Origin of the sequence: Paenarthrobacter sp. NPDC091711 (genome assembly GCF_044756605.1) — a bacterium.
Lineage (GTDB): Bacteria > Actinomycetota > Actinomycetes > Actinomycetales > Micrococcaceae > Arthrobacter.
This window is the reverse complement of record NZ_JBIVTF010000007.1, coordinates 111,720-225,700: the sequence shown is the minus strand read 5'-3', so window position 1 is coordinate 225,700 and position 113,981 is coordinate 111,720. Positions and strand designations below refer to the sequence as shown.

The following is a 113,981-nucleotide window of genomic DNA, read 5'->3' as shown; positions in this document are numbered from 1 at the left end:
CGTGGGGAGCAAAGAAGGCGGCCGTGTTGTAGCCCCAGTAATTGGTCATGCCCAAGTCCTGAAGGTGGGACTCATCCAAGTGGAAATGAATGGGCAGAAGCTGGACGGCCGTGATGCCCAGTTCAGTGAGGTGCTGGATCATCACAGGATGCGCCATGCCCGCGTAGGTCCCGCGGAGGTGCTCCGGGATGTCCGGGTGCAGCATGGTTTGTCCACGAACGTGCGCCTCATAGATCACCGAGGTGCGCATGGGCGTTCGCGGCGGGCGGTCGTCGCCCCAATCAAAGCCTGCATCCACGTGGACACTGGTGAGGAACTCGCCCCGCTGGTCCACGGCGCGGCCGTAAGGATCGAGCAGCAGTGGCTGGCCGCCGTCGTCGTCCAGGTCCACAGCCGGGATGGACAGCGGAAGCCCGCCCTCACCGGGGGCCTCACGGAAGCCATAGCGGGTGCCCGGCGGCATGCCGTTGACGAGGCTGAAGTGGACGCCGTTCTCAACGTTGGACAGGATGTGGGACTGCCACGGTTCGCCGGGTGCTTGGAACACCACCTCCACACGGTCCAGATCCGGTGCGAAGACGGCCACGTTCACCGAATCGTTGGGTGTGGTTTGGGCGTCGAAAACTCCGGGCTGGGGCACGCTCAGTCCGAGGGGCCTGGGCTGCGACGCATCCAGGGCAGCTGCTGTGTCAAAAATCGGCATAACCATTGCTTGCAAGTTTAGTTCCACGCAAAGTATGTACCGCGCGGGCCCGCCATGTGACGACGTTCAGCATCTCGATTTCATTACTTGCCCTAATATGGCGGGATTTGATCAGCCGCTCACGTGCTGGAACGCTGCCTCGGGGCGTGCGCGATTGAGATCTCAGGCCCCGATTGTGTCGCGGCCCGCCGCCTCCGGGCCACCCGCTTGGCATACTGGGACGGAGACAACTGGAGGTTTTATCGTGCGAGTAGCACTTGCCCAAGTCATCACCGGCCGGGATCTGGCCGACAACCTGCGGCTCCTGGAGGAGAACGCCCGCCGGGCCAAGGACGGGGGCGCCGAATTGGTGGTTTTCCCCGAGGCGATGATGCGCGCGTTCGGAAATTCGCTGCTGGACATCGCTGAGCCCTTGGACGGGCCGTGGGCCAGCCGGGTGCGATCCCTCGCCGAGGAACTTCAGCTGGTAATCGTGGCCGGCATGTTCACCCCGGGCAGCCCCTCCGAGTCAGGGTCCCCGCGGGTGCGGAACACGCTTCTGGCCACGGGACCTGGCGTGGAAACGAGCTACGACAAAATCCACCTCTTTGATGCATTTGGCTTCGCGGAATCGGACACCGTTGAGACGGGTACGGATCCGGTAACGTTCGACGCCGGTGGCCTCACCTTTGGTTTGGCTACCTGCTACGACATCCGTTTCCCCGCCTTGTTCACGGCCAATGCCCAGCGCGGAGCCGTAGTGAACATTGTGTCCGCGTCATGGGGTTCCGGCCCGGGCAAGGCCGATCAGTGGCAGCTCCTGGCCCGCGCCCGCGCCGTGGACACCACCACGTTCGTGCTCGCCTGCGGCCAAGGCGATCCTGCCACCCAAGGTGTAGAGGCCAAAGGTGCCGCACCCACGGGTGTGGGGTACTCCGCCGTCGTATCCCCGTTCGGACAGGTACTGGAAGCCCTCGAAGGCGAGCCGGGCCTCATTTTCTACGACCTCGACCCCGCCACTGTGGAAGACGCCCGCGCCAAACTCCCCGTGCTGGCCAACCGCCGCGACTTCTAACGCCCCGACGCTCTCTCACATCCCAAGCCCTTCAGGCCATCCCTCTCTCACACAGCGGCCGGAGACCGAACATCGGGGTTGGACGGCGCTACCCGTCCCGGTGGATTTCCCCATTTTGCTCGGCAAACCCAACCCGAGGGAAGTGAGAGAGCGCCTGCCTCAAACCCGAGGGAAGTGAGAGAGCGCCTGCCTCAAACCCGAGGGAAGTGAGAGAGCGCTGGCCTCAAACCCGAGGGAAGTGAGAGAGCGTTGGGCATAAGAAAGGCGCCACAAGGGCATCCGGAAGCGTGCGTCTAAGCGAGGAACGAGCGAGCACGCGGAGGAATGGCGCTTGCGGCGCCTTCTTGAGGATTACTTAGCGGCGCGCTGCCTCGACACTTCGTACAGCGAGATGCCAACGGCCATGGATGCGTTGAGCGACTCCATGGCGGAGTCGATCGGGATCGAGACGATTTGATCGCAGTTTTCGCGCACGAGCCTGCTGAGGCCCTTGCCTTCGGAGCCCACTACGATGCACACGGGCTCGGTTGCCACGGTAAGGTCCGGCAGCGAGACGTCGCCGTCTCCGTCCAGGCCGAGCACGTAGATGCCCATGTTCTTGAACTGCTTGAGGGCGTTGTTGAGGTTCGACGCGCGGGCGACAGGGACGCGGACGGCGGCACCGGCGCTGGTCTTCCAAGCGGACGCGGTGACGCCGACGGAGCGACGCTCGGGGACGATGACGCCGTGGCCGCTGAACGCGGAGACGGAGCGGATGATCGCGCCGAGGTTGCGGGGGTCGGTGATGCCGTCCAGCGCAACGAAGATGGGGGCGTTGGAGATGTGCCCCTTCTTCCACTTGGCGAGAGTCGTCTCGGCGAGGTCGTAAGCGTCCTCGTATTCGTACGGCGGGATCTGCAGTACGAGGCCTTGGTGGACAGCGTCCTCGGTCATACGGTCAAGCTCAACCTTGCCGGTTTCGAGCAGCGGGATACCGCGCTCGGCAGCGAGCTTGAGGGACTCCTTGACGCGGTCGTCCATCTCGATGCGGATGGCGACGTGCAGTGCCTTGGCGGGAATGCCGGCGCGGAGAGCCTCGACCACCGAGTTGCGGCCCGTCACCAGCTCTTCAGTTGCACGGCCCTTGGGGCCGGAGCGGGCGCCGGCGCCACCCTGACGGGTGCCCGATCCGCGCTTGGCGGCGGAGCGCTCAGCCAACTGCTTATTCTTGTATGCCTTGTGGTAGGTGCGTTCCTCCGCTTTGGGCGTGGGACCCTTGCCCTCCAAGGCCTTGCGGCCGTGGCCACCGGTTCCGGTGGTGGGGCCCTTCTTCTGCTTGACCGACCGGCGACCATTATTGGCCATGAGATTCCATCCTTGATTTTGTGAGTAAGTCTGGAATCAAGTCTACTGACCCGATGCAATTCGGCCGCCGCGCCGGTATGTCAGTCGCGTTTGAGGCTCCAAGTGGCGCCGTCCGCACCATCTTCGACGACGACGCCGGCAGCAGCGAGCGTGTCCCGGATAGCGTCGGAAGCAGCCCAGTCCTTGGCGGCCCTGGCGGCAGCACGGGCTTCGAGCTGAGCTTCGATCAGCACTGCCAAAGCATCGTGCTCGCGTCCTTGGACAGCTTCCGGACGTTTGACCGAATCCAGACCCAGTACTTCGGTCATGGAGAGCACGCTGTAGAGGGCGGCCTTCGCGGCGTCCAAGTCTCCGGACGCCAGCGCCGTGTTGCCGGCGCGGACGGTCTCGTGGAGAACGCCGAGTGCCTGCGGAACATTGAGGTCGTCGTCCATGGCAGCGCTGAAGGCGGCAGGCATGTTGGCCTGCGGGGACACGTCCAAGGAATCCGTGCCGACCTTGGCGGATGCCTTGTGGATGAAACCGTCAATGCGCTCGACAGCGGCAGCGGCCTCCTGCAGGGACGTGGGCCGGTAGTCCAGGATGGAACGGTAGTGGGCCTGCCCCAGGTAGTAGCGGACCACGCGAGGCGATGCGAGCTGGAGCATTTCGGCCGGGCTCACCGTGTTGCCGATGGACTTGGACATCTTTTCGCCCTCGTACGTGACCATGCCGTTGTGCATCCAGAAGTTGGCGAACTCGTCGCCGGCAGCCTGGGACTGGGCCATCTCGTTTTCGTGGTGCGGGAAGCGAAGGTCCAGTCCTCCACCGTGGATATCGAACCGCGGGCCAAGGTACTTGGTGACCATGGCTGAGCACTCGAGGTGCCATCCGGGACGGCCTGCGCCCCAAGGGGATTCCCATTTGGCGGTGACGGGCTCGCCGTCTTTGAAACCCTTCCACAGCGCGAAGTCGCGGGGATCGCGCTTGCCCCGAGGGTCGGCGTCGGGCGCTCCCTGCATGTCATCGATGTTCTGACGGGTCAGCGAGCCGTACTTGCTCCAGGATCGGACGTCGAAGTAAACATCGCCGGAATCGTCCAGTGCAGGGTATGCGTGGCCACGGTCGATGAGGCGCTGGATGAGCGCATGCATTTCCGGGATGTGGCCGGTGGCGCGGGGCTCGTAGGTGGGCCGCTGCACGCCGAGGGATTCGTACGCATTCTCGAATTCCTGCTCGTAGCGGTATGCAAGCGCCCACCATTCTTCGGCTTGGCGCGCGGATGGCTCGGCGTCCCAGTCCGGCCCGAACGACTGCGCGGACTTGGCCAGGATCTTGTCGTCGATGTCCGTGACGTTGCGTACCACCGTGACCCGGAGGCCCCGGAACTCGAGCCAGCGCGTCAGCTGGTCAAAGGCGATGGCCGACCTGACATGGCCCACGTGCGGCATTCCTTGGACGGTGGCCCCGCAGTAGTACACGCTGGCCTTGCCGTCTTCGAGGGGAACGAAGTCGCGGACTTCGGCGGAGGCGGTGTCATAGAAGCGCAGGGTCACCGCTCCAGATTAGCCGATGACGCGGCGTGACCTGCCTACTTGCAGTATTCGCCGATCTTGTTGAACTGGACTTTGAGCTTCTCCTGCTGGTCCTGAGTGGCTGCCCCGAGGGACGATCCCGCTGCTTCGTCCATGATCGAAGCCATCTCCTTGATGGGGTTCCCGATCTCCGGCGCCAGTTTCCCGGCGATCTGGTGATAGTGCTCGGCGATCTGTTTCGACTGCTGTTGCTGGTTGCCGTCGGGCTTGAAGGTGTCGTTGTTCAGGAACTCGCAGCTGGCTTTGACGTCCATGGTTTGGGCACCTCCGCAACCACTCAGCAGGAGCGCAGCGGCCAAGCCTGCAGACACCACAGCGGAACGCACGACGCCGGCATGTGACTTAAGCATGCGGGGCACCTTTCGCGGGACCCGGCTCGGATGCCGCCAACCCGTGTCCGGAGACCGGGTACACGAGGGCCGTAGCAACAGCGGAGATCCCTTCGCCGCGCCCCGTGAAACCCAGTCCGTCGCTGGTGGTTGCCGTGACACTGACCGGCGCCCTCGCGGCCTCACTCAACACCTGCTGGGATTCTTCCCGGCGTGGCCCGAACTTGGGGCGGTTAGCCACGAACTGCACTGCGACGTTGCCAATCTCGAATCCGGCAGCACGCACAATGCGGGCCGCCTCGCTGAGCAGCGTCACACCTGAGGCGCCCGCGAACTCGGGGCGGTCCGTGCCGAAGTGCGTACCAAGGTCACCGATTCCGCAGGCGGAGAAGAGTGCGTCGGCAGCAGCATGGGCTACACAGTCGCCGTCGGAATGCCCTGAAAGCCCTTGCTCGCCTTCCCAGAAGAGCCCGCCCAGCCACAGCGGCTGCGGGTCCTCTTCAGGGGCGAATGCGTGCACGTCGATGCCAACGCCGGTACGGGGAAGCACCATGTTCTGGTTCAGCGTCATCAGCCTTCCACCCATCGAATCCCCAGCGGGCCTTCCAACAGGCCTTCGGCGATGATCAGGTCCAACGGAGTAGTGATCTTGAGCGATTGGCTGGCCCCGCGCACGGCGTGAACCGGAACGTTCAGGAGTTCCACCAGCATGGCGTCGTCAGTGACGGCCGCGGACTGCTTGTCGTCGAAGAGGCCCGCAGCCTCGTGGGCTCGGCGCAGGGTGGCCAACTCAAACCCCTGCGGAGTTTGGACGGCGCGGAGCTGTTCACGGGGGGCTGTGCCCGTGACGAGTTCAGGGGCTATGGCCGCATCATCGCCGCTGGTCTCAGTCACCGTCTTGATGGTGTCCACCACCGGCAACGTGGGGATGACTGCTTTCGCGCCGGAGGCCAAGGCGTCGGCTACGCGCTGGAAAACACGCTCGGGAGTCAGTGCACGGGCGGCATCGTGGACAAGCACGAATTCTGTTCCGTCCTCCAACGCAGCCATAGCGGCGCGCACCGAATCAGCGCGGGAGGATCCGCCGTCGACCACCGATACTTCGGGGCCGCCGTCCACCAGGTCAACGGTGAAATCGGAGATCAACTCCCGCAGGGCTGTGTCCCCCTTGGGCACGGCGATACAGATCTGGCGCGCAACATCGGAGGCAACCACACCCCGGAGGGCATGCATCAGGATGGTCTCGCCGCCCAGCGGGACCTGGGCTTTGGGCATACCGTAGCCGAGGCGTTCACCGGAACCGGCAGCAACCACGATCACAGCCGTAACGGCGCGCTTGGAAGGAGTACTCATGCGCCCAAGATTATGCGGAATGTGCGTGGAATACCCACCTACCGGGTAATTCCGCGCTTCTGCGGCTACTTCCGGGCAAAAAGAAACCCGGCGGCGCATTCGCACCACCGGGCTCAATTCTTAGGAAGCCAAGACCTCGTCAAGAACGCTTGCAGCCTTCTCTTCATCCGTCTTCTCAGCCAGGGCCAGTTCTGAAATCAGAATCTGCCGCGCCTTGGCCAGCATCCGCTTCTCACCTGCGGAAAGGCCGCGATCGTGATCACGACGCCAAAGATCGCGAACGACCTCTGCCACCTTGATGACATCGCCTGAAGCAAGCTTCTCCAGGTTCGCCTTGTAACGACGTGACCAGTTGGTAGGCTCTTCAGTGAACTCGGCGCGGAGAACGTCAAATACGTGCTCCAAGCCTTCTTTGCCCACTACGTCCCGGACCCCAACAAGGTCAACGTTCTCTGCTGGAACTTCAATGGTCAGATCACCCTGAGCCACCTTGAGCTTGAGATACATCTTCTCTTCGCCCTTGATGGTGCGCATCTTGATTTCCTCAATTTTTGCTGCACCATGGTGAGGGTAAACTACTGTCTCGCCGACCTCAAAAACCATGTGGACTTTCCCCTTTCCCGCAGATTAGTCTATCACGATTAAGGCATACGACTGGCACCCGGCAGGCTCTTCTACCGCGCCAATAAAGGGAATAAGGCCTTAAACGACTTCCTCCAAGGTCTTGACGTATTCCGGTAAAGATGCATCGGGGAGGCAATGTGCGAGCAAGATCTCTTTCACCGATGGCGCCACATAGCCTTCCCGAATCCTTATTTCGGCCGGTTTGCCGATAGGCTATGGCTGAAAAGTGTTCCAATGACTCTTGAGGAGTAGGTGTCGTGCGCAATACTGCGATGAACCCTGTCCAGCGCGGCAAGCTGGCAATTGCGGCGGCTGCAATCGGCGTCGGTCTTCTGTCCGTCACCGGCTGTGGATTCGTCAACGCCCAGCAGACTACCCACCAGTACTCGGCCTCGGACGGGATCAAAGCTGATCTCGGTCCCCTTCAGCTGCGTAACATCCTGATCGTTGCCTCGGGCGAGAAAGAGCCGGGCCGTGTCATCGGCGCCGTCTTCAACACCTCATCCTCCGACGCCACCCTCACCATGAGCGGTGCCAACGGCGCCCAGACCGAAATCCCGGTCAAGGCCAACGGCGAGACCTTCCTGAACGACACCGCGGATGCAGCGATCCTCAGCAGCGCGGGCGTCATCCCCGGCGGCCTCACCCCGATCACCATCCGCAGCGGTTCCGACTCCGCCACGGTCAACGTCCCCGTGGTTGACGGCACACTCCCCGAGTACGCCAAGTACCTTCCCACCACGCCGAGCCCCACGGCAACGCCGACGTCAACCTCCACTGCGACGTCCTCCGAGGCTCCGGCCGCCGGCCACTAGCAGGCAGCAAGCCACAAGCAGGCAGCAAGCCACAAGCGACACACATAAGGAAGGGTCCCGCCGCGGCGGGACCCTTCCTTTGTTGTATGAAAAATTAGCCGGAGCGCTTACGGCTCGAACTTGTAGCCGAGGCCGCGCACTGTCACCAGGTATCGGGGAGCAGAGGGATCCGGTTCGATCTTGCTGCGGAGCCGCTTCACATGGACATCGAGCGTCTTGGTGTCCCCCACATAATCCGAACCCCACACGCGGTCGATCAACTGGCCACGCGTCAAAACCCGGCCAGAGTTGCGGAGCAGCATTTCGAGCAACTCGAACTCCTTGAGCGGCAGCGACACCTGCTGACCGTTGACGCTCACCACGTGGCGTTCGATGTCCATGCGGACAGGTCCCGCCTGCACGGTGGAGGTGATGAGCTCCTCCGGCTCACCTTGCCGGCGCAGAACCGCACGGACACGGGCTACGAGTTCACGGGATGAATAGGGCTTGGTGACGTAGTCATCGGCGCCGAGCTCCAGGCCAACAACCTTGTCGATCTCAGAGTCCTTGGCCGTCAACATGATGACCGGGACGCTGGAGCGCTGGCGCAGTTGACGGCACACTTCGGTCCCCGGCGTTCCCGGCAACTGCAGGTCCAAAAGGACGAGGTCAGCACCGTTCCGATCGAATTCCACCAGGGCGTCGCTGCCGTTATCCACTACCTCGACGTCAAAACCCTCTTTGCCCAGGAGATAGGACAGGGGGTCGCTGAAGGACTCTTCGTCCTCCACTATCAAAATCCGGCTCAAGCGCTGGCTCCTTGCTCTTGGGCGCCGTTGGCGCCCGTTTTTTCATTCACGTGTTGGCTGACGTGTTGGGGTTGTTGACTGACGGGTCGGGGCTCGACGACGGCAGTCGCCTGCAGCTCGGAAGACGCACTTGCAGCGGAAGGCGGCAGGCCGGCGTCGTCGTCCTGGCCTTCCATCTCCGGCAGCCGGACGGTGAACGTTGAGCCTTGGCCGGGCTGGGACCACACGGTCACCTCGCCGCCATGGTTGGACACCACGTGCTTGACGATGCTGAGGCCGAGGCCTGTACCGCCGGTATGCCGGGACCGCGCCGCGTCCACACGGTAGAAGCGTTCGAACACCCGTTCCTGGTCTTCCGGCGTGAGGCCTTCGCCTTGGTCCGTGACGGAGATAGCGACCACGCCCTCCCGCGTCCGGACGCCGACACCCACCCGCGTGTTTTCCGGCGAGTAGCGGATGGCGTTGTCGATCAGGTTACGGAGGGCCGTCACCAGGAGGTCGTGGTCTCCGAACACCAGCGACTCCGAGTGTCCGCCCACCACAATCTGGATGTTCTTGCTCTCTGCCGGTAACTGCGAGCGATCCACGGCTTCAGTGATGACGGTGTTGATGTTCACCGGGAGACCCTGCTGGGCCACGTTGGCGCCCTGCAACCGGGAAAGTTCAATAATGTCCTGGACCAAAGCTGCCAGTCGCCCGGATTCCTTGTGCATGCGCTTGGCGAAACGGCGGACTGCTTCTTCGTCATCGGGCGAGGCTTCGAGGGCTTCAGCCAGGAGGGAGATGGCACCCACCGGGGTCTTGAGCTCGTGGGAGACGTTGGCCACGAAGTCGTTCCGGATCTCCTCGGTGCGGGTGATCTCGGTGCGGTCGTCGGCCAAGAGCACAATGTATTCCCACCCGAGCATTGCTGCCCTGACCTGGACAACAATGGTGCCTTTGCCCAGCGGTCCACGCGGGAGTTCGTATTGCTCTTCGAGAATCACGCCGTCGCGGCGGACCTTGGCTGTCATATCCAGGAGCTGTTTGTGAACCACAGTGTGCCCGCGCACCAGGCCGTACGCATAGGCGGCAGGACTTGCACGGACGACGCCATCGATCGCGTCCACCACCACGAAGGCACGCCCGACGACGGACAGCACTTCCGCGGCCCCCTCAGGAAGCAGGGGTTCACTCACGTCCAAGTCCACGATGCTGCGTTGCCGCTCGCTGATTCTGAACGCGAGCATGCCGAAGACGCCCAACGACAGGCCTACGAGGCCAGCGACGACACCTATGAGCAATGGATCCACGTGTCCAGCTTATGCTGTGCAAACACGGCCAAGCAGTGATCCGGCCCCAAACGCGGACGGTTCAACTAACGTTCATCTAAAGGTGCCGAACCGTTCACTGGCTCCTGACACAGTTACTGGTTGGACTGTCAATGGTTTTGAAATCCGATGCCCGGCAGGGGACGAGGATTTCCAAGGAAAGGACGCCTTAGTGCGCAAGGTTTTTCAGGAGGAGCTCACCCAGGTAGGTGACGACCTCATCGAGATCTCCAAGCTGGTTCACGAAGCAATAACGAAGGCTACTACTTCCTTCGAAGGCGCCGACGTGGATCTTGCCCAGGACGTCATCGCGGCAGACGCCCGAATCGACTTCCTGCAGAACAGCCTCGACGAGCGGGCCATCGACATCCTTGCCTTGCAGGGCCCCGTGGCGAGCGATCTCCGCATGATTGTGGGTTCGTTGCGCATGAGTGCTTCGCTGGAACGCATGGGCGACCTCGCCCGCCACGTTGCCCAGCTGGCGCGCCTGCGCTACCCGGCCACCGTTATTCCGGCATCGCTGACCCAGACCTTCAAGGCCATGGCCCAGCACGACATCGAGATCACCGCCAAGGTCATTGAACTCCTCGAGACCCGCGACCTTGAGGTTGCCCGCGACATCCTCAAGATCAACATCGCCGTGGACGACCTCCACCTCAGCGTCTTCAAGGCGATCGCCTCCCCCGAGTGGAGCGAAAGCCCCTCCACCACGGTGGACGTGGCCCTTGCCAGCCGCTACTTCGAGCGCTTCGCTGATCACGGCGTCTCGGTAGCCCGCAAGGTCACCTACCTGGTGACAGGCGAATGGCAGCCGGAAGGCTTCTAGCCTTACAGCGTTAACGACGGCGGCCGGTCACCTTTCCTGAAAAGGTGACCGGCCGCCGTCGTCGACTAAAACGTCACTTCTTACCCTGGTTGGCCACCGCGAGGATGGCCTGGGCTGCGGCGTCGGGATCCAAGTAGGTTCCGCCGGCGTTGATCGGCTGGAAGTCCTCGTCCAGTTCGTACACCAGCGGGATGCCCGTGGGGATGTTGAGCCCGGCAATGGCGTCGTCGCTGATGCCGTCCAGGTGCTTCACGAGCGCACGCAGGGAGTTGCCGTGGGCCGTGACCAGGACGGTCTTGCCGGCTTTGAGGTCTTCCTTGATGTCCGATTCCCAGTAAGGGAGCAGGCGGACAAGGACGTCCTTAAGGCACTCGGTGCGCGGAAGGGCGTCGCCAAGGTCCTTGTAGCGGACATCGTGGGCCTGGGAGAACTCGCTGTCGTCGGACAGGGCCGGCGGCGGGGTGTCGTAGCTGCGGCGCCATTCCATGAACTGCTCTTCGCCGAACTCGGCCAGGGTCTGGGCCTTGTCCTTGCCCTGCAACGCGCCATAGTGGCGTTCGTTGAGGCGCCAATCGCGCTTGACCGGGATCCAGCCGCGGTCGGCCTTGTCCAGGGCCATGTTGGCAGTGTTGATGGCACGCTTCAGGAGCGAGGTGTAAAGGACGTCCGGGAGGATGTCGTTCTCAACCAGGAGCTCTCCACCGCGCACTGCTTCTTGGCGGCCTTGATCGTTCAGGTCAACGTCCACCCAACCGGTGAACAGGTTCTTGGCGTTCCATTCGCTGTGGCCATGGCGCAGCAGAATCAGCTTGTAAGTCATGGTTTTCATCCTAGCTGAGCAGCTACGTGCCCTGCCCGGCGTTACGCGCAGCGATAAAGTGGAGGCCGTGGTGCAAAAAGCGGAACGGGTGGGCTCTCCCCGCAGCAGGGGCGGGAAGCCCGTTGGCAACATCACCCGCGGAACCACCAACCCCAACCGGATGCGCCGCCTGGACCGCTGGCTGGCCGGGCCGCAGGCGTGGCGGCTACGCGCCGCCGTCGACCCCCTTGTGGTGGACCTGGGCTACGGCGCCTCGCCGACCACCGCCGTCGAGCTGTTCGAACGGTTGCAGGCCGTGCGGCCGGACGTCAGGGTCTGCGGGATAGAGATTGAACCGGAGCGCGTTCGGACTGCCAAAGCCCTCGAAAGGCCCGGGCTCAGCTTTCACGTGGGCGGTTTCGAAGTCCCCGTCCCCGGTAACCCGGTGTTGGTGCGGGCCTTCAACGTGCTGCGCCAATATGAGGAAGCCGACGTCGGCGGGATCTGGCGGCTGGTGCAATCGCGGTTGGCGCCCGGCGGCCTGTTCATTGATGGCACGTGCGACGAAATCGGCCGGCGCGTCACGTGGGTGGCTTTGGACGCCGAGCGCCCTTTGAGCCTCAGTTTTTCCGTGCGGTTCGGCAGTTTTGAGTTGCCATCCGAGGTGGCGGAGCGGTTGCCCAAAGCCCTGATCCACCGGAACGTGCCCGGTGAACCCATCCATGCGTTCTTGCAGGCCATGGATAAGGCGTGGCTGGAGGCGGCGCCGCTGGCCTCGTTTGGAAATCGGCAACGCTGGACGGGAATGTGCCGTTCGCTACGCGACGCCGGGTGGCCGCTTCAGGATGGTCCGGCGAGGTGGCGCTTGGGTGAAGTGACGGTGGCGTGGGACGCTGTGGCGCCCCTGTAGTGCTTTAGCCCCTTTAATGCTTTACCAGGGACCGTAAGGACCCACGTTGCGGTTGCCGCCGCTGCCGGCTTCGCGCAGGGCGGGACGGACATCGGCAAGATAGACGCAAGCCGCGGTGACGGCGGCGATGCCGAACAATCCAAGGCTGCTGCCGCCAGCCAAGAAGGTCAGGGCGCCGATCGCAAGCGCTACGCCCGTGAGCGCCAACCAGAACAACTTGGTGCGCTTTGAAGCGGCCACGAAGAGCGTCGGCTTATGGCGCAGACAGTCCGCGAAGGCCCACAGTTCCAGGGCAAGGGCCACCAAGCCAAGGATCCAGTAAACCCCGGTGGTAACGTAAGCGATCAAAATTTTTCCGTCCACGCCCTTTAGCCTAGCCGTCCAGCGACTTCAGCGCTTGCTCAAGGTCGGACCAGAGGTCTTCCACGTTCTCAATACCGACGCTCAAGCGCACCAGGTTTTCCGGGACGCTCAGCGGCTCGGCCGTGTGCCGGCGTCGGCGTTCAATCAGTGACTCCACCCCGCCCAGGGATGTTGCAGGCAGCCAAAGCTGCAGCGCGCGGACCAGTTCGTCGGCGGCGTCGGCACCACTGCGCTGTTCGTCTCCAACGATCTGGATGCAGAGGATGGACCCGAAGCCCTTCATCTGTATCTTGGCGCGCTCGTGTCCGGGATCGCTCGGGAGGCCCGGGTAACGGATCGTTTCCACCCGGGGGTGGCTGCTGAGGCGTTCGGCAAGGGTTGCCGCTGAGGCCTGCGAGCGCTCAATCCGCAGCGCCAAAGTGCGGAGTCCGCGCAGGGCCAGCCAGGCCTCGAACGGCCCGGCGATGCCGCCATGGATGATGCGGTGATGGAGCAGTGTGGCGCGCAGTTCCGGATTGGACGTGACGAGGGCGCCGAGGACGACGTCCGAATGCCCGGCCAGGTACTTGGTCACCGAGTGAAGCACGACGTCGGACCCCAGGCTGAGGGGCTGCTGCACCAAAGGCGTGGAGAAAGTATTGTCCGTGACCACGATTGCGCCCACTGCGTGCGCGGCGTCAGTCAGGGCCCGCACGTCGGCGATGCCGAGCATGGGATTGGTGGGGCTTTCCAGCCAGAGCAGGTCTGCCTTCTTGCCGGTCGCGGGGTTGATGAGTGCCTTGACGGCGTCCGTGTCCGTGATGTCCACGGTGCGAAGTTCCAGGAAGCCCTTCTCTGCCAGTTCAGTGGCCATGACCAGGGAACCTGCATAACTGTGCGAGGGCATCACCACCACACCGCCCGCGGAAACAAGGGACAACGCTGAGCTGACTGCCGCCAGGCCGGAGGCGTAGAGCAGCCCGGGCAGGGTGGCGCCTTCCAGTTTGGCCAGCGCGTCCTCGAAGGGATCCCAGGTGGGGTTGGCGTAGCGCCCGTAGCCGCGATCTCCGTCGCCCAATGAACCTGTTCCGAAGTATGTGGAGGACAGGACGATGGGCGGGTTGACGGGCTCGTCGTGGGCGCGGTCGGGGCGACCGGCCGCAACTACAACGGTTTCCGGAGACAAATCGGCGGCATGCTGATCGGAAAGGCTCATGGTTTCAGCGTAGTCGCGGGCAATGCTGTGGATAAAAGCCGTCTCGTATGCCGGTGATCGGTAGGCTAGTCCAGTGAGTATTAAGAGCCCAGGCCTTTTCATCGCCTTCGAAGGCGGGGACGGAGCGGGCAAGTCCACCCAGGCCGCCCGGCTCTCTGACGCCCTTGAGTCGCGGGGACTCTCTGTGCTGCGCACCCGCGAACCGGGTGGCACCCCCATCGGCGAGAAATTGCGGTCCCTGGTCCTGGACCACGGACACGGCACCATCGATCCCCGCACGGAAGCCCTCATGTTCGCGGCCGCCCGCGCTGCCCATGCCAGCCAGGTAATTAGGCCTGCGCTTGCTGAGGGAACAGTCGTCATCACGGACCGCTACATCGATTCCTCCGTCGCCTATCAAGGTGCCGGGCGCGGACTCGGCGCCGAGGGCGTTTTGTCGCTCAACGAGTGGGCCACTGAAGGCCTCCACCCGGACCTGACGGTACTGCTCGACGTCGACCCCTCCGATGGCCGCCGGCGCCGGACCGCCGGGGACGCCACCGAGGACAGGTTGGAGTCCGAGCCTGACGATTTCCATTCCGCGATCCGGCACGCATTCCTGGACCTCGCAGCGGCCGCACCCTCCAGTTATCTGGTGCTGCCCGCCAATGCAGATATCGAAACCTTGGCATCCCGGATCCTGGAGCGGGTGGAATCGCTGCTGCTTGCCAAGGGTGAGCCCGTGACGGCTGAATCATTGCAGAGCGAAACTGTTCCGGGCGATCGTCCGTGAGCGTCTGGGACGACCTTCAAGGCCAGGCGCCCGTGGTTGCCCAGCTCAAGCAGGCCGCGCAGGGCGATACCGGGCTCACCCATGCATGGCTCTTCACCGGGCCGCCGGGATCGGGCCGCTCAAACGCAGCCAAGGCCTTCGCCGCTGCCTTGAACTGCGAGCAGGACGACGTCACCATGCGCGGCTGTGGCCAGTGCGCGGCGTGCCACACGATCCTCGGTGAGACCCACTCGGATGTGACGTTCGTGCGGACGGAAAAGGTCACCATCACCATTGATGAAGCCCGTGAACTCGTCTCCAAAGCGGGCGACCGGCCAGCTACGGGACGGTGGCGGATCATTGTGGTGGAAGATGCGGACCGCATGGCCGAGCGCACCACCAATGTTCTGCTGAAGGCCATTGAGGAACCCACTCCCAGGACCATCTGGATGCTGTGCGCCCCCTCCCCTGCCGATGTCCTGGTCACCATCCGTTCCCGATGCCGCCCTGTGAGCCTGCGGCTACCGCCGGCCGCTGACGTCGCCGAGCTGTTGGTGAGGCGCGACGGCGTCGAACGCCAACTCGCAGACCGTGCGGCGCGTGCCGCACAAAGCCATATAGGGATCGCCCGCCGGTTGGCCCGCGACGCCGATGCGCGGCAGCGCCGGCTGGATACGGTTCGAATACCGCTTGGTCTTCGCGGCGTTACCGCTGCCGTGATGATGGCCGAAAAGTTGGTCAAAATTGCTACCGAGGAAGCCAACAGCTCCAACGACGAACGCGACGCCGCGGAGAAGATCGCACTGCTGGCGAGCCTGGGCGCTCCCGAATCCGGGACGCTCCCACCCTCCATGCGCAGCCAGGTCAAGCAGCTGGAGGACGACCAGAAACGGCGCGCCAAACGCTCCATCACTGACTCGTTGGACCGGACGCTCACAGATCTGCTGTCCTTCTACCGGGACGTCCTGATCATCCAGTTGGGGAACGCTGTGGAACTGGTCAACGTTGAACTCAAGAGCGAACTGGAAGAATACGCGGGCCATTCAACGCCGGAAACCACCCTGGCCCGAATGGACGCCATCAACAAAGCCCGTGTCCGAATCACCACCACCAACGTGGCGCCGCTGTTGGCGGTCGAGTCCATGGCCACGAGCCTCATCCAGCAATAGGAGAATGCATGAAGTCCGCACCCCGCCGGTCCGCCGGTACCCCTTCACGGGACCGGTCTGCCCAGCTTGAATCGGGTGGTGGTTTGGCGGGCGGGGGTGCTGCGGGGCGTAGCTCCCGCCGCGGGTTTGCGGCACTGTGCGTTGCGCTTGCGTCCATGCTGGTATTGAGCGCGTGCACCGTTCCGTTCTTGCCGGCTCCAACGGCCCAGCCGTCCACCAGCACGGTGGATCCGTCCATCGCAGCCTCAGCTCCTGAGGGCCTGGAGAAGTACTACTCGCAGTCGGTGGAGTGGAGCTCATGCGAGGATGGCTTCCACTGCGGCAAGGTCCAAGTGCCGAAGGACTACGCCAATCCGGCCTCCGGGGACATCACGCTTTCTGTCATTAAGTTGCCCAGCACCGGCAACAAGCAAGGTTCCATCCTGGTAAATCCCGGCGGACCCGGCGGCTCGGGCGTGGATTTCGTCAAGGACGCAGGCAACACCCACTTCACCGAGAAGTTGCGGGCCAACTACGATGTTGTCGGTTTTGACCCCCGGGGTGTGGGTCGCTCCGCTCCAGTGACCTGCATGACCGATGCCGAGCGTGACGCCGCCCGCGAAAAAGTGTTCCGCAAGAACACTGATGAAGGTTTGGCCGCTGCGCTTGCCTTCAACAAGTCATTCGCTGAACAGTGCGCCCAGCAGACCGGCGATGTTCTGGGACACATAGATACCGTCAGCGCTGCCAAGGACCTGGATGTACTGCGCGCGGTGTCAAACGATGCCAAGCTCAACTACCTCGGCTTCTCATACGGCACCTTCCTGGGCTCCACCTACGCTTCGCTCTTCCCGGACAACGTGGGCCGTGTGGTTCTTGATGGTGCCGTGGACCCGGCGATCACCAACGAGGAGCTGACGGCCGGACAGGCGCGTGCCTTCGAAAAAGCCCTGAGCACCTACGTGGCCAGCTGCCAGCGACAGCAACAATGCCCCCTGAGCGGATCCGTTGACAACGGTGTCCAGGAAATCCGGGACCTCATCACGGCTGTGGACCAGAACCCGCAGACCGCCAAGGACGGCCGGCTGGTGACCGCCAACGACTTCGTCAACGGCCTCATCCTGCCCCTGTACAACGACCAAAGCTGGCCGGCCCTGACTCAGGCGCTGGACAGTGCCTTTGCCGGTGACGTCTCCCAGATGATGCGGCTGGCAGATCTTGGCGCGGACCGCGAACCCAACGGCACGTACAGCTCCAACTCCGCCTTCGCGTTCCAAGCCATCAACTGCCTGGACTACCCGATGGTGACAGACACCGCCGCCATGCGGGCCGAGGAAGTCCGCCTCATGCAGGAATCCCCCACGTTCGGCGCGTTCTTTGCCTACGGTGGCGTCACCTGCAAGGACTGGCCCTACCCCAGCACCCGCACCCCGGCGCCCGTGGAATACAACGGATCCGCACCCATCGTGGTGGTAGGCACCACCGGCGACCCCGCAACTCCGTTGGAGTGGTCCCAGTCGCTGCGTAAGCAGCTGGAGAATGCCTCCCTCGTCACGTGGGAAGGTGAGGGGCACACAGCCTACGGCCGCGCGAACTCCTGCGTCAGCACCGCCGTCGACGACTACTTTGTTGATGGCAAACTGCCCCAGGACGGCCTCAAGTGCTAAAGATGCCGGGCTTCGCGCTTCTCCACCAGGAGCGGGAGCTGCTTGATGGAATCCACGACGACGGTGGCTCCGGCCGCCCGTAGCGTCGCCTCGGAATGGGATCCGGTCAGGACACCCGCCACGAGGGATGCTCCCGAACGAACTCCCGAGAGCATGTCCGAGCTGGTATCGCCCACCACCGCCACCTCCCGTACGTCGTCGAGGTCCAGCGCGAGCACGGCCGTCAGGATCATGTCCGGGTAAGGCCGCCCGCGTCCGGCATCGGAGGGGCACAGGCTGAGGTCCGCCAATCCCATCCACCCGAGGGATTCAAGCACCATGTTCTGGGTATGGCGGCCGAATCCCGTGGCCAGGCAAATCTGCATGCCTGACTCACGCATCCACAAAATGGCTTCCTCCGCTCCGGCAATGGGGCGGACACCGCCGTCTTCAATGAACTCGTCATAGCTGTTCTCGAAAACTTTGTTCGCGCTTTCGGCCACGTCAGGGTCATCGAAGAGGTGGTTGAAGACAGTCATCTTCGAGAGGCCCATGGTGTCCCGTGCATAGCCGAGCATGCTCTCAAACCGGGTGCTTCCCGGTTCAATCCCGTGGTCAACAAGCGCCCGGGACATGGCCCGTTCAGTCCGGCCGTCGTCCGTAATGGTGGTGCCCACCATGTCCACCACGGCGAGTCTCAGCCGGTTGGGTGCGTGGCTTTGCTTGGTTGGCTCGTGTCCCGTCATAAAGCGGCTCCTTAGGCTCATAGCCGTGGCGGGTGTGCCCCGCCACAGGTGATTCCCCAGCTTCCGGCCACCGGGAAACCACCGCCTGAACCCGGCCCGACGCGTGGGTGAACATCCCCGCAACGGCCGCCGTCGGCCTCGTTTTGACCCGGGTGCGGTGCCTCTATTACAGTTATGTCTTGCGTGATCGCCCGGGAAACCGGTGATGAACGCGGTGCTTCCTTAGCTCAGTCGGTAGAGCGTTTCACTCGTAATGAAAAGGTCATCAGTTCGATTCTGATAGGAAGCTCGGTCAAGAACCCCTGGAAATCAAGGATTTCCGGGGGTTCTTGTTTTCTTTTTGACAAGACTCGACCACCTGTGAATGCTGCCGGATTCTTCGGATATCCAAGGCGCATGGCGGGCAACTTCCTATTGCACCCAACCAAGATGGTGGCCTGACTGTCACGGCGTTGTTGGACTGTTACCAGAGGTCTGACTTAGGCGCTCGATAGCGGATGCGAGGGAGCGCAACGGATGGTTGCGATTGAGGTCGCCGGTTCGGGTCGCCAGATACACAGTGTTCAGCGGCGCAAACTCGGGGGTGTGCAAGGTCACGAGTTTCCCTGCGACGAGGTCTTCTTGCACCAAATAGCTGGGCAACACGGACATTCCGGCTCCAGCCAGAACGGCTGCGCGCACCCCGCGAAGATCGGGAACGATGCAGTTGCTCCTGAGATCATCAGGACGTCGGTGGAAGACGGTCCGCCAGTAACGGCGAACGATCGGCAGGTTCTCGGCGTAGGCAACCACAGGAATACGTGCCAGTTCTGCCTCCACAGGCTCGTCACCCGGGAGGCTGGTTTGCCAGGACGGCGCTGCCACCAGTACAAATTCTTCGTCGAAGAGGGGCGATGCCGTAACACCCTGGACCCGGGGACGGACTGCGCTGACCACCAGATCCAGGTGGCCGGCGCGCAACTGCTCAAGCAAGTCATCAACCAGGCCAAAGCGAATCCTTAGCCTGACTCCAATGGTTTGGGTGAGCTCCGGGGTTCCCGGCAAAAGCATGGCCGTGAGGAACTCTGCCGGACCGCCTAAGTGAAGAGACTCATCTGCTCCTGAAACGTTGGACATAAAGGCGAGATCGTCCAAGGCGTCGATGTGCGGGCCAATGTCACGCGCCAATTCGTCGGCTTTAGGAGTCGGGGTGACGCCCACGGGGCTCCGCTCAAAGAGCCGCAAGCCAAGATTCAGTTCCAGGGAGTGGACATGTGTGGAGGCTGTTGGCTGCGAAATACCCAGCATTCTTGCGGCTTCGGTCAGCGACCCCACACGGTAAACCGTGAGGAAGGTCCGTAAGTGTTCCATGTTGTGAGTGGCCATCGGTGCAATCCTCGCATGGGCACGCCCAAAGAATTCCTATGGGGGCCACAGTATTATCTATGCCAATACCACAGTCGCGAGGAGCACCATCGAATAGCGAACCGCTTTACCTTCTCCCGAAAGGAACCTCATGTCCCGCATTCTTATGGTTGTTTCAGCAGCCGATTCTCTAGAACTCGCTGACGGCACCCTCCACCCCACGGGCGTATGGGCCGAGGAACTCGTAGTGGCCCATAAAGCCCTCAAAGCCTCCGGCGCAGCCATCACCATCGCCAGCCCGGGCGGAAAGAAATCAACAGTGGACCCTGGCTCGTTGAACCCGGACATCGTCGGCGACGAGGAAAAGGTTGAGGAGTTCAAGCAGTACATCGGGGAAATAGCAGACGAACTCGAAACCCCCAACTCCCTCGGCTCCGTCAATGTGGCCGAGTTCGACGCCGTCGTCCTGCCGGGCGGGCACGGTCCCATGGCCGATCTTGCCACGGACGCCCAGCTCGGTGCCTTGCTCGTAGCGGCGGACCAAAGCGGAAAAATCATCGCTCCCTTCTGCCACGGCCCCGCGGGCTTGCTCAGTGCTATTGCCCCGGACGGCAGCTTCGCTTTCGCTGGCCGTGAGCTGACGGTATTCACAGACGAGGAAGAGCTCGCCGGCGGCACCGGCGAGAAAACCCCCTGGCTGGTCGCCACCACGCTCGCCGAGCGGGGCGCGATCGTGAAGGCGGGCCCTGCATGGAGCAGCTACGTGGTCCGCGACGGCAACCTCATTAGCGGTCAGAACCCGCAGTCCAGCGAGGCTGTGGCGGCCGCCGTCGTCTCCGCACTCACCGAGTAAACTCAGCCGCTAAGAACCGCCAACGACGGCGACCCGTCCGGACCGGTGTTAACCGCGGCGCGGAGGCGTCGCCGTCGTTTAGCTCTATCCTCCCTATCCAACAATGGCAATACTAAGACTGTGAAAGAGCGGTCAGATCGAGCGTCCGAACGCCTCCGGAACTGGCTGAAGGCGCTCGGATCCATAGGTTCTGCAGTGAACCAGGGAGTATCCGTTGACGAGCTTCTGTCCATGGTGGCCAGAACCGCCAGCGAATTGATGAGTTACGATTTTTCCTCGGTGACAGTCCCCGATGCCACAGGTACGGTCCTGCAGATCCGAGGTTCCTACGGCCTCTCCGATGAGTACATCCGGGACGTCAACTCACTCCACCCGATCCGCTTGCGAGGCACGTCCTTGCGCTCCCCGTCCAGCCAGGCCTTTGCTATGGGCATCCCCATCCAAATCCAGGATGCCGGCACCGATCCGTCCATTGGCCCATGGGCCCCGGCAGCGCTGGAGCAAGGCTACACGTCGATGATCGCTATCCCGCTCAACGCCCCGGGCGGCACCTTGGGGATCCTCAATTGCTTCACACGGCGGGCCCATTACTTCGACGCCGACGAAGTTTCGCTGCTTGCGGTCCTGGCAGACCAAGCTGCAATCGCCATCAACACCGCCCGGCTTCGCGCCGAACAAGCCAGCACCATTACTAAACTGAATGCGCTGAATCAGACGTTGGAGGAACAATATGAGCTCCAACGACAAGTTGCCGACGTTCACCACCGGCTTACGTCATTGGCTCTCAACGGAGGTGGCTTGGATGACATAGGAACAGCGCTCTCGGCGCTGCTTTCACGCGCTGTGGTGATTCGAAGCGGCCACAAAACGGTGAAGTGTGGCTCCTCTTTTGGGTCGGACATGCAGTTGGAAGCGCTGATGCATGAGGCAACCCAAGGCGTTAAACATCGCGTAAAAGCCGGCACAGGCCTTTCCAACGTAATGCTGTCCCTCGGTGATGGGTCACGAGCCTCTGCCGTTCGTGCTGCAGTGGTGGTCAAGGAAGAAGTCGTAGCCTGGATGTGGACTATCGGCAGCGTAGAAGAATTCACCCCGGTGAACCTGAGAGCGATCGAGCACGCAGCCACAGTTCTTGCCTTGGAACTCCTCAGCGCCCGAAGCGCCGCCGAAGCGGCTTGGCACGAGGCGGGGGAAATCCTCAGGGAGATCCTTACCACCCGGGGTCCGCTGACAGCCTCACTCATCACACAGGCTGCGCGGATGGGGCACGATCTATCCCAACCGCATGCCCTCATCCTTTCGTCTGGAATCCCGAAGAACACCACTGGCCTGCAGGAGCGGGTCGCTGCCTCGGTTCACCACCGGGTGGAGTACACCGGTCCCCAACCGCTGCTGGGCTTTCACCAGGATTTTCTTGTCACGCTGTGGCCTTTAGGGGATAGCCCAGTGGAGTCCGTCCGCCCCGTCGCAGAAGGTTTGCGCCTCGTCCTGAGGGACGGCGGTGAGGGAATCGAGAGCTCTCTTTCGGTACTTACGGGGCCGATATCCGGCCTGCAAGGTTACCTCGAGGCGTTCTCCGTGGCCCGCGGTGCGGACCAATTGGCCCGGCTCAGGGGAATCGGCGGGCGAACCCTGCTCGTGTCCGATTTGGGGACGGCGGGGCTATTGCTTCAGGTGCCGGACTCCTCCAACGTTCGATCCTTTTGCGAGGAAGTCCTGGGGCCCTTACGCCGGCATGACTCGTCCCGACGGACAACACTGCTTCAGACGCTCAGGACCTTGATACGGAACAACATGGACGAAGGCGTGACAGCCGCACAGCTATCACTGGACATGGATGCGATCGCGAGGGACCGACGGTTGGTCGAGAAACTCCTGGGTGGGGAGCTGACGAATGTGGCAACCTTAACCCATCTCGCCACCGCTTTGGAGCTGGAGGATGTTCTAACCGCGCTTGATACAGGGGCACACTAAACCTGGTCCCACGAGAGTCACTGGTCACACGAAGGATACTTGCGGCAAAGTGCGCACCAGGGGTGCCAGTTCAGCAATTCCTTCGGCCTCCGTCAGGGCCTGTTCCAGGGCGCCGTCATGCACGGGCCGGGCTGAAGCGAGCAATTCGCTCCCTTCGCTTGTGAGCTCGGTGTAGATGCCGCGCCTGTCATCGGCGCAGAGGATCCGCCGCAATAGTCCGCGCTGCTCAAGCCTGTTCACCAGGCGCGTCGTTGCGCTGGGAGAGAGAGCCGTGGCCCGCGCCAGCTGCTGCATGCGCATGTGCCATCCGTCTTGCCGGCCCAAAGCGTCCAGGACGGTGTACTCAACCACGGACAGGTCCGCCGTAGTTTGGAGGGCTTGTTCAAGCGCTCCTTCAATCAGCCCATGGAGGGCAGTCAACGTTCTCCAGCCTTGGGCGCGCACCTCTACGGCGTCGTCTTTGATGCTCATGGTTGTTCCTTTCGAGACGGCGGTGACGCCCAAATAGAGATAGTTGCTTGCGCGCTATATTTTCGTGTGCAATGATTTATCCAGCGCCTGCAACTAACAGCTTACGCGCACTATCCTCTTCAGTACAGTATTTTTGGGAGATTGTTATGCCTATCGGACTAATCGCTTTGGCCTTGGGAGGCTTTGGCATCGGGCTTACAGAGTTCGTCATCATGGGGCTTCTACCCGAAGTTTCCTCTGATTTCAGCGTGAGCGAGGCGACCGCCGGCTGGCTGATCTCGGGTTACGCCCTCGCCGTGGTGGTGGGCGCATTACTTCTGACCCTGGCGATGTCGCGCATGGACAGGAAAACGGCCCTTGCCATACTCCTGGGTGTCTTCATCGTAGGAAACGTCTTATCGGCGTTCGCTCCGGACTATAGGACCATGATGGCGGGCCGGATCATTGCCGCGTTGGCACACGGAGCGTTCTTTGGCATCGGTTCCGTCGTCGCGGCCGGCATGGTGGACCGCACCAAGAAGGCCGCTGCTATTGCCATAATGTTTACCGGCCTCACCGCCGCCAACGTCCTTGGAGTGCCGTTCGGCACCATGCTGGGACAAGCAGCAGGCTGGCGCTCCACTTTCTGGGCCATCAGCGTGATCGGCATCTTGGCTCTCGTGGGAATCCTTACCTTGGTCCCCCGTCCCAAGGACGCCGACTCCACTGAGTCCACGAGCCTTCGCAGCGAGCTCATGGCGTTCAAGTCGGGGCAGGTTTGGCTGTCCATTGCCGTCACCGTCCTGGGATACGGCGGAATGTTTGGAGCCTTTACCTACATTGCCTTCACGCTGACCGAGGTCTCGCACTTCCCGGCCGCCACCGTCCCCTGGTTGTTAATCCTCTTCGGTGTGGGACTCTTCGTGGGAAACGCCCTTGGAGGAAAGGCTGCTGACCGAAACGTGGACCGGACTTTGCTGGTGATACTTTCCGTGCTGCTTGTGGTCCTGGTGGCGTTTGCCCTGACCGCGGACAACCAGCCTCTTGCCATCGTGTCCTTGGTACTCATGGGCGGATTCGGCTTTGCTACCGTCCCAGGTCTGCAAATGCGCGTCATGGCCTATGCCAAGAGTGCCCCCACCCTGGCATCCGGGGCAAACATTGGCGCATTCAACGTGGGCAACGCTTTGGGAGCCTGGCTGGGCGGCGTCACCATCACCGCGGGCCTCGGCTATACCTCCCCTATTTGGGCAGGCGCGGGGATCACGCTACTTGGGCTCATCGTCATGGTGTTCGCTGCGACAGCCGCCCGACGCGCCGCCCGGCGAGTGGCACAATCCCCCGCAGAACAGCAAACAACCAAGCAGCACCTCGCGGGATCCCAGCTCTAGCCCTCCCCCGTATCGAGAGATGATCATGACCTTGGAAACAGCCCCCCTCACTGCTCCTTTGCCCGCCCTTGATGCCCTCTGCCGGAACGGCGCCGGCTTGAGTATCGGCGTCGAGTTCCCTCTGGACAACGACTTTGCCCGGCATGGTCGGCCAGGGTCCACCGGACAGTTCGGCATTCCGGACCTGACCCACCAGCGCCGCAGGGCCGAACTGGCGGACCGGCTGGGCTTTAAGGCCCTATGGCTGCGCGATGTTCCCCTGTGGGTTCCGGCCTTTGGGGACGCCGGTCAGGTGTTTGACCCGTTCCCGGATCTGGGGTACCTGGCGGGGGTCACGGATTCGATCCTGCTGGGAACAGCCGCGGTGGTCTTGCCTCTGCGCAATCCGCTGCACGTGGCCAAGATGGCCGCCTCCATTGATCAGCTGTCCCGAGGCCGCCTCATACTCGGAGTTGCCTCAGGCGACCGGCCCAACGAATATCCAGCGTTCGACGCCGATTTCGACTCCCGCGGGGAGCTGTTCCGTTCGTCAGTAAACGCCATCCGGACGGCCTGGCGGGAGAGTTTGGGACCGGAGGACACCGTGAAGGTCCTGCCCCCGCCCGCCCAGGACGCCATTCCATTGGTAGCAGTGGGACGCGCACAACAAACCACTGACTGGATCGCCTCCACCATGGACGGCTACATGACCTACCACCGTCCCGGGCCCCTGATGCAACCAGTCGTGAACCGGTGGAACCACGCAGTCCCGGACGGCCAGCACAAGCCCTTGCTGACAACCATGCTGCTTGACTTGGTGGAGGATTCCCGGGCGCCCGCCGAACCGATCCGGTTTGGCGCCCGCCTGGGTCGCAACTCCCTTGCCCGGTACCTCGAGGAGCTGGAGGCATCCGGCGTCGGGCATGTGGCGCTGAATTTCAGACCCAGCCAGCGCCCCGTCGAAGACGCGCTGGAGGAAGTTGCGAAGCACGTCCTGCCGGCTTTTTCCTAGGGGAAGATCGAGTCGACATATCCACCGTCTACCCTCAAGGCGCCTCCCGTGGTGGCCGAGGCCTGAGGCGAGCTGAGGTAGACCACCATATTGGCAATCTCCAGCGGGTCGATGAGCCGTTTGATCAGGGAGGCCGAGCGCTCGGTGGACATGAATTTCTCCTCGGCTTCATCCCAGGGCATATCCGTGCCAAACTTCTCTCCGATGAAGCGGACGGCGCCATCGGTCTTTGTGGGCCCTGCGATCACCGAATTCACCGTCACGCCGGAGCCCGCGGCAACCTTGGCGTAGCCCCTAGCTGCGGCCACCAGGGCAGTTTTGGAAACGCCATAGTGCAGCATGTCATGCGGCACGGAGATGGCTGCATCGCTGGCGAGGTAGAGAACCCTCCCCCATTTTTGGCGCATCATGGCTGGCAGGAGGGCCCGCGTCAGCCGAACAGCGGAAAGGAGGTTGACGTCCAGGTACTCTTGCCAGTCCTCGTCCGTAATATCCAAGGCATCCTTCGACTCGTAGATACCGAGGTTGTTCACCAGGATGTCCACTCCTTCTACCTCGCTGGCGAGCGCCGCAACCCCCTGCTTGGTGCCGAGGTCCCCAGCTACGGTCCTGGGCTTGCGGACACCAGCGACAGCCGAGATGTCGGCAGCGGCGCTGTCCAGCGAATCCTGGCTGCGACCGCTGAGCACCACCGTCGCTCCGGCCTTGGTCAGCTCCTTGGCGATGGCCAAGCCAATACCTTGGGAAGAGCCTGTAACCAAGGCTGTCTTACCGGTGAGATCTATCTTCATGGTGAATGGAATCCCTTCGAAACGACTGTCGAGTGAAGTACTCTGTTTTCTATGCTACGGACAAAATGTCCGCATTGCGATAGATGCGTCGCTGATTTCTTTGGCGTTCAGGCGCAGGGCTTGATGAAAGTGGAGTAGGAAATGGATCAGAATCGATTCCTGGGAAAAACAGTCATGGTCACGGGCGCTGGGTCCGGTTTGGGCGCTGCTGTCTTCAAGAGGTTCCTCCTTGAAGGAGCAAACGTAATCGGCGTGGACCTCAGCGCAGAATCAATGGAGCGGTTCCGTGAGCGGAACTCCGTCCTGTCCGGTCAAATGACGCTCAAAGTTGCCGACGTTGGTGACTCCGATGCCATCGAAGCAATCATCAATGAAAGCGTGGAAGAACTAGGCGCGTTGGATGTCTTGGTCAACAACGCTGGAATAGCTCCGACCGGGCCCGCAGCGGCTACATCGAACGAACTTTGGCGGTCCGTCATGAAGGTAAACGTGGATGGTTTGTTTTACGCAACACGGGCGGCGCTCCCGCACCTGATCCGGTCCCAAGGCAACATTGTCAATACCGCAAGCGTCTCGGGCATTGGCGCGGACTACAACTATGCCGCCTACGACGCCTCGAAGGGTGCTGTCATTAACTTCACGCGCAGCGTAGCGGTCGATTACGCCCAACGGGGTGTGCGCTGCAACGCCGTGGCACCCGGGCCAGTCCTCACGCCCTTGCTGCAGAAGAACCTCGACTCCATGGAGGGGCTGAAGGAGGCATTCGGACGCTCCATCCCCCTGGGCCGCATAGCGGCATCCGAAGAAATAGCACCGGTCTTTACCTTCTTGGCCTCGTCCGATGCCTCCTATGTCAACGGGCACATCCTCACCGCAGATGGTGGTGTGACGGCCTGGAACGGCCAGCCCAATCCCAACGACCTTTAGACAGGACCGCGTCTCCCGGAATCGCATCGGTTACTCCGAGACGGTTCCGGGGGTGGCACCTCTTTCCACCTCACTGCTGGCTAGGGACCCGACGCCCGGTCCGGGCGCCGGAACGAAAAGCTCCCTGCGCAATTCGCGCAGGGAGCTTCGCTGGGTCAATGCGTCCATCAAGTCCGTTTGAGAGGGAGATTGCCACGATCGCTGATGACTGCCAGCACAATAACCACTCCGATGACCACGGGCTGGAGATTCGGCGACACGTTCAACAGGGTAAGCCCGTTGTTGAGAACTCCGATGATGAGAAGACCTATAAACGTACTGAACATCGAGCCAACACCGCCTGACAGGCTGGCACCACCGATGACTACTGCCGCAATCACACTCAAGAGATCAGAAGCACTGCCAGCGGTTGGCTGGGCTGAATCCAGCCTAGCTCCCACAGCCAGGCCGGCCAACGCGGCCAGGAATCCGGCAATGACATAAACGCGTGCCTGGGCCAGCCTCACACTGATGCCGGAGAGGCGGGCGACCTCTTCATTGCCGCCAATGGCGTAGAGCTGCCTACCGGAGGGCCGGTACCGCAGCCAGAGTGCTGCGAGGACGAAGACCAGAAGCATCAGATACACCTGCAAAGGTATGCCCAGCAGTCTCGTCCGGGACAGGCCGAGGAACCACTCAGGGAAGCCGATAACCGGGTTCCCGTTGGTGATGTACAAAGCGAGTCCCGCCCCGGCAAACATGGTTGCTAACGTGGCGATGAATGGCTGGACGTGCCCGAAAGTCACTAAGAGTCCGTTTACCAGTCCGATGAAAGCCCCAAGAATGAGCCCGCAGACCATGGCGAGCCAAAAGGGCAAACCTATTTCCTTGTAAAGGAAAGCGGTGGCCATGAACGATAATGCCATCGTGGAGCCCACGGACAGGTCAATGCCTCCCAGGATAATGACCAGGGCCGCGCCTACGGCCATCATTCCGATGTAGGAAACCTGGCTGAGGACGTTGATGAGGTTGTTCGGCGTCAGGAAGTAGGGCGAGAGCAGGGACATTGCGATGCAGATGACCACGAGCCCTATCACCGGGCCCGGAATGTTCTTGGCGAGCTGCTTGATTCTCGTTTGCCACGGCTCCTGGCCAATACCTGAGCGGGTATTCGCCCTGGCGCCTGGCTCGACTTTAGGGCCGACGGTGTTTGTAGAAGGCACAGTCTTATCTTTCTTTTTTGAAGGGTATGGGTGCACTACGGCACTGAGAGTTCCATGACACGGTCAGGGAGGGCCTCGTCACGGCTGAGAATGCCGCGCTGCTGCCCCCCTGCCATGACGAGCACACGATGAGAGAGTCCGAGGACCTCTTCGAGCTCTGAGGAGACGACGATGATGGCTACCCCGTCGGCGGCCAGTTTGCGAACAATTTCATAGATTGCGGCCTTTGCGCCCACATCCACGCCACGTGTGGGCTCGTCAAGGATGAGGACCTTTGGTTTCCGCACTAGCCACTTCGCCAGGAGGACTTTCTGCTGGTTTCCTCCGGAGAGGAAAAGGACAGGAATGTCCAGGTTCCCGCGGATGTCCAACTCCTGTGCCTGTGCGCGCTCGACGCGCTTCACGGTCCTACTGGACACGAAACCACTGGTGGTCAGCGTCTTTTCCCACGGCAGGACCATGTTCTCGCCTCCGCTTCTGCCCAGGTTCAACCCCTGGCCTTTGCGGTCCTCGGGAACCATGAAAATGCCTTGTCGAATGGCACTGGCAACGTTGCTGATCTTCACCTCTTTGCCGTCGACGGCGATCGTGCCGGCGTCCGCACGATCGGCACCGGCAAGGGTCCGGACAACTTCGGTGCGGCCTGCTCCTACAAGACCAGACATCCCAAGAATCTCCCCCTTGCGCACAGAGAAGGAGATATCGCTGAACGCTCCGTGGCGAGCCAAGTTCTTGACCTCCAGCACGACATCCGGCTCAGCGGGTTGAGGGGCCTCGTGTGCGTACACGAACTCGCGGCCCACCATGGCGCGGATCATCTGGTCCTTGCTGACATCGCCTGTGTCCCAGGCCATCGCCCTGTGCCCGTCGCGGAGGCAAAGAATTTCGTCAGCTATAGCCGAGATTTCGTCCAAGCGATGGCTGATGTAAATGACGCCCGCACCCCGGTCACGAAGGACCCTGATTTGGTCGAGAACCTTCTCGGTTTCCTCCTGCCCCAAAGAAGCTGACGGTTCGTCAAAGATCACGTATGACGGGTCCCGCAGGATGGCTTTTGCGATCTCTATTTCCTGCTGCGCGGCCATCGAGAGTCCAGCTACGGGCCGCCGCGGATTGATCTTGGCTCCTAAAACGGCCAGGGCCGCCTCGGCCTGCTCAGCCATGGAGGCAGTGTCCACGCGGCCCCGCTTCTTCGGCCATCGCCCCAGGAACATGTTTTCGGCAACGCTGAGCCGCGGGACCATCTTGATTTCCTGATGAATAATGGCCACGCCGCTGTTCAGCGCAGAAGCCGGACCCGTCGGGGCGTAGGGAAGTCCATTCAGGAACATCTCTCCAGCATCCGGTGACTTGATGCCCGCCAGTATGGAGCTGAGGGTGGATTTACCTGCGCCGTTTTCCCCGATGAATCCAAGAACCGTGCCTGCTCTCAGGGTGATGTCCACTCCATGCAGCACAGTGTTGCCGCCGTACTGTTTCGTGAGGCCTGTGCCCCGGAGTGCCTTGGGCTCCTCGGTCAGCGATCCTCCATTGAGAGGTACCGGTCCCGTGCTGAGGATTGACATGTTTTCCTTCTTAGTTTGGGTAGCTCCGGCCCGCCCGCGCTGCGGGCAGGCCGGACTTCTGCTATTTCGCGGGGCCGTAGTATCCGGCGGAACGAGCCTCTTCAAGGTTTTCCTTGGTAACCAGGACCGTGGGCTGCAGCTGTTCTTTCTCAATGGACCCGGCCTCACCGTTCATGGCTTTAATGGCCGTGCGGACAGCAAGCTCACCCATTTGATACGGCTCCTGCGACATCGTGGCCAAAACCTGACCGGACTCGATGGCGTCGTAAACCTGCGGGAAGCCGTCCACGCTGACGATCTTGAGGTTGGAGCGGCCGGCTTGGGCTGCCGCCTTAGCCGCACCGAGGGCCATTCCATCGTTCTGGGCGAAGATTGCCTGCAGCTCAGGATTGGCAGTCAGCACGTCTTGTGCCACGTTGTAGGCCTTGTTTTCGTCCCAGTCAGCGTTGGTGGTGGAGACCACTTTGATGTCTGGATTCTTCTCAAGAATGCTTGCGCATCCCTTGGAACGCTCAATTTCAGTGGAGGAACCGAGGACACCCTTGATGATGGCGAGGTTGCCCTTGCCGCCCATCTGCTTGGCCAGGTAGTCACACAGCTCAGTGGATGCCTTGACGCTATCGCTGCCGATGAATGTGGTGACATCGCCTTGAGGGCGCTGGTCGATGGCAATGACGGGGATGTTGGCGCCCTTTGCCTCAGCCACTCCCGCTGCGCCGGCTGTTGCATCCTGCATGGCGAAGATAACTGCGCCGACTTGCTGCGTCACCAGGTTCTGGACCTGGTTGACCTGCTGCGACGAATTGCCATTCGCGTTGAGGACCACAAGCTCGTAGCCTTCATCGGCAGCAGCCTTCTTCATGCCGTCAACGGCTGCAACATAAAAGAGGGAATGAAATTCAGGCATGGAAACACCGATTGTCTTCTTGCCCGACCCGCCTGCGTTGGCGGCGTTGTCCGCACTGCAACCAGTCAGCGCCAAGGCGGCTGTGGCGAGCATGGCCAGGGCGACGCCCAGTGGGCGGCGGGAACGCGGCTTCCTCTGCTGTCCAACCTGGGCTGGTTCTGTTTGCGCTGAGCGGCTTGATTCGTTCATCACGATGGGCCTTACCTCTCTGTAAGAAAATCTCGAACGGTGATGAGTGTTGGGGTGTGGCTCTTCGCAGGGTGGGTGTGTAGCGGGTTGTACCGCGGTGCCGGCGATTAGGCCGGGAACCTGCGAAGATATTTCCAGTCTGTGAGGACCGTCACGATAAGTCCAAGTCAAAGATGCTTGGGTGCCGATAACCGTGGGTTATCGATCCTTCGGCGTTACAGTGCTCACCAAGCGGTGAAGCCGCCATCCACGACGAGGTCCGCGCCCGTGCAAAAACTGGCGGCAGGAGACAGGAGAAACAGTGCTGGCCCTGCCATCTCAAAAGGATCCGCAGGGCGGCCCAGCGGCGTGTTCCGAGTTACGGCTTCGTCCAAAATGCTCGCCACTTCGGCGCGATCGTTCATAGGCGTTCGCGTGAAACCCGGAGAGATGGAGTTGACGCGTATGCGGTACGGCGCCCATTCGGTGGCCAGCGATTTCGACAAGTGCGCAACAGCGGCCTTGGAACTGTTGTAGTGAGACTGCAACATCTCCCGGTGGGAAACGATCCCGGAGATGGAGGCCAGATTCACGATTGCACCCCCTCCGTTCTGCCTCATGGCCCGAGCTTGCGCCTGGCAGCTGAGGAAGACCCCGGTGACATTCACACGAAAGACGCGCTCGAACTGCTCCGTGGTCATATCCTCCGCTGGGACCGCACCGGCTATTCCAGCGGAATTCACTGCCGTGGTCAGGGGCCCCAATGAGCCCTCGGTCCGTCGCACGGCAGCCTCCATCTGCTCAGCACTGGTTACGTCGGCAGCGATAAACTCAGCGTTTCTTCCCTCAGCTTCGATTGCCTCCAATGTTGCCGAAGGATCGCTGGAAGGCAGGTCAACCAAGGCCACATGACTGCCCATCTCCGCCAGGGCGATGGCGATGGCACTACCTATGCCGGACGCCCCACCCGTCACCATCGCGACGCCGTTGTCGAGCCTGAACGAGAGCTTGCCATGGCTCATATCAATGTCCTCCCGCCTCGGCGACTGCCTCCGGCCGGCAGTCAGCGGGCTGCTTGCTGCCTAGGGAAATGGACTGCCTTGAGGCCGGCTGGGCCGGTCTGTAGTGCGCCGGGCCTCCGAGTGTGGCGGCGATGCGATCCAGGGCACGCCGCGATGCATGGACTTGCGAAGACTTGACGTCCTTGACGCCGTCCACCTGCATCAGGCGGGAGCGGACCAGACCGGCAAACGTCACCGAGATTGCCGGGCATGAGTGGCAGGCGTTGTGGAAAGCAACCGTGACCACACCGTCCTCAACACCCTCGATTGTCAGGTCGCCTGAGTGGCCCTTAAGCAAGGGACGAATATAGGAGAGCGCCTCCTGAAGATCCTCGTCAAAGGGGCCAATGTTCTCGGTCATGGTCACAGCAACCCCAGCTCCTTCTTCTTGAGTTCAAGATCAATCCCAAGTCCCCGGGCGAAATTCAGGCCAAAGACCTGCTCTTTGATCTCAGGGGTCAGCTCCGGGTATCCGTATTTGTCCTGGAGTTCTTCAGGCATCTCGAGGGTGGCCCAAGTGTCGATGTACGTTTGCATGTGAGGCCACAGAAACCCCTCTGATCCATAGCAAAGCTTGTCCGCGCCGACGAAGAGCAACGTCTGGCCGAGGCGGTGCAGCATGGGGTAGGGCTGGAGGTAGTACTGGTTATGCCACAGCGGAAGCATCAGGTAGATGTTGGGAAAGCGCGACGCGATGCTGACAAGTTCATCAACGTACGGATCGCCAAGGTGGTGGATACCAAAGTTCAATTCCGGGAAATCATAGGCCGCCATTTGTATGTCGTTAGGTCGGAATGCTTCCACTGGCTGCATACCCAAGGGGTATCCCTTGTGAAACTGAACCATCTTAATTCCGAGCTCAATGGCCTTCTCCCATAGTGGGTAGGCGATCTCCTTGTCATCTGCTCGCCAGTGATGGTTCTCGTCGTGATACTGGTAGAACTTGAAGCTGACAGCTCCCCATTCCTTGACCTGTCGCTCCATCTCTTCCAAAGCGAAATCCAGCCCCTGCCACACAGGGTCAACGCCACCTGTGAAGTAAAACCGGGAAGGGTTGGAAGCGGCCAGCTGATAGTTCAATTCCGCTGGTCCCAAAGAGTTCTGCCACTGCCCGAAGAGCGGAACAGTGCACACCATGGCAATATCTGTGTCCGACTCCTCAAAAAGCGTCTTGTTCGCCCAGTCAACGTCCACTGGATCGTAGAAGTCGGGCTTGTCGGCCGGGCCCTTGGTTGCCATGAGCTTGTTGAACTGCCCCTGATTACTGCGGTGGGCTCGGACCTGGCGGCCGTCCCCGCCGGGCCGCACCTGCCGGTCGGTGAAGTCCTGGGTGTGAACCACGCAGTCGAAGACGAACATACCGTTTTTCATCGTTTTCCCTCCAAGGATTAATGCAGAGCTGCAGCGAAGGCGACACTCGGCATTCGGGCGTTTGAACTGCGGACGCCAAGCCGCTCGTGATCTGATGCCTCCAGCTTGTGGCGCGGCGCACAGGAAAGTCCAAGAGCTATTTCCAGCCGATCGCATAACCTATGCTTATAAGGTGACGTTGAGACAGATGGAGTACCTACTGGTAGTAGCCGAAGAGGGATCCTTTACGCGCGCCGCTGAACTCCTTCGCGTTTCACAGCCGGGCCTCAGTCAACAGATCCGTGCACTTGAGCGCGCGGCTGGTGGAGAACTTATCGAGCGGACCACCGGAACTGTGCGGCTGACGCCCGCTGGCAGGGCCTATGCAGAGCATGCACGAATTGCATTGAAGGCGGCCGAGGACGCCAGGAAGGCCGCCCGCGAGGTCCTAAGTGGAGAAGCGGGAGAACTGGTCATCGCCACGGTACTTTCGATCGCCGCCGGAATCCTCCCGCCGTCCCTGCTCCGTTGGCACACGGACAACCCCAAGATCCCGGTCACCCTATTGGAATACGCCCACAGGAGAACACTGGAAGAGTCGGTGGCCTCCGGTGCCGGCGATCTTGCCGTCGGGCCCACACCAAAGCAGTGGAGTGGCCCCGTGGTCGACCTCGGACATGAAATCTTTGTGCTGTACCTGGCTCCGGATGACCCCATCCTGAAGGAGGTCCAGCCATACGAAGGCAAAGTGCCCCAGGGTGCGCCACAGTCACGGGGAGTCCTCCCGGTGAGCGCCCTCCATACCCACTCGTGGATCACTTTCGAGGGAAACCACGGATTGGGCGAATTCATCCGTGAATACATGCAATCGGCCAACGTGACTCCAAACTTCGTGTTCCACACAGGTCAAATAGACAGCGCTGTGAAGCTTGCCGGCGCGGGTGCGGGCGTTGCCCTGCTCCCGGCAAACGCCCTGCCCCTGGACGGACCTGGCGTGGCTGTGGAGCCTTTTCCAGCTCTTACCCGCGATCTTGCTGTGTACAGCCGCACTAAGCTGTCGCCCACGGCCAAGAGATACGTGGAACTTCTGCAGAAACTTCCCGCCGTTCTTGAGCCGCCCGAAAGTCACCACCGCAAACAGAACCACTCACAGCCATAACCAACGCTCATGGGTGCCAAAACGGAGTTCTATTAGAGGCCCGGCACTTACCATGAAACGATGTTGGCGAACGTACTGTGCAGGATCCGCAGCGTCTGCTAGACGTTCAGCCGAAGGGAACTAGAATGTCTGTACTCGTCACCGGATCAACCGGGTACGTCGGACTGGCCGTTGCGTTGCGACTCAAAGCGGCGGGCCACGAGACGTTCGGGCTCACCGACACCGTCACAGGCACAAAAGTCCTGGAGTCCAGGGGAATAACTCCCATCCTGGCCACTCTCGAAGACGGCGAAACTATCCGAAATGTGACCCAGCTGGTTAGTGCGGTGGTGGATGTGTCCGGTCACCTGCCAGCGGCCAAGCTATTCCTTGCCACCTTGGAGGGCACGGGCAAGCGGTACATCCGAAACAGCACCTCGAGAGTCTACGTCGACGCCTCACTCGGTTCGCTAGGCAAGATTGTGCACAAGGAGCGAAAGGCCGTATCTCCCATTCGCGGGCTGGCTGAAATTCTCGAAACGGATGCCCAGGTCCAGCAGGCTGCGGAAAGAGGCATTCACACCGCTGTCTTGCGGCCCGCAATTCCCTACGGAGAAGCCAGTGGACCGGTGATCGGTGGGCTGATTAGGCGCGCAATCAATGCGGGGCGAAGCCTCTACGTTGGCCCAGGCGCCAACAGGCAATCTCATGTGTACCTCGCGGACCTCGCGGAGTCGTTTGTCTTGGCGGTGGAGAAAGCGCCATCCGGAAGCCTGTACAACATTGCTGCCGGCGAATCCTCCGTTGCCGATATTGCTCAGGACATCGCCGCAATCTTGGGGTACCCGGGTGCAGAGTCGTGCACCATGGACGCTGCCTATGAGGCTTACGGCGTGAAATTCGTCGATGGCGTCCTGGCCAGCAACTGCCGGATTGATGCCACCAAGGCGAGAATCGAGCTTGGATGGCTGCCCAAGGGGCCCGGCCTACAGGACGAACTCCGCGAAGGCTCTTACGCCCTGATGTGGTCCTGACCCGCCCGGGTCAAGCGCCGAAAACCGGCCAACAAGAGCCATAAGCAGCGCTTTGGTCAGGCATTGCATTCTGGTCTTGGACGCCCCGCCTGGCTTCGTGGAACCATTGAGGCAAGCCCCGTCGAGGCCTCAGGATTCACCACCACCCACCAGCGCAAAATCACTCCGCCAATTCCTGACCCTCGAACCCGAGACCCGCAGCCACTAGGCAGCTAGGCTCGGTGTCCTCTGCGAATATCTGATTTGCATGAACAGAGGAAGGCATACGGATCATGAACAGAATCTTCAGTGGCAAGACTGTCCTCATTACAGGTGCCAGCCAAGGAATCGGGCTCGCCGCCGCCGAACATTTCCTCAAGGAAGGAGCGAACGTTGTTGGAATCAGCCGAGAACCAGCGGAAACGGAAATCACCACCAGCACGAATGCCGACCATTTCCTCCATATCTCCGCGGACCTGTCTCTTCCCGGGACCCCTGGGGTCGCAGTCCGCCAGGCCCTGCAACGCTTTGGCGGGATCGACGTCCTGGTCAACAATGCAGGGGCCGTAGCCGTCCGGCAGGGCTTCCTTGATGTCACCGATGAAATGTGGGAATCCACAATGGAGCTCAACTTCATGGGCTACGTCAGAATGTGCCGGGAGGTTCTTCCTCACATGCTTGAAACCGGTTCAGGATCAATCATCCATGTGGGCTCGGAAGCAGGACGAACTCCGCTGGTAGATGCTCCGGACTACAGCGTTTCAAAGGCGGCAATTTTGTCCTTGTCCAAGCTCTTGTCCCGGGAATTCGGGCCGAAAGGAATTCGGTCCAATGTTGTTGCTCCCGCACATATTTACACACCCATGTGGGATAGGCCCGGAGGTTTTCTTGACTCCCAAGCACGCAAATTCGATGTGCCACGGGATGAAGCAATCGAGGCCTTCGTGGAGGATTCAGGGCTTCCGATGGGAAGACTGGGGACAGCCGACGACGTCGCTCCAGTAATCCTCTTCCTCGCCTCACCGGCCGCAGGCTTCATCACCGGGGCCGAATACACCGTCAACGGAGGCGTCACGACGTTTATCTGATCCTCCCTCGCCAGCTACCAAGAGGACACATCGTGACTACCCAGGAAAGCCAAGCCACCATTCCGCACGGAAGCCAGCGGGCAGGGACCGTGGTAGCCCGGAGCTTCCATGACTGGCCCGCCGAAGTTCTCCAAGACTTTCGTGACAACGCCTACAACTTCGCGGTGGGACAGCGCATACTCTCCGAAACGGAGGACGTCAGGGTGTGGGAGATCAGGCTGGACCCCGGCCATAGGCTCCCCGCTCACCGCCACGTCCTGGACTATTTCTGGACCGCTGTCAGCGCCGGACACAGTAGGCAGCACGAAGACGATGGAACCACCAGAGAGGTGGGCTACGCCGTGGGTGATACCCGTCATTTTCGCTTCGGACGCGGAGAATACCTACTTCACGATCTGGAAAACATCGGGGAATCTCAACTGGTCTTCGTCACCGTTGAGCACAAATCCAATATCGAACAACTAAAACAACAACAGAGATAGGGCGCAGGAAACACGATGTTCTACCAACTTGTCAGCTTCACTTTCCCCGAGGACATCAGAAACGAGGCACGATCCAGTTTCGAGGACGCTTTGCGGGCGCTTCCCGGGAAGATCCCGGAACTGGAAGAGGTACGAGTCATCCGCGCCTACGATGACCTCAACGTCACCGGTTATGTGTCCGTGTTCGATTCGGAAGATGGATACCAACGGTATCTGGAACACCCCGACCACGCACCGATTGGGGTCTTGGCCGAAAGCGTCTGCTCAGACATTCGCCGCCTCCTCCTGGACGATGACCGTCCCAGCATCCTGGCCCCAGGGCAGCAGCAAGACCCGCTAAGCCACTTGGCCTAAGTACTCCCGCAGAGAAATCACGCAAACAATAAGGAAAACCATGCATATCTTCGTCACTGGTGCCACCGGATACATCGGACAGGCCGTTTCCCAGCGGCTCCTCCAGTCCGGCCACGTCGTTAGCGGTCTCGTCCGGAGCGAAAGCGGTGCCAAGGCGCTGCGCGCCCGCGGGATCACCCCTGTACTCGGAGGGCTCGATGACTCTTCAGTCCTTCGGGAAGCAGCCTTGGCTGCAGATGCAGTTATTGATACGGCAACAGCCGATCATGCTGAATCCACCCAGGTGTTCCTCACAGCGTTGGAGGGAACCGGAAAGAAATTCATCCGCACCAGCGGAACGGGTATCTACACGGACTTGGCACAGGGCGAGCTCAACCCAACGATCTTTACCGAGGAGGTCCAGCACTCCCCCGCTGAGATTGTCGCAACGCGCTATGCCACGGACCTTGCGGTGATCGACGCCGCCAGCAGGGGTATCCACACTGTGGTTCTGCGTCCCTCCATGATCTTCGGCGATGGCGCCAGCGAACAGCTGCCATTGCTGATCCGCCAGGCCATTACGTCAGGGCGCAGCCTGTACGTCGGCCGAGGTGACAACCGTTGGTCCAACGTGTATATCGCCGACCTCGCGGAAGCCTACTTCCTGGCCTTGCACAAGGCTCCAGCCGGCAGCGCCTACAACCTGGCGGCTGGCGAAGCCCGCATGGGCGACATCGCAGAGAGAATAGCCGGGTTGGTCGGGCTGCAGACCGCTGAATCTTGCACGCCGGAGGTCGCGTACGAGGCTTTGGGCCAGCGCTGGGTGGACGTGGCAATTTCCAGCAACAGCCGCGTTGACTCTGCGAAGGCTCGCACAGAGCTGGGCTGGAGTCCCGCAGGACCTGACCTGCTGGACGATCTTGGATCCGGCTCCTACAAGCGGATCTGGGCTTACAAGGGAGACCCGCATGACCACGTCCAAGCCGTGGCGAGCGACGATGCCCTCGAAGGTGCCGACTCCCACTAAGTGCGAAAGCGGCGTCGAACGCCACAATAACAACGCGCACACTGCGCGTGTATAACGGTTTGGGCCGGGCCATTGGCCCGGCCCAAACCATTTTCAGATGTAAGCAGAGAACCGGGATGGAATGTGATGGAAGAAGTTCGGAACGTGGGGCACGGTCGAGTCATGGTGGTCGGAGCGCATGGAGTCATAGGGCGCGCCGCAGCTCTGCAGCTCGCGGACGCGGGCTGGGACGTGGTGACCGTTGCCAGGCGTGGGCCTTTGGAGGAATTGAAAGCACGGAGCAATGTCCGGCACGTGAGCGTGGACCTACTGGATCAGGACGCGGTGAAGGAGCGTTTCGCGTCCCTGACGGCGGTCACACACGTGGTCTACGCCGCCTACCTCGACATGCCGATGCGGGCAGCCGTGGCGCCCAACACCGCCATGCTGGTGAACACGCTTGATGCCCTTCAGTCCCTAGGGGGCAACCTCACCAGAGTGGTCATGGTGGGAGGCGGAAAGTCCTATGGGGAACACTTGGGCCACTACAAAACGCCCGCGAAAGAATCGGATGCACGTTTCCTGGGGCCCATTTTCTACAACAACCAAGAGGATGAACTGAAGCAGCGCGCTCTCGACCGGAAATTCTCCTGGACGGTCCTGCGTCCCGATGGGGTATTCGGTTTCAGTGCGGGATCTCCCATGAACATCGTCAACGGATTGGCCGTTTTCGCCGCAGTCAGTAAGGAACAGGGTGTTCCGCCGCGTTTCCCCGGCCTCCCCGGAACGTGGAATGCCCTGCATCAAGCCACAGATTCGGCTCTGCTGGCACGCGCCATTTCCTGGGCGCTGACCGCTGACAGTGCACACGCAGAAATCTTCAACGTAACCAACGGCGATAATTTCCGTTGGAGCCAGCTTTGGGTCGACCTAGCCGAGTTCTTCGACATGCCGACGGCGGAACCCCAGCCGGTGCCGCTGCTTGAGCAAATGAGCGATAAGGAAGACCTCTGGCAAACCATGGTCACCCAGTACGGACTGCGTCCAACCCCATGGGCCACCATTGCCTCATGGCCATTTGTCGAAGGCTGGCTGGCTTCCGACTTTGACATGGTGCAAAGCACCATCAAGATCCGCCAGGCCGGTTTCCACGACTGCATCGACTCCCACCAGAGCCTCCTGAACCACTTGAACTTCCTGCGCAACAACCGCTACATTCCGTAGGCACTATCCGCGGCCAAAAGAAGCCAGGGCCCGTGGTTGCGAGACGCGGGCCCTGGCGGATTGTGGATAGTAAGTAGTGGCGAACTTACCGGGACAGAAGGTAGTCGGGGTCCGGGGCGGAAACCGAGATTCCCTCCGGAGAGAAAACTACTCGGGGGAGGATGGTGGTTGGTTCCTGGACGGCGAGCGCGCCCCAGGCAACCGCCCGGGCCAGTGCCTCACGAACCACCTCATGCGTGAAGGGGGCGGCCGAGGCGTGAGGCAACGCGCTGAGATATCCGGCCAAGGCAGCGTCGCCCGCCCCGGTGGTGTTGAGGACTTTAGCGGAGGGTCCCCGCGCCCAGAGGACCTCGTGCTCGTTCACTTCAACGAGTCCGTCACTGCCCAGGCTGGCCAAGACCGTCCGAACTCCCCTTTTCCGGAGCAGGTTCGCTGCGTAGACCACATCCCGCATGGTCCTCAGCTGCGTTCCGGTGATATCTGCGAGTTCCTCCTTGTTTGGTTTCACCAGGTCCACCGGATTTGCTGAGGACGCCCACGCTCTGAGAGTTTCGCCTGACGTGTCCAGGCAGGTTGAGGCACCAGCCCGGCGTGCCGCCCGAAAGAGGTCACCGGGATCGACTTCACGGCCCGTGGTGGTGTCCGCCGGCAGGGATCCTCCGAGGACGAGCCAGTCTGCTTTGACTCGTTCGACTTCGTGAAGTGTTGCCGCGCACAGTTGCTGCCACTTTGCAGTGGACAGAGGTGCGGCACTCTCATTGAAGTTCGTGGTCGCGCCGTCCGTGTCAACAATTATCGCGTTCACCCGTGTGGGCGCAGTGACCTCCACGGTCTTGAAGACTTTCTTACGAACGCTTTCGCTGCCCTCGGCCAGTTCAAGGTCCTCGGCGTTGATGGGCACTACAGCGGTGGCGACATTCCCAGCGAGGCTAAGGGCGCGTGCAACATTGATGCCCTTGCCTGCGAGGTACGTTTCCACCCTGGTGGCCCTGTTGACGTGGCCCTCGACCATTCGATCAAGAAAGTAGACCCTGTCTATCGCAGGGGCGGGAGTGAGGGTGACGATACGCGACAAAGATGATAGCGCGGTCTGCTTCACTGTTTCACGTGGGCCCAGGGTCTGGAGTGGCTTGGACATAATGGCCTTCATTCACTTCCGCGTGTTCAGGCTAGCCTTGATCTGCTGGGCGACCTTGGCAGGAGACAATCCGTATTTATCCAAAAGGAAATCGTTTGGTGCAGACTCGGACCAGCGATCCTCGAGTCCGATCCGGGTCACCCGCGCGGGCTCTGGTGATCCAGCAGTAAGCTCGCAAACGAGCCCGCCGAGTCCACCCAGCACGCTGTGTTCTTCCACTGTGACAATCAACTGAGCGCCACCGAGTTCATGCAGCAACTCATGCTCATCCAGGGGCTTCAACATCGGTACGTGAATGTGTTTCGCCCCAATACCTTCCAGCTCGAGGGAATCCAAGGCTTGCGAAACCCTTGAGGTCTGCACGCCCGTGGAAACTACCGTGAGATCGGAGCCGTCCCGCAGGACGACAGGCTTGTACGGGGTAAAGACGTAGTCGTCTTCAAAGACGGCCTGAACGGCGTCCCGCGCGAAGCGAATGTAAACGGGTCCGTCGTACTCCGCCACCCACTTGATCGCCGCGCGCGCTTCCACAGCATCTGCGGGGGCGATGACGGTCATGTTCGGCATGGCCCGCATGATGGCGAAGTCTTCGATGTCCTGGTGTGTTTTGCCACTGGAACCGTTCAGCAAGCCGGCGTAGGCCGCCGCAATACGAACCGGTGCCTTGGTCTGTGAAACCAGCATTCTCACTTGGTCCAGGGCCCGGTGGGTGAAGAAGACGCCAAACGAGGACAACCATGGCCGGTACCCGACGGTGCTGAGGCCGAAGGCCATGCCAACAATATTCTGCTCGGCAATGCCGACTTGGATGAACCTTTCGGGGTGAGACTCTGCCAGGATATCTGCCCTGGTTGACGTTGCAAGATCGCCATCCAGAACGAGTATCCGCTCGTCCAGGTCCGAAAGTTCAGATAGCGTCTCACCCCAAACCTGACGCTGCGCTTTGGTGCTCACTTGGCTGCCTCCATGTTCTGGCCGAGTTCTTCGCGGGCGATCCGCAGTTGTTCTTCAGTGGCTATGCCGTTGTGCCACTTGTACGTTCCTTGGGTAAATGAGACGCCGAACCCCTTGGTAGTGTTCGAAATAATCGCTGTCGGCTTCCCGGAAACTCCGCGAAACGACTGGGCAAAACTGAGCGCGTCCGATATCTCCTTCAGGTCGTGTCCGTTGATGCTGATCGTGTTCCAGCCAAAGCCGGTGAACACGGCCTCCAAGTCCACGTGCCCCAAGGGTTCGCTGCGGTCGAAGCGGTCCCCCGGCCCCGCCGGCCAACCATATTGTTGAAGTCCGTTGACGTCCACGATCGCGGTGAGATTGTCGAGCCCAAACCTTGGCGCGGATAGAACCGTCTCCCACACCATGCCTTCTCCGATCTCGCCGTCACCCAGCATGACCCAGGTATGGAAGTCCTTTCCCAGCTTTTTGGCTCCCAGGGCCATCCCCGCACCGCTGGAGAGGCCTTGGCCCAATGATCCGGTGGACGCATCGACTCCGGGGGTCAGAAGCATATCCGGGTGCCCCTGAAGACGAGAGTCTCCGTGATCAAAGCTGGCCAGTTCGTCTACCGAAAAGTACCCGCGCAGGGCTAGCACCGTGTAGAGGCCGATCGCGCAATGGCCTTTCGACAGGATGAACCGGTCCCGGTCCGGGTCCTGAGGACTATTTGGATCTATTCGCAGGTGCTTGAAGTACAGCGATACAAGCACGTCCATAGCGGACAAGGGTCCACCGATGTGTCCGGCTTTGCTGGAGGCAACAGTGTCAATGACCCGCCATCGGGCTTCCTGAATGATGCCGCTCAGTTCCAGGTCTGTAAGGACCTCAGTTTTTGTATTCATGGGGTGACCTCTCTCAACGACGTATCCTCAATTTACCGCGGTATGGACATCTTGTCTATGAGATGAGAATGAAGAATAGGCGCGAGCATTGAAGGTAGTTGAAAAGATGTGGAGTCGATGGCTGCCGCAGGACGAAGCGCGAACCGCAACCAAGCATCAAGAAGAAGCCGGGGTTAGCCACAGGGGCACTCCGACGGGAGGGATGACGCGGCAGCAGCCTACAGGGGAGCCTCGAGAGCTTCTTGGATCCGGGAGGCGGACACCATCAACTCGTTGGCATACTCCGGCTCGTTCCCCAATATGTCATCAGTCAACCCGGCCAGTGAGATGGCGCAGCTAAGTTCGCCAGCGGGCCCGAAGACCGGAACACCCAATGCCGAAACGCCGAGGGTTACATCTTCGCTTGAGACACTGTAGCCGCGTTCGCGAATCGCCCTGCCGTCGTGTTCCAGCGACTCCAGCGAAGTCAGAGTTTTGGGCGTCAATTGTTCAAATGGGGTACCTGAAAGCCGAGCAAGCAGGCCGGGAGAATACGCAAGGACAACCCGGCTGGTTGCACCAGCGTTGACCGGCAATGCGCCGCCGGGGCTGAGAGCAAGAAGGGAGACCCGAGTGCCCCTGACCCAATCGAGGCAGGCAACTCGGTTATCTCTAGGGGCGCAAAGATAGACGGTTTGGCCTGTGACCTGATTCAGCCGTTGAAGTTCGCTTTGCGCCGCCCGAGCTTCGGGGAGCGCGTCCAGAACCGCACGAGCTAGGTGAAGTACTTCTGCACCAAGCTGACTACGCCCGTCCTCGGCCGTGGAGACCAGACCTACCAGCCTCAGTGCGTCGATCAACCTGTAGACGCTGGGCCGCGGCATATCGAGCTCCTCCGCCAACTCGCTGATTGGCAGGGCTCCCTTCTCAGCCAGGGAATGGAGCAGCTTACTGCTCTTAGCTAGCAACTGGATTGGCTTGGCCATGGTCCACCCCTCCATCACGTAAATCCGAACCGAGCTTTTCACTCACGACCCGCGCCGCTTGCGTCACCAATGCGACGGCATCAAATTCGCCCGAAAAGAGACGGCGCGACAGTCCGCTGATCGACAGCGCACCGACGACATGACCCTTATGGTCAAAGATCGGAGCGCCAACCCCCCCAATCCCATCAACCCAGTCGGCCTCGGCAACAGCCACACCAGTCGCAGCCGTTTCATCCAACAGCTTCACCAACTGAGCGCCATCGGGGGCTATGGCGCTAATGGGAGACTTGGAGGCGAAATCTCGAAGGTATCCGGCCACGAACTCCGGGCTTTCAAAGGCGAGTATCGCCCTAGGGGCAACCCCCTCCCCCAACGGCAGCGACTCACCCAGCCGAAGGCTGTGTATCTGGACGTCGCGCCCGTCAATTCTCTCGATGCACACGGCCGACATCCCGCGACGAATGCAGAGGAACACGGTCTCCCGGGAAGCTTCATGGAGGCGGATCAGCTCCGGGAGGGCAAGCTGGCGAAGGTCAAGCTGGGCTTCGAGGCGAGATCCCAGCAGGAGGAAGTCCAAGCCAAGGCGGAACTTGCCGCGCTTGGCGCCTTGCTCAACCCACCCGATTGCATCCAGCGACGAGAGCAATCGGTACAGCGAGCTCACGGGCTCCCCTGTCGCTGCAGACAACTGCCCAACTGTGAGCTCCCCCGAGGCGGCCAGCGCCTGAAGAACGGCGGCGGACTTAGTCACCAAGCCCATGCCTCCGGCGGAAGCCTCCGAATTCTCAGTCATAATGCTTCTCTCACCCCGCGGACAACCTTTCACATTGACGATACGGGGCGGGTTAGCCCCAAGCAAGAAACTAATATTCCCATCATGCAGACATACGGTCCGTGTGCCGATAGAATTGGAAGGACACCAGACAGCAAGGAGAACAAGATGACATTTGTCCCGCTTGAGAGCGAGTTGCTCGCCTCGGTACCCACTGGCCTATTGATTGGCGGCGAATGGCGTCAGGCTGCCTCCGGAGCGACATTCGACGTCGAAGATCCCGCCACAGGCAAGGTCCTGGCAAGCATCGCGGACGCTGCCCCCGAAGACAGCTTGGCTGCCCTCGACGCAGCCGTTGCCGCCCAGGAGTCATGGGCCGCCGTGGCACCGAGGGACCGCGGCGAAATCCTTCGCCGCGCTTTCGAGTTGGTCACAGAGCGGGCCGATGATTTTGCCCTGCTTATGACGCTCGAGATGGGCAAACCCTTGGCCGAAGCCAAGGGTGAAGTCGCTTATGGGGCCGAGTTTTTGCGCTGGTTTTCGGAAGAAGCCGTCCGTACATGGGGCCGCTACTCGGTTTCTCCCGATGGGAAGTCACGGCTTCTGGTTCAAAAGAAGCCGGTGGGGCCCTGCCTCCTGATTACACCGTGGAATTTTCCCCTCGCTATGGCCACAAGGAAGATCGCGCCCGCCGTTGCCGCGGGGTGCACCATGGTACTCAAACCCGCCAGATTGACTCCACTTACTTCCCAGCTATTTGCCCAGGTCATGCAAGAGGCCGGCCTACCCGCCGGGGTTCTCAACGTGATTCCGTCCACGAGGGCTGGCGCCACCACCGGACCGCTGATCAAAGATTCCAGGTTGCGGAAGCTTTCCTTCACCGGTTCCACGGAGGTCGGTAGGCGCCTGCTTGCCGACGCCTCGGAGACGGTGCTGCGAACCTCGATGGAATTGGGTGGGAATGCGCCGTTCGTCGTCTTCGACGATGCGGACATTGATGCCGCCGTGGATGGCGCCATGTTTGCGAAGCTTCGCAATATGGGCGAAGCCTGCACCGCTGCAAACCGGTTCATCGTCCAGGAGTCAATCGCTGACGAGTTCACGGAGAAATTTGCAGCACGCATGGCCTCACTGACTACCGCCCGCGGAACGGAGCCAGGCTCACAGATCGGGCCCATGATCGATGCCAAGAGCAGGGACAAAATTCACTCCTTGGTGACGCAGGCGGTATCTGCCGGCGCCACGGCAGTTTCCGGCGGGGCCCCCGTTGATGGGCCTGGCTACTTCTACGCGCCAACAATTCTCACAGGAGTCAACGAGGGGTCTCCCATTCTCTCTGAAGAGATATTCGGCCCCGTCGCACCCATCGTTACCTTTTCAACGGAGGAGGAAGCGATCCGACTCGCCAACAACACGGAGTACGGGCTTGCTGCCTATGTTTTCACTAGGGATTTGAACCGGGGTTTGAGGATGAGCGAGAAGCTTGATACCGGCATGCTGGGGCTGAATGCAGGGATCATCTCTAATGCGGCAGCCCCCTTTGGTGGAGTAAAACAATCCGGACTCGGTCGCGAAGGTGGACTTGAGGGCATTGAGGAATACCTTTCCACCCAGTACGTCGGCATCGCTGTTCCGGCTGGGGCTTAGGAAATCCAAAAGTGGCGGTGACTGCGATCCGTGCATGTCTTGCAAGGCAACCGCGGGTCGCAGCCGGTCCAATCTGATGCGATGAGATGGGCTAAGAGCGATTTAGACGGCCGAGAGTGGGAAGCTGAAGAGTTTGACCGTCAGGAACCCGAGATACAGCGACATTTGCGACCCTCATTAGTATGCCTAGGCTGCGGTGCCCCGGCAGCCTTTCAGTCCTCATCGTCCAAGCGAAGACCCACGTTCGGGGCACGCCACCGAAACGGTTGCGTCGTCTGCACTCCAGGGTGGGGCGTGTTTCGGTACCTCACGTGAGACTCCCAAAGTGCCACTCGGCACTCCGTGCGGCCTTTCAACGTTGCAGCAGGATTTGCGACAGCCCTTCCGACAAGAAAGACAAAGCATGCAAGAAGCGCATAAGAAGCGAAACTCCGTGACTGTATTTGCTGACAATCGCCACGAACGCGACGACCGTCTCGAGGCTGCAGTCGCATCACTGCGCGACATTGCCACAGAACTCCGCATAGGGATATTGGTGACGCGGGAAAGCCCCCAATCTTTTACCGTGACGGTCAGTCCGCTGGTGCCCTTCGGTATGACACGGGAGATGGACGAAACCGTAGATATGTGATTGTGATGCTAACCCGCGTTTGGCAACTCCACTTCGTTATCCGCCCCAGCATGATGATGGGAATATCGAACATCCGCCCAAGCCATTGAAATGTTCAAAATATAGGACATTTGGGGTTTTGGAATCGTATGATCGATTTATGGAACATTTCAACGACTTGACGCCGTTTTACCGAGCCGTTGATGCTGCCTCCCTCGGGCGCTCCATCGCCGAGGCGCGCAAAGAGGCCGCGCTCACCCAGCACGATCTTTCTGTGAAACTGGGCGTCACCCGCGGAACCATCGTGCGTCTAGAAGCCGGCGAAGCAGTCTCCATGGTCGTGGCTATGCAAGCTATCAGGGCCGTGGGCCGCGACGTGGCCCTGGTGCCGCGCTTTTCGAAGCTGCAGGTGCGGCCATGAGCCCCCGCAAGACCCTTGATGTGTGCCTGCCGACCTACTGAACGGCGACACAGCTAGGCGGGCCCTGGCGCCGAAACACGAGTAGACGTCCCGCTCCCCCTAAGTGGCCATGGCCTCCACCCATCCGGGACGGCTTGGAGTCGCTCCTCAGCGGCGGCCAGTTGAGCGGGTGCGGCTCCCCGGGGTCCCGCACCGCTGCGGCTGCCGGATCCGTCAGCCGCGAAGAGCGCGTACTCTGCCCACTTCTTCCGGCCCACGGGGTAGCGTTCGCCGTAGCCGCCTGCTGCAACGCCGAGGACCAGCTCCTCCATGCGGGACGCCTCGCTCTCAGCTGTCTCGTCACAAGCGTCGCAGCCGCAGATGGGAAACGGGAAGTCGTGCAGCACACCGGCGTGAACCACCACCCCCGGGGAACTCGTCAACACGAAAGTCAGCGGAGCGGCGAGCGGGTCGCGGGGTGTCAGACGCGCGAGGTCGATCACCTCATCGGCGTTCATGGACACATCCGCCGCGTGGGCCGGTTCCCTGCTGACATCGACGTCGTAAGTGCTCTCCAGGTACTCGATCAAAGCGCGGGCCACCTCATGGAGCCCTTCGAATCGTTCACTGTGGGTTTCCACACTGTAGGAGTCCTCGGGTGGACTATCGGAACCCCATCTGTTCCCGTAGTTGATCGCGTTGCCGCCCACGCCCCGATACACAGGCGAGACCAGGTCCGGACGCACAAAGAGTTCGGTGGCCCGCCCGCTGGGAACCGGCCGCAATGCGGGGAGTATAGGACTCTCCGGTTCGTCACCTGCCCACTCCTCAAGGTGAGTGAGGAGGCCGGCCACCATTCCGTCGTCGGCCTCCCCCAGACCCTCAATCAAGCGGTCCACCGTGATCGTCATGCCGCGGGACCCTACTTCGCGGGAGCCGTCCGCCATCACCCTCCAATGCGCTTCCGGGCGCATGGCAGCAATGACGTTTCCCACGAAAATGGTGGCGGCCCCGCTCAGGCGGGGGTCGCCCGTGATGTCGCCGATGGTGGTGCGCAAGAACGCCAACAACCCGCTCACGTCGGTGGCAAGCTGCCCAGCGGCTACCCCCTGCTTTCGCAGAACGCCACGAAGGGCGCGTATCCGGCAAGGTGCCTGATCGGAGCCTCTTCCTCCGGCGCCGGCAGGTACCCGGCAGTCTTTCGTCTCAGCACAGCCTGGTTCGAAAGCGGTGCCGGCAATCCTGATGCAGGCCCGTGAAAAAGATCTTCGATTTCCCCCATGGGCCCCATCCTAGGGCGGGCCCGGATGTTAGTGGCCCAGCCGGGACATCAACACGGCGACGGCGGCCGAGACTCCCCCGGCCAGCGAACCTTCCAGCTCGGGAGCGAAGAACGGCGAATGGTTGACGGGGATTGGACCCGGCCCGTCATGCCCGGCCGAGGGAGTGCCGCCGAACATCCAGAACACAGACGGAACTCCGATAGCCGTGCCTAGATGTCCGAAGTCCTCGCTGCCCATCATGGGCGGGGTGATTTCGACAGCCTCAGCGCCAAGCGCGAGCCGCAGGGCCTCGAGGACCGGAGGAACGGCGTCGGGATCGTTGAAGCATTGCGGAAAGCGGTACATCTCCTCGATGTCCGGCCGCGGCGCTCCGGAGGCGGCAGCCTCAGCCTCGATGATGCGTCGGACGGCGGCCAGAACCTGGCCTCGGACGTCCTCGTCGAAGGTTCGGATATTGAGGGTGAACTCGGCCAAGGCAGGGATGATGTTCTCTTTGAGGCCCGCATGGAACGTGCCCACGGTGACAACGGCGGACTTTCGCGGATCCAGCTCGCGCGACACAATGCTCTGCAACCGGGTGACCATGTGCGCGGCCATGACAATGGGATCGATGGAGTCCTGCGGCTGCGAGCCGTGCGACTGCTGGCCGTGAACGGTGACCTTCAGCGAATCCGCCATCGCGGCCACCGGCCCGCTGGAAATCGCGACAGTACCCACCGGGCGGGGCATGACATGCTGCCCGAAGACCACTTCCGGCCGCGGAGCTTTGTCCCACAGTCCGTCGTCGAGCATGGCCAGCGCACCGGCGGCAGTCTCCTCGCCGGGCTGGAAGATCAGCACCAGTGTCCCGGACCAGGCGTCCAAGCTGCCGGCAAGCACCTCGGCGGCACCCAGCAGGCTGGCCACGTGGGTGTCGTGCCCGCAGCCGTGCATCACCGGGACCGTGGTGCCATCGGGCAACGTGCCCGTGTCCGTGCTGGCATAGTCCAGCCCTGTGGCCTCTTCGATGGGCAGGCCATCGGAATCGGCACGGAAGGCCACCACGGGACCGTCACCGTTTCGCAGGATTCCCACCACCCCTGTGCCACCGCAACGGAAATGCCCAATGCCCAGGCCATCCAATTGCTCCTCGATCAGCGTGGCCGTGGCGAACTCCTGCATGGACAGTTCCGGATGTTCGTGAAGGTGCCGGTACAGGGCGTGGAGCTTGGCGGTCTGGTGGGTATCGAGCTGAAGGGCTTCGACTGTTGACGTCATGGGTGCTGTCTTTCTCGAGGAGGGGCTGGAGGCGTGTCTGGGTGGGGTTGCTACTCGATGTGGATCGGTTTGGCCTCGGCAATGGTGGTCTTTCCACGGAAGAACCACGCCAGCAGGATGGTGCCCAGCACGGCGATAGCGGTTGACACCATGGCGAGCGAGGGCACCAGCGGCAGCACGACGAACACGACGACGGCCGAGACCAGCAGGGCGAACACGGTGGTGCGAGGCTGCTTCATGGACACGATGGCCTGTACCAGAACGGCTCCCAGGACGGTGGGCAGCACGTAAAGCCGGGTGACCAGCAGCACCGACGGCGGGATGACGCTGATCAGCCAGCTGCCCAGGAGGCCGACGAAGATGGCCAAGGAGACCAGGTGGACTACCGCTGCGCCGCAAATAGCGACGACGGCGGCAAGTTCCGCCCTCTTGCTGCCCGGCTTTGCACCGATATTGGTTTGGGCGATCAGCGCCGCCGGCAGGAGCTTATTAGAGATGTTGCCGATCATGAACGCCTGATACATCGCGGCCGGGCCCAGGATCGGATAGTACGTGAGGGGCTCCACGATCCAGATGATGCCGAACGTTGCGGCCACTGCCGCGAAGGCGATCCACAGCTGGGCGGGCGCAATATCCAGTCCGGTGGCGAAAACGAGGTAGAGCGGACCCGCCACGGAAATCAGGAGGCCGGCGATCATGGTGATCTGGCCCCAGCGGGACGTGGTGCGGCTGAAGTCCGCCATGGCGGTGTTGTTGGTGCTTGGAGCAGAAGTGGTGGAAGACATGAGGGGTGTTCCTTTCGGGCTCAAGAAGAGTCGGGCTCAGGCGATAACGACGGCGGAAGCTTGCGGGCGAGGGGGCAGCTTGCGGCAGCGCGTTTAGGCGCCGGCAGCCGGACCAACAGCAAGCAATGCTGCACTCAGGCCAATGACGATCGAGATTCCGAGCCCCCATTCACGTAACCAGCTCTTGCCGAGTTTCTTGGCCAGCAACAGGCACGTGCCCATGACCGCTGCGGAGACCACGAAGGACAGCACGTGGATCCCCGATTTAGGCAGCTCGGTGAGCCCCAGGCAGGAGAAGGCACCGATCAAGGCCGCTGCCGGGACGATCGCCATCGCGGCCGGGTTCACCGAGCGGATCTTGGCATCACCTTTGCGCAGCAGTGGGGTCAGGATCAGGGTGGCAAGCATCCACATCGCTCCGCCGATGCTCATGGCGAAGAACGCCACCGCGAAGACATTTTGCGTGTAGCTGGCATCGCCGAGCTTGGCCCCCATGGAACCTGCCGCGATGCCCGCTGCCGAAACATCGTAGGCAGCTGAACCGATCAGGCCAATCCTGGACAACACAGCCGGCGCCCCGAAGAGACCCAGCAGCGCGATGGCCACCAGCGATACTGCCAGGGAGGGACCGATGGCCGAGACAGCGCCGGAGCGGAACGAGGTCCTGATGTCCTGTGCACTCATGTCCACGGAGGGAGCGGCGCGCCGTGCGGCTTTCATGAAGATGACGGACTGGATGATGATCACGCCAAAGACACCCGCCACGCAGATCCACAGGACGGGATTGTTTGCGATAGCCATGATGTCGGTTGAGTCGTTGGGTGCCAGCGGTTGAAGAGCCAGGGGTTGGTGCATGGGAACCTCCGGTGTTGGCCCCTCGGCAAGTCCGCATCCGGACGACGCTGTGCGGTATGTGGCGCTGTGGGGCAAATCCTTACCCATAGACCGGATCGGCCAGTGGGTTACCACCACCCTCTGCTATGAGCCGGATCACACACAATAGCTGACGAAATCAGCCTAAGTGGTGGCCGAATCAGTCAAAGCTTGCCTTCGCGGACGCAGGACTTCCCCCGGCCATTGTGACCCGGCACACTTCTGGCAGAAGCAATCCAGCAAAGGAGCACCATGCCTGACACCCTTGGCGAGCTGTCCGCCGTCGAACTTTCCGCAGCCATTCGCTACAAGAAAGTTTCGGCTCGCGAAGCGTTGACCGAACACCTGGAACGCATCTCCGAGATCAACCCCGTGGTCAATGCTGTGGTGACCCTCGACGCGGAAGGCGCCCATGCCCTGGCACACCGGGCCGATCAGCTCACAGCATCCGGAGTGGAACTGCCACCCCTCCACGGCGTTCCCATGACGCACAAGGACACCAACAACACCGCCGGGATGCGCACCACCCAAGGTTCCCTCGCCTTGCGTGACTTTGTTCCCGACGCCGACGACCTCATCATTGCGCGGTTGAAAGCGGCCGGAGTGGTCACCACTGGAAAGTCGAATGTCCCCGAATTCGGCGCGGGCTCACACACCTTCAACGAGCTCTTCGGAACCACCACCAACCCCTACGCCCCAACCCTGAGCGCAGGCGGCAGCAGCGGCGGAGTGGCCGCCGTCGTCGCCTCCCGCGTCCAAAGCATCGGCGACGGCAGCGACATGGGCGGATCGCTCCGGATCCCGGCTTCCTTCTGCAATGTGGTGGGCTTCAGGCCGTCGACGGCGGTCATCCCCATGCCGTCCGCCGTCAACGCCCACGCGTGGCTGGGGAGAACCGGCCCCATGGCCCGGACTGTGGAGGACATCGCCTTGTTCATGTCCGTGACCGCCGGCAGCGATCCACGTGTTCCCCATCCTTCCGGGCTGGACCCTGAGGTGTTTCGATCCACCCTGGAGACCGACATGCGCGGTGTGCGGATCGGGTGGTCGCGCGACTTTGGCATCGGAGTGCCTGTGGAAGCGGAGATCCTTGACCATTTGGAACGGCAACTGGCCATCTTCGAAGATCTCGGGGCGATCGTTGAGGAAGCCACTCCGGACTTCAGCGAAGCAGACCTGGTGTTCGGCAATACCCGTGCCATGGACTTCGCCGCGGGACTGGGACCGATCCTGGAGCGTGCCGGTGACGTCATCAAGCCGGAAGTCCACTGGAACGTGGAGAAGGGCTTCGCCCTGACGGCGCGGGATGTCATTGAGACCGCGGCTGCCCGGACCCGGTTGGAACTGAGTGTTCAGGATTTCTTTGGGCGGTACCAACTCTTCGCCAGCCCCTGCGCCCAGGTTCTCCCCTTTGACGCAAAGCTGCGCTACCCCGCGGACATTGCCGGCACGGCGTCAGAAACGTACTTGGACTGGATGCGTTCAGCCTGCCTCCTGTCCGCAACCGGCCTGCCGGTCCTCAGTGTTCCCGCGGGATTCAGCTCTGCCGGACTACCTATCGGCCTGCAGCTCGCCGGCAACCATTACACGGACATGCAGCTGCTCCGCTACGGCCGCGCCTTCGAGCAGCAGACGGGGTATGCCGCCGTCGCGCCAGCCTTCAGGGCAGCGCAGGCTCCCCTTACGACGGTGACCGCATAACCCGGCCGCCGCGTTTCCGAGCATCAAGAAGGATGGAAACGTCTACGCCGGAGGCGCTTTGTGCCCATTCGGAGGTGGTGATGAAGCGGTAGAGGGCTGCCATGTCCTCCACGGTCACGTCCGCCATGATCTGGTAATTCCCGGCGATCGCCGCAGCATATCGAACGGTGGGAAGCTCAGCCAAGCTCTTCCCCACGTGTTCAACGTGTTGCGGCGAGGCACGGATCCACAGCAGAGCTTCAACGCCAAGGCCAAAGGATGCGGGCTCTACGATGGCCCTCAAGTGGACCTGGTTATTGGCCAGCAACCATTCGCTGCGGCGGCGGGCAGTTGCCTCCGAAACGCCAACCCTGCGGCCCAAAGCCTCAAAACTCATCCGGCCATCGGCACATAGTGCGTCCACGAGTTCGTTGTCCTGACGGCTCAAATCCTGCCGGGCCACCAGAACGCCCGAATCCTCGGCGGCGGTTGAGCGGATTGCCTCAGCCTTGTCTGCGGTGAGAATCTCCGGCCGCCAACCGCGGATGGTCCGGAAGTACCGCAGCACGGGATAACTGGTGGAATCACGCAAACCAAGGGTGGCCGGCAGCTCATCAGACAGCACCTCCCCCATGCGCGACGGTTCCGTGAGTATTTCGGCCACGCAGTCACCGGTGCCCGTGGTGGTGTACACGAACGTGGTGTCTGAGCGCAACGAAAGCGCGTGGACTGCAGCACGCACCGTCCCGGGCATGCACCGCATCTCAACCAGCACTACCGACGGTCTAGGGCGGATTCCCACCACCGCCACCGCACCGGATTCCAGCAACTGCGATCCTCTGCGGGCCACGGTTCGTTCGGCCTCCCCCAAGACCACCGCCATCTTCCGCCACGGGCAGCGGGGATCCAATTGCAAGGCAGCAACAATCTGCCGCTCCAATGCGTCAAACACCACCATGCCAACTCCGTCCGTCTGCGTCGCTCAATTTCATCACGGACTCCGGCGGCGACGCGTCGCGGAGGTGAGAAGCGACGTCGGGCGTTAACGGCAGGTGCCCCGCACCCATGAAGGGTACGGGGCACCGAGGTCAACCCGGTGAGGTCTTGGGTTTAGGCGAAGTCGGAGACTGCCGGGTCCGGGCCGATGCGGCCTTCAGCACCGCGGTCCAGGCCGTTGATGGCCTCGACGTCGGTGGCGTCCAGCGTGACGTTCAGGGCAGCGAAGTTCTCCTGAATGCGGGACTCGGTGACGGACTTGGGGATCACCACGTTGCCGATGGCCAAGTGCCAGGCGATGACCACCTGAGCCGGGGTGGCGTGGTGCTTGGCAGCAATTTCAGCAACAGTTGCGCTCTCGAGGAGTTCGCCGCCCTGGCCCAGCGGGGACCAGGCCTGGGTCAGGATTCCCTTGGAAGCGTTGAATTCGCGAAGGTCAGCCTGGTTGAAGAACGGGTGCAGTTCCACCTGGTTGATGGCCGGAACAACGCCGGTCTCATTGATGATGTGCTGCAGGCCTTCCTTGGTGAAGTTGGAAACACCGATGGACTTGACCCGGCCGCGCTTCTTCAGCTCGATCAGTGCCTTCCACGTGTCCACGTACTTTTCCTGCTTGGGCTGCTGCCAGTGAATGAGGTACAGGTCCAGGGTCTCGAGGCCGAGACGGTCCATGGACTCCTCAAAGGCAGCCAGCGTGGACTCGTAGCCCTGATCGGCGTTCCACAGCTTGGTGGTGATGAAGATTTCCTCAGCGGACAGGCCGGAGGAGGCAATGGCACGGCCGACGCCTGCCTCGTTGCCATAGATCTTGGCAGTATCAATGTGGCGGAACCCGGCTTCGAAAGCCTGGCGCACCACCTTTTCGGCTACATCGTCTTCAACTTGCCACACCCCGTAGCCGAGCTGGGGGATGGTGTTGCCGTCGTTGAAAGTAAGTGTTGGTGACGAAGTCATGTCTGCCATACTGCCAGCCCCGGGCCACCAAAAGCGCGGAATATTACGCAGATCAGCTATGCGCGTAACTTTTTGCATACAGAGAATAAGGGCGCACGCGGGTAGTTGCAAACGCTCGCCATTAATTGAGGTGAGCCTCAGGCGCCCAGTTGGCGCTCCGCGTCGGCAACCTGCTCGAAGACCGACTCCGCGCGGCGCCTCACCGATAATGCGCCAACAGGGACGGGCCCCACCGCCAACCTCAACATGGCCGCAGCCTCAGCAGTGGTCGCCAGGGAATTGCCCGCTTTAGACAGGGCACGGTGCACACCGGCAAGTGCACCCGGGACATCCAGTCCGTCACTCGGAGACCGCCTCTGTGCCTCAACGCAGATGGTCCTCACACGTGAGGATAATTCGGCCAACTCGTTGGCTATCTGCACGAGCTCGTTGTATAGCTGCTCATCATCAACGCCCTCAAGGACTTGGTGGTATCGGTCCAGTCCCCGGTGAAAACGGTCATGGGCGCGGCGCCACAGCCCCTTGCCCAGCTCCAGATCGTCCTTCCGCCCCTGCCGGACGGCCCCAAAGAAACCCACCTGCGAACTCAGAGGTACTGACCCGGGCCGTGATCGGGGTCTTCCCTGCGGCCCTGGTTGGGAGCACCAGGTGCACCGGGTGCTGCCGCCCTCTGCGGTTGACCGTTCTCGCCAATGACGATGCCCGGCGCAATGACAGTCCCCGGCGGGAGCTGACGGAGCTGCATCTGTGCGGCCGCGTGTTCTTTGGCAGCCTGCTGCGCGGCGATGGCGGCCTGGATGCCATGAAACAAGCCCTCCAGCCAGCCAACCAGTTGCGCCTGGGCAATGCGAAGCTCCGCATCGGAGGGCGCTTTCTCATCAGGGAAAGGCAAACTGATGCGTTCCAATTCCTCGATGAGTTCCGGGGCCAGCCCATCCTCGAGTTCCTTGATGGACCGCTCATGAATCTCGGCGAGTCGACCGCGGGCTGCGTCATCCAAAGGCGCGGCTTTAACTTCCTCCAGGAGCTGCCGGATCATGGTGCCGATCCTCATCACCTTGGCCGGCTCATCAACAAGTTCATGAAGGTTGCCTTTGGGTTTGGCATCCTTCGCCACCTCATCCGCCAACGGGTGCTGTCCCCCGGGCTTCTCAAGGCCCTCGTCCAGCGTGGTTCCCACCACGGGGGTGTCGTCCGAAGCCTCATCCTTGGGCTGAATGTTGTTCAGATCGCTCATCCGTTCATACTCTCACGAGCTTCACGCGAACCCCTGTCCACGCCCTGGTTTTGGACTTCGTTCGTAGCGAAACTTAGCACCGGATGCTGGCCTCAACAGCACCTGCCCTGGGGGTTGCTGTCCTGCCGATCCATCCGGTCCCGCCAGAACTCGCGTTCGGTCATGGCAGGACCGGAGTGGCCGGTAGTTTCGAAGTGTTCCAGGTACTTCCGGTATGCATCAGCACCCATGAGCGAGCCCATGTAGGTGGCAAAGCCCCGAAGGCCCCTAACGACGGTATTCATCAGTGAGCTTTTTCATGAGTGGAGCCGTTCATTAGTGGTGACTGGCCTTCTGGGTCCGTTTCTCCGCAGGCAAGGCGTTCCATTCTGCAAGCAACTTCTTCTCCGCAGTGGTGGGGAACAGCCCTGCCGGTGCGTACACCTTGGAAGGAACGGGCGGGTCTTCATGGTCCTGGCCGCCGCCTGCGCGGATTGCTTTGATGGTTGCCAGGAGGGCGGCAACGATCACGATGATGCTGAGCGTCACGAAGATCACGGAGAGCACGCCCTGGATCATGGTGTTGCGGACCACGGCTTCCATGGCGGCGACGGTCTTGGCAGTGCCAAACTCCGTCTTTCCATCAGCCAGGGCCTTGGAGAACGCCTGGTTATTGGCGAAGTAACCCACCGCCGGGACCGGCGAGAAGATCTTGTGGAAGCTGGCGGTGATGGTCACGACGGCCGCGAACGCCAACGGAACTGCCACGATCCACAACCATTTGAACACTCCGCGTTTGGCCGTGATGGCCATGCACACAGCCAGCGCAATGGCTGCCAGCAACTGGTTGGCGATGCCGAACAGCGGGAACAGCGTGTTGATGCCACCCAGTGGATCCGTGACACCCATGATCAGCACTGCACCCCACGCTGCCACCATGATGGCTGTGCACAGCCAGGCCCCTGGACGCCATGAGGCTTCCTTGAACTTGGGAATGAAGTTGCCGATGGAGTCCTGGAGCATGAACCGGGCCACACGGGTTCCGGCGTCTACGGCGGTAAGGATGAAGAGTGCCTCGAACATGATGGCGAAGTGGTACCAGAAAGCCATCATTCCCGGTCCGCCAATGAACTGCTGCATGATGTGCGCCAAACCGACAGCCAGCGTAGGGGCGCCGCCGGAACGGGAAATGATGCTTTCCTCGCCCACGTCCTTCGCGGTTTGCGCCAGCACGTCAGGGGTGATGTTCACATTGGCCAAGCCAAGGCTGTTCACCCACTGCGCCGCAGACTCCACAGTGCCGCCGGTCAGGGCCAGCGGCGCGTTCATGGCGAAGTAGATTCCGCGGTCGATCGAGATCGCGGCTACCAAGGCCATGATCGCCACGAAGGATTCCATCAACATGCCGCCGTAACCGATGAAGCGGGTTTGCCGCTCCTTCTCGATCAGCTTGGGCGTGGTGCCTGAGGAAATAAGTGCGTGGAATCCGGAGAGGGCACCACAGGCGATAGTGACGAACAGGAAGGGGAACAGGGCACCGGAGAACACGGGGCCGTTTTCCCTGCCGGCGAATTCGCTGAACGCCGGGACAGTGATCTCCGGGCGCACCACGATGATGGCGAGCGCAAGCATCACGATCACGCCGATCTTCATGAACGTGGAGAGGTAGTCACGTGGAGCCAAAAGTAACCAGACGGGCAAGATGGCGGCGATGAAGCCGTAGATGATGATGCCCCAGGCAATGGTGACCTTGTCCAGGTGGAAGAAGGCCGCGCCCCACTCCGTGCCGGCAACGGCGCCGCCACCAATGATGGCTGCCATCAGGAGCACGAAGCCGATGATGGACACCTCCATCACCTTGCCCGGCCGGATGAATCGCAGGTAGACACCCATGAACAACGCAATGGGGATGGTCATACCCACCGAGAACACGCCCCACGGGCTTTCACCCAGGGCGTTGACCACTACCAGGGCAAGGATGGCCACAATGATGATCATGATGAGCAGCGTGGCTACCAACGCTGCTGTACCGCCAATGACGCCTAGTTCCTCGCGGGCCATCTGGCCGAGTGAACGGCCACCGCGGCGCATGGAGAAGAACATGACCAGGTAATCCTGCACCGCGCCGGCAAGAACGACGCCGATGATGATCCAAATAGTGCCTGGAAGATAGCCCATCTGAGCCGCGATGACGGGTCCCACCAGCGGTCCGGCACCGGCAATGGCGGCAAAGTGGTGCCCGAACAACACGTTCCTGTCAGTGCGGACGTAGTCCTTGCCATCAGCCTTGTACTCAGCAGGAGTAGCGCGGCGGTCATCCGGCTTGAGCAAGTAGCGCTCAATGACCTTGGAGTAGAAGCGGTAGCCGATCAAGTAGGTGCAAACGGCCGCGAAAACGAACCAGATGGCATTGACGGTTTCGCCGCGCACCAGTGCGAGCATGAACCACGCCACCGCTCCCAGCAGCGAGATAGCAATCCAGAGACCAATCTTGACCGGGGTCCACTTGCGTTCCTCCGCTTCACGCACGGAGTCCTCCACAGCCGGAGGAGGCAGCGTGGGATCCAATCCCTCCGCAAGCTTGGATTGGTCAGAAATCTTGCCCATATCTCCTCCTTGAGAACTGCTGCGGTGACGAATGTTGCGGTGGGGGGCCGCTGCGTCGGGTACTTCTCCTCACCTTAACAACCGACACGGACAGGATAGGGCGGTACACGGCAAACGTCTGCAGGTACGCGGTGAACGGTCATTACCCTGCGCCGGACGTCAGCTCTCCCGCCGAGGAGGAGCCTGCTGGCTCGATCCCCCGTTTACCTGGCCTTGGACCATGCGGGCCTCACAGAGATCCAACCAGCGGACTTCAGCTTCGGCTTGGAAAATCAAGGAATCGAGCACCAGGAGCCAGGCAGTATCGGATGACCGTTGGTTGGCCGAGACCGCTTTTCTGGCCTGCGTGTGCTCCTGCAGGGCCTTGACCGAGACCTCGCGCTGGGACTGGATCACCGCGGACGTGTCCACGCCGGGAAGCGTCACTGCGAGCGCCAGCTTGATGGCGATTTCGTTCCGGGGAGGATTGGCGCGGTCCACAGCACCGGCAAACCAGGCCTCGACTTCCTCAGCCCCTGCGCCAGTGATGCTGTAGATGACGTGCCCACCGCCGTCGTCGCCGTCTTTGCTGACCAGACCGTCGCGCTCAAGCCTGTCCAGGGTGGTGTAGACCTGCCCGATGTTCAACGGCCAGGCAGCCCCTGTACGGTCCTCGAATTCGACACGCAGCTCGTAGCCGTAGCGCGGCTGGTCCTGGAGCAGGGCCAGCAGGCTGTGCCGGATGGACATGTGGCTCCTCGCTGCAGTGGGGCGGATGGACGCAGGTGAACGGGCTGATCAGAGGAGCAGCAGAACCTTACCCACGTGCTCACCGGAGTCGAAGTACTGGTGCGCTTCGCGAACTTGCTCCAAGGGGAAGGATTTGGCCACCAACGGCCTGATCCTTCCGTCAGTGATCATTGGCCACACTGCCTCACGCACTGCGGACATGATGATGCCCTTCTCGGACACGGGGCGCGGCCGCAATGCCGTGCCGATGACGGCGGCGCGTTTGCTGAGGAGCTGCCCGAGGTTGATCTCTGCCTTGGTGCCACCCTGCAGGCCGATGACAATGAGTCGCCCGTAGTCGGCGAGGGCATCGATGTTCTGCTGCAGGTACTTGGCACCCACGACGTCGAGGATCACGTCCGCGCCTTTGCCTCCGTTGCGTGCCTTGAGGCTTTCAGCGAAGTCTTCTTCGGTGTAATTGATGGCGATATCGGCGCCGAGGAAGGCCTTGGCTGTGCCGACTTTTTCGTCAGTTCCGGCCGTGGTTGCCACCTTTGCACCATAGGCTTTGGCCAGTTGGATGGCCATGGTGCCAATGCCGCCGGTTGCACCGTGGATGAGTACTGTCTCGCCGGGTTGCAGCTGTGCGGTCATGATCAGGTTCGAGTACACGGTGGCTGCAACTTCTGGCAGGGCTGCCGCTGTGATGAGGTCCACGCCGTCGGGAATCCTCAGTACTTGCTCCGCCGGGACTGCCACCTGCTGGGCGTAGCCGCCGCCGGACAACAATGCCACCACTTTGTCTCCCACGGAGAATGCTTTGGTGACGCCGGGACCGAAGGCGGCGATGCGGCCGGAAACCTCCAGGCCTGGTACTTCCGATGCGCCCGGGGGTGGCGGGTAGAACCCTCTCCGCTGCTGGACGTCCGCACGGTTCAACCCCGCGGCCACGACGTCGATCAGGACCTCGCCCTCGCCGGGCACCGGAGAAGGGACCTCGCGGATCTCGAGGACTTCGGGCCCGCCCGGCTCTGAGATGTAGACGGCTTTCATGACGAACTCCCGGTTTCTTGCTTGTCTTCCGGACCCCGGGCAGGGGCCGGAAGACGTGATGTTTTGGAACAGCCAACTCCCTATGAAACACTACTAGGCGAGGAAGGTTGTCCGAGCGGCCTAAGGAGCTGGTCTTGAAAACCAGTGTGCGGTAACCCCGTACCAAGGGTTCAAATCCCTTACCTTCCGCAAATAAGATGCCCCGGGTCCCAGGACCCGGGGCATTTTTGTGTCTGCGGACGTATATCTGCGGCGTGGTTCCCGTTCCGAACTGAGAACTGACAACCGGTAAATCATTGAAACTGTCAGAGGCCCCACATAGTGTTCTTCCTGTCTCCACACCACGGACATCAGCTGCACCTTTTGGCTGCGGCACTACAACAGGAGCCTCACCTATGCCCAAGCCTGACATCACTCCCGGTTCCCCTTGCTGGATTGACCTCATGACGTCCGATACGGAAAAAGCGAAGGCCTTTTACACGGCACTTTTCGGTTGGACCTACGAAACAGGAGACCAGGAGAAGTACGGCGGCTACATCACGGCTTCCAAGGACGGCCGGATGGTTGCGGGCATCATGGAGAAGCAGGCGGACATGGGTGCCATGCCGGACCTCTGGTCCACGTACCTGCGCACTGACGACATCGCGGCCACTACCGCGGCCGCAGCCGCCAGCGGGGGCCAGGTGCTCCTGGAACCCATGGAGGTCCCTGAGCAAGGCAGCATGGCCATGTACGCGGATGCTTCCGGTGCAGCTATAGGCGCTTGGCAGTTCGGGGAAATGAAGGGCTATGAGATTGCGGCGGAGGCCGGTGCTCCCGCTTGGCACGAACTCCTGAGCAAGGACTACGAGTCCGCGGTGGCCTTCTACCGGAAGGTCTTCGGCTGGGACACGTCAGTCATGAGTGACACCCCGGAATTCCGTTACACCACCCTTGGCGCCGGCGACGACGCCAAGGCAGGGATCATGGATGCTTCCGGGTTCCTCCCCGAACAGGTCCCCTCGATGTGGAGTGTGTACTTCGCCGTGGAGGATACAGACGCCAGCGTTGAGCAAGCCACGGCCCTCGGCGCCACCGTCATGCAGCCCGCGGAGGACACTCCTTTCGGGCGATTGGCCACGTTATCCGACCCCACGGGAGCCGTCTTCAAGGTCATCCAGGATTTGGGTCAGACCAACTAGTCGCCGTACCACCGGACCGGCGCACGGTCCCTCATTGTTGACCTTGGGTCAACCCTCCATTCATCCGTTCGTGTTCAGCTAGGTCCGAGGCAGCTTTACCCGGGAGTAACTTCCGGCATTCGCCCACTTCACAAGACAGTGGGCGCCATTCATGGAGCTCCAAAGGGCTCACTGATGAAAGTTAGAGCGGATGCAACAACAACACTGGAAACTACTCGCGGGAACGGTCCTGTCAGTCGGGTTGCTAGCGGCCCCGCTGACAGCCGTCCCGGCCATGGCCGCGGACGATCCTGCCGCAGCCGCTACCTCCCCGGTGGTGATCAACGAGGCCTACCTCAGCGGCGGAAGCAGCGGAGCCGCCTTCAAGAATAAATTCGTGGAGCTCTACAACTCCTCGGACGCCCCGGTCAGCCTGGCGGGCTGGTCTCTGCAGTACCGGTCAGCCACGGGCACGGCTGCGCCCACAGGCATCACTCCCCTGACCGGCAGCATTCCCCCGAAGGGATACTTCCTGGTCAAGGGTGCCACTAATAGCGGTACGTCAACCGCACCGGAACTGCCCGCTGCTGATGTTCAGGCAACCGGCACACTGAACCCCGGCGGAACAGCCGGAACCCTGGTCCTCGCCAAGCAGCCAGGCGCAGTCTCACCCCTTCCTGCGGGTTCGGTGACGGGCAACGCCGCCATCGCCGACCTCCTCGGCTATGGGACTTCCAACACCTTTGAGACCGCCGCGGCCACTGCACCCATCACCAACGCGGACGTCAAGAGCCTGAACCGCACCAACGGTGTGGACACCAACTCCAACGCCGCTGATTTCAGCCTCAACGCGACTATCACTCCCACGGCCTCCACCGGCGGCGGGACTCCACCGGTTGATCCCCAACCGGAGCCCGGCGTCAAAGCCATTGCCGAGATTCAGGGCACCGGCCCCGCCAGTCCGTTCGTTGGCAGTACCGTGACCACCAGCGGCAAGGTTACGGCCGTCTACGCAACAGGCGGTTTCAACGGCTACTACGTCCAGACCCCCGGAACTGGCGGTGAAAGCGCGGGGGCGGCCAGGACGGCGTCGGACGCTTTGTTCGTCTATTCACCCTCGACGACGGCCACGGTCCAACCCGGCGACTACCTCCAACTCACCGGCGTGGTCAGCGAATTCGCCAACCAGACCCAGCTCACCGTTGAAGCTGCAGGATTGAAGAAAATGACCGAGGCGGCACCGGAGGTCAAGTCCACTCCGTTCACCTTGCCCGCCAACGAGGCCGCGCGGGAAAGCCTGGAGGGCATGCTCCTGGCTCCACAGGGTGACTTCACGGTGACGGACAACTACTCCCTGAACCAGTACGGCGAGATCGGCCTCGCAGCCGGTACATCCCCTCTGGTGCAGCCCACTGCGGTGGCCACCTACGGCTCGCCGGAATACGCCGCTGTGGTAGCTGACAACGCGTTGCGCGGCATCAAGCTCGACGACGGCGCGTCCACCAACTTCCTCAAGGACGCCACCACCAAAGCCCAGCAACTGCCCTACCTGACAACATCGGACCCCGTACGCGTGGGCTCGCCTGCGCAGTTCCGGACCGACGTCATTTTGGGCTACGGCAACAACTCCTGGAAGTTCCAGCCCCTCACCGCGCTGACTGCGGCCAACGCTGACTCCGTCCAGCCTGCAAGCTTCACCACCACCCGGCCGGACGGTCCCGCGGATGTTGGAGGCAACCTCAAACTGGCTTCCTTCAATGTTTTGAACTACTTCCCCACCACCGGTGACCAACTGTCCGGCTGTGTCTTCTACACCGACCGCGACGGCAACCCGATCACGGTCAAGGAAGGCTGCAACGCCCGCGGTGCCGCCAATGCCGAGAACTTCGAGCGCCAGCAAAACAAGATCGTCGCCGCCATCACCAAGTCCGGCGCCGACGTCGTATCCCTCGAAGAGATTGAGAACTCGGCGCAGTTCGGCAAGAACCGCGACGACGCCCTGTCCAAACTGGTGGACGCCCTCAACCTCAAGACGCCGGGCGTGTGGGACTACGTGCGCACACCCGCCAACGCTCCCCCGCTGAACGATGAAGACATGATCCGTACCGCGTTCATCTACAAGAAGTCCGTGGCCGAGCCCGTGGGCGAGTCCATCATTCACAATGACACCGTGGCTTTTGCAAGTGCCCGCAAGCCCCTGGCCCAGGTTTTCAAGCCGGTGGGCGGAGACGATGACAAGAAGTTCATCGCGATCGTGAACCACTTCAAGTCCAAAGGCTCAGCAGCAACGCCGGATGACACGGACAAGGGCCAAGGCGCCTCGAACATCGCCCGCACCAAGCAAGCCGAATCGCTGCTGGCCTTCTCCCAGGAACTTCAGGCCTCGAAAGGGACAGACAAGGTCTTCCTGATCGGTGACTTCAACGCCTACTCCAAAGAAGATCCCATCAACGTCCTGACAGGTGCCGGCTACACGGACTTGGAAGTGGGTACCGGCAAGCACTCCTACCTGTTCGGTGGCATGGTGGGCTCCCTGGACCACATCCTGGCTTCCCCTGCCGCCCACAAGGTGGTCACCGGAACCGACATCTGGAACATCAACTCCGTAGAGTCCGTGGCGCTGGAGTACAGCAGGTATAACAACAATGTGACCAACTACTATGCCGGTGACGAGTTCCGGGCCAGCGACCACGACCCTGTGGTGGTGGGCCTGAACCTGACCGCCGACGAAGCTGCCACAGTTGACCTGCAGTTCCTGGGTATCAACGACTTCCACGGCCGCATCGACTCGAACACGGTCCTCTTCGCCGGAACAGTTGAGAAGCTCCGCGCGGCAGCTGCCCCCGGCGCTACGGCCTTCATTTCCGCCGGTGACAACATCGGGGCTTCCCTCTTCGCTTCCTCCGTTGCGAAGGACCAGCCCACCATTGATGTCCTGAATGCCCTTGACCTGCAGGCCTCCGCCGTAGGCAACCACGAGTTCGACGGCGGCTGGGCGGACCTGCGGGATCGCGTTGTTGCCGGCGGGAGCAACGCGAAGTTCGCTTACCTGGGCGCGAACGTTTACCAGAAGGGCACCACCACACCGGTCCTGCCGGAGTACAAGGTCCTGGACATGAACGGCATGCGTGTAGCCGTGATCGGTACAGTGACCCAGGAAGTTCCGTCTTTGGTGACGCCGGCCGGAATCACGGACCTGGAGTTCGGCGATCCTGTTGAAGCCATCAACCGGGTGGCCGCGAAGATCAAGGCTGAAAACCTGGCCGACCTGATCATCGTGGAAAACCACGACGGCGCCGCTTCCGGCACGCCCGAGGGCGCCACCTTGGAGCAGGAAGTTGCTGCCGGTGGTCCGTTCGCCAAGCTCGTCAACGAAACCACTCCTGACGTCGCCGCGATCTTCACGGGGCACACCCATAAGGAGTACGCCTGGGACGCCCCGATCCTCGATGCCAACGGCCAGCCCACCGGCAAGACCCGGCCCATCGTCCAGACCGGCAACTACGGTGAGAACGTGGGCAGCGTGACCCTCACAGTGGACACGGCAAGCAAAACGGTCACTGCCTACAAGGCCGCCGTGGTGGATCGGACCACCGAGACCTCTGAAAGCCTCGTAGCTGCCTACCCGCGGGTGGCAGCTGTGAAGACGATCGTGGACAAGGCCCTCGCCCAAGCCGCAGAGATCGGCAACCAGCCGGTGGGTGCAGTGACCGCTGATATCACCACCGCCTTTACCCCGGACCCGGCTGGCGGCGCCCCCAAGCGGGACGACCGCGCGAGTGAGTCCACGCTGGGCAACCTGGTGGCGGATTCCCTGGTGGATACGCTCAAGGCGCCTGAACTGGGAGCGGCGGAGATCGGCGTCGTCAACCCCGGCGGCTTGCGCAACGAGCTGTACTACGCCCCGGACGGCACCATCACCTACGCCGAGGCCAACGCGGTCCTGCCGTTCGTGAACAACCTCTGGACCACGTCCCTGACGGGTGCGCAGTTCAAGACCCTCCTGGAGCAGCAGTGGCAGACCAACCCTGACGGCACCATCCCCAGCCGCCCTTACCAGCAGCTGGGCGTGTCCAAGAATGTCAATTACACCTACGACGCCGCTCGCCCCGCCGGGGACCGCATCACCGGCATCTGGGTGAACGGAGCCGTGATTGATCCTGCCAAGCAGTACAGAATCGGTACCTTCAGCTTCCTGGCTACCGGAGGTGACAACTTCCGGATTTTCAAGGAAGGCAGCAACACCAAGGACACAGGCCTGGTGGACCGCGATGCGTGGATCAAGTACCTGCAGGCACATAATCCTGTGTCTCCGGACTTCGCACGCCGTTCCGTTGCCGTGGCCAACACCACTGCGGCTGAGGTGAAGGCCGGAGATTCCATCGCTTTGGCTGTCTCCAAACTGAACCTCACCTCCATCGGCAGCCCGGCCAACGCAACGCTGAACGCTGTGTTCCTTGATTCCAAGGGCACTGCTGTTGCTCTGGGCCCCGTCCCGGTCACAGCCGGTGCGGCCACGGTGAACCTCAAAGTGCCCGCAGCGGCAGCTGCAGGGACGGGCACGCTGGTGCTCACCGCCGTCGAAAGTGGAACCGTGGTGAAGGCGCTGGTGAACGTGGCTGAGAGCGGTCCAAACCCGCCGCAGTGCACCGCACCTGCCAAGCCGTCCAAGTGGTACGACGTCGTGGGATGGCTCCGGTACGCGTTTGCATGGCTGGAGTATCAGAGGTGCTTGAGGGGCTAACCGCTCCTTAGCGTGAACAAGAAAGGCCGGACCCCTCACGAATTCGTTCGTGAGGGGTCCGGCTGTTTGTTCTACGAAGCTGTTTGTCCTATAAAACTGTTGCTCCGCGCCTTACTTGTTTGCAGGTACCGTTTCTTGGACGTTGTCCAAATCGACCCTGTCCGCGTCCCGCTGGAGCTCAGCTTTGAACTCCTCGTAGCGGGCCAAGTGCGCGGGGCGGCGGCGGAGAATCAGCCAGGCGACCCCCAGGATAACGAACCACACGGGAGTGGCCAGCAGTGCCATGAGAGTGTCCGGCTGGGTGGTCAGCGCCCACAAAACGAAGGCAAAGAAGGCGAACACTACCCACACCATCACCACTCCACCGGGCATCTTGAACGCCGAGGACTCGTGCAGGTGCGGACGACGCTTCCGGAAGGCAAGGTAGCTGGCCAGGATGATGGACCACACGAAAACAAAGCAAACAGCGGACACGGTGGTCACCATGTCGAACGCCTTGCCGATGTCCGAGCCTGCGTACATGAGGACGACGCCGGACAGCAGCAGGATGCAGGACAGGAACAGGGCGTTGCGGGGTACTTTACGTCCGGAGAGCGCACCGAACACCTTGGGCGCGTCGCCCTCCTGAGCCAGACCGAACACCATGCGGGACGTGGAGTAGATGCCCGAGTTGGCGGAGGACATTGCGGAGGTCAGCACCACAAGGTTGACGATGGTGGCCGCTGCGCCGAGGCCTGCCAGCGAGAACATGGCAATGAAAGGGCTGTGTCCGGCAGCGAACTGGGTCCACGGGGTGACGGACATCAGGATGATCAGCGCGCCGACGTAGAAGAGCAGCACACGGATGGGGATCGAGTTGATGGCCTTGGGCAGGTTCTTCTCGGGGTCCTTGGCCTCGGCTGCTGTGGTGCCCACCAGTTCGATGCCCACGAACGCGAAGACGGCGATCTGGAAGCCTGCTACAAAGCCCATGAATTCGTTGGGGAAGAAGCCGCCATGGCTCCACAGGTTGGAGAACGTGGCCGGTCCGGCATCGGACTGGAAGCCGCTGAAAATCATGAACAGGCCAACAATGATGAGGGCAGCGATGGCCACGATCTTGATGAGGGCGAACCAGAACTCGGTCTCACCGAAGGCTTTCACCGTGGCGAGGTTCAGGAGCAGGAGGATGCCGATGGTGATCAGTCCCGGCACCCAGAGGGGCAGGGCCGGCCAAAGCTCCTGGGAGTACCCGGCGATGGCGATCACGTCCGCGATCCCTGTGATGACCCAGCAGAACCAGTAGGTCCAGCCGGTGAAGAAGCCGGCCCAAGGTCCCAGGAGGTCCGCTGCGAAGTCGCTGAAGGATTTGTAATTGAGGTTGCTCAGCAGCAATTCGCCCATGGCACGCATGACGAAGAACAGCATGAAGCCGATGATCATGTACACGAAGATGACGGACGGGCCGGCAGCGGAAATGGTCTTGCCGGAGCCCATGAAAAGGCCGGTGCCAATGGCTCCGCCGATGGCGATGAGCTGGATGTGCCGGTTGCTGAGTTGTCGCTCGAGGTGGGGTGAATCTGGACCAGTGGAAGGCGGGCGCTGAATCGTCAAAGGAACTCCATCGTTCAGGCGGCACAGGGTGCCACATTGATTCGGGTTCCTCCCCGCTCTGTACGTGGACCTGAGAGTTTCCGCGGCCCTGCAGGGCAGGACCGCTTGCACCTTCGGTGAGCCCGGTGACCGGACTGCTTTCCAGAGTTGCCTCGCCGCGGCGGTACATGGGCCTGAGAGATTCCTGGGGAGGGTTTGCTCCTACGGCGCCTGACGGGATGTACCGGCAGGACTCTCCCGCCGCAGATCAAAAGCGCGCACCATCTATTCGGTGATGCAGCTCACACCATAGCGAAGAGCGGAAGCACCCGCAAGCTGGCGCCGCTAGCGGCCCAGAATGCTGCGGGCAATCTCGTCCGCATCACGCAGGGTCCGCTGTCCGCTCGCGTAGGCCGGGCCGGTGCGCGGCTTCGCTTCCGCAGCAATGGCCGTCCCCCACTGTGAAGCCGAGAGTTGAAGGCCCAGCACGTACAGTCCGTCGGTGACCGATCCGTTGGCCGCCAGGGGCCGGTACGGGTGTGGTTCAACGTCAAGACCGGTGGTCTGCATGGGCGTCCCTTCAACGCTCATCATGATTTTGGTGCGCACCAGACCATCCGCCATGAGCTGTTCCAGCAGGGGCGAGAGGTTGATGCCCACCCTGTTAGCCGGAGACATCGCCTCGATGAGGGTCCGGGCTTCGACCGGGGAGTCGTGCACCCACGGCGAAACCGCCCGGAACACTTTGGCGCCCCGGTCCACACTGAACTTCGGGTCCGGGCCCACAAAACTCACGACGCCGGCACGCGCCAAAGCGGCCAGCTGTTCCGAACGCAGGGCTGGCGCGCCGCTGGCCAACCCTTCAACAAAGGACTCGAACCAGCCGCGCAACCCTGCCAGCCAGGACTCATCGGTGATGCCGCCGTCCGCCACCACCGATTTGAGGATGGCCCGTCCAGTGTGAAGAGCACCGATGGCCATCTTGACGGGGTCCGCCTCACCCAGCGCTGATCGGCGGGCATCATCATCCAGATATGCCGTGATAGCGGCGTCCAGCTCGCTCCGGGACGCGAACGTCCGGCCCGCGAGCGGCGCCGCGAGCCCCCGCAGATTCAAGCGGCGGGAAGTGACCACGTGCTTTTCAACGAGGTTTCCCACGTCAATTTCCCAGTTCGCAGTGGTGTGCGCATGCGGTTGGAGCGCATCTTCAAGGTCTGCGAGGAACTGTGCGGGGTCCTTGATCGAGGCTGGCTGGGACCGGGCAAGCGTTGAGTAATAAGCCCACAGGGCATCGCGGTGCAGCAGCGGCCAGAGGTCATGATCGAAACCGGGCTGGATGCCGGCCGCGCGGAACCTGTCCACCGCGGCTTCTGTCAGGTAGCGCATGGTGATGCTGCTGGGGTAATAGCCTGCCAGCCCCGCCTTTGCCCGATAGGGGGTGCCTCTTCGGGAGGCAGCAATGATCCTCGGTTCCCTGCCCGAGGCCCGATACTCCAAGACACCCGCGCCCGGCGAACCAGCCTCGACGAACTTGCCGCCCCGACCCTCCGTCAACTGGCCCATGACGTCAAAGAAGTTCAAACCCATGCCGCGGACCAGCACGGGCTCATTGTCCGGCACAGCCTGCCAGTCGACGTCTGCCGGCGGAGCAGGCGGGAAATAGAGCAGCCCACGGTCCTCCGCCGCGCTCTTGAAGGACCGCTGCTCCGGATTAAGCCGGGATTCGATGTGGCCCAGCGCGAGGACCACGGAACCGACGGTGAGTGTGGCGCCGTTGGCGAGTTCGACGTCGAACCCGTCTTCAACCGGGCGCGCAGCAACGGCGAGTGTCTGATGGAAGGTGACCTCGACGCCGTCGGGCAGCCGTTTTAGCAGCCCATCCAACGTCTGGCGAAGGTAGCGTCCGTACAGCGCGCGGCTGGGGAAGTCATGCGATTCGAGCGTGGCCAACTCAGCCTTCTCGGCGTCGTCCAGTCCCTCGCCATCACGACGACGGACCTCCCGCCACTGATCGAACGAACCACCCGTGAGCGGAGGGGCGAGCTCGGGGTCCTCAGGAATGAGGGTGGGATAGAACGACTGGGTGTTCATCAGGAACAGGCGTGACTGCTCCGGCTGCCACACGTGGCCCGAACCGGCCGGGTACGGATCCACAACGTTGACGCAAAGGGTGGTTCCTGGCTGGCTGTCCGCAGCCCAATTCGCAAGCAACCGCTCAAGGACACTGGTGCCCCGGGGGCCGGCCCCAATCAGGGCAACACGGTTGGTTTGCGATTTAGCCACGCTCTAGCCTAACTTCTGTGTGACTTGCTTACTGTTGAACAGTGTTGCTTGGATGGGGCGATGACCACCGCAGAAGCTGATCAGACGCCACCTCCCCAGAATGACGTAACGGCTTCCGGCCCGCGCCATGCAGCGGACGTCGCGCCTGAGCCCACGGATGAAAACATTTGGCTCGAGGATATCCACGGCGAAGAGCAGCTGGCATGGGTCCGCGAGCAGAATGCACGCACTGAAGACCTGCTGGAAGACACCGAGTACCAGGCCGTCGAAGCCGGCATCCTGGAGGTCCTCGACTCCACGGACCGGATCGCCATGGTCAACAAGCGTGGCGATTTTTACTACAACTTCTGGAAAGACCAGGAACACCCCAAGGGACTCTGGCGCCGCACCACGTGGGAAAGCTATCTCTCCAACGAACCCGAGTGGGATGTCCTGCTCGATATCGACGCCCTTGCCGCCTCCGAAGGCATCGAGTGGGTGTTCCACGGAGCCGGATTCCTCCGCCCTGCCGACGGTGCCGCATACCGTCTGGCCATGGTCTCGCTCTCCCCCGACGGCGGCGACGCTGACCGCCACCGCGAGTTCGACGTCGAATCCCGCACCTTTGTGGAGGGCGGCTTCGACCTGCCCACAGCCAAGGGCAACGTCAGCTGGCTGGATGCCGATACTTTGCTCGTCTCCAGCACCGCCGACGGCTTGCCTGCGACAACCTCCTCCTATGCGCGGACCGGCGTCAAGCTTCGTCGCGGCCAATCCCTTGCGGACGCTGAACGGCTCTTCGACATCCCGGAGGACCACATGCTGGCGATGGTGGCCCACGACTCCACCCCGGGCTATGAACGGACCTTCGCCGTGGACTACATCGACTTCTACAACCGGAGTACCTCGCTGCTGCGCGACGACTCCTGGCAGGTCATCGATGTTCCCACCGATGTGAACATCAGCGCCCACCGGGAATGGTTATTGTTCCGTCCGCAGAAGGACTGGGATATTGCCGGCGTTGTTTACCCTGCGGGTTCCTTGCTGGCCGCACATTTCGACTCGTATCTGGCGGGGTCCCGTTCACTGCTGGTCCTTTTTGCCCCCGACGCCCACACCTCCTTGCAGTCCTGGAGCTGGACCAAGGACTACCTCCTGCTGAACCTCCTGCGCGACGTGTCCTCTGAAATCCGGGTGCTCGACCCGTCTCTTGTTGACTCCGATGGGGTGTGGGCATCCACTGTCCTGGACGCCTGCCCTCCCCTGCACGACGTCAATGCCTATGCTGTGGACGACGAAGACACCGGCACCGAAGGCAACGACTTCTGGCTGGTGGCCACAGGCTTCACCACGCCGACGACGTTGACGCGGGGGACGCTTCTTGCGTCCACTTCCGGGGGCTCCAGCGTGGCGAGCCGGCATGCCGAAGTGAAGCGGTCGCCGTCGTTCTTCAACGAATCCGACTACGAAGTCCAGCAGCACTTCGCCGTGTCCGCCGACGGGACCAAGGTCCCCTACTTCCAAGTCGCGTCCAAGGACCTGGTGTTGGACGGCCAGAACCCCACCCAACTGTCCGGCTATGGCGGCTTCGAGATTTCCCGGACACCCGCATACAGCGGAACCATCGGCCGGGCCTGGCTTGAGCGCCGCACCACCGGCGCAGCGTCCGACGACGGCGCTGCCGCACACTCACGAGGCGGCGTCTACGTGGTTGCGAACATCCGCGGAGGCGGCGAATACGGTCCCTCCTGGCACCGCGCGGCACTCCAGGAAAACCGGCACCGCGCCTACGAGGACTTCGCCGCAGTGGCAAACGACCTCATTTCGCGAGGTGTTACCAGCCGCCGGCGGCTCGGTTGCGTCGGCGGTTCCAACGGTGGCCTCCTGGTAGGCAACATGCTGACCCAGTACCCGGAATTGTTCGGAGCCGTGTCCTGCGGTGTGCCGCTCCTGGACATGCGCCGCTACACCAAGCTATCCGCGGGCTACTCGTGGATTGCCGAATATGGTGACCCCGACGTGCCGGTGCAATGGGAATTCATCCGCACTTTCTCGCCGTACCACCTGCTTCACGACGGTGTGGAATACCCCGAGACCTTCATTTGGACTGCCACTTCCGATGATCGTGTGGGTCCTGTCCAAGCCCGCAAAATGGCGGCACGCATGCAGGCCATGGGCATCCCGAACGTCTGGTTCCATGAAGCCTTGGAAGGCGGACACGCGGGAGCATCGGATAACAGGCAGGCGGCAGCACTTCAGGCCCGGAGCAACCACTTCCTCTGGCGTTCCCTGGCCGGGAGCAACTGACACCCTGCCCCGGGCCCCCGCTTCCCGGCCCCGCTTCCCCCGTCCGCTTCGATGGTTCCCTGCTGAGAGTGCCGCGCGCACGGCATGTCTGGCAGGGAACCATCGAAATGGGCAGCTTGGCCAAGGCGTTTTGCGCTGGAAGGCACGTTCTGCGTATCCTTGGTGGGCTAGCAATAGCAAAGGGAGACGTGCCAGAGCGGCCGAATGGGCTTCACTGCTAATGAAGTGTGGGGCACAACTCCACCGGGGGTTCAAATCCCCCCGTCTCCGCGAACAGGTCCCGGTTTTCGAACCGGGACCTTTTGCGTTTAATTGCGCTTGGCTCCGCCGCTGACCTCGGCCCCTGCGTGACGGTGGAGGCTCAGGCTGTCCGCAGTGCTGATCAGCATCAAGACGGCCATGGCAATGAACGCCCCTTTGTAGGCCGACACCTGATCCGCCCCGAACACATGCGTGGTCTCGAAAAGGCGCAGGAATAGGGCACCCACCGCGATGCCTGCCGCGGCCGCCAACTGAACAAGCGTTGCAGAGATCGCGTTGGCTGAGGGCAACTGCAACGGAACGATGTCCGCGTACTGCACCGAGGCGTAGGCGGAGAACCCGATCGAACGGAAAGCACCGCTGAACAACAGCAGGGCGAAAATCAGTGGCTCGGGTGTTTGGGCGTCCAGGAAGGCGCACAAAGCGAAGGTCACTGCGGAGGCGAACGATGCAAAGACGAGCACCGGTTTGAATCCAAAGCGCCTGATGAGGGGCGTAGTGGCCGGCTTGATGCCGATGTTTCCCACGAACACGGCCGCAACCATTACCCCGGCTTTCAGGGGATCCCAGCCAAATCCGTCCTGGAACATCAAGGGCAGCAGGAAAGGAACCGAACTGATGGTCAGCCGATAGATGAAACCGCCTGTGGAGGTCGCCCTGAAAGTTCTGGTGCCAAAGACGCTCAGATTGAACAGTGGGACGCGCGCCTTCCTCATCCACCACACGGCACCGGCCAAAGACAGCAGGCCTCCAACAACCACCATCACGGCTAGCACATTGGACGCGTGGCCGCCCAAGGTTTCCAGGCCAACCACGAGGGCACCCACGCCCAGTGTGGTGAGAAGGAGCCCGAACCAGTCCAGGCGACGCTTGGCATCAAAAGTTGTTCGCGGCACCAGCCTGAGTGCAGCGATGAAGGCTGCAAGGCCTAGCGGGACGTTGATGATGAAGATCCAGTGCCATGACAGGAAAGTGGTGAGGGCGCCGCCCACCATCGGAGCCAGGACCGGTGCCAGGAGGCCAGGCCAAACGAGATACGCGGTGGCACGGAGGAGCTCCGATTTGGGGGTGCCCCTCAGGACCACCAATGTGCCTACCGGAACCATCATGGCTCCGCCCATCCCTTGGGCGACTCGGCTCAGTGTCAGCATGGTCAGGTCCGTACTGATGGCGCACAGCAACGATGCGATGGTGAACACCGATATCGCCAGGCAGAAGATCCGGCGGGCACCGAACCTCTCGGCAAGCCAACTGCTCAACGGGATGCCCATGGCCACCGTCACCAAGTAGGCGGTCATAGTGATGTTGATATCCGCCGGAGCCACGCTGAAGTCGGAGGCAATGCTTGGTATGGCAGTGGTGAGGATCGTCCCGTCGAGGAACTCCATGAAGAACGTTGCCGCAACCAAGAGGGCCAGCCGTGGCCGCCAACTGGTTTCGTCGGAAGTTTCGACGTCGGCGCTGGGGTTTGTGCTCATGGCTCCGGTCCAAGTTCTGGCTGGTGGCCTGCGACGGGGAAGCAGGCGTGTTTGCTCGATCCTATAGACGCAAAGTGGGAGCGATCACAACATGACGTAAATCTACCGAGGGTGAGCCCTCCGGCCTGCCGCGTCAACAAGCTGCTACCGGGTTAGTACAGCTAGTCCGTCGGTGAGCTATCCAGCCCGTGAGGACCGTCCTGGGTCCCAGCCGTCCCGGACCCTAGCCTGCCTGAGCCAGCCCCAGTGGGAGAACGGCGCCCACACCAGCTTGGCGCAACGCCCGGGCAGATACGGTCATGGTCCAACGGCTGTCAATGATGTCGTCCACCAGCAACACGGGCTGCCCTCCTGTACCCGCCAACGCCTGAGCGAGCTCGGGTCCCACAACGAGGCGGTCCCACACGCCGGCCAGCCTGTAGGCGCTGTTGCCTCCGCGGGCACCGGTTGGCCCTCCGTGTTGGGGTTGCAACTGCCCCAGGTAAGGCATCCGTCCTATTCCGGCAATTCCCTGCGCCAAGGACTCCACCAACTGGGGCTTGCTCCGGGACGGGATGCTGACTACCGCCGCTGGACGTCCAACGCCGCTCCACGGCGTTCCTCCTTCGGCCCCCGACCACTCGCGCAGAACTTGGACGCAGGCCTGCAGCATGGCAGGATCCACGGCGCGGTCCGGAGCTCCTGCGGCGAACAGCTCCCTCAAGGCACCGCCCCAGCCCAGGTCGGTGAGCCTGGCAAGGACCCGCCCTTCGGAGACGCTCTCATCCGGCTTGATCTTTCCCTTGACCGCCACCCCGAGCCTGTCCATTCCGCTGGGCCACTGAAGGCGCGGCTCAACGGCGATGCCCGCGCGGCGGAGAGTTTGTCCCGCGGCATCGGCTGCCGAAGCCGCCACATCCACAGGGAACCATCGCCCGGCGCAGTTGTCGCAGCGTCCGCAAGCGGCTGCTGTTTCGTCATCCAGGACGGAGGTGATGAACTCCATGCGGCAACCGGCTGTGTCCTGGTAGATCACCATGGAGTCCTGCTCATCCACGCGGGCCTCGGCGATGCGCGCGTAGCGCTCGGCGTCGTAGGTCCACGGTGTGCCGGTGGATCGCCAACCGCCACCGACGCGTTCCACGGCGCCATCAACGGCCAGGACTTTGAGGAGCAGTTCCAACGGTGTGCGGCGAAGGTCCACGCGGGCCTCCAAAGCGACAGTGGAAAGAGCTGCCCCTGCCTCCCCCAGCACGCTCAGCACCGCGTCAGCCTTCTCAGCCGAGGGCATGGATGCTGTGGCGAAATACTGCCAGATTTCGCGGTCTTCGGAGCCCGGCAGCAGCAGGACATCTGCGTTGGCTGCTCCACGGCCTGCACGGCCTACCTGCTGGTAATAGGCAACCGGAGACGACGGAGCACCCAGGTGGATCACGAATCCCAGGTCCGGTTTGTCGAAGCCCATACCCAGTGCCGATGTGGCCACAAGGGCTTTCACTTGGTTGTCCTTGAGGAGTTGTTCCGCGCGCTCCCGGTCGGCGGGGTCCGTCCGTCCTGTGTAGGACAGGACGTTGTGCCCGGCCTCCGAAAGGAGCCGCGCAGTATCCTCCGCCGCCGAGACTGTGAGCGTGTAGATAATGCCGCTTCCAGGCATGTCTGAAAGGTGCGTCAGAAGCCACCCCAGTCGATCCCGGGAATCGGGCAGTGTCAGAACCCCGAGTCGCAGTGACTCGCGACCCAGCGCGCCACGGATGGTCAGTACTCCCGCACCCAGCTGTTCCTCGATGTCATGAACCACCCTGGAGTTGGCGGTGGCTGTGGTGGCCAGGACAGGGACAGAGTCCGGCAACTGGGCAATGAGGTCCGCAATCCGGCGGTAGTCAGGGCGAAAGTCGTGTCCCCAGTCCGAAATACAGTGAGCCTCGTCAATCACCAGGAGCCCGGTTCGACGGATGAGCTCCGGGAGCTGGTTCTCCCTGAAGGAAGGGTTGGTGAGCCGTTCCGGGGAAACCAGAAGGACGTCAACCTCGTCCGAGGCCAATTGGTCCAGGACCGTGTCCCATTCCAGGGCGTTAGCGGAGTTGATGGCGACGGCCCGCACGCCTGCCCGGGCTGCAGCGGCCACTTGATCACGCATAAGGGCCAGCAACGGCGACACAATGAGCGTTGGCCCGGCGCCCCGCCTTCGCAGCAGCAATGACGCGACGAAGTAGACCGCTGACTTCCCCCAACCGGTGCGCTGAACCACCAGGGTCCGGCGGCTCGCGTCCACCAACGCCTCGATGGCCTCGTACTGTCCGTCATGGAACTGCGCTTCGGGGTGGCCCACCAACTCACGAAGGCACGCCAGAGCCTGCTGATGGGTAGGTGATTGCACGGAAACGGCAGCGTTGGAGTTGTTGGCCATCAACCCAGTATTCCAGCCGACCCTGACCGCCAGAACCCGGCCGCCCGGCTATGTGGACAACCGCTATCCACAGGTCCGGCGTTCAGTTCAACCCCAGCTGGGTTGCCACAGTAGGATTGAGCCCGTGACTAGCGAGCAAAACAAGACATTCGACCTCTCGGCTTCCTTCAAGGCGTACGACGTCCGGGGCATCGTGGGTGAAACCATCACGGCTGAAATCGTCGAGGCTGTTGGCGCTGCCTTCATTGACGTCCTTGGCCTGGAGGGCGAAACGGTACTGGTTGGCGGCGACATGCGCCCCTCCTCTCCTGAGTTCAGCCAGGCGTTTGCCAACGGCGCAGCCACACGTGGCGCTAACGTCCAGTTGCTGGACCTCATCTCAACTGATGAGCTCTACTACGCCTGCGGGGCCCTGAACGCCGCCGGCGCAACGTTCACCGCCAGTCACAACCCCGCCGCCTACAACGGGATCAAGATGTCCAAGGCCGGCGCCCAGCCCATCTCCTCCGAGAGCGGCTTGAAGGAAATCCAGGCCCTCGCCGAGGAGTACCTGAACACGGGCATGATCCCCGCCGCAGCCACGCGGGGCGAGATCGGCGTCCATGACGTCCTGAAGGATTACTCCGAATACCTGCGGAAGCTCGTGGACCTTTCGGGCTCGCGTCCGCTGAAGATCGTGGTGGATGCAGGCAACGGCATGGCCGGCCTCACCACCCCCGCAGTACTGGGCGACAAACTCCTCCCGGCACTGCCCTTCGAGATCATTCCCCTCTACTTCGAACTTGACGGCTCGTTCCCGAACCACCCCGCCAACCCCTTGGAGCCGGAAAACCTGCGCGATCTCCAGGCTGCCGTCGTCAAGCACGGCGCCGACATCGGCCTCGCATTCGACGGCGACGCGGACCGCTGCTTCGTCATTGATGAGAAGGGCGAACCCGTTTCCCCGTCTGCGATCACCGGCATGGTGGCCCGGCGTGAAATCGCCCGCGCCCAGGCCGCAGGCGAAGAGACCCCGGTGATCATTCACAATCTCCTCACTTCCAAGGCCGTGCCCGAGCTCGTGGCGAAGGACGGCGGCCGTGCCGTACGGACCCGCGTAGGACACTCGTTCATCAAGGCTGTCATGGCCGAGGAAGGTGCCGTGTTCGGCGGTGAGCACTCAGCACACTTCTACTTCCGGGATTTCTGGAACGCTGACACCGGCATGCTTGCCGCAATGCACGTTCTCGCCGCCTTGGGCGAGCAGGACGGTCCGCTGTCCGAGCTGGGCCGCCAATACGAACCGTACGTCTCCTCCGGTGAGATCAACTCCGAGATCGAGGACAAGGCCGGCGCCGTGGAACGCGTTCGCTTGGACTTCGAAACCGAAGACATCGACATCGATCACATGGACGGCAGCACGTTCACGGCCAAGGACGGCAGCTGGTGGTTCAACCTCCGCCCGTCCAACACGGAGCCTTTCCTGCGCCTGAATGCTGAAGCCAAGGACCAGGCCACCATGGAAAAGATCCGCGATCGCGTCCTGGCGCTGGTCCGGGTCTAAGGGCTGGCCGGCATGACGCAGATTCCGTCCGAGGCACGAACCTCGCCCGAGTCCGAATTGGCTGCAGTCGTGGCCGAAGCTCTTAGACTGGCCGACGCTCAGTTGGTCATTAATAAGGGTTTCGCCCCCTTCGTCTTCATGCTCGACGCAGACGGCACCATCCACCGCGGCGAAGTTCCACAGGAAATCCAAGGGACCATGCCCCCGGATCCAATGCTGTCCGTGAAGCTGACCATTGATCTCTTCTCGGACCATGCCGAAAACCTCCTCGCCATGGTTGCTGTCCTGGATCCACAAGCGGGCAAGAAAGAGGACACGCTCCACCTCTGGGCTGAACACCGTAGTGGCATCAGCCAGATCATCCGTGTGGACTTCACCCGCAAGAAGTTCTTGAAGCACCCCGTCTTGAGCGACCCCAGGGTAGAAGCCCAGGAACCCTATGTATGGAACGGTGAAGGGACGAATGCTGCTGAAGAATGGTGGCATGAGGGCCTCTCTGAGCAGGCCATCCAAGATGTTTTCAATCTTGTTGGTGCGGCCGTTCCTTTCGCCCAGGATCAGTTGGCAAAGAACGGCTCGTTGGCGCCGTACGGTGTTACTGCCGATCTCGGTGGCGAAATCGGCCAGCATATGGCCTACCACGATCCCAACGAGGATGACGAGATCGATTCTGCAGAGTCCGTCCGGATGATGACCGAGGGCTTCCGCCACAAGATGGAGTCATTACGCGGGACGTGCATTATCAGCGATGTCCGGCTCACCCCCAGTAGCGGTGAGGGCGTTGCCCTTGACGCACTCAGGCTCCACATTGAACACACCGAGGGTCTTTCCATGCTCCTTTTGAAACCCTATGAGATTGACGAACAGTCTCAGGCTGTCGCCTTCGGAGAGACGGCAGTGGTACCGACTCCTGCTCAGGTGTGGTCGGCATGAGCGAGCAGTCCTCCACCACACCTGGCGAGGGTGAGTCAGTCCAGGACCGGGAACTCCGCGAGACGCTGGGCACAGCCCTCGGGACCGCTCAAGAGCATCTCCAGCAGAACGGCGGGTTCCTTCCGTTTGCCGTCACACTGTCGGACGACGGCGAGCTCCGGATTGTTCTGGTCACTCCAGGGGAACCTGACGAGCATGGTGACATCGATGCCGGCGGGATGCTGGCCGACATCCACGAACTACTGCGCCAGGGCCGTGATGACTTCAAGGCTGTATCCGTTGTGAGTGACGTCAGCCTGCCGGATCATGGATCTGACGGCATCCATGGCGCAGCCGAACACCGGGACGGGGAAGTCCGCGCAGCGATTATTCCCTACACTCCCACCGTGGACGGTTTCGCCTTTAGCGGTATGGAGCCCGATACCCACGAACCATCCATTTGGGTGGACTAGACGCTACCCGTGAGCTGATCCCATGAAAATCAACGCCTTCGCAGATGTCAGCCTCCGCGCCATCATGGTGTTGGCTGCGGCTCCCGAAGGCACGCTGCTGACCACGCAAGCGGTGGCCGATGCTGTGGGAACGCCCTACAACCACGTCAGCAAGGCAATGGTCCGCTTGCGTGCGCTGGGCTACATCGATGTTGAACGGGGACGGCTGGGCGGTTCCCGGCTCAATGAGTCCGGGCGCAGGGCCACGGTTGGAGAAGTCCTTCGGCACTTGGACAGCCGCCAGGATCCAGCGGAGTGCCAGTCCCCCACGAAGAACTGCCCGCTCATCAATGAATGCGGCCTGCGCCATGCGATGAACCGGGCCCGGGAGGCCTTCTACACGGAGCTCGATTCCGTGGTTATCGCTGCCCTCCCCCACGCACGCCAGATGAACCCGGTGTTCCAGTCCATCGGGCTGCGGCCGGAGTTCAGGACGCCAGCAACACAGTCGTAGCCCCCGCAGGCAAAAGCAGCAGGCCTCAGCAGCCAACTCCATTCCGGTTTGCGCAACTCTTCTACGCAGTGTAGAACTTGGGATATAAATATAGGCATTTCGAATGCTTATATATTCGGTCGGCACCCCGGCCCCGACAACCAGGAGAACCATGCTCTCGGAAAAGTCCCGCCCCATCATCGAAGCCACGTTGCCGTTGGTAGGTTCACGGATCGGCACGATCACCGTCGACTTCTACAATCGACTTTTCACCGCGCACACTGAATTGCTCGACGGACTCTTCAGCCGTTCCAACCAGCGCTCCGGGGATCAGCAGCGGGCCTTGGCCGGGAGCATCGCCGCCTTTGCCACCCACTTGATCGACAACCCAGGTACCCTCCCGGAAAAAGTTCTGTCCCGCATAGCCCACAAGCACGCCTCCCTCGGAATTACCGAGGACCAGTACGGAGTTGTCTACGAGCACCTCTTCGCAGCCATCGCCGCTGACTTGGCCGAGGTCATCACGCCGGAAATCGCCGAAGCATGGACAGAGGTCTACTGGCTCATGGCCGATGCCCTGATCAAGCTCGAGAAGGACCTCTACGCTTCACAGTCAAACGGCAAGATGTGGATGCCATGGCGGGTCACAGCTAAGGATCCGGCGGGCACGGACGCCATGACCTTCACCCTGGAGCCGGCCGACGACACTCCTGTCACGGCAGCAAAACCTGGTCAGTACGTCAGCGTCAAGGTCCAGCTCCCGGATGGGCTCCGCCAGGTTCGCCAGTATTCACTGTCCGGTGACACGGGCACCAGCAGGGTCTTTACCACCAAGCTGAACGACGGCGGTGAGGTATCCACCGCCCTCCATATCGGCGTCGAACCTGGTGACATCCTTGAGATCTCGAATCCTTACGGCGAAATTTCCCTCAGGGAGGGAGATGGCCCGGTCATCCTGGCATCGGCGGGCATCGGCTGCACCCCCGCGGCATCCATCCTGCGGGCGCTCGCGCAGACAGGTACCGGCCGGCAAGTGATGGTCCTGCATGCTGAGAAAACCATGGAGAACTGGGCACTCAGCGGACAGATGACGGCGGACGCCGCGAAAATCGATGCCGAGCTGCAGTTGTGGCTGGAAAGTCCCCAGCAAGGTTCCAAGGAGGGCTTCATGTCGCTGCGCGAGGTGGACCTGCCCGCCGACGCGTCGCTTTACCTTTGCGGCCCGCTCCCCTTCATGAAGAAGATCCGCGACGAAGCCATTGACGCCGGAATTCCGGCCACCCGCATTCATTACGAAGTGTTCGGCCCTGACGTTTGGCTCGCCAACTAAGTCACGCGATCCAGGACCCAGCACGACGGCGGCCCGCCACCTTTCATGCGAAAGGTGACGGGCCGTCGTCGTTCACTTAAGAACGCCGTTGTTCCTAAGAGGTCTAGCCCAGACGGGTCTTGAGACCGTCCAGCTCCGACTGGAGTGCCGCCGGGAGCGATTCGCCGAAGTTGGCGAACCATTCCTCGATGGATGCCAGCTCGGTGGCCCATTCCTCAGGGTCGACGCGAACAGCGGACTCAACCTCGGCAGGAGTCATGTCCAAGCCTTCGAGGTCGATGGATTCACCGGTCGGCACGAAACCGATAGGGGTTTCCACAGCGTCAGCCTTGCCCTCCAGGCGCTCGATGGCCCACTTGAGCACACGGGCGTTGTCCCCGAAGCCAGGCCAGGCGAAGCCGCCTTCAGCCGTGCGACGGAACCAGTTGACCAGGAAGATCTTGGGCAGACGCTCCGGGTTCGCCTTGGCGGACAGGTTCACCCAGTGGTTCAGGTAATCGCCGGCGTCGTAACCGATGAACGGAAGCATTGCCATGGGATCGCGGCGGACAACGCCAACGGCGCCAGCGGCAGCCGCCGTGGTTTCCGAAGACAGCGTGGAGCCCATGAAGATGCCGTTGGACCAGTCGCGGGCCTCGGTGACCAGCGGGATGGTGGTCTTGCGGCGGCCACCGAACAGGATCGCGGAGAGTTCCACGCCGCCCGGGCTGAAGTACTCCTCGGCCAGCATGTCGATCTGGTCGATCGGGGTGCAGAAGCGGGAGTTCGGGTGCGCAGCCGGGGCGTCGGAGTCCGGAGTCCAGGACTCACCGCGCCAGTCGGTCAGGTGCGACGGAGTTTCCTCGGTCATGCCTTCCCACCAGACGCCACCGTCGTCGGTCAATGCGACGTTGGTGAAGATGCTGTTGCCCTTGGCGATGGCACGCATGGCGTTGGGGTTGGTGCCCCAGCCGGTTCCCGGTGCGACGCCGAAGAGTCCTGCCTCGGGGTTGACGGCGCGGAGCTCGCCTTCCTTACCGAAGCGCATCCACGTGATGTCGTCGCCCAGGGTCTCAACTTTCCAGCCCTTGATGGTGGGGTCGAGCAACGCGAGGTTGGTCTTTCCGCAGGCGGACGGGAAGGCAGCGGAGACGTAGTAGGTCTTCTGCTCGGGGGAGGTCAGCTTGAGGATGAGCATGTGCTCGGCAAGCCAGCCCTCGTCGCGTGCCATCACCGAAGCGATGCGCAGCGCGTAGCATTTCTTGCCCAGGAGGGCGTTTCCGCCGTAGCCGGAGCCGAAGGACCAGATGGAGCGCTCTTCGGGGAAGTGAACAATCCACTTGTCGGTGTTGCACGGCCACGCGACGTCGGCCTGGCCGGCTTCGAGCGGTGCACCCAGCGAGTGCAATGCCGGAACGAAGAAAGCATCGGTCTGCGTGATGCGGTCAAGGACGTCCGTACCGATGCGGGCCATGATGCGCATGGAGGCAACAACGTAGGCGGAGTCGGTGATCTCGACGCCAAACTTCGGGTCCTCAGCATCCAGGTGGCCCATGACGAACGGAATGACGTACATGGTGCGGCCGCGCATGGAGCCGGCGAACAGTCCGCGCAGCTTCTGCTTCATCTCGGCCGGGGCCATCCAGTTGTTGGTGAAGCCTGCGTCGCGCTCGTTCTCGGAGCAGATGAAGGTCTGCTCTTCCACACGGGCAACGTCAGCGGGATCGGAGAACGCCGCGAAGGAATTCGGGAACGTTTCCGGGTTCAGCCGCTTCAGCGTGCCGGCCTCAACCAGTTCGTCCGTGAGCTTCTTGTTTTCTGCTTCGCTGCCATCAACCCAGTGGATGCGGTCCGGCTGAGTCAGCTCGGCAACTTCCTCAACCCAGGCCAGCAGGCGTGCATGCGTAGTAGGTGCCTTCTCAAGCAGCGGCAGTCGCGCCAGATCGCCCATTGCGGTTCCCTTCCTCGGGTTCAGTGGTGTGTCCTAAACGATAGGGGCCGCGGACCAGACCAATCCGCTGTCAGACATCGGACATCCATGGTGGCGGGAAGGGAAAACCGCTAGAAATCAGGGTTTGATGATCACGGAAGCGGATTTTAAGTGACGAAGGTCACGTAGACCGGTCTAGTTGCCTAGATTACAGCTTTTCGATTTGGAACTTCACATGAACTTCTGTAAAGTTTATTGAGGTTCGAGGGGGTCAGAGAAACAGACCGCCGAGAATCACACGAAATGCGCCCATAGCTCAGCTGGATAGAGCGTCTGTCTACGGAACAGAAGGTCAGGGGTTCGAATCCCTTTGGGCGCACAGATGAAGACCCGCACCGGTTCGCCGGTGCGGGTCTTTTTTATGCCCGGCTGACCCATGTAAGTAGCAGATCAGGTCGTTCTCAGCGCCGGGAACGACCTGATCTGCTACCTACTTGGGTGAGGTGAGCACAGCGGCAGGTGACCCGCACGCAGAACCGCAAGGGCCGCCGTCGTACTTTCCGAAAAAGTACGACGGCGGCCCTTGCGTTGGGCGCGGAGGCTTAGTCCCCCACGGCCTCAGTGATGCGGCGACGGATGCCGTCGAAGTGCCGGTTCAGCAGTTCGGACGCCGAAACTTTGTCCCCGGCTGCGACTGCGGCGTAGATGCTGCGGTGCATGGCGGCAGTTTTCGCCAGGTCCTCGTTGCCGGGACCGATCTCCACATGGATTTTCCGGTAAACCTTCCAGAAGACGCCCATGAGGTTGATCAGGAGCTCGTTGTTGAGGGGCTCGAAAAGGCGGCGGTGGAACTCGGCGTCCGCGGCAACAAAGTTTTCGCCGGCGGCAGCAAGTTCTTCCATCTGCTTCACGGCTTCTTCAATGGAGGCGAGCTGCTCCTTGGTCATGACGTCGATGGACGAGCCAATCAGGCCTGATTCCAGCGCCTGGCGAACGTCCACCAGCTGCAACGCTTCCAAGCCCTGGTGGCGGAGGGAAAGCCGGCCCCGGAAGGTGAGACCGTCCGCAAGGGCATCGAAGTTGCTCGGTGCCACGAACATGCCGAAGCCATGACGGATCTCAATGACGCCCAGCGCCTGGAGAACCTTGAGGGATTCCCGGAGCGTATTGCGCCCCACTCCGAGTGCGCCGGAAAGCTCGCTCTCGGTGGGCAATGGATCGCCTGCCTCGAGCTCGCGCTCAAGGATCAATTCCATAATGTCCGACTGCAGGGCACGCAGCCGGGCCTGTGCACTGAACCGCGCCTGCGGAACCACACCGGAAGTTGTCATGGCTTTCTCCTTGCCGATGCACCTGCCCCTCGGACCCGCTGAGGCCAGCCCGGGAAGTACGTGCGGTGTTAATATTGAGGCGAGCTTATAGCCCAGCCAAGATGAGTGACTCGCAACATACAATATCGGATGTCCCACCTCCGTCATAGCTATGTACCGTGAAATCGTTGAGATTTCCCCTCAGGGCTGGCCGCAGCCGGCAATCATCCCAGAGCGCAGCCGAAGCACCAGCGCCTTTTCTCACTTGACGTTCCGTTGTGACCGCCCTTACAGTTTCACTACGAGCATCGGACGTCCTACATCCGATAACCCACGAAACGCGAATGGTGAGGCACCCTATGAGCAAGACGATCCACAGCCTGCCGCTGGTCAACGACGCCAGCCGCCGGAACTTCCTGAAGCTAAGCGGCGCAGTTGGTGCAGCAGCCGCCTTCACGGCAACCCTCTCTGCGTGCGGCGGCGCTGCCAGCACCACCACGGGCACCACCACCAACACGGCGGCCGTCAACAAGGACCTCACCATCGAGGCAGGCATCTCCTACGCACTGTCCACCGGCTTCGATCCCCTGAGTTCCTCCGGCGCCACACCGATGGCAGCCAACCTGCACATCTTCGAAGGCCTCATCGAACTCCACCCGGCAACCCGCCAGCCATACAACGCCCTCGCAGCGTCGGACCCCAAGAAGGTCAACGACACTACCTACCAGGTGACCATCCGCGAAGGTGCGAAGTTCCACGACGGCTCCCCCGTCACCACTGAGGACGTCGCCTTCTCCTTCACCCGTGTGATGGACCCGGCCAACAAGTCGCTGTTCTCCCAGTTCATCCCCTTCATCCAGGACGTCAAGCCGCTGGACGCGAAGACGGTGGAGTTCACCCTTAAGTACGCCTTCCCCGGCTTCGGCCCCCGCATCTCGGTGGTCAAGATCGTCCCCAAGGCACTCGCCACGGACCTGAAGGCCTTCGACGCTTCACCCGTGGGATCCGGCCCGTACAAGCTCATCTCGGCAGTCAAGGACGACAAGATCGTCTTCGAAGCTTTCGCCGATTACAACGGCCCCAAGCCGGCACTGGCCAAGGGCATGACCTGGCTGCTGCTCTCCGACGCCGCAGCCCGCGTCACCGCAGTCCAGTCCGGCCGCGTTCAGGCGATCGAAGACGTTCCTTACCTGGACGTCGACGGCCTGAAGTCCAAGGTCAAGGTTGAGTCCGTCCAGTCCTTCGGCCTGCTGTTTCTCATGTTCAACTGCGCCAAGGCACCGTTCGACAACAAACTGGTCCGTCAGGCCCTGCACTACGGCATGGACAAAGAATCCATCATCAAGAAGGCCCTGTTCGGCAACGCCAAGGCCGCCACGTCCTACTTCCAGGAAGGCCACCCGGACTACGTCAAGGCCAAGAACGTCTACGGCTTCGATACGTCCAAGGCAGAAGAACTTCTGAAGCAGGCCGGCGTCACCAACCTCGAGTTCGAACTCCTCACCACGGACACCGCCTGGGTCAAGGACGTCGCACCACTGATCCTCGAATCCTGGAACAAGATCCCCGGCGTCAAGGTCACCGTGAAGAGCCTCCAGTCCGGCGCTTTGTACAGCGACCGCGTGGGCAAGGGCGACTTCTCCGTAGTTGCAGCCCCGGGCGATCCGTCCGTCTTCGGCAACGATGCAGACCTGCTGCTGAGCTGGTTCTACTCGGGCGCAACGTGGATGGACAAGCGTGCCTTCTGGACCACCCCGGAGCGCACCAAACTGCAGGAGCTCATGAACAAGGGCTCCCAGGCATCCGGTGACGAGGCCAAGAAGATCGTGGGCGAAATCGTGGACATGGTCTCCGATGAGGTTCCCCTGTACCCGGTCTTCCACCGCCAACTCCCCAGCGCCTGGGATGAGAAGAAGCTCAACGGCTTCCAGCCGCTTCCCACCACCGGCCTGTCGTTCATCGACGTCGGACGAACCGCCTAAAGCACCCCTCGCGTTGTGGGGCCCGCTCTGCGGCCTAAATCCCCCAAATAGCCCGCAGAGCGGGCCCCGCAACCAGCAGCACCCAACCAACCGGAGAACAAATTGGTCACGATATTGCGTTTGCTTGGCCGCAGACTTGCAGCATTGCCATTGATGATCCTGGGCATTACGTTGCTCGTCTTCCTCGTCCTGCAGGCCGCTCCTGGCGACCAGGCAAGCTCCGCCCTCGGTGACGGCGCCAGCGAAGAAGCCAAGCAGCAGTACCGCCAGGACAATGGCCTGAACGATCCCCTGGTCCTGCAGTACTTCCGCTTCCTCGGCAAGCTCCTTCAGTTCGACCTCGGCGTCACCACCCCACCGGCCAAGTCGGTGGCATCCATGATCGGCTCGGCGTTCCCCCTGACGCTCCAGCTCACCTTCCTTGGCGTCCTCATTGCGATCGTCCTCTCCCTGGCGTTCGGCATCCTCGGAGCCTTGTATCGCGATAAGTGGCAGGACCAGTTGGTCCGTGTCTTCTCCATCGCCGCGATCGCCACGCCGTCGTTCTGGCTCGGCATCCTGCTCATCCAGTGGTTCGCCCTCGGTGAGAACCCGATGTTCCCCTCAGGCGGAATTGCGACGCCGGAATCCGGCTTTGGCGGTTGGCTCAACTCGATGGCCCTCCCGGCACTCGCCCTCGGCATCCCCGTCTCAGCGTCGCTGATCCGCGTGGTCCGCACCTCCATGGTGGAGGAACTGGACCGCGACTACGTCCGCACCGCCATCGGCAACGGCGTCCCCTACCGCGAGGTGGTCTCCAAGAACGTCCTCCGCAACGCGCTCGTCACCCCGGTGACCGTGCTGGGACTCCGCGTCGGCTACCTGCTGGGTGGCGCCGTCGTGATTGAAATGATTTTCGCCCTGCCCGGCATGGGCCAGCTGATCCTCAACGGCATCACCAACCTGGACGTCAACCTGGTCCAGGGCGTGGTGCTCACCATCTCGGTCACCTTTGTTCTGGTGAACATCGTGGTGGACCTCCTCTACCTGCTCATCAACCCCCGAATCAGGACGGTATAGCTCATGCGCAGCAAGCTCGCAGAACGGCTAAGTGCCCCGGGCATTCGTTTCAAGGCCCTGCCCTGGGGCTCCCGTATCGCCCTGCTCTTCCTCATGGTGATTATCCTGGCGGCAATTTTCGCGCCGGTCATCGCACCGCACGATCCTCTGGAGACGTTCATTCCAGCCACGCCGCCGGGCGCCGAGCACTTCTTCGGCACCGACCGCCTGGGCCGTGACATCTTCTCCCGCCTCCTGTTCGGCGCACAGTCCTCGCTGATGATCGGCCTTGGCGCGGTTGCCCTGGCCATCGTTGCCGGTGCACTCCTCGGTTCCTTCGCGGCCACGTCCAGCAAGTCCGTGAACGAGATCATCATGCGGCTCATGGACATCCTCATGGCGTTCCCCGGCATCGCCCTGGCCGCCGTGCTGTTGGCAGCATTCGGCAACTCGGTCCCCACCATCATCATCGCCATCGCCATCATCTACACCCCGCAGCTGGCCCGCGTGGTCCGCGCCAACGTGCTGGCCCAATACGGCGAGGACTACGTCCGCGCCGAGCGTGTGATCGGTGCAGGCCGTTTCTACATCCTGGTCAAGCACATCGTCCGCAACACTGCCGCTCCCGTGCTGGTGTTCGCCACGGTCATGGTGGCCGACGCCATCATCCTCGAAGCCTCGCTGTCCTTCCTGGGCGCCGGCGTTCAGGACCCCGCTCCGTCCTGGGGCAACGTCATTTCCTACGGCCGCAACTTGGTCCTGTCCGGCGGCTGGTGGGCCACCACCTTCGCCGGTGTGACCATCCTGCTGACCGTGCTGTCACTGAACATCCTGGCCGAGGGCCTCACCGACGCCATGGTGAACCCGAAACTGCGCCGTGCCCCTGTTGTTACGGACGACGACGGCTCTACTGCTGCCGTGGCCGTGGACACCGAGGTTGCCACCTCCGTTGCCCAGCCTTCCGTGGTTGAGGCACACGAGCTCGACGGCGTCCGTGCAGCTTCCGCTGACGGCGTCGCTTCAGAGGCGGGAACCTCAGCCGTCCTCACCGACGTGAAGCTGGCCGCCGCCAACCCGCACCTCCTCCTGGACCGCGAACTGGAACTGCTCGCAGCCATCGAAGCGAAGCGCACCGACCGCCTCCCGCAGGTCTCCCCCGGTGCCCGCAATGTCCTTGAAGTGAAAAACCTGTCCATCCGATTCCCGGGCCGTTTCGGCGACATCGCGATCGTGGACAACGTCTCCTTCACTGTCCGCGAGGGCGAAACCATGGGCCTGGTGGGCGAATCCGGTTGTGGCAAGTCCATCACCTCCCTGGCCGTGATGGGGCTGCTGCCCAAGACCGCCCAGGTCACCGGCTCCATCAAGTTCGACGGCAAGGAACTCCTGGACGCCGCCACCAAGCACAGCAACCCGAAGGCCTATGAGGGCCTCCGCGGTGAACAAATTGCCATGGTCTACCAGGACGCGCTGAGCTCCCTGAACCCGTCCATGAAAATCAAGGACCAGATGGAGCAGCTCACCAAGCGCGGCGGCCGCAAGACCCCGGCCGAGCTGCTGGAAATGGTGAAACTGGATCCCGTCCGGACACTTGCCAGCTACCCGCACGAGCTCTCCGGCGGCCAGCGCCAACGCGTGCTGATCGCTATGGCCCTGTCCCGTTCGCCCAAGATCGTTGTTGCCGATGAGCCCACCACCGCCCTGGACGTCACTGTCCAGAAGCAGGTTGTGGACCTCCTCAACGAGCTGCGTGAACAACTCGGCTTCGCCATGGTTTTCGTCAGCCACGACCTCGCCCTGGTGGCCTCCCTGGCACACCGCATCACGGTGATGTACGCCGGCCAAGTGGTGGAATCCGCGCAGGCTTCGGAACTCCTGCAGAACCCCAAGCACGAGTACACCCGCGGCTTGCTGGGTGCTGTCCTCTCCATCGAGGCTGACGCTGTCCGCCTCCACCAGATCCCCGGCACTGTTCCGTCCCCTCGGGACTTCGCCACGGGCGACCGCTTCGCGGCCCGCTCACTGCGACCCGACGCCGATCCCCACCAGAAATTGGTCCTCACCACCGTCTCTTCGGTTTCCTCGGCGAACGGTGACGATGCCGATCACTACTGGGCGAGCCACTTGAAGGAGGATGCGAAATGAGTGAATCAACCGGCAAGCCGGTCATCGAGCTCAAGGACGTCAAGGTCTACCACCATGCACGAACCGGTGGCCTGTTCCGTCCGAACATCGTCAAGGCCGTGGACGGCGTGGACTTCACCATCAGCCGCGGCGAAACCGTCGGCATCGTGGGTGAGTCCGGCTGCGGCAAGTCCACCCTCGCTTCGGTGCTCGTGGGACTTCAGCCGCCGACGTCGGGCAAGGTTTTGTTCCACGGAAAGCCGGCCATCAAGCGGAACGCGGCCATGCGCAAGCAGTTTGGCCGCTCCGTTTCCGTGGTCTTCCAGGACCCGGCGACCGCCTTGAACCCGCGCATGACCATCCAGGACATCCTCACTGATCCCCTTCAGATCCACGGGATCGGCAACGCTGCTTCCCGCGCCGCCAAGGTCAAGGAACTCTTGGCGCTGGTTGGCTTGCCGCAATCGGCAGCCGAAGTGACGCCGTCGCAGGTTTCCGGCGGCCAGCGCCAGCGCGTGGCGATCGCCCGCGCGTTGGCTTTGGACCCGGACATCATCGTGGCGGACGAGCCGACGTCGGCGCTGGACGTTTCGGTCCGTGCGCAGGTCCTGAACCTGCTGTCCGATCTGAAGACCCAGCTGAACCTGGGCATGGTGTTCATTTCGCACGATATCCAAACGGTCCGCTACGTCTCGGACCGGATCTGCGTCATGTACTTCGGCAAGATCGTCGAACAAGGCTCCGCCGCGCAGGTCTTCGACAACCCGAGCAACGACTACACCAAGAAGCTGCTGGGCGCCGCGCCCAGCCTGCTTCACATCTAGTTTTTCCCTTCACAAGCTACAAACAACGGAGAATTCTGTGTCCACTCAGTTCCAGGGCGTCATCCCGCCGGTCATCACCCCCCGCCACGCAGACGGCAGCATCGACACCGCGTCGCTGAAAAACGTCACCAAGCACCTGATCGACGGCGGTGTGTCCGGCCTTTTCGTCCTGGGCTCCTCCGGCGAAGTCCCCTACCTCACCAACGATGAGCGTGAACTGGTGGTCTCCACCATCGCCGACGCCAATGCAGGCGCAGTCCCGCTGATCGTCGGCGCCAACGAGCAGACCACCACCCGCGTCATCGAAGAAGCGCGCAAAGTGGTGGACCTCGGAGCCGACGCGATCGTGGTCACCTCCATGTATTACGCCATCGGCAACGCCGCGGAGACCGAAACGCACTTCCGCAGCATCCACGCCGCCATCGAGAAGCCGATCTTCGCCTACGACGTTCCGGTCCGCACGCACTTCAAACTGCCTACCGATTTGTTGGTCCGCCTCGGCCGCGACGGTGTCATTGCCGGCGTCAAGGACTCCTCCGGCGACGACGTTTCCTTCCGCCAGCTGCTCCTCGCTGCCAAGGACATCCCCAACTTCGACATCTTCACCGGTCACGAAGTTGTGGTGGACGGCGCCCTCCTGGGCGGCGCGCAGGGCGTTGTGCCAGGCCTCGGCAACGTCGATCCGGCCGGCTACCGCCGCCTGTTCGACGCCGCGCAGGCCGGCGACTGGGCTCTTGTGGCAAGGGAGCAGGACCGCCTGGCCGACGTCTTCGAGATCGTTTACACCCCCAACGGCCGCGTCTCCGGCGGTGCGGCAGGCCTGGGTGCGTTCAAGACCGCGCTGCAGGTGATGGGCGTCATCGAGTCCAACACCATGAGCCAGCCCATGCTGTCCCTGAACGATTCCGAGACTGCCGCGATTCGCGAAATTCTGGAGCGGAACGGGCTGGTCTAGGTTTCCATGACCGCTTCCTTGACCCACGTGATCGGCGTTGACCTCGGCGGCACCAAAACCGCCGCCGGGGTTGTTGCCCACTCTGGTGAAGTGCTCATGTCGGAGACCATTCCGACGTTGAACCGGGCCGGTGGCGAAGCGATCCTCGACGCCACCGCTGCGCTGATCACGGGCTTGGTGGAGCGCGCTGCCGACGCCGGAATGTCAGTTTCCGGCGTCGGCATCGGCTCCGCCGGGGTCATTGATGCTGTTGCCGGGACCGTCGTCTCTGCGACCGACGCGATTCATGGCTGGGCCGGGACTTCGCTGGTTGCTGGGCTGTCTGCCCGACTTTCGCTCGCTGCCCCGTCCGTGCAGACCGTGCGCGCCGTCAATGATGTTCACGCCCACGCCCTCGGCGAGGCGTGGCTCGGCGCGGCCGCCGGATCCTCAAGTTCGCTCATGGTGGCATTCGGAACCGGCGTGGGCGGGAGCTTCGTGCTGGACGGTTCGCCTGTTCTGGGGCACCGCTTCGTGGGTGGTCACGTAGGGCACTTCGCTTCGCCTTACGCCTACTCCGACGGCGTTTCGCTGCCGTGTGTATGCGGTGCATCCGGACACGTCGAGGCGATCGCTTCCGGGCCGGCGATGTATGAGGCGTTTCTGCGCTTCGGCGGTTCTGCCTTGGAGGCGGCGGACACGCGTGGCGTGTTTGCGCTGGCCTCTGCTGCTCACGACGCTGCTCCTGCCGCAGGATCGGCGGACGGCCGCGCCGCTGCTTTGTGTGCAATAGACGTCGGCGCAGCCGCCGCCGGGCAAGCCGTGGGCGGACTCATCAACATTCTTGACCCCGAAACCGTGGTGATTTCCGGTGGTTTGGCCGACGCCGGCGAGCTCTGGTGGAAACCCATGGAGTTCGCCTTGCGTCAGGAACTGCTGACTCCCTTGGCCTCCGTGCCCGTTGTGAGGGCACGCCTCGGCAACACCGCTGCCATTGTTGGCGCGGCAAAACTCGTTCTTAAGTAGTCCGTAAGTAAGGGAGACATCATGATCCTCACCCCCACAGGCCTCGAGGCCCTCCGTTCCCAGCTGATCGTCTCCTGTCAGGCATACCCCGGAGAGCCCATGCGCGATCCCCGGACCACGGGACAAGTGGCGGCTTCGGCGGTCATCGGGGGCGCCGCGGCGATCCGTGTCCAAGGGTTGGCCGACGTGCAGTCCACGCGCACCGCCGTCGAGGTTCCTGTCATTGGCCTCTGGAAGGACGGGCACCACGGTGTCTTCATTACCCCCACGCTGCGGCACGCCCTGGCCGTGGCGAATGCGGGCGCGCATGTTGTGGCGATTGATGGAACACGCCGTGAGCGCCCGGACGGCTTGTCCTTTTCGGAGACTGTTGCCGGTATCCACTCGGAGTCCCATGCGCTGGTCATGGCAGATTGCGGCTCGTTTGAGGATGCCGTTGCTGCTGTGGAAGCGGGGGCAGACCTGATCGGCACCACGTTGTCCGGTTACACCGGCGAGCGCCCTAAGACCGACGGGCCGGACCTGGAGCTGTTGGAACAGATCGCCACCGCTGACCTGGGCAAACCACTCATCGCAGAGGGCCGCATCCACACCCCCGCCCACGCCCGGCAGGCCCTCGACGCCGGCGCATTCGCGGTTGTGGTCGGCACCGCGATCACCCATCCGGCCTCGATTACGGGCTTGTTCAAGGGCGCGATGCACGCCTAGGCCTGCGTTGCGGGGCCTACTCTGCGCCCCAAAACCCCCTACAAGCGCGCAGAGCAGGCCTCACAAGCTAGGTTTTCGTCTCCACTGGCCTGTCCAGTGCATGGCCGTACTGGGACCATCCGCCGACGAACAGCCTGCCGGTGCCCATTCCCAACTGCTCCATCACCAATAGGTTGTGGCACGCGGTCACCCCGGATCCGCAGTAGGCAATGGTCTTCGCGGCGGACAGGACTCCGGCACGCTCGAAGTTCGCGCGTATCTGCGGCTCCGGGAGCAGATGACCCGTGGCGTCGAGGTTCTCACGGCAGGGGACGTTCACGGCACCAGGTATGTGTCCGGGGCGGGGATCGATAGGGTCTTGGCGGCCTTCGAATCGGTCGCGATTCCTCGCGTCCATGGTGAGGAAGGCGTCAGAGGAGGCTTCCGAAATGTCTGCCAGCAGGTCTTCAGGCCAGGCTTTGGCAGTGAAGCTCCCGGTCCGGCGCAGCGGCGTTTCCGTGGTGAGATCCCCAGGATAGTTGCTTATCCCGCCGTCCAGGATCGCCGCATGGTGTCCCGTGGATCGGAGCATCCAGACCAGCCGGGCCGCGATGACTCCCCCAGCGTCGTCATAGTCCACTACGGTGTCCGAATCACTAATACCGGCGTCCCGCATGCCCTGAGCAAAAACTTCAGGATCGGGTAGCGGATTCCTGCCGGATTCGGGTGTTGCGGGCCCGGACAGCCAACGATCCATATCGACAAACACTGCGTCCGGAAGATGTCCGGCGTCGTAGGCGTCTTTACCGGAGGTGCCGTCCAAGTACCAGCGCGTATCCACCAAGACGAACCTCCCGACGTTGCGGGCACACCACTTCCAGTCAACAAAAGGTTTCAGTTCATCTCCCATGTATCGAGCCTAAAGAGAACTTCCATATTTTGAGATGCACATCCCAATATGCGGACAACCGCCTTACGTTGCGGGGCCTGCTTTGCGCCCCAAAACCCCCACGAACCCCGCAGAGCAGGCCTCACAACACTCAGGCAGCGGTTGTAGGCTTGCCCCATGACTGCCGAGAGCCCCCGGGAATTCGATGTAATCGTGATCGGCGCGGGCGCCGTAGGGGAAAACGTGGCGGACCGGGTGGTTCGCGGCGGCCTGACGGCGGTGATCATCGAAAGCGAACTAGTGGGCGGCGAGTGCTCGTACTGGGCATGCATTCCTTCCAAAGCACTCCTCCGTCCGGGGAGCGCGCTCCATGCCGCCCAAGTGGTGCCGGGGGCTATGGAAGCGATCACGGGAACCATAGACGCCGAAGCTGCACTAAAACACCGGGACTGGTTCACCAATAATTGGCAGGACGGCAGCCAGGTTGAATGGCTGGACAGCGCCGGGATTGAGTTGATCCGGGGCCGGGGCCGCATCACGGGACCTCGGGAAGTCCACGTGGACGGGATCGACGGCAACAGTTACGCGCTCAAAGCCCACCATGCCGTGGTGATTGCGACAGGCTCCACTCCCACCATTCCGGACATTGACGGCCTCAGCGACGTCCCTTTCTGGACAACCCGTGGTGCCACGGCCGCCAAGGAAATCCCGAACCGTTTTGTGGTGCTCGGCGGTGGCGTAGCCGGAGTGGAAATGGCGCAGGCCTTCGCCCGCCTCGGCTCGGACGTCACGCTCATTGCCCGCGGCCGTTTGCTGAGCAGCTACCCGGAGGAAGCCGCCAACCTGGTGCTGGCAGGGCTTCGCGCCGACGGCGTTGCTGTCCACCTCCACACTGATGTCCAGAGGGTGGGGAAGAACGACGACGGCTCAGTGACGGTGACGCTCGACGGCACCACACTTGATGCCGACCAGCTCCTGGTGAGCTCCGGAAGGCACCCCGCTTTGGCCAATCTAGGCTTGGAAAATGTGGGCGTGGAAGCGCAGGACGGCAAACCCCTGCGAGTCACCACCGAAGCCAGCGGGCTGGTGGAAGGCCCCGCTAGTGATGGCACCAGCGGATTCTGGCTTTACGCCGCCGGGGATGCGGCCGGCAAGGTACTCCTGACCCATCAGGGCAAATATGAGGCCCGGGCTGCCGGTGACGCAATTGTGGCAAGGGCCAACGGCAAGCTCACTGGCTCCCCGAAGCCGTGGAGCCCCTACGCGCACACGGCCAATGACCACGCCGTCCCCAGCGTGGTGTTCACGGATCCTGAGGTGGCCTCGGTTGGCCCAAGCCTGGAGCAGGCGCTGCTACAGGGCAAGAACGTCACCGGCGTGGAACTCCCCATCAACGTCTCCGGCTCCCAACTGCACTCCCCCGATTACAAGGGCTGGGCGCAGATGGTGGTTGATGAGGATCGGAAAGTCATTCTGGGCGCCACGTTCGTGGGCCCTGGCGTGGCAGAACTCCTCCATTCCGCAACGATCGCGATAGTGGGCGAGGTCCCCCTTGACCGCCTTTGGCATGCAGTTCCGTCGTACCCCACCATCAGCGAAGTGTGGCTGCGGCTTCTGGAAAAGTACGGACTCTAAAACTCCTATTTGAACTGACTGGTCAGTTTAGTTAGACTTTCAGCAGACACCATTTCTGCGAAAGGCTTCATTGTGCTGTCCGTACAGCAACTTCAGATCAACGGCCGCCGGGGCGATCTCCTTCCGGCAACGTCACTTCAAGTCCGCCGCGGCGAACTCCTGCTCGTCGCTGGAGAGGGCCAGGACCAACGGACAGCTTTGGCGTTGGCTTTGAGCGGCCGCATGAAGCCCAGCAACGGCGTCCTCAGCTGGGACACCACCACCAAAACCAAGAAGATCCGCCTTGCCAGCGCCTTGGTGGACTCTCCCGGCGTCAACGAACCCGAGCAGCACCTCAGCGTCCGCGACCTCGTCACCGAGGACCTCTCCCTCATCCCCCGCCGTTTCCGCGGCGCACTGCTGAGCAAACCGTGGCTGAAGGTCAACAGCTTTGAAGACATCGCTGGTCTCTGGATAGAACAAATTCCCGCCGCCCGGCGCTTGGAACTCCTCACCGCGCTGGCCCTGGCAGATCCGGCCACGGACCTCCTCGTGGTGGACTCCCCGGACCGCCACAGCGCCGATCCCTCGGCCTGGTTGCCCCGGCTTCAGGCATTGGCGTCCGACGCCGGGCGTCCGCTTGCCGTCGTCGCCGTCGTAGGTGCCCTCCCGGACAACTGGACCGGAGCCGCTGCGGTGATCGGAAACTCCGTGACGCATCCTCCTGAACCGGAAGCTGAAGCCGCGCCGGCCGAGCCCGAAACCGAACCCGCAACCGAGCCCAAAGCCAAGCATGCCGCCCAACCGGCGTCTGAAACTACATCGGCTGCCCACGCTGAATCCGAAAACCTTCAAAGGACTGCAAAGTGACTGTTCTGCGGCTGGCCCGCTCCGAACTCAAGCGCATGACCGGCGGGCTCCTGCCCAAGCTGACCATCCTCGCCCTGACCATGGTTCCGTTGCTCTACGGCGCGGTGTACCTTTACGCGAACTGGGATCCGTACGGCAACCTGAACCAGATCGACGCCGCCTTGGTGGTTGAAGACACGGGTGCCACCTCAAAAGACGGCACGGAACTGCAGGCCGGCAAGAAGGTGGCAGACAGCCTGGTGGACGGTCACGTCTTCAACTGGAAGCAGGTCTCCAGCGCTGAGGATGCGGATGCCGGTGTCCGCACGGGTGAGTACGCTTTCGCGCTTCGCATCCCCAAGGATTTCTCGGCCAACCTGGTCTCCCCCGGCAGTTTCGACGCCGCCAACCAGGCCATGCTGCACGTCACCACCAACGACGCCAACAACTATCTCCTGAGCACCATCGTGGACAAGCTCACCACGGCTGTGCACTCCACTGTCGCCAAGGAAGTGGGCGAGGAAACGGCCAACCAGCTCCTCACCGGTTTTGGGACCATCCATGCGTCCATCGTGAAAGCCGCCGATGGTGCCTCCGAGTTGGCCACGGGTGTGGGGAAACTCAGTGATGGCGCCGCGACGCTGCACACCGGCACCACCCAGCTGGTCACCGGCGCGGACCAACTCGTGGCCGGGCAAACCCAATTGCGCGATGGTGCTGTGCAGTTGAACGCCGGCGCGGGCCAGTTGAGCTCCGGCCTGAACGAACTCAGGAACAAGACGGCCACCCTGCCCGCGGACTCCCAAAAGCTCGCTGATGGCGCCGCCCAAGTAGCCGCCGGGAACGCCGAGCTGAACACGAAAGTCCAGGACGTCGTCGGACAGCTCGAAGCGGCAGACAAGGGCCTCCGTACCCGTGTGCTCGACTCGAACGCGCGACTGGTCACTGCCGGTGTGCTGACGCAGGAGCAGGCCGACAAGGTTCTGGCAGACTTCGATGCTGCCGCAGCGTCGAGCCCCGTCACCGATGCGAAGGCAAAAATTTCCGGTGACGCTGCCAAAATCCAGCAGCTCTCCGACGGTTCAGCCGCTGTGAGCGCCGGAGCCTCCAAGCTGGCCGCCGCCACACCAGCGCTGACCGAGGCCATCTCGAAGGCCGCAGACGGGGCCGGGCAGCTCAACGCGGGCGCATCAACGTTGGCCGCCGGGCAGCAGACCGCCTTGGACGGCGCAGCGAAACTCGACGACGGCGCCCACCAATTGGACGACGGTGCAGGCCAGCTCGCCAGCGGCGCAGTGACCGCATCCGATGGTTCACATACCCTGGCCACCGAGCTCGCCAAAGGCGCCGGAGACATCCCCAACCCGAACGATGAGCAGAAAAACAGTGTGTCCAAGGTGATCGCGGATCCGGTGGCCGTGGACAACGTGTCCCAAGCCAAGGCTGGTTCCTATGGCGCCGGGCTGGCACCGTTCTTCCTCACACTGGCCCTCTGGATCGGCGTGTTCATGCTGGTCCAGGCCATGCGACCCATCACCCAGCGGGCCTTGGCGTCGAACGCCCCCGCCTGGAAGATCGCCGTCGGAGGCTGGCTGCCGTTCTTCGTGGTCTCGGTCCTGCAGGCCACCATCCTCACCCTGGTGGTGAACCTTGGCTTGGGCTTGAACCCCGCGCATCCCATCGGAATGTGGCTGTTTATGTTGGCCGCGGTGATGGCATTCAGCGCGATCATCCAAGGCATCGTGGCGCTGATGGGGACGCCCGGCAAGTTTGTGGTGCTGATCCTGTTGGTCCTCCAGCTCGTTTCCTCGGGCGGTACGTTCCCGTGGCAGACCACGCCCATGCCGCTGCACGTGGTGCACGAGGTCCTGCCCATGGGATACGTGGTGACCGGCATGCGTCACCTGATCTACGGCGGTGAGCTCAGCATGATCTGGCCCACGGTCCTAGGCCTGCTTGGATACACTTTGCTGGGAATGGCGCTGTCCACGCTCGCCGTCCGCAAACACAAGGTGTGGACCCTCAAGACCCTGAAGCCGGAGATCGCAGTATGAGCACCACCGAGCCGGTCCCTTCCGCAACCGACGCCGGCCTGTCGGAGAAGAAGCTCCGCCCGGGCCGCACCAACGCCACCAAGCAGCGCCTGTTCGAGGCTTCCATGGAGTTGATCGGCGAGCGCGGCGCTGCGGGGGTGACCGTGGATGAAATTGCGGCCGCCGCCGGGGTGTCCAAGGGAACTGTCTACTACAACTTCGGCAGCAAATCCGATCTGATCGCGCAGTTGCTGCGGCATGGCGTGGACATCATGCTGGCCAGGCTGCAGGATGTCCGCGGACAGAGCACCGACCCCCTGGAATCCATGAACAACATGGTGGGGCAGGCCATGGAGTTCATGGACGATTACCCCTCCTTCGCCCGCCTCTGGGTGAGCGAAAACTGGCGGACGCCCGGTGAGTGGAGTGCCGTATTTGCCGAGCTTCGGGCTGAGCTCCTGGCCGTGATCGGCTCGGCCGTCGAGAGCGTCGCGGCGGGTTACAAGGTTGATGAATCGATTGCCCGCGGTTCTTTGGAGGCGGCGATCTTCGGAGCCATCTTCGTGGTGGGCCTGGACCGGCAAACGTACAACCCCGAGCGCACGCGCGAGCAAAGCGTCGCAGCCGTGATGACCATCATGCACGGGTACGTCATCAAGTAAGCCTTCCCGTTGCGGGGCCTGCTCTGCGCGCTATTTTTGGCTATTGAGGCGCAAACCGGGCCCCGCAACGGTATCCAACTGCAATGTACGACGGCGTGGCGTGGCCACTTGGTCGGCGATGATTAACCTCATGCGTCACATGGGGAACAGTGGGAAGCTTGCGGTAGTGGCCGCCTTCGTATCGCTGGGGCTGCTGGTGCTGGCCGCCGTGGTCCTCGAGGAACTGGTCCTGTACTTGTTCCTTGGCGCTGTTCTGGTCTGCTATTTGGCCTCCCTCGTACAGATCTTCAACCGGCGGCGTTACCTCGTGGTACTTCTGGGTGCAGCCGGAACCAGCCTGTTCATCGGATGCAGCATCGCGTTCCTGCGGATGTGGGGCATCGCGTTCAGCCAGGACGCCAACGCCTTGGGCAGTACTCCGCTGGGCAGCGCTGCCAGCACCCGGGATTCAGACATCTACTTCTACTTGGCCGTGATGGCGGGTGTGGGCACGCTGGCCGTGATGTTCCTCGGCGCGGTGGTGCCGTCGTTCGGTTCACGGGCTGTGGCCCCTGCCCGGAAGCCCGCGAGCCCGGCCAAACGAGCCCCGGCCTCACGCAAACCTGTTTCCCGTACAGCTGCACCGGCCAAACGTCCTGCTGCACCTCCGCGTGCCTCGACCGCAGCCAAGGCAAGCGGTGCAGCGAAGACCACCCCCGTGAAGCGTCCCGCACCCCGTACGCCAGCAGCGCCAGCCAAGCGTCCGACGTCGAGCGGTTCTTCTCAACGCAAGCCGGCCCCGAAGCGCTAGAGCCCCTTGCGTTGCGAGGCCCGCTCTACGCAATTCCCCAAGATCCAAACACGCACAACAGGCCCCACAACAAAACCCCCTTGCGTTGCGAGGCCCGCTCTGCGCCCCAACACGGGATCCAAACACGCACAACAGGCCCCACAACAAAACCCCCTTGCGTTGCGAGGCCTACTCTGCGCCCTTCCCCAAGACCGAAACACGCACAACAGGCCCCACAACGGGGTAAGGGGCGGGGCGGGGTCAGGAGTCGAAGCCCAGTCCCACGGCGTCGAGGGCTTTGAGGATGAGGTTCCGCTTCCCTTGGTTGTGATCTGCCCGGTCCATGGACCACCGCGTCAGGTTGATGCCCAGGGAGGCCAGCGGCTCAGGCGGGAACGGCAGGGGACGTTTCCGGACCATTTCCAGCCGGGTGCGCTCGGTGTCCAAGCCACCCAAGAGGTCCAGGAGGACGTCGGCGGCGAAGGCGGTGGCGCCCACTCCGAGGCCCGTGAAACCTGCCGCAAACGCTACCCGTCCCTTCCGCGCCGTTCCGAAGAAGGCACAGAATTGCGTGCTCGAATCGATGGGTCCGGCCCACTTATGGGTGAACTTCAGCCCTTCGAGCTGCGGGAATGTGGTGAAGAAGTGCGAGGCGATCTTCTCCCATGTCGCCGGCTGGTGCTCGTGCTTTTGGTCCACGCGGCGCCCCCAGAAGTAGAGGGCGTCGTAGCCTCCGAACAGGATCCGATGGTCCTTGGTGATCCGGTAATAGTGGAACTGGTTGGCTACGTCCCCAATGCCCTGCCTTTTGCCCCAGCCGATGGAGTCCAACTGCTCTGCGGTGAGGGGCTCGGTCATGAGCGCGTAGTCGTACACCGGCACCGTCATGAGCTGGTTCCGCTTCAGAAGTGAAGGAAACACGTTGGTACCGAGGACTACGTGCGCCGCTTCCACGGCGCCGCGCTCCGTGACCACGGTGACGCCGTGCTCGTGATCCTTCAGCTCCCGCACACGGGTGCCCTCATGGATCACCACGCCGAGCTCATGAGCCACCCGCGCCAATTCGAGTCCCAGTTTGTACGGGTGGACCATGGCCACAGAGTCCTTGTGCCAGCGGCCCGCCAGATAGGTAGGCGAATTAACCTCCGCCCGAACGGCTTCCTGGTCCAGGAAAACGCTGCCCGGGGTGTCGTCCTCCTGGAGCCACGCCACTTGGTGCGGTTCCACTGCGACGTTGAGCTCACCTGTGCGTTCCCATTCGCAGTCCATGCCGTACTTCTCCACGGCTTCCTGCATGCGGTCCAAGTTTTCCATGCCCAGCCGGTCCAGCACTTCCAGCTCGTCCGGCCAACGGTTCTTGCCGTTCTCGTGGCCGTGGGTGAGGCTCGCCTCGCAGAAGCCGCCGTTGCGGCCCGACGCTGCCCATGCCACCCGCTCCCCTTCCAGCAGGATCACGGTCCGGCCAGGCTCGCGTTCCTTGGCGCGCAGCGCTGTCCACAAGCCGGTGTAGCCGCCGCCGACGATCACCAGATCGGCGGCAGCATCGCCGTCGAGCTGTGGGTAGCGGGTTGCTGAGTCCTTGAGGTGGTCGATCCAGAACGGCCGGTGGGCCGCACCTTCCAAGGCGCGGGCCACCACGGTGGCTTGGGGGACATTCCGTTCGAAAACGGTGGTATTCACGGGAAATTCTCCTGCTTCTAGGCGCACTGATGGGGCGCCGGGACTGTTGTTGGTGGCCAAGGCCGTTACTGCTTAGGCGGTGACCGGTTCGGCGTCCCACAAGGGCCGGGGACGCGAGGCGATGAGGTTCCTCGTGTAGTCGTCTCCGGGGTCCTCAAGGATTCGGGCAGTGGGCCCTTGCTCCACGATCCGTCCCTGATGCATCACCAGTACTTCCGAGCACAAGCGCGAGACCACAGCCAGGTCATGGGTGACGAACAGGATGGTCAGTCCCAGCTGGTCCCGCAGTTCTTCCACGAGCTCCAGCACCTGGGCCTGAACGGAGACGTCCAAGGCACTGGTGGCTTCGTCCAGAACCAGGAGTCGTGGGCGGGCAGCGAGCGCCTTTGCCAACGCAACGCGTTGCCGCTGCCCACCCGAGAGTGCTCGGGGCAGGGCATCGAAGCGTTCCGGCCCGATTCCCACCCGGCCCAGCAGGTTGCGGGCACTGTCCTTGGCTTCCTTGCGCCCCTGTTTCTGATGCAGGCGGAAGACGTCAGCCACGGCGTTACCTACCGGGATGCGCGGGTCCAAGGACAGGTAGGGATCCTGGAACACTATCTGGACGTCCCTAGCCAGGGCTTTCCGTTCGGAGGCTTTCAGTGGGCGGTGCGGACGGGGGATGTCCCGCAGGGTAAGTTCACCGGATGTGGGGGTTTCCAAGGCCACCACCAGCCGCGCGAGGGTGGACTTTCCGGAACCAGACTCACCCACGATGCCCAGGGATCCGCCCTCCGGAAGGCTGAATTCGGCCCCATCCAGGGCGGCGACAGTCCCGCCGCGGGGAAGCTGGTACGTCTTGGATAGCCCGGAGACCTTCAGCAGAGGGGCTGGGTCCAGCCCGGACACCTCCGCCACAGAAGAGCCAGCGCCGGTCTCAATGACGGGTGTCGCCTCCACCAACTGCCGTGTGTAGTCCTGCTCAGGGGTCAGGAAGACAGTCCGGGTTGGTCCGTGTTCCACCACTTCGCCTCGGCGAAGCACGTAGACGCGTTCGCACAAGCTGGCGGCGAGGTTGAGGTCGTGGGTGATGAAGAGCATGCCCATCCCCCGCGATTGTTGTTCTTCACGCAAGAGCTTCACGATCCCCGCCTGGGTAGTGACGTCCAGGGCGGTGGTGGGCTCGTCACACAGCAACAGATCCGGTGAGTTCAGGAGTGCCACGGCGATCATGACGCGTTGGAGCATCCCGCCGGAGAGCTGGTGGGGGTGCTGATCTATTAGCCCACCCGCCCGCCGAAGACCCACCTGCTCCAGTTGTGCCACGGCCCGTTCAGTGGCCTCGGCCCGGGACAACCCATCAAGCCTCACTAGGGTTTCCGTCAGGAAATCCCCTACGGTCCGGACGGGATTGATCCCGGCTCTGGGGTCCTGGAAGATCATGGACGCGTGTTTCCGGCGCAGTTCCATGAGGCGATGTTTGCTGGCCGTCAGAGTATCCAGGCCCTGAACAGATACCAGGCCGGAGGACTCCGAACCGCCGGGAAGCAACCCCAGCGCGGCACGAGTGGTCAGCGACTTACCTGAGCCGGACTCCCCCACCAAGGCGACAGCTTCGCCGTCGTTCACGTGCAGGGAGACACTTTCCAGCAGCGGCGGGCGGCCCGGAAAGCCGAGCGTAAAGTTTTCGATCTGCAAGAGCTGGCTCATGAAAGTTTTCCTCCGATGCGGTCTGAGAGTTCCTCGCCGATGACGTTGACGGCAACCACCACCAGGACCACCACCAACGCGGGCCAGAAGGCGGGGAGGATATAGCCACCCAGCAGGGCGCCACGGGATTCCTCGATCATGGCGCCCCAGTCGCTGGTGGGCGGTTGCACGCCGAGCCCGATGAAGGAGAGCGCCGCGAGGTCGGCCAGCACATAGCCGAAGTTCAGTGTTGACTGCGCGCCAACAGTGGGGATCAGGTTCGGGAGAACCCGTCCCAGCACCACCCAAGGCGTCCGGAATCCGAGCACCCGGTACGCCTGGACGTACGGCCTGCCGCGCTCAGCCACCACCAACGACTGCGCCAGCCGGGCAACGTAAGGAACGTACGCGATGGTCATGGCCAGGATGGGCGCAAAGAGCCCCTTACCGAACAAGGCGATGGCAAGCATGGCCATCAGCAGCGCGGGAAAAGCAAAGAGAAGATCGAAAAGACGGCCCAAAACCTTGCCCAGCCAGCCCTCGGACCAGCCAGCCACCAGTCCAAGCAGCAGGCCCAGGACGGTGGATCCGATCACCACGATGGTGGGCCCGAGCAGCGAGGTCCGCCCGCCGTGCATGAGCCGGCTGAGGAGATCACGGCCCAGAGCGTCGGTCCCCAGCAGGTGCTGTCCTCCGGGACCGGCAAGAACGTTGTTGAGGTCCACGTAGTCGGGGTCGTACGGCGCCAGGACCGGGGCGAAAAGTGAAAGAAGTACGACGACGGCGGCAACGGCGAGCGCGCCCCACGCCATGGGTGACAAGAGGCTGCCGTAACGGCGAAGCCCCGCCTGTGGCAGTTGGATGGCTAACGTCATCGGGACTCCGTTCCGGCCGCGATCCGCGGATCAATGAGGGGTTGGACAAGATCCACCACGGTGTTGACCAGGACAAAGGCTGCAACCACCACCATGACGATCGCTTGGACAACACCGAAGTCCAGCCGATCGATGGACTGCACCAGGAGTTGCCCGATGCCGGAGAGGCCAAAGGTCCGCTCGATGATGGCGCTGGAGACCAGAAGTCCGGCCACCAGGACGCCGCTCACGGTCAGGATGGGTCCCATGGCATTGCGCAGGACGTGGCGTGCCACCACGGATCCACGGGTGAGGCCGCGGCTGGTGGCTACCTCAACGTGTTCGCGGAGCAGTTGCTCGTTCATGGAGGAACGGGTCACCCTGGCCACCATGGCGATGTAGGTGATGCCCAAGGCGAGTGCCGGGAGGGTGAGATGCCAGATCCGGTCCCATCCGCCGTCGCCGCTTCCAAAAGAGGGGAACCAGCCCAAGCCCACGGAGAAGAGCGCTACCAAGGCGATGGCTGCCACAAACGGCGGAACGGCACCAGCGGCGGTGAGGGTGATGAGGATGAAGCGGTCACCGAAGCCTTTGTTCAGGCTGGCCACGATGCCGGCAAACAGGCCCAGGACAGTGATGAAAACTGCGGCGAGTGCCACGAGCTGCAGTGTGGTGGGCAGCCGTCCGAGCAAGACGTCCGAGACGTCCTGGCGGTAGGTCAGCGAGCGGCCCCAGTCCCCCTGGAGAATGCCCCCGAGCCAGTTCAGGTACTGTTCCCAGGCCGGTTTATCCAGGCCGAACTGCCGGGTGATCTCTTCGAGTGCCTCAGGCTTGGGGCTGCGTCCCCTCAGTAGGAACCGTGCGGGATCGCCGGGAACCAGGAAGCGTGAGAAGAACACTGCCAATGAGGCAACGAAGAGGGTGGCCACCAAGGACAGAACCTTCTTGGCGATGAAGAGAACGGGACGAACCCTGCCTTTTTCCCGCTTGCCGGTGGGGGCAGCCGGGGCCGGCGCCTGTACGTGATCGGTGGCGGTCATGTCAGCGACCTCCTATCTGGGCTGCCCACGGGAAGTACATGTAGTTGATGGACGGGTCCGCCCCGGTGATGCGCTTGCCCAGCCACATGGACGTGACGGTCTCATAGAGCGGCCCCCACACCACGTCATCGGCGGCCAGCTTGGCGGCCTGGCCAGTCAGCTTGCCCCGGGCGTCCGGGTCCTGCACGGTGTACGCGGTGTTGACCAGATCATCAAATTCCGGGTTGCTCCAGCCGCCATAGTTGCTGAAATCGCCGGTGCGCAGCACGCTGTACATTTCCAGGGGCTCGGTGCTGGAGAGGTACCAGGACGTCACCAGGAGGTCCACGTTCTTGCGGGCCTCGGGGTCGGAGAAGAGGGTGGTGTATTTGTCGTTGGACATGGTCTGGATTTCAGGGTCCAGGCCGATCTCCTTGGCCGCGGATGCAATGGCCCGGGCCGTGATGTCGAATGCTGCGTTCAGTGAGGCGGTGGCGAAGACGAACTTGCTGCCCTCGGCCCCTGCTTCCTTGACGAGCTTCTTCGCTTCTTCCAGGTCATAGGGCGTGGACAGCAACCCGTCGAAAGCCTCGTCCGCAGTCTGGGACTGTACGTCCTTCCACACACTTTTAGTGGTTAACGCGTCCGTTTTCTTCGCATAGCCCTGCTCGGCCGCCTTGATCAAGGCTTCACGATTGATGGCCATCATCAACGCCTTGCGGACCCGGACGTCCTTGAACGTGCCGGCGAGGTTGGTGAAGACCATGCTCTGCACCGACGTATCCTCGCCGAAGTACAGCGACCCGGCGTCTTTGTTGGCCTTCAGGATGTCCATGGCATTGGACGGGATCGCGAAGCCACCGTCTATTTCGCCGGTCTGGAACGCGTTGATCCGGGACGTGGCATCGGGCAGCATCTTGAACGTCACCTGGGCTGATTTGGCTTTGAGTTCCGGGTCCCAGTAGTCCTCGAACCGTTTGATGGTGATGCTCTCCCCGGCCTCCCATTGCTCGAATTTGAAGGGTCCGGTGCAGTTCACGCCGGTGCTTGAGTTACCGTAATCCTTGCCCGCCGTTTCCAGCGTTTTCGCGGACTCCACCACGCCAGTGGCACCCACCAAGGACGCGTTGAACACGTAATCCGGCTTGGTGGTGGTCACTGTGACCTGGAAGTCGCCGGTCTTCTCGATTGACTCCACGTTCTGGTAGGCAGAGGCCCAAAAGGAGCCCACTTCGGGGTCCACGTGGCGGCTCAGGGAGGCCACAACATCGTCTGCGGTCATCTCGCTGCCGTCGTGAAACTTCACGCCCTGCCGGATGGTGTAAACCCACGTCAACGGATCCGGATTCTCCACGCGGGTGGCCAGGCCCGGCGACGTGGAGAGGTCCGCGTTCCAACGGAACAGCGACTCACACACATTGGACAGGACAGTGTTGTCCGGGTAGTCGAAGGCGTACGCGTAATCCAGGGAGAACGGCTCCGCGTACATGGCCCAGTTGAAGTTATCGATCTCTTTGCTTGGGGCCGGAGTGGAGTCGGACATGGTGAACTTGGCTCCGCCCGCGGCGTCCGTCACGCTGGCGGGCCGGACGCCACAGCCGCCCAGAACCAAGCCGGCCACGACGGCGGCGACACCCACCGCGGTGATGCGCGACGGCGTCGTCCGCTGTTTGGAGCGCACGGCACCTTTCGCTGGCAGGGACGCTGCTGGCGGTTTCATGGCATCACCGGCGCGGGCTCGACGTGCTGATCCCGGGCTGTTGCGCGGTCATAGACGCATTCGCCCCCAATCCACGTCTGCGTCACCACCGCACGGTGTAGTTCCTCCGCCGGGAGGTCAAAGACGTTCAGGTCCAGAACCGCAAGGTCTGCGAGTTTTCCCGGTTCCAACGTGCCCGTTTCAGCGTCCAGATGGTTGATCCAGGCGGAGCCATGAGTGTAGGCATCCAGGATCTGTTTGAGGCTGAGCTTTTGTGATTCAGGACCGAGCGGGGGCAGGTCCTCCTCCGGTGCTGCGCGGTTGACTGCGACGTGGATGGCCGCGATGGGGTCCGCCGTGGAGACCGGCCAGTCGCTTCCTGCCACCAAGCGGGCGCCGGCCGTCGCCAGTTCGCCGAAGGGGTAGTGCCTTTCCTCGGCGCCAGGCTCAAGGAACGGCAGGGTCAGGGTGTCCATCTGTTCTTCGTGGCAGGCCCAGAGAGCCTGCATGTTGGCCGCCGCATTCAGTTCGGCAAAACGGGGAACATCCTCGCTGCGGACCATCTGCAGGTGGGCCAGGTGGTGCCGTTGATCGTTTGGCCCGTTGCTGTTCCGCGCTGCCTCGAGCGCGTCCAAGGCGTCAGTCACGGCGCGGTCTCCCAGTGCGTGAAAGTGAACCTGCATGCCGGATGCGTCAATGGCGGTGACGAATTCCTTCAGCTCATCCGGTTCGAAGAACTCGATGCCCCGGTTGTCCGTGTGGTGTCCATGGTGGTCGAGGTAGACGTGGTGCATGGCGGCTGTGTAGTTCTCGGCCACACCATCCACCATGACTTTGACGGTGTTGGCGTTGAGCTGAAGGTGATCGAAAGTGCTGGCGGTCCTATCCCGGCGTTCCACGATCGCGTCCAGCTGGCCCATCCCGGCCGTGCGGTCCCACCACTGACATGCGGTGACCCGGGCTTTGAGGTCTCCTGCTTTGGCCGCGTTCATGTAGACGTCCAAGTGATCGGCGTGTTCACCCTCCGGGATGGGAACCCAAGCGTCCTGCCAGGCAGTAATGCCCTGCGCCAGGAGCAGTTCCTGGGACGCGAGCAGGCCCTGGTACGCCAACTCGTAAGGCACTGCCGGTTTGGCCGCATTGAAGAGGTCCATAGCCCCCTCATGAACTGTGCCCGCCGGCGTCCCGTCCTCTTCGCGTTCCAGCCGTCCGCCCTCCGGGTCAGGCGTTTCCGCGCTGATTCCCGCGGCCGCAAAAGCTGCGGTGTTGGCCCATGCCCCGTGGTGGTCCCGGTTGATGAGGTAAACGGGCCGGTCCGGCACCACGGCGTCCAGCAGGTCACGCGTGGGAGTGCCTCCGGTGAAGAAGTCCATGGACCATCCGGCGCCCAGGATCCAGGGTTCGTCAGGGTTTTCCGCCGCGTAGCGGGCAACACGTGCCACCGCCTCTTCTGCGCTGGTGGTCTCCGTCAGGTCACACTGAAGCAACTCGATCCCGGCGAAGATGGGGTGGATGTGGGCGTCCTGGAAGCCGGGTACCACCAGTTGACCTTGCAGATCCACTCTGCGGGTCTCCGGGGTGACAGTTCCGTTGACGTCCTCGGGTGTTCCGACGGCGATGATCCGGCCTCCGGCTAGTGCCAGGTTTACGCGGAGGGGTCCGGCGTCGTTGCCGGTGTATACCCACCCGTTCTCAAACAAAATCTCTGCGTGCACGGTGGAGTCCTTTCGAGGGAAATTCAACTCTGCGAGACACACTATGAGCCGGATCACATTAAAGTCAACAGTGTTGACATCAATGCTGACAAAGACTTTGACTGGACCTCGAAAGGAGGAGGCCATGAATCATGTAGGTTGATATTCAACCGGGGATCGCATGGAAGGCGGACAACTGATGGTGCAGCCAGCACAGTCGACGGACCGCCGTACGCGCCTGGACCCCGCCACCATCATTGACGCCGTCCTGCGGATTTCGAGCCTGGAACTCGGGGAACGGCTAACAGTCCGCCGGCTGGGACAAGAACTCGAGGTGGACGCCACCGCCGTCTACCGTCACTTCCGGAACCGGGACGCAATTGTCAGGGCAGCCCTGGACCAACTGTTCATGATGTCCGTGGAGCGCACACTGGCCACCGCACGGGATCACCACTGGCGTGCCCGGCTGGAGGCGTACCTCGACGAACTCCTCAAAGCCTTCATGCAGCATCCGTCGTTGGGGAGCGAATCGTTCGCCACGGACACCTACGGCCCCGGCGAGTTGAAGGCGATCGAGTTCGTTCTGCAATGCCTCACCGACGCGGGGCTGGCAGAGGATCGCGTGGTGCACTACTACGCGGCCTTGGAGAGCTACACCCTTGCACTCGGCGCCGGAATAGCAGTGGAAATCCAGCGGCTCCCCGATTCCGAGGGCCACGATCCCTGGCTCAACCCCAGGGTTTTCACACGCATCACCGGGCACCCGCTGCTTGAAAAGCACCACGCAGCACTGCAAAACCTCGACTCCCTCAAAGCATTCCAGGCCGGCCTTGCGGCCATCCTGGACAGCGCCGAACGGGAAAGCAGCAAGCAGGCCTGACCGGCTGCTTGACCAGCAACGCCCCCACCCCCGCACGAACGCCACCACCCGGCGTCGTTCATTCAGCACTGCCCGGACAGCGACGCCCGGCAGGGAAAGCACGGTACCCCCATGCACCAGTTCATCAACGGAAAACTGCTCTCCGGCACCTCCGGAAACAGCCTCAACGTCATCAACCCGGCCACCTCGGAGGTGGTGGAAACAGTGGGACTCGCTTCACTGGAGGATCTGGAGTCGGCGGTGGCAGCCGCACGCAGCGCCTTCCCTGGCTGGTCCCGGACAGCCCCGGGAGAACGCGCTGGCATCCTGCAGAAATTCGCCCGCATCATGGAAGATCGCGCCGAGGAATTCGCCCGGGTTGAAAGTTCGCAGACGGGCAAACCCCTGCGCCTGACCAGCGAGTTCGACGTCCCCGGGACCATCGACAACATCGACTTCTTCGCAGGAGCTTCACGGCACCTCGAAGGCAAGGCCACCGCGGAGTATTCGCCTCAGCACACCTCCTCCATCCGCCGGGAATCCATAGGTGTGGTGGGGTCCATCGCCCCCTGGAACTACCCGCTGCAAATGGCGGCGTGGAAGGTCCTTCCAGCCATCGCGGCCGGCAACACCATAGTTCTCAAACCCGCCGAGATCACCCCGCTGACGTCCCTGATGTTCGCGCAGGCGCTCAGTGATGCGGGACTGCCCGACGGCGTGGTGAACGTGGTGGTGGGCGACGGCGCCACCGTAGGGGCAGCACTCATGCGGCACCCGGACGTGGACATGGTCTCCTTCACAGGATCCACCGCCGTTGGACGCACCGTGCTGGAAGCTGCTGCCGTCAACGCCAAGCGGGTGCACCTTGAATTGGGCGGCAAGGCACCCTTCGTGGTGTTCGATGACGCCAATCTGGACGCTGCCGTGCATGGCGCGGTGGCCGGCTCACTGATCAACACCGGCCAGGATTGCACCGCTGCCACACGGGCTATTGTGCACCGCAGCGTGTACGAGGAATTCGTCGCGAAGGTGGCCTCCCGCTTTGAGGGAATTGTCCTTGGCGCCCCCGCGGACACCGACGCGGACCTCGGCCCCTTGGTTTCCTTCAAGCAGCGGGACCATGTGGCGGCAATGGTGGAGCGCGCCCGCGGATACAGCAAAGTGATGGCAGGGGGCTACGCTCCAACGGAAGGTGGTTTGGAAAACGGCGCCTTCTACCGGCCCACACTGGTGATTGATGCGGCGCCGGACTCGGAAATCGTCAAGGACGAGGTCTTTGGCCCCGTTCTAGTAGTCCTTCCCTTCGACACCGACGACGAAGCCATCCATCTGGCCAACGACACCGTCTACGGTCTGGCCGCCTCCGCCTGGACCACCAACCTCCAGCGGGCTCTGCGGGCTACCCGCGAGATCAAGGCCGGTTGCGTCTGGGTCAACGACCACATTCCGATCATTTCCGAGATGCCCCATGGAGGCTTCAAGCAATCCGGCTTCGGCAAGGACATGTCCGCCTACTCGTTTGAGGAGTACACCCAGGTCAAACACGTGATGTTCGAGTTGGAGGACGTCACCGAAAAGGACTGGCACAGGACCATCTTCTCGCTGCGCTGACTTCCCCGCGTTGTGGGGCCCGCTCTGCGTGCCTTCGGGGGATTTAGGGATGCAGAGCGGGCCTCACAACGGGAGTTTGGGGACGGATTTTGCGTCCAGCGCCGAGCACTGCGGTGGCAACTCCCAGGAGCAGGATCAGTCCGCCAAGAATTTCGGTCAGCGTGGGAATCTCGTTGAGGACCAGCCAGGCCGCCGTCATCCCCACCACCGGGACCAGGAGCGTGAAGGGCACGACGTCGGAACTCGGGTACAGCGACAACAGCCGGTTCCAGATGCCGTAGCCGATCAGGGACGCGAACACGGCCGTGTAGATGGCGCTCAGGATGGTGGCCGGCTGCAGGTCGCTGAGGGTGGCCCACACGGTGTCCGGCCCGTCCACCATCAGCGACAAACCAGCCAACGGGACCGGAACCACCGCGCCAGACCACACCACCAGGCCCAGGCCGGAGGCGGCTTTGGAGTGCCGGGCCACCACATTGCCTACCGCCCAGGACAACGCTGCGGCCAGGACGATCATGAGCGGAAGAACAGGGGCCACGGCACTGCGACCCAACGCCACCACTGCCAGGCCGGCAACGCCCAGCACCACCCCAGCCATTTGGCGTCGGCTCGGCCGTTCACCGAGGACTCTCGCTGCAATCACAATGGTGAACAGAACCTGCGCCTGCAGGACCAACGAAGCCAATCCCGCAGGCATCCCGAGGGCCATGCCCAAATACAGGAGACCGAATTGGCCGGCGCTCATGAAGAGCCCGACGCCGAGAATCGCCTTCCAGCCCACCTCGGGTTTGCGGATGAACAGGATGAAGGGAAACACCACCAGCAGGAAGCGCATGGCGACGAAGAGCAGCGGCGGGACTTCCCTGCCGTTCGTGTGCAGGCCGAGGTCAATGGCGACGAAGTTGATGCCCCATAGGACGGCGACTGCAATAGCAAGGGCGGAGTGGCGAAGGTTCACAAGTACACTCTGGCCCTGATTTGGTTGAAGCACCAGCGTTGAATTCAACATGGAACAGCGTAGATTTGCTTCATGATCGATATCTCGGCATTGAGGGCCTTAGTGGCCGTTGAGCAGCACGGCTCTGTTGTGGCAGCCTCGGACGTCATGGGTTTCAGCCCATCCGCAGTGTCGCAGCAGATCAAGAAACTCGAGAAGCAAACCGGCGTCACTGTCCTGGAACGCAACGGCCGGGGAGTGCTCCTCACAGAGCGCGGCCTGGCCTTGGCGGGTTATGGCAGGCGGATCCTGGGCGAGCTCGAAGAACTCCAGGCCACCTTGCTGGCCGATCCCGCGAAACCTTCCGGCCTGCTGAGGCTCGTTGCTTTTTCCACAGCCTGCCGAGGCCTGGTGGGGCCGATGCTGGGGCGCATGGCAGCCGCTCACTCCACTCTGGACGTCACCGTACTGGCCGAGGATCCCCGCGAGGCAGTGCAAAGGGTTGCCTCCGGCGAAGCGGAGCTCGCGGTAGTCCATAACTGGAACTCGGTGCCCCTGGTGATCCCGGAGAACCTGGTTCTAGAGGACCTTTGCATCGACCAAGCCGATGTCCTCGTCAACAGCACGCACGCGCTGTCCGGAAGCGCCGCCGTCGAGCGTGAAGATTTACTCAACGAGACGTGGATCAGCACCCCGGCGGGCGCCATCTGCAACGAGGCTTTGCTGCAGATCTTTGCAGGACTTGGCAAGGTCCCCGACATCCGCATTTACGATCCCGACTTTTCCACCCACGTGGCCATGGTGGAGCAAGGCGTGGCGGTGGCACTGGTTCCGCGACTCGGCAGGCCTCCACTTCCCGACGGAGTGGTTGCCATTCCGGTGATCAACCCCGCCCAGCAACGTTCTGTAGGCGTGGTGTATCGGAAGACCATGACGGCCAGCCCCAATATCCGGATCGCCGTTCGAATGCTTCGCGAGGTGGCAGGAGAGTTGCCCCTGCCCCAGGGATAACCAGGGGCGATCAACGTCACACAGTGGAACATTCGACGGCCGGGCATCTGTTAGCTTAGGCTAACCTTACCTAGCCGCCGCGCCAGCCCGGAGCGCGGCCGTCGACTCCTCGAAGGGGCCCGCACTGTGGAAGCAATCCTCTTTCCCACGGACATGAACCACCATCACACGTATGGCCTGGTGAGCTACGTCATGATCGACGACGGACTTTATCCGAGCGCCCATAACCGGCGGGACCCCTATGCACTTCCGGCGTTCGACATCCGTGGTCAGTGGGTTTATCCCAGCCGCTACAACGAATACCTGGCACCGCAATTGCCGGTGTACATGTTCGACGGCGAACACCTGATCGCCACCGGGCACGGCGAAGAAGCCGCAGGCCTGCCGGTGTTCGAGATCCGCTGCATGTGCATGCCGCAGCTGGCCTACGGAGACCCTGAAACCTCGCACTAGGGAGCTGCGTTCGCGGGAGCTGCGTTCGCGGCCCGGCGCAGAACCTATGTGCGGGGAACCGTGAAGTGCGTCAGCCGGGCGTCCTGCCCATCCAGCTCAGCCCACGATTTTTCCGTTTCCAGGACCGTCAACGCACTCGTTGGGTATCTGGTTGCGGCATCCATGTAGGCATCGTGGTCAGAGTCGCGGGAGGCCAGGTGCATGGCAAGATCCTGGACGCCCGGCATATGCGAAATAACCATCAGCGTGGTCACGGTGTCCGGAACATGGTTGATGACCGTCAACATGCGGTTGGCCGAAGCAGAGTACAGGCCGTCCTCAAGTTTGGGGGTGGGCGCTTTGTCGCCCAACTCGTCGCATACCCACGTGCAGGTCTGGCGGGTTCTCAATGCTGACGAGCACAGAATGAAATCAGGCACCACACCGTTCTGGAGCAACCATTTACCGGCCAGCGGAGCCTCCCGGTGCCCGCGCTCCTCCAAGGGACGCTCATGATCAGGCACACCCGTAGGCCAATCAGCCTTGGCATGCCGCATGATCACCAGGCGCTTAATGTGATGGTCACTCATAACCCAACCCTATCCGCCGCAGGCTGCTCGGGCTTCCTGACTGGCCCCCGGGGCCTCCT

General features: G+C 62.3%; 102 protein-coding genes, 4 tRNA genes and 1 riboswitch (1 of these 107 only partly in view). Of the genes, 51 read left to right on the top strand and 55 right to left on the bottom strand.

All coding sequences use genetic code 11. The annotated features are described in order from the left end of the window. On the bottom strand, positions 1-709 hold the 5' portion of the coding sequence (gene glgX, locus ACIQH5_RS13285; RefSeq protein WP_400403969.1) for a glycogen debranching protein GlgX. It extends 1,406 nt beyond the left edge of the window; 709 of the gene's 2,115 nt are visible here — the first part of the coding sequence; the start codon lies at positions 707-709; the stop codon falls past the left edge of the window. Between the two features lie 238 nt (positions 710-947). Here glgX and ACIQH5_RS13280 point away from each other — a divergent pair, with 238 nt between their 5' ends. Then, a complete protein-coding gene (locus ACIQH5_RS13280; RefSeq protein ID WP_400403966.1) occupies positions 948-1,757 on the top strand; it encodes a carbon-nitrogen hydrolase family protein in 810 nt (269 codons plus the stop codon). Between the two features lie 351 nt (positions 1,758-2,108). On the opposite strand, the gene rlmB is transcribed toward ACIQH5_RS13280, so the two are convergent. The 6 genes from rlmB to ACIQH5_RS13250 form a co-directional block, all read right to left on the bottom strand. Beyond that, positions 2,109-3,101, bottom strand: a complete 993-nt coding sequence (gene rlmB, locus ACIQH5_RS13275) for a 23S rRNA (guanosine(2251)-2'-O)-methyltransferase RlmB (RefSeq protein ID WP_141286475.1) — start codon at positions 3,099-3,101, stop codon at positions 2,109-2,111. 80 nt (positions 3,102-3,181) lie between these two features. After that, positions 3,182-4,636, bottom strand: coding sequence for a cysteine--tRNA ligase (gene cysS, locus ACIQH5_RS13270; protein ID WP_400403964.1), 1,455 nt, complete (start codon positions 4,634-4,636; stop codon positions 3,182-3,184). 35 nt (positions 4,637-4,671) lie between these two features. Beyond that, positions 4,672-5,025 (bottom strand): hypothetical protein, encoded by a 354-nt coding sequence (locus ACIQH5_RS13265; protein ID WP_400403961.1) that lies wholly within the window; start codon positions 5,023-5,025, stop codon positions 4,672-4,674. Next, positions 5,018-5,575 (bottom strand): 2-C-methyl-D-erythritol 2,4-cyclodiphosphate synthase, encoded by a 558-nt coding sequence (gene ispF, locus ACIQH5_RS13260; protein WP_400403958.1) that lies wholly within the window; start codon positions 5,573-5,575, stop codon positions 5,018-5,020. Before ispF ends, ACIQH5_RS13265 begins: the two co-directional genes overlap by 8 nt. After that, a complete protein-coding gene (gene ispD, locus ACIQH5_RS13255; RefSeq protein ID WP_400403955.1) occupies positions 5,575-6,357 on the bottom strand; it encodes a 2-C-methyl-D-erythritol 4-phosphate cytidylyltransferase in 783 nt (260 codons plus the stop codon). Before ispD ends, ispF begins: the two co-directional genes overlap by 1 nt. Positions 6,358-6,477: 120 nt before the next feature. Further along, positions 6,478-6,960, bottom strand: coding sequence for a CarD family transcriptional regulator (locus tag ACIQH5_RS13250; protein ID WP_011690592.1), 483 nt, complete (start codon positions 6,958-6,960; stop codon positions 6,478-6,480). 293 nt (positions 6,961-7,253) lie between these two features. On the opposite strand from ACIQH5_RS13250, the gene ACIQH5_RS13245 reads away from it, so the two are divergent. Next, positions 7,254-7,796, top strand: a complete 543-nt coding sequence (locus ACIQH5_RS13245; protein WP_400404011.1) for a hypothetical protein — start codon at positions 7,254-7,256, stop codon at positions 7,794-7,796. Positions 7,797-7,903: 107 nt separating this feature from the next. On the opposite strand, the gene ACIQH5_RS13240 is transcribed toward ACIQH5_RS13245, so the two are convergent. Together ACIQH5_RS13240 and ACIQH5_RS13235 are read right to left on the bottom strand one after the other, a co-directional pair. Next, complete coding sequence (locus tag ACIQH5_RS13240; protein WP_400403952.1) at positions 7,904-8,584, bottom strand: winged helix-turn-helix domain-containing protein; 681 nt, start codon at positions 8,582-8,584, stop codon at positions 7,904-7,906. Further along, on the bottom strand, positions 8,581-9,867 hold the full coding sequence (locus ACIQH5_RS13235) for a sensor histidine kinase (RefSeq protein ID WP_400404008.1): 1,287 nt from the start codon (positions 9,865-9,867) through the stop codon (positions 8,581-8,583). The genes ACIQH5_RS13240 and ACIQH5_RS13235 overlap by 4 nt, the downstream gene beginning before the upstream one ends. Positions 9,868-10,066: 199 nt before the next feature. Between ACIQH5_RS13235 and phoU the strand changes: the two genes are divergently transcribed. Next, positions 10,067-10,720, top strand: coding sequence for a phosphate signaling complex protein PhoU (gene phoU, locus ACIQH5_RS13230; RefSeq protein ID WP_024819653.1), 654 nt, complete (start codon positions 10,067-10,069; stop codon positions 10,718-10,720). A gap of 73 nt (positions 10,721-10,793) precedes the next feature. Here phoU and ACIQH5_RS13225 read toward each other — a convergent pair whose 3' ends face one another. Next, entirely contained in the window at positions 10,794-11,540 is a 747-nt protein-coding gene (locus ACIQH5_RS13225; protein WP_062070435.1) for a phosphoglyceromutase, read from the bottom strand. 67 nt (positions 11,541-11,607) lie between these two features. Here ACIQH5_RS13225 and ACIQH5_RS13220 point away from each other — a divergent pair, with 67 nt between their 5' ends. Further along, positions 11,608-12,429, top strand: a complete 822-nt coding sequence (locus tag ACIQH5_RS13220; protein ID WP_400404005.1) for a class I SAM-dependent methyltransferase — start codon at positions 11,608-11,610, stop codon at positions 12,427-12,429. A 21-nt stretch (positions 12,430-12,450) separates the two neighbouring features. Here ACIQH5_RS13220 and ACIQH5_RS13215 read toward each other — a convergent pair whose 3' ends face one another. Then, a complete protein-coding gene (locus ACIQH5_RS13215) occupies positions 12,451-12,792 on the bottom strand; it encodes a DUF2516 family protein (RefSeq protein ID WP_400403947.1) in 342 nt (113 codons plus the stop codon). Between the two features lie 10 nt (positions 12,793-12,802). Next, positions 12,803-13,987, bottom strand: coding sequence for a trans-sulfuration enzyme family protein (locus ACIQH5_RS13210; RefSeq protein ID WP_400403945.1), 1,185 nt, complete (start codon positions 13,985-13,987; stop codon positions 12,803-12,805). 73 nt (positions 13,988-14,060) lie between these two features. Here ACIQH5_RS13210 and tmk point away from each other — a divergent pair, with 73 nt between their 5' ends. Genes tmk through ACIQH5_RS13195 form a run of 3 tightly spaced genes read left to right on the top strand, consistent with a single transcriptional unit; the run spans position 14,061 to position 17,553 of the window. After that, positions 14,061-14,759 carry a dTMP kinase gene (gene tmk, locus ACIQH5_RS13205; protein ID WP_400403942.1) on the top strand — a complete coding sequence of 233 codons (699 nt, stop codon included), beginning with the start codon at positions 14,061-14,063 and terminating at the stop codon, positions 14,757-14,759. Next, on the top strand, positions 14,756-15,907 hold the full coding sequence (locus ACIQH5_RS13200; RefSeq protein WP_400403922.1) for a DNA polymerase III subunit delta': 1,152 nt from the start codon (positions 14,756-14,758) through the stop codon (positions 15,905-15,907). Before tmk ends, ACIQH5_RS13200 begins: the two co-directional genes overlap by 4 nt. A gap of 8 nt (positions 15,908-15,915) precedes the next feature. Beyond that, a complete protein-coding gene (locus ACIQH5_RS13195; protein ID WP_400403920.1) occupies positions 15,916-17,553 on the top strand; it encodes an alpha/beta hydrolase in 1,638 nt (545 codons plus the stop codon). Here the strand turns inward: ACIQH5_RS13195 and ACIQH5_RS13190 are convergent. Beyond that, on the bottom strand, positions 17,550-18,278 hold the full coding sequence (locus tag ACIQH5_RS13190; RefSeq protein WP_400403918.1) for an HAD family hydrolase: 729 nt from the start codon (positions 18,276-18,278) through the stop codon (positions 17,550-17,552). The genes ACIQH5_RS13195 and ACIQH5_RS13190 overlap by 4 nt on opposite strands. A gap of 216 nt (positions 18,279-18,494) precedes the next feature. Here ACIQH5_RS13190 and ACIQH5_RS13185 point away from each other — a divergent pair. Next, positions 18,495-18,567: transfer RNA gene (locus ACIQH5_RS13185), tRNA-Thr, on the top strand. A 155-nt stretch (positions 18,568-18,722) separates the two neighbouring features. Here the strand turns inward: ACIQH5_RS13185 and ACIQH5_RS13180 are convergent. Beyond that, positions 18,723-19,643, bottom strand: coding sequence for a LysR family transcriptional regulator (locus tag ACIQH5_RS13180; protein ID WP_400403916.1), 921 nt, complete (start codon positions 19,641-19,643; stop codon positions 18,723-18,725). A 130-nt stretch (positions 19,644-19,773) separates the two neighbouring features. Between ACIQH5_RS13180 and ACIQH5_RS13175 the strand changes: the two genes are divergently transcribed. Both ACIQH5_RS13175 and ACIQH5_RS13170 read left to right on the top strand, forming a co-directional pair. Next, positions 19,774-20,475 carry a type 1 glutamine amidotransferase domain-containing protein gene (locus ACIQH5_RS13175; RefSeq protein WP_400403914.1) on the top strand — a complete coding sequence of 234 codons (702 nt, stop codon included), beginning with the start codon at positions 19,774-19,776 and terminating at the stop codon, positions 20,473-20,475. A 120-nt stretch (positions 20,476-20,595) separates the two neighbouring features. Beyond that, complete coding sequence (locus tag ACIQH5_RS13170; protein ID WP_400403911.1) at positions 20,596-22,449, top strand: helix-turn-helix domain-containing protein; 1,854 nt, start codon at positions 20,596-20,598, stop codon at positions 22,447-22,449. Positions 22,450-22,473: 24 nt separating this feature from the next. On the opposite strand, the gene ACIQH5_RS13165 is transcribed toward ACIQH5_RS13170, so the two are convergent. Beyond that, positions 22,474-22,920, bottom strand: a complete 447-nt coding sequence (locus ACIQH5_RS13165) for a MarR family winged helix-turn-helix transcriptional regulator (RefSeq protein WP_400403908.1) — start codon at positions 22,918-22,920, stop codon at positions 22,474-22,476. A gap of 146 nt (positions 22,921-23,066) precedes the next feature. Between ACIQH5_RS13165 and ACIQH5_RS13160 the strand changes: the two genes are divergently transcribed. After that, positions 23,067-24,290, top strand: coding sequence for an MFS transporter (locus ACIQH5_RS13160; RefSeq protein WP_400403906.1), 1,224 nt, complete (start codon positions 23,067-23,069; stop codon positions 24,288-24,290). A gap of 25 nt (positions 24,291-24,315) precedes the next feature. Further along, positions 24,316-25,281 carry an LLM class oxidoreductase gene (locus ACIQH5_RS13155; protein ID WP_400403903.1) on the top strand — a complete coding sequence of 322 codons (966 nt, stop codon included), beginning with the start codon at positions 24,316-24,318 and terminating at the stop codon, positions 25,279-25,281. Here ACIQH5_RS13155 and ACIQH5_RS13150 read toward each other — a convergent pair. Beyond that, positions 25,278-26,072 carry an SDR family NAD(P)-dependent oxidoreductase gene (locus ACIQH5_RS13150; protein WP_400403900.1) on the bottom strand — a complete coding sequence of 265 codons (795 nt, stop codon included), beginning with the start codon at positions 26,070-26,072 and terminating at the stop codon, positions 25,278-25,280. The genes ACIQH5_RS13155 and ACIQH5_RS13150 overlap by 4 nt on opposite strands. A 141-nt stretch (positions 26,073-26,213) precedes the next feature. Here ACIQH5_RS13150 and ACIQH5_RS13145 point away from each other — a divergent pair, with 141 nt between their 5' ends. Next, the gene (locus ACIQH5_RS13145) at positions 26,214-26,999 is read left to right on the top strand and encodes an SDR family NAD(P)-dependent oxidoreductase (RefSeq protein WP_400403897.1); all 786 of its coding nucleotides are present in this window, start codon (positions 26,214-26,216) and stop codon (positions 26,997-26,999) included. 167 nt (positions 27,000-27,166) lie between these two features. Here the strand turns inward: ACIQH5_RS13145 and ACIQH5_RS13140 are convergent, their stop codons facing one another. The 6 genes from ACIQH5_RS13140 to ACIQH5_RS13115 form a co-directional block, all read right to left on the bottom strand. Further along, on the bottom strand, positions 27,167-28,201 hold the full coding sequence (locus ACIQH5_RS13140; RefSeq protein ID WP_400403894.1) for an ABC transporter permease: 1,035 nt from the start codon (positions 28,199-28,201) through the stop codon (positions 27,167-27,169). A 35-nt stretch (positions 28,202-28,236) separates the two neighbouring features. Further along, on the bottom strand, positions 28,237-29,766 hold the full coding sequence (locus tag ACIQH5_RS13135) for a sugar ABC transporter ATP-binding protein (RefSeq protein ID WP_400403891.1): 1,530 nt from the start codon (positions 29,764-29,766) through the stop codon (positions 28,237-28,239). Between the two features lie 61 nt (positions 29,767-29,827). Next, entirely contained in the window at positions 29,828-30,862 is a 1,035-nt protein-coding gene (locus ACIQH5_RS13130) for a substrate-binding domain-containing protein (protein WP_400403888.1), read from the bottom strand. Between the two features lie 224 nt (positions 30,863-31,086). Further along, positions 31,087-31,863, bottom strand: a complete 777-nt coding sequence (locus ACIQH5_RS13125; RefSeq protein WP_400403886.1) for an SDR family oxidoreductase — start codon at positions 31,861-31,863, stop codon at positions 31,087-31,089. A gap of 1 nt (position 31,864) precedes the next feature. Beyond that, positions 31,865-32,263, bottom strand: coding sequence for a NifU family protein (locus tag ACIQH5_RS13120; RefSeq protein ID WP_400404002.1), 399 nt, complete (start codon positions 32,261-32,263; stop codon positions 31,865-31,867). Between the two features lie 2 nt (positions 32,264-32,265). Next, complete coding sequence (locus ACIQH5_RS13115) at positions 32,266-33,273, bottom strand: amidohydrolase family protein (RefSeq protein ID WP_400403883.1); 1,008 nt, start codon at positions 33,271-33,273, stop codon at positions 32,266-32,268. A 172-nt stretch (positions 33,274-33,445) separates the two neighbouring features. Here ACIQH5_RS13115 and ACIQH5_RS13110 point away from each other — a divergent pair, with 172 nt between their 5' ends. The 7 genes from ACIQH5_RS13110 to ACIQH5_RS13080 all read left to right on the top strand — a co-directional run bounded on the left by ACIQH5_RS13110 (position 33,446) and on the right by ACIQH5_RS13080 (position 39,536). After that, positions 33,446-34,411 carry a LysR family transcriptional regulator gene (locus ACIQH5_RS13110; RefSeq protein WP_250819557.1) on the top strand — a complete coding sequence of 322 codons (966 nt, stop codon included), beginning with the start codon at positions 33,446-33,448 and terminating at the stop codon, positions 34,409-34,411. A gap of 125 nt (positions 34,412-34,536) precedes the next feature. Further along, positions 34,537-35,424 carry an NAD-dependent epimerase/dehydratase family protein gene (locus tag ACIQH5_RS13105; protein WP_400403881.1) on the top strand — a complete coding sequence of 296 codons (888 nt, stop codon included), beginning with the start codon at positions 34,537-34,539 and terminating at the stop codon, positions 35,422-35,424. A gap of 272 nt (positions 35,425-35,696) precedes the next feature. After that, positions 35,697-36,491 carry an SDR family NAD(P)-dependent oxidoreductase gene (locus ACIQH5_RS13100; protein WP_400403879.1) on the top strand — a complete coding sequence of 265 codons (795 nt, stop codon included), beginning with the start codon at positions 35,697-35,699 and terminating at the stop codon, positions 36,489-36,491. A 32-nt stretch (positions 36,492-36,523) separates the two neighbouring features. Next, on the top strand, positions 36,524-36,973 hold the full coding sequence (locus ACIQH5_RS13095) for a hypothetical protein (protein ID WP_250819560.1): 450 nt from the start codon (positions 36,524-36,526) through the stop codon (positions 36,971-36,973). A 15-nt stretch (positions 36,974-36,988) separates the two neighbouring features. Next, positions 36,989-37,327: a Dabb family protein gene (locus ACIQH5_RS13090; protein WP_400403876.1), complete on the top strand. Its 339-nt coding sequence runs from the start codon at positions 36,989-36,991 to the stop codon at positions 37,325-37,327. Positions 37,328-37,367: 40 nt separating this feature from the next. After that, positions 37,368-38,333: an NAD-dependent epimerase/dehydratase family protein gene (locus ACIQH5_RS13085; protein ID WP_400403874.1), complete on the top strand. Its 966-nt coding sequence runs from the start codon at positions 37,368-37,370 to the stop codon at positions 38,331-38,333. 126 nt (positions 38,334-38,459) lie between these two features. Further along, the gene (locus tag ACIQH5_RS13080; protein ID WP_400403871.1) at positions 38,460-39,536 is read left to right on the top strand and encodes an SDR family oxidoreductase; all 1,077 of its coding nucleotides are present in this window, start codon (positions 38,460-38,462) and stop codon (positions 39,534-39,536) included. Positions 39,537-39,621: 85 nt separating this feature from the next. Here the strand turns inward: ACIQH5_RS13080 and ACIQH5_RS13075 are convergent, their stop codons facing one another. From ACIQH5_RS13075 to ACIQH5_RS13055, 5 genes are all read right to left on the bottom strand, one after another. Next, entirely contained in the window at positions 39,622-40,674 is a 1,053-nt protein-coding gene (locus ACIQH5_RS13075) for a 1-phosphofructokinase family hexose kinase (protein WP_250819564.1), read from the bottom strand. Between the two features lie 12 nt (positions 40,675-40,686). After that, positions 40,687-41,628 carry a transketolase family protein gene (locus ACIQH5_RS13070; protein WP_250819565.1) on the bottom strand — a complete coding sequence of 314 codons (942 nt, stop codon included), beginning with the start codon at positions 41,626-41,628 and terminating at the stop codon, positions 40,687-40,689. Beyond that, positions 41,625-42,512 carry a transketolase gene (locus ACIQH5_RS13065; protein ID WP_400403868.1) on the bottom strand — a complete coding sequence of 296 codons (888 nt, stop codon included), beginning with the start codon at positions 42,510-42,512 and terminating at the stop codon, positions 41,625-41,627. Before ACIQH5_RS13065 ends, ACIQH5_RS13070 begins: the two co-directional genes overlap by 4 nt. Positions 42,513-42,730: 218 nt before the next feature. Continuing rightward, positions 42,731-43,477 carry an IclR family transcriptional regulator gene (locus ACIQH5_RS13060; protein WP_400403866.1) on the bottom strand — a complete coding sequence of 249 codons (747 nt, stop codon included), beginning with the start codon at positions 43,475-43,477 and terminating at the stop codon, positions 42,731-42,733. Beyond that, positions 43,449-44,270: an IclR family transcriptional regulator gene (locus ACIQH5_RS13055; protein WP_400403863.1), complete on the bottom strand. Its 822-nt coding sequence runs from the start codon at positions 44,268-44,270 to the stop codon at positions 43,449-43,451. Before ACIQH5_RS13055 ends, ACIQH5_RS13060 begins: the two co-directional genes overlap by 29 nt. Positions 44,271-44,417: 147 nt before the next feature. On the opposite strand from ACIQH5_RS13055, the gene ACIQH5_RS13050 reads away from it, so the two are divergent. The 3 genes from ACIQH5_RS13050 to ACIQH5_RS13040 all read left to right on the top strand — a co-directional run bounded on the left by ACIQH5_RS13050 (position 44,418) and on the right by ACIQH5_RS13040 (position 46,927). After that, the gene (locus tag ACIQH5_RS13050; protein WP_400403861.1) at positions 44,418-45,896 is read left to right on the top strand and encodes an NAD-dependent succinate-semialdehyde dehydrogenase; all 1,479 of its coding nucleotides are present in this window, start codon (positions 44,418-44,420) and stop codon (positions 45,894-45,896) included. 433 nt (positions 45,897-46,329) lie between these two features. Beyond that, positions 46,330-46,527: a hypothetical protein gene (locus ACIQH5_RS13045; RefSeq protein WP_400403858.1), complete on the top strand. Its 198-nt coding sequence runs from the start codon at positions 46,330-46,332 to the stop codon at positions 46,525-46,527. A gap of 139 nt (positions 46,528-46,666) precedes the next feature. Further along, complete coding sequence (locus ACIQH5_RS13040; protein ID WP_400403856.1) at positions 46,667-46,927, top strand: helix-turn-helix transcriptional regulator; 261 nt, start codon at positions 46,667-46,669, stop codon at positions 46,925-46,927. Between the two features lie 53 nt (positions 46,928-46,980). On the opposite strand, the gene ACIQH5_RS13035 is transcribed toward ACIQH5_RS13040, so the two are convergent. The 5 genes from ACIQH5_RS13035 to ACIQH5_RS13015 form a co-directional block, all read right to left on the bottom strand. After that, positions 46,981-47,985: a DUF6226 family protein gene (locus tag ACIQH5_RS13035; RefSeq protein WP_400403853.1), complete on the bottom strand. Its 1,005-nt coding sequence runs from the start codon at positions 47,983-47,985 to the stop codon at positions 46,981-46,983. A 23-nt stretch (positions 47,986-48,008) separates the two neighbouring features. Next, the gene (locus ACIQH5_RS13030; protein ID WP_400403850.1) at positions 48,009-48,188 is read right to left on the bottom strand and encodes a hypothetical protein; all 180 of its coding nucleotides are present in this window, start codon (positions 48,186-48,188) and stop codon (positions 48,009-48,011) included. 28 nt (positions 48,189-48,216) lie between these two features. Further along, on the bottom strand, positions 48,217-49,446 hold the full coding sequence (locus ACIQH5_RS13025) for an amidohydrolase (protein ID WP_400403847.1): 1,230 nt from the start codon (positions 49,444-49,446) through the stop codon (positions 48,217-48,219). Between the two features lie 50 nt (positions 49,447-49,496). After that, entirely contained in the window at positions 49,497-50,231 is a 735-nt protein-coding gene (locus ACIQH5_RS13020; RefSeq protein ID WP_400403844.1) for a hypothetical protein, read from the bottom strand. Positions 50,232-50,324: 93 nt separating this feature from the next. After that, positions 50,325-51,086: a DUF5058 family protein gene (locus tag ACIQH5_RS13015; RefSeq protein WP_400403841.1), complete on the bottom strand. Its 762-nt coding sequence runs from the start codon at positions 51,084-51,086 to the stop codon at positions 50,325-50,327. Positions 51,087-51,356: 270 nt separating this feature from the next. Between ACIQH5_RS13015 and ACIQH5_RS13010 the strand changes: the two genes are divergently transcribed. Continuing rightward, positions 51,357-52,805 carry an amidase gene (locus tag ACIQH5_RS13010; protein WP_400403838.1) on the top strand — a complete coding sequence of 483 codons (1,449 nt, stop codon included), beginning with the start codon at positions 51,357-51,359 and terminating at the stop codon, positions 52,803-52,805. Here the strand turns inward: ACIQH5_RS13010 and ACIQH5_RS13005 are convergent. The 8 genes from ACIQH5_RS13005 to ACIQH5_RS12970 all read right to left on the bottom strand — a co-directional run bounded on the left by ACIQH5_RS13005 (position 52,786) and on the right by ACIQH5_RS12970 (position 60,318). After that, positions 52,786-53,742: an AsnC family transcriptional regulator gene (locus ACIQH5_RS13005; RefSeq protein WP_400403835.1), complete on the bottom strand. Its 957-nt coding sequence runs from the start codon at positions 53,740-53,742 to the stop codon at positions 52,786-52,788. The two genes, ACIQH5_RS13010 and ACIQH5_RS13005, sit on opposite strands and share 20 nt — an antisense overlap. 152 nt (positions 53,743-53,894) lie before the next feature. Then, positions 53,895-54,734, bottom strand: a complete 840-nt coding sequence (locus ACIQH5_RS13000; protein ID WP_400403832.1) for an aldo/keto reductase — start codon at positions 54,732-54,734, stop codon at positions 53,895-53,897. A gap of 137 nt (positions 54,735-54,871) precedes the next feature. Further along, positions 54,872-55,312, bottom strand: a complete 441-nt coding sequence (locus ACIQH5_RS12995) for a hypothetical protein (protein ID WP_400403829.1) — start codon at positions 55,310-55,312, stop codon at positions 54,872-54,874. Positions 55,313-55,320: 8 nt separating this feature from the next. Next, a complete protein-coding gene (locus ACIQH5_RS12990) occupies positions 55,321-55,971 on the bottom strand; it encodes a bacterial proteasome activator family protein (protein ID WP_400403828.1) in 651 nt (216 codons plus the stop codon). Positions 55,972-56,063: 92 nt separating this feature from the next. Further along, positions 56,064-56,255 (bottom strand): YbdD/YjiX family protein, encoded by a 192-nt coding sequence (locus ACIQH5_RS12985; protein WP_024819634.1) that lies wholly within the window; start codon positions 56,253-56,255, stop codon positions 56,064-56,066. A gap of 31 nt (positions 56,256-56,286) precedes the next feature. Further along, positions 56,287-58,557 carry a carbon starvation CstA family protein gene (locus tag ACIQH5_RS12980; protein WP_400403825.1) on the bottom strand — a complete coding sequence of 757 codons (2,271 nt, stop codon included), beginning with the start codon at positions 58,555-58,557 and terminating at the stop codon, positions 56,287-56,289. A gap of 159 nt (positions 58,558-58,716) precedes the next feature. After that, entirely contained in the window at positions 58,717-59,286 is a 570-nt protein-coding gene (locus ACIQH5_RS12975; RefSeq protein ID WP_400403822.1) for a PadR family transcriptional regulator, read from the bottom strand. 48 nt (positions 59,287-59,334) lie between these two features. Continuing rightward, entirely contained in the window at positions 59,335-60,318 is a 984-nt protein-coding gene (locus ACIQH5_RS12970; RefSeq protein ID WP_400403820.1) for an NAD(P)H-quinone oxidoreductase, read from the bottom strand. A 101-nt stretch (positions 60,319-60,419) separates the two neighbouring features. On the opposite strand from ACIQH5_RS12970, the gene ACIQH5_RS12965 reads away from it, so the two are divergent. The 3 genes from ACIQH5_RS12965 to ACIQH5_RS12955 all read left to right on the top strand — a co-directional run bounded on the left by ACIQH5_RS12965 (position 60,420) and on the right by ACIQH5_RS12955 (position 66,222). After that, positions 60,420-60,507, top strand: a tRNA-Ser gene (locus tag ACIQH5_RS12965). Positions 60,508-60,713: 206 nt separating this feature from the next. Then, positions 60,714-61,499 carry a VOC family protein gene (locus ACIQH5_RS12960; protein WP_400403817.1) on the top strand — a complete coding sequence of 262 codons (786 nt, stop codon included), beginning with the start codon at positions 60,714-60,716 and terminating at the stop codon, positions 61,497-61,499. A gap of 190 nt (positions 61,500-61,689) precedes the next feature. Then, positions 61,690-66,222: an ExeM/NucH family extracellular endonuclease gene (locus ACIQH5_RS12955; RefSeq protein WP_400403814.1), complete on the top strand. Its 4,533-nt coding sequence runs from the start codon at positions 61,690-61,692 to the stop codon at positions 66,220-66,222. 111 nt (positions 66,223-66,333) lie between these two features. Here the strand turns inward: ACIQH5_RS12955 and cycA are convergent, their stop codons facing one another. Both cycA and ACIQH5_RS12945 read right to left on the bottom strand, forming a co-directional pair. Beyond that, complete coding sequence (gene cycA, locus ACIQH5_RS12950) at positions 66,334-67,815, bottom strand: D-serine/D-alanine/glycine transporter (RefSeq protein ID WP_400403811.1); 1,482 nt, start codon at positions 67,813-67,815, stop codon at positions 66,334-66,336. Positions 67,816-67,966: 151 nt separating this feature from the next. Further along, a riboswitch (glycine riboswitch) is annotated at positions 67,967-68,065 on the bottom strand. A 74-nt stretch (positions 68,066-68,139) separates the two neighbouring features. Beyond that, on the bottom strand, positions 68,140-70,077 hold the full coding sequence (locus ACIQH5_RS12945; RefSeq protein ID WP_400403808.1) for an FAD/NAD(P)-binding protein: 1,938 nt from the start codon (positions 70,075-70,077) through the stop codon (positions 68,140-68,142). Positions 70,078-70,137: 60 nt separating this feature from the next. Here ACIQH5_RS12945 and ACIQH5_RS12940 point away from each other — a divergent pair, with 60 nt between their 5' ends. Then, positions 70,138-72,363, top strand: a complete 2,226-nt coding sequence (locus tag ACIQH5_RS12940; protein WP_400403805.1) for a prolyl oligopeptidase family protein — start codon at positions 70,138-70,140, stop codon at positions 72,361-72,363. A 182-nt stretch (positions 72,364-72,545) separates the two neighbouring features. Then, positions 72,546-72,633 (top strand) — tRNA-Ser (locus ACIQH5_RS12935). Positions 72,634-72,671: 38 nt separating this feature from the next. Here ACIQH5_RS12935 and ACIQH5_RS12930 read toward each other — a convergent pair. Both ACIQH5_RS12930 and ACIQH5_RS12925 read right to left on the bottom strand, forming a co-directional pair. Then, on the bottom strand, positions 72,672-74,102 hold the full coding sequence (locus ACIQH5_RS12930) for an MFS transporter (protein WP_400403802.1): 1,431 nt from the start codon (positions 74,100-74,102) through the stop codon (positions 72,672-72,674). 223 nt (positions 74,103-74,325) lie between these two features. Then, positions 74,326-76,488 (bottom strand): RecQ family ATP-dependent DNA helicase, encoded by a 2,163-nt coding sequence (locus tag ACIQH5_RS12925; protein WP_400403800.1) that lies wholly within the window; start codon positions 76,486-76,488, stop codon positions 74,326-74,328. 124 nt (positions 76,489-76,612) lie between these two features. Here ACIQH5_RS12925 and ACIQH5_RS12920 point away from each other — a divergent pair, with 124 nt between their 5' ends. The 5 genes from ACIQH5_RS12920 to ACIQH5_RS12900 all read left to right on the top strand — a co-directional run bounded on the left by ACIQH5_RS12920 (position 76,613) and on the right by ACIQH5_RS12900 (position 81,218). Beyond that, positions 76,613-78,031 carry a phosphomannomutase/phosphoglucomutase gene (locus ACIQH5_RS12920; RefSeq protein WP_400403798.1) on the top strand — a complete coding sequence of 473 codons (1,419 nt, stop codon included), beginning with the start codon at positions 76,613-76,615 and terminating at the stop codon, positions 78,029-78,031. 12 nt (positions 78,032-78,043) lie between these two features. Next, positions 78,044-78,964, top strand: coding sequence for a hypothetical protein (locus tag ACIQH5_RS12915; protein ID WP_400403796.1), 921 nt, complete (start codon positions 78,044-78,046; stop codon positions 78,962-78,964). Further along, entirely contained in the window at positions 78,961-79,416 is a 456-nt protein-coding gene (locus ACIQH5_RS12910; RefSeq protein ID WP_400403794.1) for a hypothetical protein, read from the top strand. Before ACIQH5_RS12915 ends, ACIQH5_RS12910 begins: the two co-directional genes overlap by 4 nt. Before the next feature lie 22 nt (positions 79,417-79,438). Beyond that, on the top strand, positions 79,439-79,909 hold the full coding sequence (locus ACIQH5_RS12905) for an RrF2 family transcriptional regulator (RefSeq protein ID WP_400403792.1): 471 nt from the start codon (positions 79,439-79,441) through the stop codon (positions 79,907-79,909). A 151-nt stretch (positions 79,910-80,060) separates the two neighbouring features. Further along, positions 80,061-81,218: a globin domain-containing protein gene (locus tag ACIQH5_RS12900; RefSeq protein ID WP_400403790.1), complete on the top strand. Its 1,158-nt coding sequence runs from the start codon at positions 80,061-80,063 to the stop codon at positions 81,216-81,218. Positions 81,219-81,321: 103 nt separating this feature from the next. Here the strand turns inward: ACIQH5_RS12900 and ACIQH5_RS12895 are convergent, their stop codons facing one another. Further along, positions 81,322-83,148, bottom strand: a complete 1,827-nt coding sequence (locus ACIQH5_RS12895) for a phosphoenolpyruvate carboxykinase (GTP) (protein WP_400403787.1) — start codon at positions 83,146-83,148, stop codon at positions 81,322-81,324. Between the two features lie 284 nt (positions 83,149-83,432). On the opposite strand from ACIQH5_RS12895, the gene ACIQH5_RS12890 reads away from it, so the two are divergent. Beyond that, positions 83,433-83,506, top strand: a tRNA-Arg gene (locus ACIQH5_RS12890). Positions 83,507-83,729: 223 nt separating this feature from the next. Here ACIQH5_RS12890 and ACIQH5_RS12885 read toward each other — a convergent pair. Continuing rightward, positions 83,730-84,458, bottom strand: a complete 729-nt coding sequence (locus ACIQH5_RS12885; protein WP_400403784.1) for a FadR/GntR family transcriptional regulator — start codon at positions 84,456-84,458, stop codon at positions 83,730-83,732. A gap of 323 nt (positions 84,459-84,781) precedes the next feature. Between ACIQH5_RS12885 and ACIQH5_RS12880 the strand changes: the two genes are divergently transcribed. From ACIQH5_RS12880 to ACIQH5_RS12850, 7 genes are all read left to right on the top strand, one after another. Beyond that, positions 84,782-86,419, top strand: a complete 1,638-nt coding sequence (locus tag ACIQH5_RS12880) for an ABC transporter substrate-binding protein (RefSeq protein ID WP_400403782.1) — start codon at positions 84,782-84,784, stop codon at positions 86,417-86,419. 102 nt (positions 86,420-86,521) lie between these two features. After that, complete coding sequence (locus ACIQH5_RS12875; protein WP_024819607.1) at positions 86,522-87,478, top strand: ABC transporter permease; 957 nt, start codon at positions 86,522-86,524, stop codon at positions 87,476-87,478. Between the two features lie 3 nt (positions 87,479-87,481). Next, complete coding sequence (locus ACIQH5_RS12870) at positions 87,482-89,602, top strand: dipeptide/oligopeptide/nickel ABC transporter permease/ATP-binding protein (protein WP_400403779.1); 2,121 nt, start codon at positions 87,482-87,484, stop codon at positions 89,600-89,602. Continuing rightward, a complete protein-coding gene (locus ACIQH5_RS12865; protein ID WP_142936606.1) occupies positions 89,599-90,405 on the top strand; it encodes an ATP-binding cassette domain-containing protein in 807 nt (268 codons plus the stop codon). The genes ACIQH5_RS12870 and ACIQH5_RS12865 overlap by 4 nt, the downstream gene beginning before the upstream one ends. Positions 90,406-90,442: 37 nt before the next feature. Beyond that, positions 90,443-91,360: a dihydrodipicolinate synthase family protein gene (locus ACIQH5_RS12860; protein WP_400403775.1), complete on the top strand. Its 918-nt coding sequence runs from the start codon at positions 90,443-90,445 to the stop codon at positions 91,358-91,360. Between the two features lie 18 nt (positions 91,361-91,378). After that, positions 91,379-92,365 carry an ROK family protein gene (locus ACIQH5_RS12855; RefSeq protein WP_400404000.1) on the top strand — a complete coding sequence of 329 codons (987 nt, stop codon included), beginning with the start codon at positions 91,379-91,381 and terminating at the stop codon, positions 92,363-92,365. Between the two features lie 21 nt (positions 92,366-92,386). Further along, positions 92,387-93,073: an N-acetylmannosamine-6-phosphate 2-epimerase gene (locus tag ACIQH5_RS12850; RefSeq protein ID WP_400403772.1), complete on the top strand. Its 687-nt coding sequence runs from the start codon at positions 92,387-92,389 to the stop codon at positions 93,071-93,073. A gap of 67 nt (positions 93,074-93,140) precedes the next feature. Here the strand turns inward: ACIQH5_RS12850 and ACIQH5_RS12845 are convergent, their stop codons facing one another. After that, the gene (locus tag ACIQH5_RS12845) at positions 93,141-93,962 is read right to left on the bottom strand and encodes a sulfurtransferase (RefSeq protein ID WP_400403769.1); all 822 of its coding nucleotides are present in this window, start codon (positions 93,960-93,962) and stop codon (positions 93,141-93,143) included. Positions 93,963-94,118: 156 nt separating this feature from the next. Here ACIQH5_RS12845 and ACIQH5_RS12840 point away from each other — a divergent pair, with 156 nt between their 5' ends. The 5 genes from ACIQH5_RS12840 to ACIQH5_RS12820 all read left to right on the top strand — a co-directional run bounded on the left by ACIQH5_RS12840 (position 94,119) and on the right by ACIQH5_RS12820 (position 99,889). Beyond that, positions 94,119-95,576 (top strand): dihydrolipoyl dehydrogenase family protein, encoded by a 1,458-nt coding sequence (locus ACIQH5_RS12840; RefSeq protein WP_400403767.1) that lies wholly within the window; start codon positions 94,119-94,121, stop codon positions 95,574-95,576. A 72-nt stretch (positions 95,577-95,648) separates the two neighbouring features. Continuing rightward, positions 95,649-96,425, top strand: coding sequence for an ABC transporter ATP-binding protein (locus ACIQH5_RS12835; protein WP_400403764.1), 777 nt, complete (start codon positions 95,649-95,651; stop codon positions 96,423-96,425). Then, positions 96,422-98,458, top strand: a complete 2,037-nt coding sequence (locus ACIQH5_RS12830) for a YhgE/Pip family protein (RefSeq protein ID WP_400403761.1) — start codon at positions 96,422-96,424, stop codon at positions 98,456-98,458. The genes ACIQH5_RS12835 and ACIQH5_RS12830 overlap by 4 nt, the downstream gene beginning before the upstream one ends. Then, positions 98,455-99,099 carry a TetR/AcrR family transcriptional regulator gene (locus ACIQH5_RS12825; RefSeq protein WP_400403759.1) on the top strand — a complete coding sequence of 215 codons (645 nt, stop codon included), beginning with the start codon at positions 98,455-98,457 and terminating at the stop codon, positions 99,097-99,099. Before ACIQH5_RS12830 ends, ACIQH5_RS12825 begins: the two co-directional genes overlap by 4 nt. Positions 99,100-99,238: 139 nt before the next feature. Then, a complete protein-coding gene (locus tag ACIQH5_RS12820) occupies positions 99,239-99,889 on the top strand; it encodes a hypothetical protein (RefSeq protein WP_400403756.1) in 651 nt (216 codons plus the stop codon). 240 nt (positions 99,890-100,129) lie between these two features. Here ACIQH5_RS12820 and ACIQH5_RS12815 read toward each other — a convergent pair whose 3' ends face one another. The 6 genes from ACIQH5_RS12815 to ACIQH5_RS12790 all read right to left on the bottom strand — a co-directional run bounded on the left by ACIQH5_RS12815 (position 100,130) and on the right by ACIQH5_RS12790 (position 108,503). Then, positions 100,130-101,548 carry an NAD(P)/FAD-dependent oxidoreductase gene (locus ACIQH5_RS12815; protein ID WP_400403753.1) on the bottom strand — a complete coding sequence of 473 codons (1,419 nt, stop codon included), beginning with the start codon at positions 101,546-101,548 and terminating at the stop codon, positions 100,130-100,132. A 72-nt stretch (positions 101,549-101,620) separates the two neighbouring features. After that, a complete protein-coding gene (locus ACIQH5_RS12810; protein ID WP_400403750.1) occupies positions 101,621-103,237 on the bottom strand; it encodes a dipeptide ABC transporter ATP-binding protein in 1,617 nt (538 codons plus the stop codon). Next, positions 103,234-104,091 carry an ABC transporter permease gene (locus tag ACIQH5_RS12805; protein WP_400403748.1) on the bottom strand — a complete coding sequence of 286 codons (858 nt, stop codon included), beginning with the start codon at positions 104,089-104,091 and terminating at the stop codon, positions 103,234-103,236. Before ACIQH5_RS12805 ends, ACIQH5_RS12810 begins: the two co-directional genes overlap by 4 nt. Continuing rightward, on the bottom strand, positions 104,088-105,110 hold the full coding sequence (locus ACIQH5_RS12800) for an ABC transporter permease (RefSeq protein ID WP_400403745.1): 1,023 nt from the start codon (positions 105,108-105,110) through the stop codon (positions 104,088-104,090). The genes ACIQH5_RS12805 and ACIQH5_RS12800 overlap by 4 nt, the downstream gene beginning before the upstream one ends. A gap of 1 nt (position 105,111) precedes the next feature. Next, positions 105,112-106,809, bottom strand: coding sequence for an ABC transporter substrate-binding protein (locus ACIQH5_RS12795; protein ID WP_400403742.1), 1,698 nt, complete (start codon positions 106,807-106,809; stop codon positions 105,112-105,114). Then, positions 106,806-108,503 (bottom strand): amidohydrolase, encoded by a 1,698-nt coding sequence (locus ACIQH5_RS12790; protein WP_400403740.1) that lies wholly within the window; start codon positions 108,501-108,503, stop codon positions 106,806-106,808. Before ACIQH5_RS12790 ends, ACIQH5_RS12795 begins: the two co-directional genes overlap by 4 nt. A 178-nt stretch (positions 108,504-108,681) precedes the next feature. Between ACIQH5_RS12790 and ACIQH5_RS12785 the strand changes: the two genes are divergently transcribed. Beyond that, complete coding sequence (locus tag ACIQH5_RS12785) at positions 108,682-109,362, top strand: TetR/AcrR family transcriptional regulator (protein ID WP_400403737.1); 681 nt, start codon at positions 108,682-108,684, stop codon at positions 109,360-109,362. A 111-nt stretch (positions 109,363-109,473) separates the two neighbouring features. Further along, positions 109,474-110,952 (top strand): gamma-aminobutyraldehyde dehydrogenase, encoded by a 1,479-nt coding sequence (locus ACIQH5_RS12780; RefSeq protein ID WP_400403734.1) that lies wholly within the window; start codon positions 109,474-109,476, stop codon positions 110,950-110,952. 43 nt (positions 110,953-110,995) lie between these two features. Here the strand turns inward: ACIQH5_RS12780 and ACIQH5_RS12775 are convergent, their stop codons facing one another. Beyond that, entirely contained in the window at positions 110,996-111,961 is a 966-nt protein-coding gene (locus ACIQH5_RS12775) for an EamA family transporter (protein WP_400403732.1), read from the bottom strand. A 21-nt stretch (positions 111,962-111,982) separates the two neighbouring features. On the opposite strand from ACIQH5_RS12775, the gene ACIQH5_RS12770 reads away from it, so the two are divergent. Both ACIQH5_RS12770 and ACIQH5_RS12765 read left to right on the top strand, forming a co-directional pair. Then, positions 111,983-112,900 (top strand): LysR family transcriptional regulator, encoded by a 918-nt coding sequence (locus ACIQH5_RS12770; protein WP_400403729.1) that lies wholly within the window; start codon positions 111,983-111,985, stop codon positions 112,898-112,900. A gap of 126 nt (positions 112,901-113,026) precedes the next feature. After that, positions 113,027-113,353 carry a hypothetical protein gene (locus tag ACIQH5_RS12765; RefSeq protein WP_400403726.1) on the top strand — a complete coding sequence of 109 codons (327 nt, stop codon included), beginning with the start codon at positions 113,027-113,029 and terminating at the stop codon, positions 113,351-113,353. 44 nt (positions 113,354-113,397) lie between these two features. On the opposite strand, the gene ACIQH5_RS12760 is transcribed toward ACIQH5_RS12765, so the two are convergent. Then, positions 113,398-113,922 (bottom strand): SixA phosphatase family protein, encoded by a 525-nt coding sequence (locus ACIQH5_RS12760; protein WP_400403724.1) that lies wholly within the window; start codon positions 113,920-113,922, stop codon positions 113,398-113,400. Positions 113,923-113,981 lie beyond the last annotated feature (59 nt).

Bases quoted from the DNA above. Each gene is read 5' to 3' on its own strand.
- rlmB (WP_141286475.1), bottom strand. From the start codon at position 3,101: ATGGCCAATAATGGTCGCCGGTCGGTCAAGCAGAAGAAGGGCCCCACC.
- ACIQH5_RS13265 (WP_400403961.1), bottom strand. From the start codon at position 5,025: ATGCTTAAGTCACATGCCGGCGTCGTGCGTTCCGCTGTGGTGTCTGCA.
- ispF (WP_400403958.1), bottom strand. From the start codon at position 5,575: ATGACGCTGAACCAGAACATGGTGCTTCCCCGTACCGGCGTTGGCATC.
- ispD (WP_400403955.1), bottom strand. From the start codon at position 6,357: ATGAGTACTCCTTCCAAGCGCGCCGTTACGGCTGTGATCGTGGTTGCT.
- ACIQH5_RS13250 (WP_011690592.1), bottom strand. From the start codon at position 6,960: ATGGTTTTTGAGGTCGGCGAGACAGTAGTTTACCCTCACCATGGTGCA.
- ACIQH5_RS13245 (WP_400404011.1), top strand. From the start codon at position 7,254: ATGAACCCTGTCCAGCGCGGCAAGCTGGCAATTGCGGCGGCTGCAATC.
- ACIQH5_RS13225 (WP_062070435.1), bottom strand. From the start codon at position 11,540: ATGACTTACAAGCTGATTCTGCTGCGCCATGGCCACAGCGAATGGAAC.
- ACIQH5_RS13210 (WP_400403945.1), bottom strand. From the start codon at position 13,987: ATGAGCCTTTCCGATCAGCATGCCGCCGATTTGTCTCCGGAAACCGTT.
- ACIQH5_RS13195 (WP_400403920.1), top strand. From the start codon at position 15,916: ATGAAGTCCGCACCCCGCCGGTCCGCCGGTACCCCTTCACGGGACCGG.
- ACIQH5_RS13190 (WP_400403918.1), bottom strand. From the start codon at position 18,278: ATGACGGGACACGAGCCAACCAAGCAAAGCCACGCACCCAACCGGCTG.
- ACIQH5_RS13180 (WP_400403916.1), bottom strand. From the start codon at position 19,643: ATGGCCACTCACAACATGGAACACTTACGGACCTTCCTCACGGTTTAC.
- ACIQH5_RS13175 (WP_400403914.1), top strand. From the start codon at position 19,774: ATGTCCCGCATTCTTATGGTTGTTTCAGCAGCCGATTCTCTAGAACTC.
- ACIQH5_RS13165 (WP_400403908.1), bottom strand. From the start codon at position 22,920: ATGAGCATCAAAGACGACGCCGTAGAGGTGCGCGCCCAAGGCTGGAGA.
- ACIQH5_RS13160 (WP_400403906.1), top strand. From the start codon at position 23,067: ATGCCTATCGGACTAATCGCTTTGGCCTTGGGAGGCTTTGGCATCGGG.
- ACIQH5_RS13155 (WP_400403903.1), top strand. From the start codon at position 24,316: ATGACCTTGGAAACAGCCCCCCTCACTGCTCCTTTGCCCGCCCTTGAT.
- ACIQH5_RS13150 (WP_400403900.1), bottom strand. From the start codon at position 26,072: ATGAAGATAGATCTCACCGGTAAGACAGCCTTGGTTACAGGCTCTTCC.
- ACIQH5_RS13145 (WP_400403897.1), top strand. From the start codon at position 26,214: ATGGATCAGAATCGATTCCTGGGAAAAACAGTCATGGTCACGGGCGCT.
- ACIQH5_RS13135 (WP_400403891.1), bottom strand. From the start codon at position 29,766: ATGTCAATCCTCAGCACGGGACCGGTACCTCTCAATGGAGGATCGCTG.
- ACIQH5_RS13130 (WP_400403888.1), bottom strand. From the start codon at position 30,862: ATGAACGAATCAAGCCGCTCAGCGCAAACAGAACCAGCCCAGGTTGGA.
- ACIQH5_RS13125 (WP_400403886.1), bottom strand. From the start codon at position 31,863: ATGAGCCATGGCAAGCTCTCGTTCAGGCTCGACAACGGCGTCGCGATG.
- ACIQH5_RS13120 (WP_400404002.1), bottom strand. From the start codon at position 32,263: ATGACCGAGAACATTGGCCCCTTTGACGAGGATCTTCAGGAGGCGCTC.
- ACIQH5_RS13115 (WP_400403883.1), bottom strand. From the start codon at position 33,273: ATGAAAAACGGTATGTTCGTCTTCGACTGCGTGGTTCACACCCAGGAC.
- ACIQH5_RS13105 (WP_400403881.1), top strand. From the start codon at position 34,537: ATGTCTGTACTCGTCACCGGATCAACCGGGTACGTCGGACTGGCCGTT.
- ACIQH5_RS13100 (WP_400403879.1), top strand. From the start codon at position 35,697: ATGAACAGAATCTTCAGTGGCAAGACTGTCCTCATTACAGGTGCCAGC.
- ACIQH5_RS13090 (WP_400403876.1), top strand. From the start codon at position 36,989: ATGTTCTACCAACTTGTCAGCTTCACTTTCCCCGAGGACATCAGAAAC.
- ACIQH5_RS13085 (WP_400403874.1), top strand. From the start codon at position 37,368: ATGCATATCTTCGTCACTGGTGCCACCGGATACATCGGACAGGCCGTT.
- ACIQH5_RS13080 (WP_400403871.1), top strand. From the start codon at position 38,460: ATGGAAGAAGTTCGGAACGTGGGGCACGGTCGAGTCATGGTGGTCGGA.
- ACIQH5_RS13075 (WP_250819564.1), bottom strand. From the start codon at position 40,674: ATGTCCAAGCCACTCCAGACCCTGGGCCCACGTGAAACAGTGAAGCAG.
- ACIQH5_RS13065 (WP_400403868.1), bottom strand. From the start codon at position 42,512: ATGAATACAAAAACTGAGGTCCTTACAGACCTGGAACTGAGCGGCATC.
- ACIQH5_RS13060 (WP_400403866.1), bottom strand. From the start codon at position 43,477: ATGGCCAAGCCAATCCAGTTGCTAGCTAAGAGCAGTAAGCTGCTCCAT.
- ACIQH5_RS13055 (WP_400403863.1), bottom strand. From the start codon at position 44,270: ATGACTGAGAATTCGGAGGCTTCCGCCGGAGGCATGGGCTTGGTGACT.
- ACIQH5_RS13050 (WP_400403861.1), top strand. From the start codon at position 44,418: ATGACATTTGTCCCGCTTGAGAGCGAGTTGCTCGCCTCGGTACCCACT.
- ACIQH5_RS13040 (WP_400403856.1), top strand. From the start codon at position 46,667: ATGGAACATTTCAACGACTTGACGCCGTTTTACCGAGCCGTTGATGCT.
- ACIQH5_RS13030 (WP_400403850.1), bottom strand. From the start codon at position 48,188: ATGGGGGAAATCGAAGATCTTTTTCACGGGCCTGCATCAGGATTGCCG.
- ACIQH5_RS13025 (WP_400403847.1), bottom strand. From the start codon at position 49,446: ATGACGTCAACAGTCGAAGCCCTTCAGCTCGATACCCACCAGACCGCC.
- ACIQH5_RS13020 (WP_400403844.1), bottom strand. From the start codon at position 50,231: ATGTCTTCCACCACTTCTGCTCCAAGCACCAACAACACCGCCATGGCG.
- ACIQH5_RS13015 (WP_400403841.1), bottom strand. From the start codon at position 51,086: ATGCACCAACCCCTGGCTCTTCAACCGCTGGCACCCAACGACTCAACC.
- ACIQH5_RS13010 (WP_400403838.1), top strand. From the start codon at position 51,357: ATGCCTGACACCCTTGGCGAGCTGTCCGCCGTCGAACTTTCCGCAGCC.
- ACIQH5_RS13005 (WP_400403835.1), bottom strand. From the start codon at position 53,742: ATGGTGGTGTTTGACGCATTGGAGCGGCAGATTGTTGCTGCCTTGCAA.
- ACIQH5_RS13000 (WP_400403832.1), bottom strand. From the start codon at position 54,734: ATGACTTCGTCACCAACACTTACTTTCAACGACGGCAACACCATCCCC.
- ACIQH5_RS12990 (WP_400403828.1), bottom strand. From the start codon at position 55,971: ATGAGCGATCTGAACAACATTCAGCCCAAGGATGAGGCTTCGGACGAC.
- ACIQH5_RS12985 (WP_024819634.1), bottom strand. From the start codon at position 56,255: ATGAATACCGTCGTTAGGGGCCTTCGGGGCTTTGCCACCTACATGGGC.
- ACIQH5_RS12980 (WP_400403825.1), bottom strand. From the start codon at position 58,557: ATGGGCAAGATTTCTGACCAATCCAAGCTTGCGGAGGGATTGGATCCC.
- ACIQH5_RS12975 (WP_400403822.1), bottom strand. From the start codon at position 59,286: ATGTCCATCCGGCACAGCCTGCTGGCCCTGCTCCAGGACCAGCCGCGC.
- ACIQH5_RS12970 (WP_400403820.1), bottom strand. From the start codon at position 60,318: ATGAAAGCCGTCTACATCTCAGAGCCGGGCGGGCCCGAAGTCCTCGAG.
- ACIQH5_RS12960 (WP_400403817.1), top strand. From the start codon at position 60,714: ATGCCCAAGCCTGACATCACTCCCGGTTCCCCTTGCTGGATTGACCTC.
- ACIQH5_RS12955 (WP_400403814.1), top strand. From the start codon at position 61,690: ATGCAACAACAACACTGGAAACTACTCGCGGGAACGGTCCTGTCAGTC.
- ACIQH5_RS12940 (WP_400403805.1), top strand. From the start codon at position 70,138: ATGACCACCGCAGAAGCTGATCAGACGCCACCTCCCCAGAATGACGTA.
- ACIQH5_RS12930 (WP_400403802.1), bottom strand. From the start codon at position 74,102: ATGAGCACAAACCCCAGCGCCGACGTCGAAACTTCCGACGAAACCAGT.
- ACIQH5_RS12925 (WP_400403800.1), bottom strand. From the start codon at position 76,488: ATGGCCAACAACTCCAACGCTGCCGTTTCCGTGCAATCACCTACCCAT.
- ACIQH5_RS12915 (WP_400403796.1), top strand. From the start codon at position 78,044: ATGACGCAGATTCCGTCCGAGGCACGAACCTCGCCCGAGTCCGAATTG.
- ACIQH5_RS12910 (WP_400403794.1), top strand. From the start codon at position 78,961: ATGAGCGAGCAGTCCTCCACCACACCTGGCGAGGGTGAGTCAGTCCAG.
- ACIQH5_RS12905 (WP_400403792.1), top strand. From the start codon at position 79,439: ATGAAAATCAACGCCTTCGCAGATGTCAGCCTCCGCGCCATCATGGTG.
- ACIQH5_RS12900 (WP_400403790.1), top strand. From the start codon at position 80,061: ATGCTCTCGGAAAAGTCCCGCCCCATCATCGAAGCCACGTTGCCGTTG.
- ACIQH5_RS12895 (WP_400403787.1), bottom strand. From the start codon at position 83,148: ATGGGCGATCTGGCGCGACTGCCGCTGCTTGAGAAGGCACCTACTACG.
- ACIQH5_RS12885 (WP_400403784.1), bottom strand. From the start codon at position 84,458: ATGACAACTTCCGGTGTGGTTCCGCAGGCGCGGTTCAGTGCACAGGCC.
- ACIQH5_RS12880 (WP_400403782.1), top strand. From the start codon at position 84,782: ATGGTGAGGCACCCTATGAGCAAGACGATCCACAGCCTGCCGCTGGTC.
- ACIQH5_RS12870 (WP_400403779.1), top strand. From the start codon at position 87,482: ATGCGCAGCAAGCTCGCAGAACGGCTAAGTGCCCCGGGCATTCGTTTC.
- ACIQH5_RS12865 (WP_142936606.1), top strand. From the start codon at position 89,599: ATGAGTGAATCAACCGGCAAGCCGGTCATCGAGCTCAAGGACGTCAAG.
- ACIQH5_RS12850 (WP_400403772.1), top strand. From the start codon at position 92,387: ATGATCCTCACCCCCACAGGCCTCGAGGCCCTCCGTTCCCAGCTGATC.
- ACIQH5_RS12845 (WP_400403769.1), bottom strand. From the start codon at position 93,962: ATGGGAGATGAACTGAAACCTTTTGTTGACTGGAAGTGGTGTGCCCGC.
- ACIQH5_RS12840 (WP_400403767.1), top strand. From the start codon at position 94,119: ATGACTGCCGAGAGCCCCCGGGAATTCGATGTAATCGTGATCGGCGCG.
- ACIQH5_RS12825 (WP_400403759.1), top strand. From the start codon at position 98,455: ATGAGCACCACCGAGCCGGTCCCTTCCGCAACCGACGCCGGCCTGTCG.
- ACIQH5_RS12820 (WP_400403756.1), top strand. From the start codon at position 99,239: ATGGGGAACAGTGGGAAGCTTGCGGTAGTGGCCGCCTTCGTATCGCTG.
- ACIQH5_RS12810 (WP_400403750.1), bottom strand. From the start codon at position 103,237: ATGAGCCAGCTCTTGCAGATCGAAAACTTTACGCTCGGCTTTCCGGGC.
- ACIQH5_RS12805 (WP_400403748.1), bottom strand. From the start codon at position 104,091: ATGACGTTAGCCATCCAACTGCCACAGGCGGGGCTTCGCCGTTACGGC.
- ACIQH5_RS12800 (WP_400403745.1), bottom strand. From the start codon at position 105,110: ATGACCGCCACCGATCACGTACAGGCGCCGGCCCCGGCTGCCCCCACC.
- ACIQH5_RS12795 (WP_400403742.1), bottom strand. From the start codon at position 106,809: ATGAAACCGCCAGCAGCGTCCCTGCCAGCGAAAGGTGCCGTGCGCTCC.
- ACIQH5_RS12785 (WP_400403737.1), top strand. From the start codon at position 108,682: ATGGTGCAGCCAGCACAGTCGACGGACCGCCGTACGCGCCTGGACCCC.
- ACIQH5_RS12780 (WP_400403734.1), top strand. From the start codon at position 109,474: ATGCACCAGTTCATCAACGGAAAACTGCTCTCCGGCACCTCCGGAAAC.
- ACIQH5_RS12775 (WP_400403732.1), bottom strand. From the start codon at position 111,961: ATGTTGAATTCAACGCTGGTGCTTCAACCAAATCAGGGCCAGAGTGTA.
- ACIQH5_RS12770 (WP_400403729.1), top strand. From the start codon at position 111,983: ATGATCGATATCTCGGCATTGAGGGCCTTAGTGGCCGTTGAGCAGCAC.
- ACIQH5_RS12760 (WP_400403724.1), bottom strand. From the start codon at position 113,922: ATGAGTGACCATCACATTAAGCGCCTGGTGATCATGCGGCATGCCAAG.